The sequence below is a fragment of the Clostridium sp. C2-6-12 genome (genome assembly GCF_009928485.1).
GTDB lineage: Bacteria > Bacillota > Clostridia > Clostridiales > Clostridiaceae > Clostridium.
Window position 1 is genome coordinate 1 of sequence record NZ_JAABNP010000023.1, and the last position, 96,346, is coordinate 96,346.

The 96,346-nt window shown below is 30.0% G+C and carries 93 protein-coding genes; 27 read left to right on the plus strand and 66 right to left on the minus strand.

Features of this window, described 5'->3' with window-relative positions; all coding sequences use genetic code 11:
- Window positions 1–656 precede the first annotated feature (656 nt).
- The 3 genes from pdxT to GXK56_RS17705 form a co-directional block, all read right to left on the minus strand.
- Window positions 657–1,220 (minus strand): pyridoxal 5'-phosphate synthase glutaminase subunit PdxT, encoded by a 564-nt coding sequence (gene pdxT, locus GXK56_RS17695; RefSeq protein ID WP_160689833.1) that lies wholly within the window; start codon window positions 1,218–1,220, stop codon window positions 657–659.
- A 1-nt stretch (window position 1,221) separates the two neighbouring features.
- Window positions 1,222–2,091: a pyridoxal 5'-phosphate synthase lyase subunit PdxS gene (gene pdxS, locus GXK56_RS17700; protein ID WP_160689835.1), complete on the minus strand. Its 870-nt coding sequence runs from the start codon at window positions 2,089–2,091 to the stop codon at window positions 1,222–1,224.
- A 132-nt stretch (window positions 2,092–2,223) separates the two neighbouring features.
- Entirely contained in the window at window positions 2,224–3,186 is a 963-nt protein-coding gene (locus tag GXK56_RS17705) for an RsmD family RNA methyltransferase (protein WP_243156167.1), read from the minus strand.
- A 413-nt stretch (window positions 3,187–3,599) separates the two neighbouring features.
- On the opposite strand from GXK56_RS17705, the gene GXK56_RS17710 reads away from it, so the two are divergent.
- The 5 genes from GXK56_RS17710 to GXK56_RS17730 are packed head-to-tail and all read left to right on the plus strand — an operon-like array spanning window position 3,600 to window position 8,104.
- Window positions 3,600–4,760, plus strand: coding sequence for an ABC transporter substrate-binding protein (locus GXK56_RS17710; RefSeq protein WP_160689837.1), 1,161 nt, complete (start codon window positions 3,600–3,602; stop codon window positions 4,758–4,760).
- Window positions 4,761–4,783: 23 nt separating this feature from the next.
- Entirely contained in the window at window positions 4,784–5,659 is an 876-nt protein-coding gene (locus GXK56_RS17715) for a branched-chain amino acid ABC transporter permease (protein ID WP_160689839.1), read from the plus strand.
- Between the two features lie 9 nt (window positions 5,660–5,668).
- Entirely contained in the window at window positions 5,669–6,634 is a 966-nt protein-coding gene (locus tag GXK56_RS17720) for a branched-chain amino acid ABC transporter permease (RefSeq protein WP_160689841.1), read from the plus strand.
- A gap of 4 nt (window positions 6,635–6,638) precedes the next feature.
- The gene (locus GXK56_RS17725; RefSeq protein ID WP_160689843.1) at window positions 6,639–7,397 is read left to right on the plus strand and encodes an ABC transporter ATP-binding protein; all 759 of its coding nucleotides are present in this window, start codon (window positions 6,639–6,641) and stop codon (window positions 7,395–7,397) included.
- Window positions 7,398–7,399: 2 nt separating this feature from the next.
- Complete coding sequence (locus GXK56_RS17730) at window positions 7,400–8,104, plus strand: ABC transporter ATP-binding protein (RefSeq protein ID WP_160689845.1); 705 nt, start codon at window positions 7,400–7,402, stop codon at window positions 8,102–8,104.
- Window positions 8,105–8,224: 120 nt separating this feature from the next.
- Here the strand turns inward: GXK56_RS17730 and GXK56_RS17735 are convergent, their stop codons facing one another.
- From GXK56_RS17735 to GXK56_RS17750, 4 genes are all read right to left on the minus strand, one after another.
- Window positions 8,225–8,941, minus strand: a complete 717-nt coding sequence (locus GXK56_RS17735; protein WP_160689847.1) for an ABC transporter permease — start codon at window positions 8,939–8,941, stop codon at window positions 8,225–8,227.
- Entirely contained in the window at window positions 8,941–9,786 is an 846-nt protein-coding gene (locus tag GXK56_RS17740; RefSeq protein ID WP_160689849.1) for an ABC transporter ATP-binding protein, read from the minus strand. Before GXK56_RS17740 ends, GXK56_RS17735 begins: the two co-directional genes overlap by 1 nt.
- A gap of 226 nt (window positions 9,787–10,012) precedes the next feature.
- Window positions 10,013–11,026, minus strand: coding sequence for a LytTR family transcriptional regulator DNA-binding domain-containing protein (locus tag GXK56_RS17745; RefSeq protein WP_160689851.1), 1,014 nt, complete (start codon window positions 11,024–11,026; stop codon window positions 10,013–10,015).
- A 258-nt stretch (window positions 11,027–11,284) separates the two neighbouring features.
- The gene (locus GXK56_RS17750) at window positions 11,285–13,036 is read right to left on the minus strand and encodes a bifunctional diguanylate cyclase/phosphodiesterase (protein ID WP_160689853.1); all 1,752 of its coding nucleotides are present in this window, start codon (window positions 13,034–13,036) and stop codon (window positions 11,285–11,287) included.
- 352 nt (window positions 13,037–13,388) lie between these two features.
- On the opposite strand from GXK56_RS17750, the gene GXK56_RS27830 reads away from it, so the two are divergent.
- Both GXK56_RS27830 and GXK56_RS17755 read left to right on the plus strand, forming a co-directional pair.
- Window positions 13,389–13,538, plus strand: a complete 150-nt coding sequence (locus tag GXK56_RS27830; RefSeq protein ID WP_202127904.1) for a hypothetical protein — start codon at window positions 13,389–13,391, stop codon at window positions 13,536–13,538.
- Between the two features lie 179 nt (window positions 13,539–13,717).
- The gene (locus tag GXK56_RS17755) at window positions 13,718–15,853 is read left to right on the plus strand and encodes a sodium-translocating pyrophosphatase (RefSeq protein ID WP_160689855.1); all 2,136 of its coding nucleotides are present in this window, start codon (window positions 13,718–13,720) and stop codon (window positions 15,851–15,853) included.
- A gap of 178 nt (window positions 15,854–16,031) precedes the next feature.
- Here the strand turns inward: GXK56_RS17755 and GXK56_RS17760 are convergent, their stop codons facing one another.
- Together GXK56_RS17760 and GXK56_RS17765 are read right to left on the minus strand one after the other, a co-directional pair.
- Window positions 16,032–18,005 carry a methyl-accepting chemotaxis protein gene (locus tag GXK56_RS17760; protein WP_160689857.1) on the minus strand — a complete coding sequence of 658 codons (1,974 nt, stop codon included), beginning with the start codon at window positions 18,003–18,005 and terminating at the stop codon, window positions 16,032–16,034.
- Window positions 18,006–18,205: 200 nt separating this feature from the next.
- On the minus strand, window positions 18,206–19,090 hold the full coding sequence (locus GXK56_RS17765; RefSeq protein ID WP_160689859.1) for a DUF4474 domain-containing protein: 885 nt from the start codon (window positions 19,088–19,090) through the stop codon (window positions 18,206–18,208).
- 223 nt (window positions 19,091–19,313) lie between these two features.
- Between GXK56_RS17765 and GXK56_RS17770 the strand changes: the two genes are divergently transcribed.
- Window positions 19,314–19,520 (plus strand): hypothetical protein, encoded by a 207-nt coding sequence (locus GXK56_RS17770; protein WP_160689861.1) that lies wholly within the window; start codon window positions 19,314–19,316, stop codon window positions 19,518–19,520.
- 91 nt (window positions 19,521–19,611) lie between these two features.
- Here the strand turns inward: GXK56_RS17770 and fliD are convergent, their stop codons facing one another.
- The gene (gene fliD / locus GXK56_RS17775) at window positions 19,612–20,916 is read right to left on the minus strand and encodes a flagellar filament capping protein FliD (RefSeq protein WP_243156168.1); all 1,305 of its coding nucleotides are present in this window, start codon (window positions 20,914–20,916) and stop codon (window positions 19,612–19,614) included.
- A gap of 202 nt (window positions 20,917–21,118) precedes the next feature.
- Here fliD and GXK56_RS17780 point away from each other — a divergent pair, with 202 nt between their 5' ends.
- A complete protein-coding gene (locus GXK56_RS17780; protein ID WP_160689863.1) occupies window positions 21,119–21,532 on the plus strand; it encodes an Rrf2 family transcriptional regulator in 414 nt (137 codons plus the stop codon).
- A 105-nt stretch (window positions 21,533–21,637) separates the two neighbouring features.
- Here GXK56_RS17780 and GXK56_RS17785 read toward each other — a convergent pair whose 3' ends face one another.
- The 16 genes from GXK56_RS17785 to GXK56_RS17860 form a co-directional block, all read right to left on the minus strand.
- The gene (locus GXK56_RS17785) at window positions 21,638–22,312 is read right to left on the minus strand and encodes a response regulator (protein ID WP_160689865.1); all 675 of its coding nucleotides are present in this window, start codon (window positions 22,310–22,312) and stop codon (window positions 21,638–21,640) included.
- On the minus strand, window positions 22,290–23,909 hold the full coding sequence (locus GXK56_RS17790) for a sensor histidine kinase (RefSeq protein WP_160689867.1): 1,620 nt from the start codon (window positions 23,907–23,909) through the stop codon (window positions 22,290–22,292). Before GXK56_RS17790 ends, GXK56_RS17785 begins: the two co-directional genes overlap by 23 nt.
- A 199-nt stretch (window positions 23,910–24,108) precedes the next feature.
- Window positions 24,109–25,080 carry a 2-keto-3-deoxygluconate permease gene (locus GXK56_RS17795; RefSeq protein WP_160689869.1) on the minus strand — a complete coding sequence of 324 codons (972 nt, stop codon included), beginning with the start codon at window positions 25,078–25,080 and terminating at the stop codon, window positions 24,109–24,111.
- Between the two features lie 238 nt (window positions 25,081–25,318).
- Window positions 25,319–26,491: a malic enzyme-like NAD(P)-binding protein gene (locus tag GXK56_RS17800; protein ID WP_160689871.1), complete on the minus strand. Its 1,173-nt coding sequence runs from the start codon at window positions 26,489–26,491 to the stop codon at window positions 25,319–25,321.
- A 278-nt stretch (window positions 26,492–26,769) separates the two neighbouring features.
- A complete protein-coding gene (locus GXK56_RS17805) occupies window positions 26,770–27,735 on the minus strand; it encodes an AraC family transcriptional regulator (RefSeq protein ID WP_160689873.1) in 966 nt (321 codons plus the stop codon).
- A 180-nt stretch (window positions 27,736–27,915) separates the two neighbouring features.
- Window positions 27,916–29,190 (minus strand): radical SAM protein, encoded by a 1,275-nt coding sequence (locus GXK56_RS17810; protein ID WP_160689875.1) that lies wholly within the window; start codon window positions 29,188–29,190, stop codon window positions 27,916–27,918.
- 2 nt (window positions 29,191–29,192) lie between these two features.
- A complete protein-coding gene (locus tag GXK56_RS17815) occupies window positions 29,193–30,056 on the minus strand; it encodes a class I SAM-dependent methyltransferase (protein ID WP_160689877.1) in 864 nt (287 codons plus the stop codon).
- On the minus strand, window positions 30,046–30,627 hold the full coding sequence (locus tag GXK56_RS17820) for a class I SAM-dependent methyltransferase (protein ID WP_160689879.1): 582 nt from the start codon (window positions 30,625–30,627) through the stop codon (window positions 30,046–30,048). The genes GXK56_RS17815 and GXK56_RS17820 overlap by 11 nt, the downstream gene beginning before the upstream one ends.
- Window positions 30,628–31,028: 401 nt before the next feature.
- Window positions 31,029–31,373: a hydrogenase maturation nickel metallochaperone HypA gene (locus tag GXK56_RS17825; protein ID WP_160689881.1), complete on the minus strand. Its 345-nt coding sequence runs from the start codon at window positions 31,371–31,373 to the stop codon at window positions 31,029–31,031.
- An 84-nt stretch (window positions 31,374–31,457) separates the two neighbouring features.
- Window positions 31,458–34,157, minus strand: a complete 2,700-nt coding sequence (locus GXK56_RS17830) for an FAD-dependent oxidoreductase (protein ID WP_160689883.1) — start codon at window positions 34,155–34,157, stop codon at window positions 31,458–31,460.
- Window positions 34,158–34,216: 59 nt separating this feature from the next.
- Window positions 34,217–34,885, minus strand: a complete 669-nt coding sequence (gene hypB / locus GXK56_RS17835; RefSeq protein ID WP_160689885.1) for a hydrogenase nickel incorporation protein HypB — start codon at window positions 34,883–34,885, stop codon at window positions 34,217–34,219.
- 293 nt (window positions 34,886–35,178) lie between these two features.
- Window positions 35,179–37,161 (minus strand): FtsX-like permease family protein, encoded by a 1,983-nt coding sequence (locus GXK56_RS17840; RefSeq protein WP_243156169.1) that lies wholly within the window; start codon window positions 37,159–37,161, stop codon window positions 35,179–35,181.
- A complete protein-coding gene (locus GXK56_RS17845; RefSeq protein ID WP_160689889.1) occupies window positions 37,145–37,912 on the minus strand; it encodes an ABC transporter ATP-binding protein in 768 nt (255 codons plus the stop codon). The genes GXK56_RS17840 and GXK56_RS17845 overlap by 17 nt, the downstream gene beginning before the upstream one ends.
- Before the next feature lie 163 nt (window positions 37,913–38,075).
- Window positions 38,076–39,092 (minus strand): sensor histidine kinase, encoded by a 1,017-nt coding sequence (locus tag GXK56_RS17850; RefSeq protein ID WP_160689891.1) that lies wholly within the window; start codon window positions 39,090–39,092, stop codon window positions 38,076–38,078.
- A gap of 1 nt (window position 39,093) precedes the next feature.
- The gene (locus GXK56_RS17855) at window positions 39,094–39,768 is read right to left on the minus strand and encodes a response regulator transcription factor (RefSeq protein WP_160689893.1); all 675 of its coding nucleotides are present in this window, start codon (window positions 39,766–39,768) and stop codon (window positions 39,094–39,096) included.
- A gap of 362 nt (window positions 39,769–40,130) precedes the next feature.
- Window positions 40,131–40,916, minus strand: a complete 786-nt coding sequence (locus tag GXK56_RS17860) for an HAD family hydrolase (RefSeq protein ID WP_160689895.1) — start codon at window positions 40,914–40,916, stop codon at window positions 40,131–40,133.
- Window positions 40,917–41,075: 159 nt separating this feature from the next.
- Between GXK56_RS17860 and GXK56_RS17865 the strand changes: the two genes are divergently transcribed.
- The 3 genes from GXK56_RS17865 to GXK56_RS17875 all read left to right on the plus strand — a co-directional run bounded on the left by GXK56_RS17865 (window position 41,076) and on the right by GXK56_RS17875 (window position 43,331).
- Window positions 41,076–41,840 (plus strand): DeoR/GlpR family DNA-binding transcription regulator, encoded by a 765-nt coding sequence (locus GXK56_RS17865; protein ID WP_160689897.1) that lies wholly within the window; start codon window positions 41,076–41,078, stop codon window positions 41,838–41,840.
- A gap of 280 nt (window positions 41,841–42,120) precedes the next feature.
- On the plus strand, window positions 42,121–42,399 hold the full coding sequence (locus GXK56_RS17870) for a CD3324 family protein (RefSeq protein WP_160689899.1): 279 nt from the start codon (window positions 42,121–42,123) through the stop codon (window positions 42,397–42,399).
- 278 nt (window positions 42,400–42,677) lie between these two features.
- Window positions 42,678–43,331, plus strand: coding sequence for a FusB/FusC family EF-G-binding protein (locus GXK56_RS17875; protein WP_160689901.1), 654 nt, complete (start codon window positions 42,678–42,680; stop codon window positions 43,329–43,331).
- A 27-nt stretch (window positions 43,332–43,358) separates the two neighbouring features.
- Here the strand turns inward: GXK56_RS17875 and GXK56_RS17880 are convergent, their stop codons facing one another.
- The 3 genes from GXK56_RS17880 to GXK56_RS17890 all read right to left on the minus strand — a co-directional run bounded on the left by GXK56_RS17880 (window position 43,359) and on the right by GXK56_RS17890 (window position 47,686).
- Entirely contained in the window at window positions 43,359–43,790 is a 432-nt protein-coding gene (locus tag GXK56_RS17880; protein ID WP_160689903.1) for a GNAT family N-acetyltransferase, read from the minus strand.
- Between the two features lie 229 nt (window positions 43,791–44,019).
- A complete protein-coding gene (locus tag GXK56_RS17885) occupies window positions 44,020–44,796 on the minus strand; it encodes an SDR family oxidoreductase (RefSeq protein ID WP_160689905.1) in 777 nt (258 codons plus the stop codon).
- A gap of 76 nt (window positions 44,797–44,872) precedes the next feature.
- Window positions 44,873–47,686: an acetoacetate decarboxylase family protein gene (locus GXK56_RS17890; protein WP_160689907.1), complete on the minus strand. Its 2,814-nt coding sequence runs from the start codon at window positions 47,684–47,686 to the stop codon at window positions 44,873–44,875.
- Window positions 47,687–47,882: 196 nt separating this feature from the next.
- Between GXK56_RS17890 and GXK56_RS17895 the strand changes: the two genes are divergently transcribed.
- On the plus strand, window positions 47,883–49,421 hold the full coding sequence (locus GXK56_RS17895; protein ID WP_160689909.1) for a helix-turn-helix domain-containing protein: 1,539 nt from the start codon (window positions 47,883–47,885) through the stop codon (window positions 49,419–49,421).
- Between the two features lie 69 nt (window positions 49,422–49,490).
- On the opposite strand, the gene GXK56_RS17900 is transcribed toward GXK56_RS17895, so the two are convergent.
- Window positions 49,491–50,204: a ferric reductase-like transmembrane domain-containing protein gene (locus GXK56_RS17900; protein ID WP_160689911.1), complete on the minus strand. Its 714-nt coding sequence runs from the start codon at window positions 50,202–50,204 to the stop codon at window positions 49,491–49,493.
- A gap of 253 nt (window positions 50,205–50,457) precedes the next feature.
- On the opposite strand from GXK56_RS17900, the gene GXK56_RS17905 reads away from it, so the two are divergent.
- From GXK56_RS17905 to GXK56_RS17915, 3 genes are all read left to right on the plus strand, one after another.
- The gene (locus GXK56_RS17905; protein WP_160689913.1) at window positions 50,458–50,916 is read left to right on the plus strand and encodes a LytTR family DNA-binding domain-containing protein; all 459 of its coding nucleotides are present in this window, start codon (window positions 50,458–50,460) and stop codon (window positions 50,914–50,916) included.
- Window positions 50,913–51,320: a hypothetical protein gene (locus tag GXK56_RS17910; protein WP_160689915.1), complete on the plus strand. Its 408-nt coding sequence runs from the start codon at window positions 50,913–50,915 to the stop codon at window positions 51,318–51,320. Before GXK56_RS17905 ends, GXK56_RS17910 begins: the two co-directional genes overlap by 4 nt.
- A 159-nt stretch (window positions 51,321–51,479) precedes the next feature.
- A complete protein-coding gene (locus GXK56_RS17915) occupies window positions 51,480–51,995 on the plus strand; it encodes a DUF6622 family protein (RefSeq protein WP_160689917.1) in 516 nt (171 codons plus the stop codon).
- 104 nt (window positions 51,996–52,099) lie between these two features.
- Here GXK56_RS17915 and GXK56_RS17920 read toward each other — a convergent pair whose 3' ends face one another.
- The gene (locus GXK56_RS17920; protein WP_160689919.1) at window positions 52,100–52,933 is read right to left on the minus strand and encodes an AraC family transcriptional regulator; all 834 of its coding nucleotides are present in this window, start codon (window positions 52,931–52,933) and stop codon (window positions 52,100–52,102) included.
- Between the two features lie 282 nt (window positions 52,934–53,215).
- Here GXK56_RS17920 and GXK56_RS17925 point away from each other — a divergent pair, with 282 nt between their 5' ends.
- Window positions 53,216–54,901, plus strand: a complete 1,686-nt coding sequence (locus tag GXK56_RS17925) for an alpha-galactosidase (protein WP_243156170.1) — start codon at window positions 53,216–53,218, stop codon at window positions 54,899–54,901.
- A gap of 248 nt (window positions 54,902–55,149) precedes the next feature.
- Entirely contained in the window at window positions 55,150–55,875 is a 726-nt protein-coding gene (locus GXK56_RS17930) for a rhodanese-like domain-containing protein (RefSeq protein ID WP_243156171.1), read from the plus strand.
- Window positions 55,876–55,890: 15 nt separating this feature from the next.
- Here GXK56_RS17930 and GXK56_RS17935 read toward each other — a convergent pair whose 3' ends face one another.
- From GXK56_RS17935 to GXK56_RS17960, 6 genes are all read right to left on the minus strand, one after another.
- Window positions 55,891–56,037, minus strand: a complete 147-nt coding sequence (locus GXK56_RS17935) for a hypothetical protein (protein WP_207710277.1) — start codon at window positions 56,035–56,037, stop codon at window positions 55,891–55,893.
- Window positions 56,038–56,111: 74 nt separating this feature from the next.
- Entirely contained in the window at window positions 56,112–57,299 is a 1,188-nt protein-coding gene (locus GXK56_RS17940; protein ID WP_160689927.1) for a helix-turn-helix domain-containing protein, read from the minus strand.
- A 226-nt stretch (window positions 57,300–57,525) separates the two neighbouring features.
- Window positions 57,526–58,395, minus strand: coding sequence for an AraC family transcriptional regulator (locus tag GXK56_RS17945; RefSeq protein ID WP_160689929.1), 870 nt, complete (start codon window positions 58,393–58,395; stop codon window positions 57,526–57,528).
- Between the two features lie 341 nt (window positions 58,396–58,736).
- Entirely contained in the window at window positions 58,737–59,009 is a 273-nt protein-coding gene (locus tag GXK56_RS17950; RefSeq protein ID WP_160689931.1) for a CD3324 family protein, read from the minus strand.
- A gap of 230 nt (window positions 59,010–59,239) precedes the next feature.
- Window positions 59,240–61,264 carry a ribosomal protection-like ABC-F family protein gene (gene abc-f / locus GXK56_RS17955; protein WP_160689933.1) on the minus strand — a complete coding sequence of 675 codons (2,025 nt, stop codon included), beginning with the start codon at window positions 61,262–61,264 and terminating at the stop codon, window positions 59,240–59,242.
- A gap of 874 nt (window positions 61,265–62,138) precedes the next feature.
- Window positions 62,139–62,486 carry a helix-turn-helix domain-containing protein gene (locus GXK56_RS17960; protein ID WP_160689935.1) on the minus strand — a complete coding sequence of 116 codons (348 nt, stop codon included), beginning with the start codon at window positions 62,484–62,486 and terminating at the stop codon, window positions 62,139–62,141.
- Between the two features lie 168 nt (window positions 62,487–62,654).
- Between GXK56_RS17960 and GXK56_RS17965 the strand changes: the two genes are divergently transcribed.
- Complete coding sequence (locus GXK56_RS17965; RefSeq protein ID WP_160689937.1) at window positions 62,655–63,470, plus strand: nitroreductase family protein; 816 nt, start codon at window positions 62,655–62,657, stop codon at window positions 63,468–63,470.
- 104 nt (window positions 63,471–63,574) lie between these two features.
- Here GXK56_RS17965 and GXK56_RS17970 read toward each other — a convergent pair whose 3' ends face one another.
- The 5 genes from GXK56_RS17970 to GXK56_RS17980 all read right to left on the minus strand — a co-directional run bounded on the left by GXK56_RS17970 (window position 63,575) and on the right by GXK56_RS17980 (window position 66,963).
- Window positions 63,575–65,104, minus strand: a complete 1,530-nt coding sequence (locus GXK56_RS17970) for an alpha-L-arabinofuranosidase C-terminal domain-containing protein (protein ID WP_160689939.1) — start codon at window positions 65,102–65,104, stop codon at window positions 63,575–63,577.
- A 350-nt stretch (window positions 65,105–65,454) separates the two neighbouring features.
- Window positions 65,455–65,829: a hypothetical protein gene (locus GXK56_RS17975; RefSeq protein WP_243156172.1), complete on the minus strand. Its 375-nt coding sequence runs from the start codon at window positions 65,827–65,829 to the stop codon at window positions 65,455–65,457.
- Window positions 65,765–65,956: a hypothetical protein gene (locus tag GXK56_RS28260; RefSeq protein WP_243156173.1), complete on the minus strand. Its 192-nt coding sequence runs from the start codon at window positions 65,954–65,956 to the stop codon at window positions 65,765–65,767. The genes GXK56_RS17975 and GXK56_RS28260 overlap by 65 nt, the downstream gene beginning before the upstream one ends.
- Before the next feature lie 70 nt (window positions 65,957–66,026).
- Entirely contained in the window at window positions 66,027–66,161 is a 135-nt protein-coding gene (locus GXK56_RS28585) for a hypothetical protein (protein WP_279283132.1), read from the minus strand.
- 220 nt (window positions 66,162–66,381) lie between these two features.
- A complete protein-coding gene (locus tag GXK56_RS17980; protein ID WP_243156174.1) occupies window positions 66,382–66,963 on the minus strand; it encodes an XRE family transcriptional regulator in 582 nt (193 codons plus the stop codon).
- 87 nt (window positions 66,964–67,050) lie between these two features.
- Here GXK56_RS17980 and GXK56_RS17985 point away from each other — a divergent pair, with 87 nt between their 5' ends.
- The gene (locus tag GXK56_RS17985; protein WP_160689941.1) at window positions 67,051–67,632 is read left to right on the plus strand and encodes a LysE family transporter; all 582 of its coding nucleotides are present in this window, start codon (window positions 67,051–67,053) and stop codon (window positions 67,630–67,632) included.
- 103 nt (window positions 67,633–67,735) lie between these two features.
- Here the strand turns inward: GXK56_RS17985 and GXK56_RS17990 are convergent, their stop codons facing one another.
- The 24 genes from GXK56_RS17990 to GXK56_RS18105 form a co-directional block, all read right to left on the minus strand.
- The gene (locus GXK56_RS17990; RefSeq protein ID WP_160689943.1) at window positions 67,736–69,406 is read right to left on the minus strand and encodes a recombinase family protein; all 1,671 of its coding nucleotides are present in this window, start codon (window positions 69,404–69,406) and stop codon (window positions 67,736–67,738) included.
- Between the two features lie 233 nt (window positions 69,407–69,639).
- Window positions 69,640–70,065: a hypothetical protein gene (locus tag GXK56_RS17995; RefSeq protein WP_160689945.1), complete on the minus strand. Its 426-nt coding sequence runs from the start codon at window positions 70,063–70,065 to the stop codon at window positions 69,640–69,642.
- Window positions 70,066–70,141: 76 nt separating this feature from the next.
- Entirely contained in the window at window positions 70,142–70,786 is a 645-nt protein-coding gene (locus GXK56_RS18000) for an amidophosphoribosyltransferase (RefSeq protein ID WP_243156175.1), read from the minus strand.
- A 201-nt stretch (window positions 70,787–70,987) separates the two neighbouring features.
- Window positions 70,988–72,700 carry a DUF927 domain-containing protein gene (locus GXK56_RS18005; RefSeq protein ID WP_160689949.1) on the minus strand — a complete coding sequence of 571 codons (1,713 nt, stop codon included), beginning with the start codon at window positions 72,698–72,700 and terminating at the stop codon, window positions 70,988–70,990.
- An 87-nt stretch (window positions 72,701–72,787) separates the two neighbouring features.
- Window positions 72,788–73,294, minus strand: coding sequence for a hypothetical protein (locus GXK56_RS18010; protein ID WP_160689951.1), 507 nt, complete (start codon window positions 73,292–73,294; stop codon window positions 72,788–72,790).
- Window positions 73,295–73,609: 315 nt separating this feature from the next.
- Window positions 73,610–73,750, minus strand: a complete 141-nt coding sequence (locus GXK56_RS18015; protein ID WP_160689953.1) for a hypothetical protein — start codon at window positions 73,748–73,750, stop codon at window positions 73,610–73,612.
- A gap of 112 nt (window positions 73,751–73,862) precedes the next feature.
- Entirely contained in the window at window positions 73,863–74,066 is a 204-nt protein-coding gene (locus GXK56_RS18020) for a hypothetical protein (protein WP_160689955.1), read from the minus strand.
- A gap of 11 nt (window positions 74,067–74,077) precedes the next feature.
- Window positions 74,078–74,218, minus strand: coding sequence for a hypothetical protein (locus GXK56_RS18025; RefSeq protein WP_160689956.1), 141 nt, complete (start codon window positions 74,216–74,218; stop codon window positions 74,078–74,080).
- A 46-nt stretch (window positions 74,219–74,264) separates the two neighbouring features.
- Window positions 74,265–75,074 carry a hypothetical protein gene (locus GXK56_RS28590; protein ID WP_160689957.1) on the minus strand — a complete coding sequence of 270 codons (810 nt, stop codon included), beginning with the start codon at window positions 75,072–75,074 and terminating at the stop codon, window positions 74,265–74,267.
- Window positions 75,075–75,189: 115 nt separating this feature from the next.
- Window positions 75,190–75,516: a Mor transcription activator family protein gene (locus tag GXK56_RS18035; protein WP_243156176.1), complete on the minus strand. Its 327-nt coding sequence runs from the start codon at window positions 75,514–75,516 to the stop codon at window positions 75,190–75,192.
- A 63-nt stretch (window positions 75,517–75,579) separates the two neighbouring features.
- Complete coding sequence (locus GXK56_RS18040) at window positions 75,580–75,882, minus strand: DUF960 family protein (protein ID WP_160689959.1); 303 nt, start codon at window positions 75,880–75,882, stop codon at window positions 75,580–75,582.
- Between the two features lie 71 nt (window positions 75,883–75,953).
- Complete coding sequence (locus GXK56_RS18045) at window positions 75,954–76,703, minus strand: hypothetical protein (RefSeq protein WP_243156177.1); 750 nt, start codon at window positions 76,701–76,703, stop codon at window positions 75,954–75,956.
- Window positions 76,704–77,012: 309 nt separating this feature from the next.
- Window positions 77,013–77,327 carry a hypothetical protein gene (locus tag GXK56_RS18050; RefSeq protein WP_160689961.1) on the minus strand — a complete coding sequence of 105 codons (315 nt, stop codon included), beginning with the start codon at window positions 77,325–77,327 and terminating at the stop codon, window positions 77,013–77,015.
- A 6-nt stretch (window positions 77,328–77,333) separates the two neighbouring features.
- The gene (locus tag GXK56_RS18055) at window positions 77,334–77,681 is read right to left on the minus strand and encodes a hypothetical protein (protein ID WP_160689963.1); all 348 of its coding nucleotides are present in this window, start codon (window positions 77,679–77,681) and stop codon (window positions 77,334–77,336) included.
- A gap of 100 nt (window positions 77,682–77,781) precedes the next feature.
- On the minus strand, window positions 77,782–78,045 hold the full coding sequence (locus GXK56_RS18060) for a YkgJ family cysteine cluster protein (RefSeq protein ID WP_160689965.1): 264 nt from the start codon (window positions 78,043–78,045) through the stop codon (window positions 77,782–77,784).
- 1 nt (window position 78,046) lies between these two features.
- Complete coding sequence (locus GXK56_RS18065) at window positions 78,047–79,066, minus strand: hypothetical protein (protein ID WP_160689967.1); 1,020 nt, start codon at window positions 79,064–79,066, stop codon at window positions 78,047–78,049.
- Between the two features lie 29 nt (window positions 79,067–79,095).
- The gene (locus GXK56_RS18070) at window positions 79,096–80,661 is read right to left on the minus strand and encodes a hypothetical protein (RefSeq protein WP_160689969.1); all 1,566 of its coding nucleotides are present in this window, start codon (window positions 80,659–80,661) and stop codon (window positions 79,096–79,098) included.
- A gap of 31 nt (window positions 80,662–80,692) precedes the next feature.
- Window positions 80,693–81,670: a WYL domain-containing protein gene (locus tag GXK56_RS18075; protein ID WP_160689971.1), complete on the minus strand. Its 978-nt coding sequence runs from the start codon at window positions 81,668–81,670 to the stop codon at window positions 80,693–80,695.
- Window positions 81,671–81,817: 147 nt separating this feature from the next.
- Window positions 81,818–82,297 carry a 23S rRNA (pseudouridine(1915)-N(3))-methyltransferase RlmH gene (gene rlmH, locus GXK56_RS18080; RefSeq protein WP_160689973.1) on the minus strand — a complete coding sequence of 160 codons (480 nt, stop codon included), beginning with the start codon at window positions 82,295–82,297 and terminating at the stop codon, window positions 81,818–81,820.
- A 141-nt stretch (window positions 82,298–82,438) separates the two neighbouring features.
- A complete protein-coding gene (locus tag GXK56_RS18085; RefSeq protein ID WP_160689975.1) occupies window positions 82,439–83,878 on the minus strand; it encodes an MFS transporter in 1,440 nt (479 codons plus the stop codon).
- A 356-nt stretch (window positions 83,879–84,234) separates the two neighbouring features.
- Window positions 84,235–86,409: a HAMP domain-containing methyl-accepting chemotaxis protein gene (locus tag GXK56_RS18090; protein WP_160689977.1), complete on the minus strand. Its 2,175-nt coding sequence runs from the start codon at window positions 86,407–86,409 to the stop codon at window positions 84,235–84,237.
- Between the two features lie 371 nt (window positions 86,410–86,780).
- A complete protein-coding gene (locus GXK56_RS18095) occupies window positions 86,781–87,284 on the minus strand; it encodes an SEC-C metal-binding domain-containing protein (protein ID WP_160689979.1) in 504 nt (167 codons plus the stop codon).
- A 67-nt stretch (window positions 87,285–87,351) separates the two neighbouring features.
- Window positions 87,352–88,143, minus strand: coding sequence for an MBL fold metallo-hydrolase (locus GXK56_RS18100; protein ID WP_160689981.1), 792 nt, complete (start codon window positions 88,141–88,143; stop codon window positions 87,352–87,354).
- A 26-nt stretch (window positions 88,144–88,169) separates the two neighbouring features.
- Window positions 88,170–89,438, minus strand: coding sequence for a UDP-N-acetylglucosamine 1-carboxyvinyltransferase (locus GXK56_RS18105; RefSeq protein WP_160689983.1), 1,269 nt, complete (start codon window positions 89,436–89,438; stop codon window positions 88,170–88,172).
- Between the two features lie 377 nt (window positions 89,439–89,815).
- Between GXK56_RS18105 and GXK56_RS18110 the strand changes: the two genes are divergently transcribed.
- From GXK56_RS18110 to GXK56_RS18140, 7 genes are all read left to right on the plus strand, one after another.
- Window positions 89,816–90,355, plus strand: coding sequence for a hypothetical protein (locus GXK56_RS18110; protein ID WP_160689985.1), 540 nt, complete (start codon window positions 89,816–89,818; stop codon window positions 90,353–90,355).
- A gap of 199 nt (window positions 90,356–90,554) precedes the next feature.
- On the plus strand, window positions 90,555–91,031 hold the full coding sequence (locus GXK56_RS18115; protein ID WP_160689987.1) for a dUTP diphosphatase: 477 nt from the start codon (window positions 90,555–90,557) through the stop codon (window positions 91,029–91,031).
- 123 nt (window positions 91,032–91,154) lie between these two features.
- Window positions 91,155–91,586: a DMT family transporter gene (locus GXK56_RS18120; RefSeq protein ID WP_160689989.1), complete on the plus strand. Its 432-nt coding sequence runs from the start codon at window positions 91,155–91,157 to the stop codon at window positions 91,584–91,586.
- Window positions 91,587–91,652: 66 nt separating this feature from the next.
- Window positions 91,653–92,468 (plus strand): MBL fold metallo-hydrolase, encoded by an 816-nt coding sequence (locus GXK56_RS18125; protein WP_160689991.1) that lies wholly within the window; start codon window positions 91,653–91,655, stop codon window positions 92,466–92,468.
- A gap of 202 nt (window positions 92,469–92,670) precedes the next feature.
- Entirely contained in the window at window positions 92,671–93,870 is a 1,200-nt protein-coding gene (locus GXK56_RS18130) for a S8 family serine peptidase (RefSeq protein ID WP_160689993.1), read from the plus strand.
- Between the two features lie 285 nt (window positions 93,871–94,155).
- Window positions 94,156–95,151 (plus strand): DnaD domain protein, encoded by a 996-nt coding sequence (locus tag GXK56_RS18135; RefSeq protein ID WP_202127906.1) that lies wholly within the window; start codon window positions 94,156–94,158, stop codon window positions 95,149–95,151.
- A complete protein-coding gene (locus GXK56_RS18140; RefSeq protein ID WP_160690003.1) occupies window positions 95,144–96,124 on the plus strand; it encodes an ATP-binding protein in 981 nt (326 codons plus the stop codon). The genes GXK56_RS18135 and GXK56_RS18140 overlap by 8 nt, the downstream gene beginning before the upstream one ends.
- The last annotated feature ends 222 nt before the right edge of the window (window positions 96,125–96,346 follow it).

Genomic DNA, 96,346 nt, shown 5'->3' on the forward strand with positions numbered 1-96,346 from the left:
AGTTTATCACTTGGTTTGAATCTTGTCAACAACTTTTTTCAAATCTTTCAAAACTCTTTCAAAAAAGGTTTTTATTTGATTTCTTTCAGTTGTTTACGCCTTTCAGCGACGTGTTTTATCTTAACATATAAATTTGCCATGATTATCTCCAGTTTATTCTTATATCTAATTTAAATTAATAATTCTTTATTATCCTCTGTATTTCTTAATTATTCTATTATTGATACGCCAGGAATAGTTACTTTATTAAAATCCACATAAATAGCGCTTTTATAGTATTTTCATAATTATATCTTAGTATATTCGCATCATTATTTTATGCAATATGATAATATACTTTGGTTTGTTAATGCTAAATTTACTATTTCTTTTTATTTAATCTCAGATAATTAAACTTATCATATCTAAAAAAGTTCTGGGTGTATAATAATAAAATGAATTAATATGCATAACCTAAAAAAAGCTGCTTATTAATTAAAAAATAACAAACAATTATACTTGTTACTTAAATCATAATTCGCAACTCTTTTATAATACATACCTTATTGATTATTTCAAAACTGAAACCCATTCTTACATAATCTTCTCATAACATAAAATTGTTAATACTTATCAACCTATATAAAGTGTCCTGCTTGTAGTTATCCAACTTTTTCTTAAATATTAGTTAAAAAATACCTTAAAAATCTTAAATCCTCAGTTAATTCTGGATGAAAAGCTGTTACAACAATGTTATTTTGTTTAGCAGCCACAATTTTATTACCTACCTTACATAAAATCTCTACATTATTTTTTGCTTCTCTAATATATGGTGCTCTTATAAACACAAGCTCCATTTCCCCATCAGACACTTCTTTTATTACCTTATAAGTTTTAAAACTGTCTATTTGAGTTCCAAATGCATTTCTTTCTACCTTTATATTCATAGCCTCAAGATATTTTTCTTTTTGCCCTTCTATTTCATTTGCAAGTAATATCATTCCTGCACATGTTCCCCATGTGGATAAACCATTTTCTATTTTTTCTTTTAATGGTTTCATTAATCCAGTTACTTTAAGAAGTTTACCAATAGTAGTACTCTCTCCCCCAGGCAAAATTATTGCATCAATCACATTTAAGTCTTTTTCATTCTTTACTTCTATACCAATATGACCTAATTCCTTTATATGATTTAAATGTTCTATAACTCCACCTTGGAGGGATAAAACTCCAATATTCATTTTACCATCCTCTTTGAGCATATTTTGTTGCTACTTCACTTGAATTTATGCCACTCATAGCACAGCCTAAGTCTTCTGAAACTTCTGCTAACTTTTCAGGATCATTATAATATGTAGTTGCAAGAACTATTGCTCTTGCTCTTTTTTCTGGATTATCAGATTTAAAAATACTAGAACCTACAAACACACCTTCACTTCCTAATTGCATCATTAGTGCCGCATCTGCTGGAGTTGCAATACCCCCGGCTGCAAAATTAACCACAGGAAGCTTTCCATTTTCCCATACATATTTGACTAAGTCATATGGTGCACCATAATTCTTTGCTATTGTCATTAGTTCTTCTTTTGATGCTTTTTGTATTTCTTTAATTTGGTCATTCATTGTTCTCATATGAGTAACTGCATTTACTACATCACCAGTTCCTGCTTCCCCTTTAGTCCTTATCATTGAAGCACCTTCACCTATTCTTCTAAGTGCTTCACCAATATTAGTTGCTCCACAAACAAAGGGAACTTTAAAATCTTCTTTATTTATATGATATTTATCATCTGCTGGTGTGAGTACTTCACTTTCGTCTATAAAATCTATGTTTAATGCTTCTAAAATTTGCGCTTCCACAAAATGTCCTATTCTAACCTTTGCCATGACAGGAATTGAAACAGCTTCTTGTATTTCCTTTATCATTTTAGGATCTGACATTCTAGCTACTCCGCCTTCCTTTCTTATATCGGAAGGTACTCTTTCAAGAGCCATTACTGCACACGCCCCAGCTTTCTCTGCAATAATTGCTTCCTCCTTATTTGTTACATCCATAATTACTCCGCCCTTTAACATTTGAGCTAAATTTTTGTTTACTGATTTTCTTTCCATTGTAAAACCCCCTTTTCAAATTATTTACATAATAAATTATGTACGCATACAATGCAAATGTATGCATACAATAAAATAATGCATTTAAAAGGAGTGAAAATCATTAAGATTTCCCTCCTTAACTTTTAATACCTATTCGCATATATTTATATACCTTTTAAATTTACCTTTGCATACATATGATTTTTGAATAATATTAAAGCCCGAATCAATAATATGCCCATCCATATTTTCAAATGTAACCAATACTAATTTTTTAGTAATTCTACGAGCTGTTTTTATAAGTGCAACTTGCTCCTTAAGGGTTATTGGTGTAAACAATCCATATGGCAAATCTATTATAGCTACATCATATTTTTCTTCTATAGTATGCATATCTCCATAAGTTATAACATTTTCATATCCAAAAAACTCTAAATTCTTTTTTGCATTTTCTGCTATATGTTTATTAATTTCATATCCCTTTACCTTTATCCCCATAGAAAGAGCTTCAATAACAACAGTTCCAACTCCGCAGCATGGATCTATAAGCGTACAATCCAAGTTATTTTTAACAGCTATATTAACTAAAGCTTTGGCAACTCTTAACCCTAATGAATTTGAATATGAGTATGGTTTTTTATCATGAATATGCCACTCAAAATTATTTCTTTCATACTCTCCCATTATCCATCGTCCATTTACTTTAGATATTCCAATCATAATCTTTGGATTATGTATACTAGGCAGCCCATTAATGACAAAACCTATTTTGCTAACGCTTGCAAGTCTTTCCTCATAACTTACATCTGTGTTTTCTACTTTTATGTAACAAACCTTAAAATCATCATAAGACAATTTGTCCTTTATAATTTTCTGAACTATTTCCTCTAATGAATCTTCTTCATATATTATTGAAATTCTATCTTTTATAAATGGACTTCTTGATGGATTTATACAAAAGTCAGAAACAATATATTTTCCATTATTAACTTCATTAAAAAGACATTCCATTTCTAACTTACATAATTCTTCCTCAAATTTAGGATAATTAATAGAATAAAAATATTTTCTATTAATTATATCAGAACTTTTATAATCTATTTTTTTATTCAAGATATTTTACCTCTTTGCTCTCCACGTAATTATTTTAAAATCTTTATTAAGAAATCATATATCATTAAAAATTACTTTACAATTTTTAAAACAAAAATACAAATAAAAATCTAATTTCTCCTTGAAATATGTAAACTTAATTTTATCATTTCTAATTATTTACTACATATTTTTCAATTAAAACTTAAATATGTAAGCAATTTAACACACTGATAACATTTTCAATCAAGTTTTTATTATATTTAATATAAAATATTAAATAACATTATTGTAGTTCTTCATGCAATATGATATTATATCAATAATATATTTATTGATAATGTGATAATTTATTAATATATCGCGACATTCTTAATCATTTTATCATATCGACACTTATAATTTTGTTTTAATAAAGAGGAGGATAAATAATTATGAAAAAGACTTTACTTTCAGGAGTTTTAGCTTCTGTTATGGCTGTTACATTACTTGCTGGCTGCAGCGGAAATGGTGGATCAAGTTCAAGTAGTTCTTCAGGGGATACAATTAAAATAGGAGCTATAGGACCATTATCTGGTGCTGCATCAACTTATGGTATTTCTGTAAAAGAAGGTGCTCAATTATTAGAAAAGGAAGTTAACGCTGCTGGCGGAGTTAACGGCAAAAAAATTCAATTCATCTTTGAAGATGACCAAGCTGATCCAAATTCAGCAATGCAAGCTTTCAATAAATTAGTTGATTCTGAAAAAGTTACTGCAATCTTAGGACCTGTTACATCTGGTGCAACACTTGCAGTTGCTCCAAATGCTAAAGCAAAACAAATTCCAATGATTACTCCAACTGCTACAGAACCAACTATAACAAAACAAGGTGGAGACTTTATGTTCAGAGGCTGTTTTGTTGATTCTTTCCAAGGAGAAGTTCTTGCAAAATATGCTACCGAAAAATTAGGAAAGAAAACAGCTGCTGTGTTATATAATTCAGGTTCAGATTACTCAAAAGGAATAGCAGACAGCTTTAAATCAAAATTTGAAGCTGCAGGTGGTAAAATCGGTGAATTCCTTACTTATAACGACAAAGATACAGATTTTAAAGCTCAATTAACTAAAATTAAAAGTTTAAATCCGGACATAATAATTTTACCTGATTACTACAATGTTGTTGGTCTTATTGCTAAACAAGCTAGAGATATGGGAATAACATCTCAATTCCTTGGTGGCGATGGATGGGAATCAGAAGAATTAACAAAGATAGGAAAAGATGCTGTTAATGGTGCATTATACATTAATCACTACTATTCTGGTGATACAGATTCTGCTGTAAAGACATTTGTTGATTCATATAAAAAAGAATATAACAAAGAACCAGATGCTTTTGCTGCTCTTTCATATGATACTTCTAAAATTTTAGTGAAAGCTATTGAAAAGGCAGGTAAAACAGATGGTGCTGCTATTAAAGATGCTTTAGCTACAATGGAAATGAAAAGTGTTACTGGTGACATCAAATTTGGTAGTGATAGAAGTGCTATAAAGAGTGCTGCTATTATAAAAGTTGATGGAGATAAGAAAATTTTAGCCGATAAAGTTAATCCATAAAATATAAAAGGGAGGAATATACTATGGAATTTTTACAACAAGTTATTAATGGACTAGCATTAGGAAGTGTATATGCCCTCCTAGCATTAGGATATACAATGGTATATGGAATAATACAGTTAATAAACTTTGCTCATGGTGAAATATATATGATAGGAGCCTTCGCAGGCTTCTATTCTGCTTCAACGCTAAAATTACCATTAATACCAACATTATTGGTTGCAATGGCTGCTTCAGCTTTAGCAGGTATAATTATAGAAAAAATTGCTTATAAACCTTTAAGAAATTCTCCAAGAATAGCTTTACTTATTACAGCAATTGGTATTTCTTTGTTTTTGCAAAATGCTATGAGATTATTAGTTGGATCTAATCCAAAGCCATTTCCTGATTTAATTAATGCTGGGAGCATCAATATAGGACCTGTGCAAATTGAAGTTAAAACAATATTAATGTTTGTAGTTTCTGCACTTTTAGTTATTTTACTTCAATTTATTGTTTACAAAACAAAAATCGGAAAAGCTATGAGAGCATCTTCTCAAGATATGGAAGCAGCTTCTCTTATGGGAATAAATGTTGACAATACTATCTCTCTTACATTTGCTATAGGATCTGCCTTGGCTGGTATTGCTGGAGTTTTAGTTGCAATATCTTACCCTAGTATCACACCTTATATGGGTGCTATGCCTGGACTTAAAGCCTTTGTTGCTGCAGTACTTGGTGGCATTGGAAGTATTCCTGGGGCTCTTGTTGGTGGTATAGCTATAGGATTACTTGAAACTTTTTCTAAAGCATACATATCAACAAACTTCTCAGATGCAATTGTATTTGCAATTTTAATAGTAATACTTTTAATTAAGCCTTCTGGTCTATTAGGTAAAAAGACCAACGTGAAAGTGTAGGTGCTAATTATGAAGAATTTTTTAAACAAAAAAACTATTTGCATTTTATTAGGAGTTCTAATAACATATGCAGTACTATTTGGATTAATTAGTGCAAATGTTATTAACTCATATTATAAAGGAATTATTACCTTTGCTTTAATAAACATTATATTGGCAGTTTCATTAAACTTAATAGTTGGATTTACTGGTCAATTGTGTTTAGGACATGCTGGATTTATGTCTATAGGCGCTTATATATCAGCCCTAATATCTCAAAAGGCAGGTATGCCATTTATAGTATCAATATTTATTGGTGCAATAATTGCATCTATATTTGCAGCTTTAATTGGATATCCTACTTTGAAGCTTACAGGTGATTATTTTGCAATAACCACTTTGGCTTTTGGCGAAATTATTAGAATAATCATAATGAATATTGATGCAGTTGGTGGTGCTCGTGGATTTACAGGTATACCTATAAAAACAACTTTTTCAGTTGCTTTTATATTTATGGTAATAAGTATTATTGTAATCAAAAATATAATCAATTCTTCTCAAGGTAGAGCAATGCTTTCTGTTCGTGAAAATGAAATAGCTGCTGAATCTATGGGAATCAATGCATTTAAATATAAAATGATGGCTTTTATTATAGCTGCATTTTTTGCTGGACTTGCCGGTGGACTTTATTCTCACTATGCTGGGTATATAAAACCTGATTCTTTTGATTTTAATAAATCAATAGATTATTTAACTTTTGTTGTATTTGGTGGTATGGGATCTTTATCTGGTTCAGTTATTGCTGCTACAGTATTAACTTTCCTACCAGAACTCTTAAGAGGTCTTGGAGATTTCAGAATGATTATTTACCCATTAGCATTAATACTGCTTATGATATTCAGACCTGAAGGATTACTTGGAGATAAAGAAGTTTCTCTTAATATAATCAAAAAAATATTACCTGATAAAAAATCAAAAGAGAGAAAGGAGGCTTAATTCAATGTTAGAGATTCAAAACTTATCAATTGTCTTTGGAGGATTAAAAGCTGTTACAGATTTTAATCTTACAATAAATGAAAAAGAAATTGTTGGTTTAATAGGACCAAATGGCGCTGGTAAGACTACAGTATTTAACATGTTAACTGGTGTTTACACTCCAACTGAAGGAACAATATCTTATCTTGGAGAAAGAATTCAAGGACTTAAACCTTATAATATTACAAAAAAGAAAATAGCTAGAACTTTTCAAAATATACGTCTATTTTCTAATCTTACGGTTCTTGATAATGTTAAGGTTAGCTTTAATTACAGAATAAATTATTCTTTATTTGATTCCATATTTAGAACGCCTAAGTTCAGAAAAACTGAAGAAGAGATTATAGAAAAAAGCATTGAATTATTAAAAGTTTTCTCTCTTGATGTAAAAAAAGATGAATTAGCAAGCAACCTTCCTTATGGAGAGCAAAGAAAACTTGAAATAGTAAGAGCTCTTGCAGCAGAACCATCATTATTATTATTAGATGAGCCTGCTGCTGGCATGAATCCTCAAGAAACAATAGAGCTTACAGAGCTTATAGATTGGATTAAAGAAAAATTCAACATTTCAATACTATTAATAGAACATGATATGAAGTTAGTTATGGGAATTTGCGATAAAATTGCAGTTCTTGATTATGGGAAAAAAATTGCTGAAGGTACTCCTGATGAAATTAAGAATAACCCTAAGGTAATTGAAGCTTATCTTGGAGAGGGGGCTTAAAGATGTTAAAAGTAGATAACATTAATTTATATTATGGTGTAATTCATGCATTAAAAGATATTTCCCTTGAAGTAAAACAAGGTGAAATAGTAACTTTAATAGGCGCTAATGGAGCTGGTAAAACCTCTACTTTAAGAGCTATATCAGGCTTAGAGCCAATAAAATCAGGTTCTGTTACTTTTAAAAATACTGAACTAAATAAAATTCCTGCTAATAAAATAGTTACCCTAGGTCTTTCCCATGTTCCTGAAGGAAGAAGAGTTTTTCCTCAACTAACAGTTTTGGAAAATCTCGAACTAGGAGCTTATTTAAGAAAAGATAAAGCTGGAATTAAAGATGATATGGAAATGGTATTTTCTAAATTTCCAAGATTAAAGGAAAGAATAAAACAACATGCTGGTACACTTTCTGGGGGAGAGCAACAAATGCTTGCAATAGGAAGAGCGTTGATGAATAGACCTGAAATGCTTATATTAGATGAACCTTCAATGGGACTTGCACCTCTTGTTGTTAAAGATATCTTTGATACTATCGTAGAGATTAATAAATCCGGAACTACTATACTTCTAGTTGAACAAAATGCTAATATGGCACTTGCTATTGCGCATAGAGCTTATGTTCTTGAAACTGGTAATATTGTTAAATCTGGAGATGCGGATGAGCTTCTTAATGATGATAGCATTAGAAGTGCTTATCTTGGTGAATAAATAATCTATACTTTGTGCTTAAAGACTGATAAATTAAGTAGCCAATTTATCAGTCTTTTGTTTTGACTATTTTTTATACTTTCTTATATCCTCTAGGTCCTGATAAATTTCCGCTCTTGACTAATCTAATTTCTTTTTTTTATAAGCATAAGCAAAAATTCCAGCCCCCATCATAATCCAGATCAGAATTACTGATATATTATAAGCGAAATTTATACTTATAGCTTCATTCGCATAAACTCTATTTAATAATACCTCCATATTATAATTTGGCAAAAAATTAGCTACAAATCCGGCTATATTGCTCATTTTTGACAAAGTACCTACAAAGAACATAATCATAAAAAAAGGCATTCCTATAGTTCCTGTACTCATTTGACTTTCTGCTAAGATTCCTACTATTGCTCCAAATTCTATGAAGCATATAGCTACTAATGTAGTTATTATAATAAACTGTCCTATATAAGAGAGCTTCATTCCCATAATGAAATATGTCAATACATTTACTCCAATTGAAATCACTAGGGTTACAAATATTTTCCCAGCTAAAAATTCTATTGGTGATACTGCAGAGAGCATTAAAGTTCTCAGAGTATTCTTTTCTTTTTCTTCCGCAATTAATGCTGCAGTTGTAAACCCTGAGACCAACATTAGGTTACTATTCAAACTTACATTCATGATATATTCCTTTAACTGCTCCGAACCATTAAATATTCTTGAAAATATTAAAGACATTATTATTGGTACTATGCACATAAATAAAATATTTATATTTTTTGAAAAATCCTTCATTTCTTTTTTTATCAAAGCTCGAACTCTTCTTATAGATAAAGTCATTACAATTCCCTCCCTGTTAAATGCAAAAATATTTCTTCTAAATTTGGTTCCATAGAATGAATTGATAACACCTGTCCATTTTTCATCCATTCACTTATATTTTCTGCACTTTCTTCATTATTCTTTACAGTAACTAATTTATCCTCACCTTTTAATTTAACTTGTATCTCATCACCTGAATATTTCAACTTTAAATCTTCTGGTTTGCCTATCTCTACTATTTCTCCTTCATGTAAAAACGCTACCCTATCACAAAGCTTATCAGCCTCTTCCATATTATGTGTAGTCAAAAATATAGTGGTACCTTCATTATTTATTTTTCTGAGAAACATATGAATTTCTAAGGTTGTTCCTGGATCTAACGATGAGGTAGGTTCATCTAAGAATAATAGTTTTGGTTTATGAAGCACTGCTTGTGCAAGCATTACTCTCTGCTTCATTCCTTTTGATAATTTTTTTACAGGCTTATTTTCAAATTCAATCATATTCATACTTTCTAATACATATTGTACATCTTTTTCTTGTAGTTTATTAATCTCTGCAAAAAGCATTAAATTATCTTTAACAGTAAGTCTTTCATATAAACCACTATTATCAGAAAGTATACCTATATCTCTAAATTGATTAAACGCTTCAACATATGGATTCTTTCCAAAAACTGATACTTGTCCATTCGTAGGTGTTAATTGTGATGTAAGAATCTTAATAGCAGTAGTCTTTCCTGCACCACTTGGACCCAAAAATCCGAATACCTCTCCTTCTTTAACATTAAAATTAAGATTTTTTAATGCTATGTTATTATCAAACACTTTTCTTACATTTCGCATAGTAATTACATTTTCCAAAATAACTTTCCTCCTAATTCTATATTGATTAATACGTTAATCAATTGTCTAGATGTTTTGAATAATGTAATTATCATATATTTAAAGTTTACAAACTATAAAACTACCATGAAAGGAGTAAAATTAGAATTTAACAATGTAATTTATACTATGAAAGGAACAGTACAAATCATAAAATCGTAATATATTCAGCTGAATGGAGTGTATATTGTATTAAATGGAACACTTATATTTTCAAGATTTCCTTTAATTCTGAAAGTTTTCCTTTTGAAAGTGGAATTGAACTTTTAGTTTTGTCACTTAACGTTAAACTGTAACTATTTCTTGTCCATGTTACTACTTCTCTTACTTTTTGAAGATTTACAATATAAGATCTGTGACATCTAAAAAATCCAAAATGCTCTAATCTACCTTCAAGCTCCGTTAAAGACAACATACATGGAAACTTTTCTCCTCTTACATTTAAACTACTTACTCCTGATTCACTTTCTATATAATCTATTTCTACAGGATCAAATAATAAAATTCTTTCTTCAATTTTAGCTGGAATCTTTTCAATCCTATGCAAGAATTCTGATTCTTCTTTATCACTTGATACAATAACTTCTTCTTTTTTATCTTCTGTTTCTTTTAATCCATCTTCATCAAGAATATATGTTTTTCCGCCAATTAACATTGCATCCTTAAAAGATGTAGATATACTTAACACTGCTGTGCCTTTAGTGCATAAGTCTTCTATATTTTGAAGTATTATTCTTGCTGACTCCTTATCCATATTAAATATTGGATCTTGAAGTACTAAAATTTTTGGTTCTTTTAATATTTCTCGAGCAAAGCTAAGCATTTTTCTTCTAGCATAATTTAAGTTTTTTATTTTTTTATCTGCAATCTCTAATAATGAAAGCTTTAACATTAATTCTTTATTGTTAATGGTTGAACCAATTATTTCACTGTAGTACTTAATATATTCTTCTACTGTAAGCCTGCCATAAAAACCTTCATCTCTAAATACTACGCCAATATTTATTTTATTTTTCTTTATATAATCACTATGAATTATTCCATCTATGTATATTTCTCCGCCACCAATTATTTCCTTATCCAATATGAGATCTATTAAAGAATCACTAAACTCGCTACCTGTTTCAATGCTTATTAAACTTCCTTTTTTTACTGTAAGACTTATATTATTTATTAAAATGTTTCCTAGTTTTTTATATAAACCTTTTATTTCTAACATTATAATTTCTTCCCCCAATTCAATACTTATCTAACTATCTCATATTAATATACACATTAGATAAATTATTACACTATATGGTAATAATGGTCAATCTTAATTTATATACTAACTTTCTTTCTAAGAAAAAATACTAATATGCATATTTTTGTGTTAAATATTTTAAGGACTATATATAGTTTTATTTATAGATAAAACTATATACAGTCCTTAAAAAACACCTTGAATTTCTTTATTAAACTAACTAAATTAAAGTATTTATATAATCATATAACAACTTCCACCATTTTGTTTACATTTCTTTTTAAGTTTACTCGATTCTTTTGCCAAAACATAAATACTTGCAAATTCCCTTTTCCTATTAGTTAAAGCAGCTATTGAGACCGATACTAGAGGAAACCTTTCTTCTACTCCATGTCTGTTTTGAGCTATTATATATCCATTATTTAAATCTCTTTCCTCATAACATTCTAATGCAAGTGAATCGAAATCGCTTATTATTCTTTCGCATATTTCTTCTACTTCCCAAGAACAAACTACTGTAATAAAATCATCACCACCAATATGACCTATAAAATCACTCGATGAAATATTAGCATTTATTGATTTTGCTAAATTTTTTATTATTTTATCTCCGCTTTCAAAACCATAAACATCATTATAAGGTTTAAAATTATCAATATCAAAATACAATACACAATATTCCTTCCTTGAAGAAATACATTTTTCAAGAGTTTGTTCAATTATTACGTTGCCTGGAAGTCCAGTTAATGGATTTGAATGCCTAGCATTATCTACCTCTATTTCAATTGTTTTTTCAAGCAAATCTTTTATTGTCACAGTTCCATAATATTTTGAATCTTTAGTTACTGTAACGAAATCATATAATGTATCATTTGTTCTTGCCATTGCAAGTTTTATAACCTTATCAATTGGAACTTTATAATCAACACTTAAAAAGTTTGTATTCATTATATTTGATATAGCCTTGGATGAATATATACTATAGCCATACTGCCAACCTAATTTGCTATAAAATGAATTTCTTGTGACAACCCCTTTTACCACACCATCATCTACTATGCAAATTCCTAATAATTCTTGATTTTTCTTAAACATAGAATCAACATCAGATACTAATACTGTTGACTCTAGTGATTCAGACTTTTTTGATATACTACTAATATAAACATTAGCTATATTATATCCATATTGATCATTTTCTTTTATGTTCATAGCTTTTATAGTATTGATTATCTCATCTTTAATTGGAATTAAACCTTCTTGTGGTCGTTGAATAAAATACCCTTGCCCATATTGAACACCAATATCTATTAGTGTCTTAAGTTCTGCCGCTGTCTCTATTCCCTCTGCAATTAAGCTCGCTTCTGTTAGTTTTGAAAATTCACACATGCTCTTAATTATAGCTTGCTTAGTTTGATCTTTATCTACACCACGAACAAGTTCCATATCCAACTTTATATAGTTGGGCTTAACATGGCATATTCTATTTAGGCCTGAATGACCTGAACCCAAATCATCAATAGCTATCTGATAATTTTGATTTTTACAATATTCAATAGTTTCTATAAAACTATTTATACTTTTAATTTCATCTCTTTCTGTTATTTCAAAAATTATATTATTGCAATCTAAATTATATTTTTTTAAATATTCACTTGTAAAAGAATTTCTAAATTTTAAACTATTAATTATTTGAGGATTAATATTTAGAAATAATTTAACATCTAATTTCATCTTACTTATATTCTCTAATGCTTTTGATCTAAATGCTTCCTCCAATTCCCATAACTTATTACATTTTTTAGCAATCTTTAAAAGTACCTCTGGATTTTGCATATAGGAATTTTGTGGTCCTCTGCTTAAAGCTTCATATCCCATTACAATACCATTAGTAAGTGAAATAATTGGTTGGAAAAGTGATTTTATATTGGTGGTCTTAATTATGTTATAAAATTCTTCATATTCATAATCTTTATAATTTTCCATATATAAATTTCCTTTCAAAAGCTCCACTTTATATAATACACATCCTTTCTAAAATATTTATCTAATACACATTCAAAATTATTATTCCGTTCATTCTAGATATACTTAAAAATAAAGGCTTAAAACAATCTGCATTTTAATATTCATTATTTTCACTTCATTTTGTCAAAGAAATAAAATTGCTACATATATTATCTTTCTCACTATTTATAATAGTAGACTTACGAAGTTAAGCTAATGTTCTATTCATGTAAAATTGATGTAAAATTATAAATATATTAACTAATTGTATATATATTTTTTATATGGACAAAATAAATATCTCTAAAAACATTAAGGAGGTATGAACTCTATGGATAATATAGACGATAAATCACTACATGATATGGCCAAAAAAATGATAATTGACGGTGAGTCTTTTGATGTAATTATGGAGAAAACCCATTTAAGATTAAAGGATTTAAAAAGAATTCAAAAAGATGAAATAAATCCAAAATTTTAAATAAACTTTTTAATATTCGAAAATTAAGCTTAGATTGCCAGTTGGCGCAGTCTAAGCTTTAATTTTCAAGATAATATATTCTACTTTATAGTAAATAATATAATATATTGTAATTTTATCTATATTTTGATGTATAATATAAATATACTTATATTTTTAAACTAAAGGAGATGGTCTAAATGATATCCTATTTTATTCTTATTTATGGTGTTCTAATTATTTCCCTCTTTGTAATCGTTTATCTAATTAAGTACATTTTTTCCCAAGATACTGGTACTGCTAAAATGCAGGAAATATCAAATTACATCAAAGAAGGTGCTATGGCTTTTATAAAAAGACAATATAAGACAATATTTATGTTATCTATTTTAACATTATTCTTAATTCTGTTATGTAATTACCTAGGTAATTCTTCGAAAGATTCTAATGCTGCTATGTTAATTTCTTTTAAGACAGGCATAGCATTCATAGCGGGAGCATTTTGTTCTGCTTTATCAGGTTATATAGGAATGTATATGGCCGTTAATTCAAATATACGAGCTGCTGCTGGTGCAAAAAAAGGATTAAATAATTCTCTTCAAATAGCACTTAAAGGTGGCGCTGTTACTGGACTAGCTGTTACTTCTCTTTCTCTTTTAGGAGTTGCTTCTCTTTTTCTTATATATGGTGGTTTTTCAGGTAATGACACTCTTATAAAAGAAGCTCCTTCTCTAATAGTAGGCTTTGGCTTTGGCGCTTCCTTTGTTGCACTTTTTGCTCAACTTGGAGGAGGTATATATACAAAAGCTGCTGACGTTGGTGCCGATCTCGTTGGTAAAGTTGAAGCAGGCATTCCTGAAGATGATCCTAGAAACCCAGCTGTTATTGCAGATCTAGTTGGTGACAATGTTGGAGATTGTGCTGGTAGAGGTGCTGATCTTTTTGAATCTACAGCTGCTGAAAATGTAGGTGCTATGATTTTAGGTGTAGCACTTTATCCAGTCTTTGGCTGGAAAGGAATCCTATTTCCACTTGTATCAAGAGCATTAGGAATCTTAGCTTCAATCGTTGGAATATTTCTTGTTAAAGTGAAAAACGACAATGATGACCCTATGAAAGCATTAAAGGGTGGTTTTATTATAACTTCCCTAATTAATATGGTACTTCTATTTTTTGTAGTGAAAAATATGTTAAGTGGAACTTTAGAAAATGGAACTAATGTAAATTATATTTATTTATATGGATGTGCTTTAGCCGGAATAATCCTAAGCTATATATTTGTAATTGTTACTGACTATTATACTTCCATAACTCACAAACCAGTAAAAGATATTGCTAATTCTTCTGAAACTGGTGCAGGAACTAATATAATAACTGGTTTATCCGTAGGAATGGAATCTACTGCCCTACCAGTATTATTTATATCTTTATGTATATTTATTTCATATAAATTAGCTGCTCTAGCTTTACCTGGAGTTGCAAATGCTGGTTTATATGGTACTGCAATAGCTACTATGGGAATGCTATCAACTTGCACATACATACTAGCTATGGATACCTTTGGTCCAATAACAGATAATGCTGGTGGTATTACAGAAATGTCTGGTGCCCCTGAAGAAATTAGAGTGATAACTGATAGATTAGATGCTTGTGGTAATACTACAAAAGCTTTAACAAAAGGCTACGCTGTTGGTTCAGCTGCTCTTGCAACCTTCTTGCTATTTTCTGCTTACTTGGACGAAGTAAAAAGAATTCTAGGCGTACCTTTAGATTCTTGGTTTGCAGTTGATATTGGTAAGCCTGAGGTATTTATAGGTGGCTTTATAGGTGCTATGATTGTATTCTTATTTAGTTCTACTGCAATAAAAGCTGTTGGAAAGGCTGCTCAATATGTAATATTAGAAGTAAGAAGACAGTTTAAGGAAATTCCTGGAATAATGGAAGAGACAGCCAAACCTGACTATGCTAGCTGTGTTGATATAGTTACTAAAGGAGCATTAAAAGAAATGATTCTTCCTGGAATATTAGTAATTTCAGCACCTATAATAGTTGGAGTAATTCTAGGTAAAGAAGCTGCCGCTGGTTTCTTAATGATAACTACAATAACTGGTGTTATTATGGCTCTATTCTTAAATAATGGTGGCGGTGCATGGGATAATGCAAAAAAACTAATAGAACTTGGATCACATGGTGGCAAAAAATCTGAAGCCCACAAAGCTAGTGTTGTTGGTGATACAGTTGGTGATCCATTTAAAGATACTGCTGGTCCATCACTTCATGTACTTATAAAACTTGTAAGTACTTTAACTTTAGTATTTGTTGCACTATTCAGTTAGATATTATCCTTTGAATATTAGAATGCCCTATAGAACAACTTTTGCTCTATAGGGCATTTATGTATATATCGCCTGCTTAACCAGCAACAACTTAAGATTAAAATTTTATTTGTTAATATAAATTTATCAAAATTTAATTTTCATTTGAATTTCACCTTATTAAAAGGTTATCTAAGGCTTATAATCTAAATTTCTTTGTATAAGTTTTTAATTGTTCCGCTAATGTATTTAAAGTTTCAACTTCTCTAACGATATTTTCGCTATAAGTTGTTTGTTCTTCCGTACTTGCCGTTACTTCTTCTGTACTTGCAGCAGTTTCTTCAGATACTGCTAAAATTCTTTCCATATCTTGTTGTATGTGTTCCCCTGCATCTTTAACACCATCAGTAAAGCTTGAAATCTCTTGTATTTCCCTGGTAATAACATCAACTACCTCTAAAATATTATTAAATATCTTCGAAGTATTATGTACTGCTTCATTTTGCTCATTTATAGCCTCTGTAGCATTAGTTGCCGTATCTACAGCTTTATTAGTAGTATTTTGGATATCTTTTATAATTGTTTGAATCTTTCCAATGGAATCTTGTGATTCTTCAGCAAGCTTTCTGACTTCATCTGCAACAACTGCAAAGCCTTTCCCTTGTTCCCCTGCTCTTGCCGCTTCTATAGCCGCATTTAATGCTAATAAATTTGTTTGTTCCGCTATACCTTCTATTACTTGGATAATTTGTCCCACTTGAGCTGTCTTATTATCTAAAGTGAAAATAACCTCAGATACTTCTCCAACTGCACTTGTACTTTCTGCCATCTTTATATCTTGTGTCTTTACAATTTGAACACCATTTCTGACTAACTCTTCAGCTTTTGATGAAGATTCGAAGGACCTTGATGTATTAGCTGCAATTTCATCTATAGATCGAACGATTTTGTTAACTAATCCAAAGGTATTTTCAACACTCTTAGCTTGTTCATCACTTCCAAGTGCTAATTGACTTGTTGCATCTGCAATTTGACTGGCTACAATTTCAGCCTGCTTAGAGGCATCTAATACATCCTTTGTAGATACCGTTACATTATCTGATGCTGAAGTAATTTCTCTAACCAAAGTTTTTAAACTTTCTCTCATGTCCGTGAAAGAATCTGATAATTCTCCTATTTCATCTTTTGCATTAACTTTGAACTCATGCGATAAATTTCCTTGTGCTAATTCCTTAGCTGCTTCCTTTAAAACTAATAGCGGCTTTATCATACTCTTTGATAAAATTACACCTATTATAATAGAAGCAATTAATATTACTGCTGCTATAGAAAGCATCTTTACTTGAGTTTTTTTAACTACTGAAAGAGCATCATCATGAGTTTGCCTAACTACAACAGCCCATTTTGTACTAGGTACGTTAGTATGGCTCCCGAATGCCTCTACTCCGTCATATTGATATACTTGTGCGCCTGATTCACCGGCTATAGCCTTTTTTACAACTTCTACATCTGAAATATTTTTTCTTTCCTCAACCAATTTTGCATCTGGATGTGCTAAAATTTGTCCTTTTGTATCAGTTATAAAAGCATATCCTGTTTCTCCAATACTAATTTTACTCCTCATTTCTTCTATTACAGATAAATCTAAAGTTCCACCTAACATTCCTTTAAATTCACCTTGAGGTGAAAAAATTGGCATTGCAATAACTACTGCTGGTTTACCAGTTGTCTTTGAAATTAATACATCACTAATAATTGATTTTTTATTTGCAGATATAGCCTTAAAATAATCCCTATCAGACATATCGTCAAACTGAGTTTTATCATCAGACCTAGCAACTTGCTTTCCTTTTATATCTGTTACAAATAAAAGTGCAAAATCAGCATGCTTTTTATTGATTTCCTTTAAAATATTTTTTTGATCATCAATATTGTATAACCTCAAATCATTAGTCAAAGCAATACTTTCTAGTAAAGATACATGTTCAGTTAAAAAACCATTAATTTCTTGACTTAAGCTTATTGATAATTCTTTTGTAGTGTAAGTTAAGTTATCACTTATTACTGCTACTTGTGAATTTGTTGATATTATTCCTACTATTGATACTGATAAAATAACCAATACTATAAGTAAAGATATTATCTTAGTTCCTAGTTTTAACCTCTTAAACATTAAGTACATCCTCCTTTATATTTTTCTGAAAGTTCGAATCCTAGATCATAACCAAATGCCTTCTATTAATTTACAAATAGTGCAGATTTATGTATGAAACCTATACTTTTTTATCGAATATTGTTAAACTTTCTTAACACTTATTTCCAAGTTATTTAATTAATAAAGACAGGAACTTCTTCCTGTCAAATAAAAACATATCAATTACTTTCTGGATTTTTCATATTTCTTAAATAGCTTCTAAGCTTTGCTTTTTCAATTATTTCTTCATATACTTGAGGTGCATACTTTTGAACTGCATTTATTTTGTCTGCAAAATTATCGTATGCTTTAACAATATCGTTATATTTCTCACATAATAATTTATTTTTTACCTGTATAATTCTATCAGTTTCTGGTGTCCTTGTAATTGGTTGTTGAGTATGTGGTTCAGTAAAAATTAACTTCACACTATTTTCAATTATTTCAAATTCTTTTTCTTCATATCCTGCTTCTTTTAATCCTTCTACAAATGCATCACACATTAACTTATCTTTTAAGGTTATATTTAACTCCATTCTTAACTCCCAAGGTTCTGAATATTCCCCAAGTTTAAATCCAGCTAGCCACCAATGTTTATCATCTCTTGAAAAAAGTAATTCATCATTTTTATATAAATGAAATGACATTGTTAACCTGTCCTCGTTAGTTGCACAGTTATAAAACATATACTTATACATTTCAGGAATATTTAACATAGGTTCTTCCCTTGTATATACTCCAACTTCACATCCAGTATTTAAATCATATTGACCTTTCCACAATTCGATTAGCCAAATTTTTCCTTCATGCCTAAAATAAATTGGTTCACAATCTAAAATCATTCCAAATGGTGCACATCCCTCATCATATAATCTGCTATACCCCATATTTCTCTGCCATGAATTCATATTACAATAAAATATATCTTGAACAGGATCATAACCATATCCTGCAATTTCTATTCCTTTTTCTATAGGATTACCTTTTAGCTTATCTATCACATCCATACCCATTTTTTTTATCATTCGGATTCCAGCAAACATAGTTAATAAAGCTCCAACCATAAATACTCACTCCAAATAAGTTATTTGTTTATATAATATTCTTCATATGATAATTATGTTAATAATATTAATTTAAATGAATTTATTAATTTTCACTATTGTAGCCTTCTAAAAATAAAATATCTTATGGATAATTATTTTCCATAGCATGTTTACATAATTATGTTTATAATTTAAATAAATAGATATTGTATATAAGAGAATTTTTAGAGGAGGGGTGTATATGTCAAAATGCAAGGTTTGTAAGCATACATGTAATTATGATGAATTAGTTAAAGCATTAAAAGAAAACAAAATTGAATTTAAAACAAAGGATTGTTTAAAGAAATGTTCTAAATGCCATTCTAAGATATTGGTAAAAATAGATGATGAATATATCTCAGCTAAAACTGTTGAAAAATTAATATCTAAAATATTAGATACAGATTAAACATGTTCTTAACAGATTTCACTTTGAATATTTTAGATTAAATAAAAAATGAGGAAATCATCTACCTCTGATTTCCTCATTTTTATTATTTTTATCTTAATGAATTTAAGAACAATCCACTTGAATAAATTGAATTATATTGACTGTATATAATATTAGAATTATTTGATGAATATATTGAAGTATCTCCTGAACTAAGTTTGAAGCTAGGATATAGATTTTTAGAACTATTCATAGCCTCTTGCACTTTGTTATAAGTTTCAGATGCTATTCCAGAAGACCCGCCAAAAATATTTTTAACCTTCTTATAATCACTACCTACTACATTTTTTAACTTATCTTGATTTACAGATAATTTACCATCATCTCCGACTGTAATTCGAATCTCTGATAATGAATTCTTGTTGTATTTAATTGCTTCAAACGAATCAGCCAAGCCTTCAATTTTAGTTGATTTATTTGCATTTTTATCTAAAAAACTCACTACTTTATTATAATCACTAGCAAATTTATTAACTGCATCTACAACCTTTTTACTATCAACATTATCAGAAGATACTTGTGCTTTTCCAATCCCATTTAAATTAGCTTTTACTGTATTACTTAAATTTACAGTATTATTTTCCGAAGTATAATCAACATCATTAACTTTATACTTAACATTCTTTCCTGCTTCTGTAGCTTTTACATTTAGAGAAGCATTCAAATCTCCTCCAAAAGTAACTTCTAACTTAGAATTTTCACCCGTTGTAGCAGATTGAAGTTTTAGAGAACTTTTTCCATTACTCTCTACTACAGTGGCTTTTACTCCTATATCAGCTTTATTAACTGTCTCTGCTATTTTATTTATAGCCTCTTTATTATTTAAAGCATTTTCGGTATTAACATCAAAAGTATATGAATTCTTACCATTATCTATTGATATACTTCCATCCTTAACTAGCTCTTTTCCTGTTGAAGATAATTCATTATAAGTTATTGCTTTTCCTGTAGCTAATTGACTTACTTCTACTTTGTAATCAGTGCTATTAAAGTTATTGGTACTTGTTACAGAAACTACACTTGTATCATTGCTTCCATATGTACCTTCTTTAAAAACCGAACTGTTTCCATAAGATTTTAATGCACTTGATGATCTCTTTAAATCTGAAAATTTATCTACGAAATCAGAATAAAATTCTTTTGAATCTTTTGTATATGATTGAAGTTCACTTAGCTTTTTAGCATATGTGTTATTGTTATAAATTGAAGAAACGTTAAAATTACTCAAACTATTAGTACTATTTGTTTTATTGTACACATTATTTGCATTATAATTAGAATTATTATATATATTAGATGTAATTCCACTAATGCTATTATAATAATTAAACCTTGTTAATGGACTTAAATTCATGTTTATCTCCTCCCCTTCCCATTTATATTTTTAATAAATTCCGTCACTATTATACTCTTATATTATTTTCGGAATTAGTTCTACATACTTAATATGTTACTATTTAATAATTCTATCTATAAAAGCATATATATTGACAACCATAAAAAATTATACTAATATAAAGTATACCATGCAGGTGTACTTTAAGGAGTAAGATATTATGAATATAAATCAAGAATCTGATTATGCACTTAGAATAGTACTTATGCTATCTAAGGAAGGTGTAGATAATAAATTAGATGCTAAATTTTTATCAGAAAAAGGAAGCATACCTCTTAGATTTCTATTAAAGTTGACTAGAAAATTAACTCAATCAGGAATAGTAAAGTCATATAGGGGAATTAATGGCGGTTATGCTATAACAAAGGAACCTAAAGATATTACTTTAAAAGATGTAGTTGAAGCTATACAAGGTCCAATACTAGTAACCAGATGTGTTTATGATAAAAAAATGTGTAGCGCTAATAAAGGCGGTCATTGTACCATACATAAAGCTCTATGTAATATACAAAATACACTGGTAGATGAATTAGAAAAAGTAACCTTTGAAGATTTAAAAAATAATCCTTGGTAACCGTAAATTTCATAAATAAAATTAGAAATTATACAAATTCTAACAAAGAAAACCATGCACAATTAAAGAATTTCTTTATTGACATGGTTTTTTAAATTAAATAATTTAGATTTTATGATATTTGTGTTGTGGCCTGCCTACTTTACCGTATTCAACCAACTTATCTACTTTATTTTCCTTTTCCATATATTCAAGATATCTTCTAACTGTGACTCTGGCTATTCCTAATTTTTCTGCAAGCTCTTCAGCTGTAAAATCCTCATCTGTCCTCTTTTCAATTTCTTCCCATATGGTTTTATAAGTATATTTATTAAGACCCTTAGTAAATTCATCATCATTTTGAGAACTACTTGGACTTGAAATTAACTTATCTAAATCCTTCTGCTCAATCTCATCAGATTTTTTAAATTGATAATATCTACTCTTAAATTGATTGAGTGCTTCTTTAAACCTCTCAAAACTAAATGGCTTTATAAGATAGTCTACAACTCCATATCTAAAGGCTTCTTGTATTCTTTCAATAGATTTATCAGCTGTAATTAAAATAATATCTATATCAATTTCTTGTGCTCGTATCCATTTTAAAAAATCAATTCCATTTTCTTTAGGAAGATATACGTCAAGTAATATTAAATCTGGCTTTTTTGCTAATGTAAATTTTTTTGCATCATCAAGATTGGAAACTGCTTTATATAAAATAAACCCTTCTACTCTTTTTAAAAACTTAGAATTTATTTCCCTAACCATAGGATCATCTTCAACAATCATTACTTGAATCAAGCTTTTCACTCCTTTTCATTGGTATACTTATATTCCAAAGAGCACCTTCATCTCCATCAAAATTTATTGTACCACCACATTCATTAATTATTTCCTTTACTATATACATTCCATGACCACGCTGTCCATCCTTCGTTGAAAACCCTTGCTCATATATCTTTTCTCTATATTCTATTGGAATTCCTCCACCATTATCTTTAACTACTATATTTAGTGCTTCTTCATTTTGAACTATCTTTATATATATTAATCCCGTTCCATCATTTTTTACTTCGTCTAAAGAATTTTCTATTAAGTTTCCTACAATTGATACCATTTCATCTGATGTCATATACTCTGGCAATTTTGCAAATTTTGAAACTTCATCTATTTTAAGTTTAACTCTACTTTCCTCAGCTTTATTATATTTTGACAATAATAAAGCTGACAGTGAAGCATCTTTTATATTATCAGTTAAAATATTACTTATATTGCTCCTTACCTTTGCTACATCTGATATAAATTGAAGTGCTTCGTCATATTCCTCTAATTGTATAAGCCCTGAAATTGTATGAAGTTTATTCATAAATTCATGATTTTGAGCTCTTAAAGACCAAGCTAATTTTTTTACTCCTGTAAGTTCTTCAGCCATCTTTGTCACTTCTGTTTTATCCCTAAAGCTGGCAATAGCTCCTACAACTTTTCCCCTATTTTTTATAGGAACTCTATTAGTCATTATTATGGTATTATTTATTCTCTGCTCTTCTTCAAATTCTGACTCACCTGTTTCTAGTATATTAAATAAGCGTGAATTTGGTATAACTACTTCTACATTTTGCCCAATAATCTGCTCTTTAGTAATACTATTTTCAAAATGAAGTATATTTAATGCAGAATCATTTATAAGAGTAACTCTAGCTTCATCATCAACTGCCACTAACCCTTCATGAATTGCATCAAGCATCCCCATCTTTTCATTATAAAGTTTTGTTATTTCTTCTGGCTCTAATCCGAGTAGAGTATTCTTTATATTATTAGCAAGTAAAAATGCTCCTACTGCACCTACTCCAAGCCCTCCTAACCCTATTAGCAATATATATATAATAGCTGTCTGCTTAGCTGTTTCAATACTTTGAGTAAGTGTTCCTACCGAAACAAAACCTATTTCCTTATTATCTTCATCATATATGGGTGCAAAAGCTCTTAATGCCATTCCTAAAGTTCCAGTAGCCTCTGAAATATAGGTTTCTCCTTTTTTAACTACTTTCTCCTCATCACCACCTGCAAATTTCTTACCTATCTTTTCAGGGTCAGGATGAGAATACCTTATACCTTCATTATCTGCCACAATAATATATTCAACTTGCTCTAAATTCTTAAGCTGCATATTGACATAAGGACCAATCTTTTTATCTGGATCCTTAATTTCTAATTGCCCTACTATTTCTTTAGAATGAGCCATCATCTCAGCTACATTCATAATATTAGTCCTTGCTTTATTTTCAATATTTCCCGTCATCCATGATACAGTAAAAGACATTATTATTGATATAGAAATAAAGACTACTATTATTACTAACAGAGTAATCTTTGTTTGCAGCTTCATTGCCTTTCTCATATTCATCACCTACCCTTAATATAAATTTAATCTTATATATTGAAAAGCTTTAAACACGGAAGCATGAAAGACCTTATCTCATGAAAGAAGTTTTAATACAGGAATAATACTTTAATCCTATTATATAGCACTTCTTTCATTATTGTCTCCCACTTTTCCGTGTTTAATTTATTACTTGTCTTATTTTATTATTGATTATTTACGCAGCAGCTTCGTTATTTAGCTTTTCTGCCTTTTTCTTATTAAGCAATTTAAATGCGTAAGTAACAATGAATGGACAAACTATAGCTGATACTACACATGCTGCTGCAACTTGAGCAGTTGCTACTGTTGCTATAACCGCTAAAGATGGATCTGCAGCTGCAACAGCCGCTGGTGTTGCTACAGCATTTCCTGCTGTTGACCCTGTCGCAAGGCCTATAATTGGTTCTTCCTTAAATACTTTAAGAAGTACATAAGCTCCTATTCCAGTAAATGCAGCTATTATCCCTAATAATATACCAGGACCTCCAGCTGTTACAATAGTTGAAAGATTCATTCCAGCACCTAATGGGAAAGAGAAGAATGGTATTAATAACATTTTACTGCTTCCAAGGAATTTTCTCATATCTGGATCAAGATTACCTAAGATCATTCCTATTACTATTGGAACCATAACTGCTACAAGAGCCATAAAAGGAACTTGAGCAAGTCCTGATGCACCTAATGCAACTAATGTGAAGAATGGACCATCTTTTAAAGATAATAAAGCATAGGCACCTACATCTGTTTCATCACCATATTGTGAAGCTAAAGATGCATATAATCCACCATTACAATTTGTTAATGCTGCAAGGATTGCAAGTGGTGATAAACCTAATACACCAGCAGGTCCAAAAACTTTACCTACAAATATACCAATACTAGCACCTACTATGAATTTACCTGTTATTAATATTGCACCTTTTTTTATTGCCTTTGGTGCTAATTTGAAATTAATTTGTGAACCAATTAAAAACATAAAACAAGCCAAAATAGTTGATGATGCCGTTGAACTAAATAATGCTGTTGTAAAACCACCAATCTTTAAAAATTGCGGGAAAAATGTATTAACTAATACACCTAAAAATAGTGGAACTACCATCATACCGCCCGGAATTTTATCTAGGGTTTTCTTAATTGGAATTTGCATATATATACCTCCTAAAATTATATCTTCTTATTTTTTACATTTGTATAATTAATATCTTAAAAGTTCTAATTTTTATCGCTAACTTATAGTTTTGTGGAATATCCATTTATGTTTTAATTCTTTTTATAAAAACACATAATCTTTTATTGGGGTTTATGCATGTCATAACACCTTTTATATAAATTAATAATGGTCGCATGCATAAACTCTAAATTTAATTTAATTTAATTAATTATTTTTACTTTCTTGCAACTCCACTATCTCTAGCTGCTTTTGCAATTGCTTCCGCTACTTTAGCAGCAACATTTTTATCTAAAGCACTTGGAATTACATTGTTTTCATTTAAATCTTCATTTTTGATATAATCAGCTATTGCATATGCTGCAGCAAGCTTCATTTCCTCATTAATCTCTTTAGCTCTAACATCCAAAGCTCCTCTAAATATTCCTGGAAAGGCTAAAACGTTGTTTACTTGGTTTGGATAATCTGAACGTCCTGTTCCTACTACTCTTGCTCCAGCAGCTTTAGCCTCATCAGGCATTATTTCTGGAGTTGGATTTGCCATTGCAAATATTATTGCATCTTTGTTCATGCTTCTTACCATGTCTTGACTTACTATCCCTGGTGCTGAAACTCCTATAAACACATCTGCACCTACTAATGCATCTGCAAGGCTACCTTTAATATTATCTGGATTTGTTATTTCCGCTAAAGCTTCTTTAGCATCATCAATTTTCTCCATACCTCTATAAAGAATTCCTACTTTATCAACAGCAATTAAGTTTTTTACTCCTGCTGTTAATAACAATTTAGATATTGCAGTTCCAGCTGCTCCTGCTCCATTTATTACTACTTTTACATCTTTAATTTGCTTGTCTACTACTTTTAATGCATTAATAACCCCTGCAAGAACTACTATTGCTGTTCCATGTTGGTCATCGTGAAATACAGGAATATCAACTACCTTTTTAAGCTTCTCTTCAACTTCAAAGCATCTAGGTGCTCCAATATCTTCTAAGTTTATTCCACCAAAAGTAGGTGCTATTAATTTAACTGCATTAACTATTTCATCTACATCTTTTGTATCAACCAATATTGGGAATGCATCTACATCTGCAAATTCCTTAAATAAAATTGCTTTACCTTCCATTACAGGCATACCTGCCATTGGTCCTATATCTCCAAGTCCTAGTACTGCTGTACCGTCTGTAACTACTGCTACTAAATTTCCCTTAGATGTATATTTGTAGACGTTTTCTTGATCTTCATGAATTTTTCTGCAAGGTTCTGCAACTCCTGGTGTATAAGCAAGACTTAAATCATCTCTTGTTTCAACTTTAACCTTAGATGTTACTGAAATCTTTCCTTTTCTTTCTTCATGTAATTTTAAGCTTTCTTCAAAATAATTCATTATTAATACCGCCCTTCAAAATTTTATATCAACTTTTTTGTAATCGTTTGCCATGAGTAAATAATAACACCGTCTTTTTAGTATTAAAATATTATAAACTTTAAAAATAAATTATGGTCATAAAGAACACTTTGTTATATTTTTAACTAAGTTTTGATAAAAAAGCAGGAGTACTTTGCCCCTTTTGACATAGCCTCCTGCTTATATAAAGAATATTTATTACTTTTTTAAAGCTAAATACTTTAAGTTTCATTAAGACCTAAATTACTTTAGTATATTTAAATATATTTTAGAGCTAAGTTATCTAATTCAGATTTTAATTTTGAATTATTGAATTTTGCTGCAATTGGTGAAAATATCTCCAATGTTTCCTTAGACTTCTCTTTCCATCTTTCTGGTGACATGAATTCTATTGTTCTCATATTATGAAGTCGATCTGCCAGTTTTATCATTATAACACTTTCTTCAAATTCTTCTCCATTTGTTATTTCTAAATAGTTCTTATTAAAATTAGTTACCTTATCTATGCTTGTTGAGATTTTTTCTGAAAATCTTTCTTCTAACTCCTTTAATGTTACAGGTGTCTTCTCTTCAATCACATCATGTAGTAGGCCTGATATAATTGTGTCTTCATCTGCTTCCATTTCTGCTAATATAATTGCAACATTAATAGAATGGGTAACATAATCTTCTCCTGATTTTCTCTTTTGACCTTTATGAGCAGAAAGAGCTACGTTATAAGCCTTTTCTAATCTTGTAAAATCTTCAAACAGCTTATTCCTTTGAATACTTTCTATCAAACATTTATATAATTCCTCTGGATTTTTATTATTTTCAGTTGCTTTTAAAAACATATTAGTTTTTTCATATATTTTATCTTGACTCATATTATAATTCCCTCCATTTTCATTAATTAATTTTTCAATGGAAAGAGCATGAATAAATGCAGGAGAAAAACCATATTTCTTTCGAAAAGCCTTTGTAAATCCGCTATGAGTTTCATATCCATACTCAACAGCTATATCAAGTATTCTTTTCCCAGACATAATCTCTTCTGCTGCTCTAAGAAGCTTTCTTTCTTTTACGTATTCCATTAGAGATATCCCCATTTCCTCTTTAAATATTCTTGAAAAATGATATACAGAATATCCAATTTCTCTGGATATTATTTCTGTACTTAATTCATTTTTTAAATTTTTTTCTATATACTCAACACATAAAAATACAGCTTCTTTATATTTCATTATTCTCACTCTCCATTCCCACGTGGTAATTATAGTATAAGTCTATATCTAATATATTGCTGTTCCATTATTGCTATAATTATAAAAAATAAAAGAATGATTTATTAATGCATATTCATTAGTCTTATTAATACTTATTGAATTGCTATATTTAATAACTATCATCCTTTTATTTTCTGTTTATTGTAAATCCCTATAATATTTTGGATATTTATCACTTTTATTATCATTACAAATATCTATTGCCACTGATTTATTAATTGGAAGTATTCCTTCTGATTTCTTAAAAACTTCTTTATTTACCTTTTGAGCAAAACATCCGATTTTAGGCTTACCAATATGATTATTCATTTCAATCCAAAGTTTTTTTATAGATTCCTCTTTTACGTTGCCGAAACTCATAGGTACAAAATCACAAGGATATAATTCTCCTGATGCACTTATATATGAATGTTGATTTCCAGCACCACAACCAAATTTAGCTTCGCTTTCTGTATAGGCAAATGTACTTATCTTAGGCAAATCACTTCGCTTATTTGCCTTGTGCTGTATTTTTATAAGCTTTTCTCTATCACTATCATTATAAAACACATTATTTAATTCTTTTTCCGTCAAAAGATTTCCACTTAGTATTGGTTCAAGTATTTTTACTTCATGTGCACCATTGTCTTTAGCTAATTTAAATAACTTAAACAATTTTTCCTCATCTAAATTCTCCTTCAATATAACAGTTTGCGCCATTGTATATAATCCTGCTTTGTTTGAATTTGTAAGGGCTTCAAGTGCATAATCGAACGCATCTTCATTATTTCTATTTTTATTATGTATATTTTTATCATAAGAATCTAAACTTATGCCTATGCCAAATAAACCACTCTCTTTTAACTCTTTTGCTTTCGCATAGCTTAAATTAAAACCGCTGGTAAATAGAATTGCAGTACTTCTACTGTCTATTGATCTTATAATATCGAATATATCTTCACGTAATAGGGGTTCGCCACCTGTTATTCCTATAATAGGGGTTCTCATCTCTTGGAGTTCATTTATAACATTTATCCATTCTTCCTTTGATAATTCTCTTTCTGCTTGTCTATTTTTTGCACTACAATAAAGACAGTTATTAGGGCACTTATTTGTTATACATAAGTAAATAGAAATAGGTGCAATCCTCTTTGCAAATATTTGCTTCGTAAATATATTAATGGGTTCATCTACTGATAATATATTTTGTATAAAAGACTTAGATGGGAAAGGTGGGAAAAAAGTGCTTATTATGTACTTATCCTGATGTTTCACTATCTTTTCTCCATTTAAAATGCTTCTCATCATTTTTATGTATTTCAATAAATTAAACTTCTTATCCTCCTTTAAAATATTAAAAACCTCTACTAAACATTTTAAAACATTTTTATCAACAGCCATTTGAGATATGATTTTAAAATTATTAAAACTCATTTTTATTCCTTTCTAAAAACACCATATGCAAATTTATGATTTATTTCATAAACTCCATTTTTATATTTCTCTTTTTTTATTTTTTCAACTATAAAAGGTTTAACTTCATTGTAATCTTTAAAGATTTTTCTAGTTCCAGCTGCTGCACCAGTTATATTTAACCATTCCAGAAGTTCTTCTGGTTTTTTAAAAGAGAAAAAAACTTCCCCTTCACCTGTTTCCAAAGCTTTAAATCCATATTGATTACACCACTTAACTAAGCCTTCTTTGCCTTTAGGCAAATTTAATTTTATATCCATAGGCTTAATTACTTCATTCTGCTTTTCACTCATAACATCTAAAAAAATCTTTTCTATTTTATCTAAAGTTCCATCCACATTTGTTATTATTGCTAATATACCCTGTTTCTTTAAAACACCATTAAAAAGCTTTAATAACTCATTATGATTAAAATAAGAAAGTGCCCATCCAAAAAATATAATATCAAATTCTTCATTAGAATTTTTTAAAAATTCTATACCATCACTTTTAATAATTGTTACTCTATTATCATCAATAGCTTTAAACTTCTCAAGCATTTTACTTGATTGGTCTACAGCAGTAATTTTATATTTTTCAAATTTATTTAATAACGCTTTTGTTATGTACCCTGTTCCACATGCAAAATCTAATATTTTCAATTCTTTATCCGTATCTATGTACTTTGAATTAATAATATTATCTGAATATCTTCCCATTTCGTTAAGCCAATAGCCATAGGTATCTGAAATTTTGTCATATTCAACTCTATAATCGTCTTGGTTTACTACTTCCTTTTTTAACAGCTTGTATCCAATCTTAGAGTAAAACAATATTTTATTTATCATATTTTTCTCCTACAAATATAAAATAATAACCATTATCAGAAACCTTACTTATATAAAAGTACTTTTCTAATAAAATTCTAACTTCATCTTTAGTCCTAAAAAACAATCTTCCAAAAAGAATAAATTCAAATGCTCTTAGTAGTCTAGTTCTTATATGTTTTCTATTGAAATCCAATAGAACTAACCGCCCCCCCTCCTTTAATATCCTTCTTATTTCAATAATAAGCTCTTTTTGTTCCTTAATATGATGAAAAACATCACTTAATATTACTATATCAATAGAATTACTCTCAAAGGGAGTTTTGAGGGCATCACCATTTACACATATTAAATTTTTTGCCTGATTTACCTTTGAAAGCATTTTATCACTTTCATCAAGCACATATACCGTCTTACAGCTATCACAAATATATTTTGCCAGCTTTCCTGTGCCTCCTCCTATATCTGCAATTACTTCATTTTTATTTATATTTGCAGCATCTTTCACTTCCTGAAGCTTGTACAAATTAAACTTGTTCATAAATCTATCATAATAGTTATAAACCTTGTCAAAATCTTTTATATCCTTCATTAAATATTGTTCCCTCAACCTTCTTTATTACTTATTATATTTATTACATAAGTCCTAACAATATCATTTATCTTTGCTTATTTGCTTAATTGTTCTCATCCTTATTGAATATATGTTACAAATTTAATTATTGAGTGAAATTAATCTACTGCTTAGCATTTTGTTACAGATTTTTTTATAACATATAAAAGTAAATTGTGCTTATAGTCTATTTCATGCTATAAAGACTATTTTAAAACATACTTACATATAATTCTATAGTTTCAAAATTTTATTTACAAATATCACTCTAACTAATAATCAAATTGAGGATTTCTTAAATGTTATTTACTAAAAAATCGCAAAAAAATAGCAGCTTCAACTAAAATGATAGCTACTATATTATAATAGTAAAAATTTTTTCATTCGCAAGCAATAATTTCCTTAATCATAAATTCTTTGCCGCATAATATTTCTCGGTCTTTACTTCCGCAAGCTGGACATTGGCTCTTATTTTCAATAAGATTAAATACCTTATTACAGTCTTTGCAAATAGCATTGCCTGGTAATATCTCAATCTCTAATTTTGTTTCTTCTAATAACGTGCCATCCACTGCAGCTGGATAGCACGCCTCAATGTATCTTGGGATCATAGATGAAAGTTCACCAATTTGGAGAACTAAGGTATCAATCTTTGTTAATTTATTTTTTCTCGCAAAGTTTTCAACTGTTTTTACTACTTCAATCACAACACCTAACTCATGCAAAAAACTCACCTCTCTTGTGAATACTTTAAGATGAGGAAAATATTCATTTCCTCATCTTATATTTTCTATAACTCCGAATTCTTCTTAATTACTTTTATCGTTAGATAGAACTGATTGTAAAAATCTAACTGGTTTTTTTACAGCAATTTTCACCTTACGCTTTAATGCATGTTTCATTATTTCAGGCTTTAAGTCTCGAAGCTCTACACCTACACTGTCATATCTTCTTACAAGTTTAATTGCATCATATTTGCATTTTGTAGTACAAACACCACAGCCTACACATAAATATTGATCCACAACCGTAGCTCCGCATCCAAGGCAACGTTCTGTTTCCTTCTTCATTTGCTCTTCTGTAAATACTCCACGTAAATCTTTAAATGCTTCCTTAGTTTTATTTGCCTCCATGTGATTTGCTTTTTGTCTTGGAAGACGGTCATAACCTTCTAATTCAAGATTTTCTTTATCAAAGGCACGATATTCTCTTTTAATACGTCCAATAGTTAAGCTTTGTCCTGGATGTACATAACGATGTATAGAAATTGCACCTTCTTTACCTAACGCAATGGCATCAATAGCAAATCTTGGACCTGTTAATGAATCTCCTCCTGCAAATATGTCTGGTTCACCTGTTTGTAGTGTTAGCTTATCAGCTTTTATTGTATTATTAGGATTTAACTCCATTTGGGAATCCTTTAATAAGTCTCCCCATTCCATTCCTTGTCCAGCTGAAATTATAACATTATCAGCCTTTACTATTTTAGTTTCATTTTCATCGAACTTAGGATTAAATCTTCTATTTTCATCGAATACTGAAATACATTTTTCAAATTCCACTCCAACAACATGTCCATTATCTACAACAATTCTCTTAGGTCCCCAAGAATTATTAATACTAATATCTTCTTCTAAAGCCTCTTCAATTTCTTCTTCAAGAGCTGGCATTTGTTCTCTGCTTTCTAAACAATACATATTAACTTTTTCAGCACCTACACGAGTAGCAGTTCTAGCAACATCAATAGCAACATTTCCACCACCAATTACAATAGTTTTTCCCTCTAGTTTTAAATCTTCACCTAGATTTACCCTGCGTAAAAATTCTACCCCAGCTATTACTCCTTCAGCATCTTCACCTTCAATGCCAAGCTTTCTTCCTCCCTGAGCACCTATTGCAACATAAAAGGCTTCAAACCCTTGATTTCTTAAATCCTTAAGACTTACATCTTTACCTACTTCAACACCAGTTTTAAACTCTACCCCTAATTCCTTTAAAATATCTATTTCTGCATTAACTACTTCTTTTTCAAGTCTAAAGGCTGGTATTCCAAGTGTAAGCATACCTCCAAGAACCTTTTGTTTTTCAAATACGGTTACCTTATATCCATCAATAGCTAAGTAAAAAGCACATGCTAATCCAGAAGGTCCAGCACCAACAATGGCAATTTTATTCCCATATTCATGCTTTAGTTCAGGTATATATCTAGTATCTTTACTTAAATCCTGCTCTGCAATGAACTTTTTAATATCATCTATTGCTATTGGATCATCAACATCTCCTCTGGTACAAGCAGATTCACACTTTCTTGGACAAATACGTCCGCATACTGCTGGAAATGGATTCTCATGCTTAATAAGTTCAAGTGCTTCTGTATATCTTCCTTGAGATGCTAATTTTATATATCCTTGAATACCAATATGAGCTGGGCATTCTGCTTTACAAGGGCTTGTTCCTGTATCTACAACAACTTCTCTATTAGTACGATAGTCTGGATTCCATTTATCTGGTCCCCATTCTGTATCTCTTGGAAGTTCACGTTTTTTCTCTTTTATTGGTGTTTTTGTGCAGATCTTTTGTCCTAATTTTAACGCATTAACATGGCAGTTTTCAACACATTCACCACACGCAACACATTTATCTTTATCTACAACAGAAACATAGTTTGAACGTACCATATCAGTATTTAAGAACATCTCAGCAGTTCTAAGCGATAAACATGAACATCCACAACAATTACAAATAGCATGAGTTTTTCCTGGTCCATCTGTATTTGGTATTTGGTGAACTAATCCATTTGCTTCAGCTTTTTTTATAATTTCAAAAGCTTCTTCACGATTAATCTCTCTACCTCTGCCTGTACGAATATAATATTCAGCAGCATGTCCCATTTGAATGCATATATCTTCCTTCAAATGACCACAACCTTCTCCCATGGCTTCTCTTGCTGTACGACAAGAACAATCTGATACAGAGAACTTTTCATTTTCATTAAGATATTTTGAAACTTCTTCATAAGATGCTCTTCTTGTTTCCCCTTCAATTGCATGTTCAATAGGTATAACACGCATTAGTCCTTTACCAACTGGGAAGTTACCAACTGTCTTAGGTCCTCTTACTCTTCCATATGCTTCAAAAGCTTCAGCAATCTGCGGATACTTCTTTACATTTTCCTTATTATTAACCATCATTTCCATAACACCTGGAATCCATGTTTCAAGCCAGTATTTATCAACACCATCAATTTTATTTACAAAACAAACACCAGCAACAGCTAAATCCCAAAGTAATTTAGATGTCTCTTCAACAGATTTTCCACATAAAGGTGCAACATCTTCTGCACTCTTAGGATTACGTAGTTCTAAGCAAAGTCCTACCTCTGCCATCCCCTCTGAAACTACAGGTTCTAAAATTTTATATTCTGGATCTTCTGCTTTAATCCCTGATTTCGAACCACGTTTTGATCTATTAATATGATTGGCAAGATCTAATACCCTTTCCTTTACCATCTTATATTCCTCCATTTTTATAGCATATTTTCTTTATATTAAAACTTGAGTAATTTACATTATTCATTCCAATTTTTCACTTCAGAACGTACCCAGTCTGCCCATTCTTGAATTCCCTCACCTGTCTTAGCACAGATTGGAATAACCTTAATATTAGGATTTAATTTCCTAACACGCTCTTTAACAGCTTCAATATCAAAATCAAAAATAGACATAGCATCTATTTTATTAATTAATAAAACATCAACAATTGAGAACATTAAAGGATACTTTAGAGGTTTATCATCCCCTTCTGGCACACTTAAAATTGCTGCATTTTTTGATGCTCCAGTATCAAATTCTGCTGGACATACTAAATTTCCAACATTCTCTAAAATCGCAAAATCAATTCCTTCTGTTCCAAGTCCTAATAGACCTTGTTTAGTCATATCTGCATCTAAATGACACATTCCACCTGTATGTAATTGGATTACCTTTACTCCTGTCTTTGAAACAGTATTAGCATCTACATCTGAATCAATATCCGCTTCTAGAATCCCTATATTCATTTCATTTTTCAAAGCTTCAATTGTTCTTAAAACCGTAGTTGTCTTACCTGATCCTGGTGATGACATTAAATTTAATAAAAAAGTCTTCTCCTTTTTTAATTCTTCCCTAAGCAAATCTGCCTGTCTGTCATTGTCTTCAAAAACACTTTGCTTAATTTCAATAACTTTGTATTCATCCATATTATTTCTCCTCCATAACAATTTAAATTCCCTTTAAGTATACGACTTGTACAATTAACTCCATCTTGATAACGATATCAAAAGGCATCAAACGCACAATTACATTTTATACTCTGTTTAAAGGGTATACTAATGCACATTTTAATATTATTCATATGAAAATTATAGAAATTAGTGTTAAAAATAACAATATACAAAAATGCAATTGTGTCTAATAAGTCTTCTTCTAAATCAAAAAAATAGCAACCAATGCTTACTTTTTGATTGCTATTTTCATATACCCTTTAATTTTCTTATTGCACAATTTTATAATATGTCTTTGCAGTCATCCTATAAACAATTCCATATAATACCGCAAATATAAGAACTGTCACTGCAATGGCAACTAAAAATACATTAGTATTAAACAAACCAAATAAAGATAATAATTTACTTACACCGTTAAATGCAAATGCAATATGAATTACTGATACTACAAGTGGTAAGAAAAATACCATAAGTATTTGTTTATTTATAGTTGCTTTAACTTCCTCCTTCCCCATTCCTACTTTTTGCATTATCTTAAATCTCTCACTATCATCATAGCCTTCTGATATTTGTTTATAGTATATTATTAAGACTGTCCCAAGTGTAAATAATAATCCTAAAAAACATCCAATAAATATGAATCCACCATTTGTTATATAGAAATCTTCTCTATCTAAATAAATATTTCTAAATTCACTTTTTTCTATTTTTAAAACCCTATTTTTTATTGAATCAGAAAAATTAATTATATTTATGCTATCACCATCAATATTAAAGTCAATATTATAATTAAGGCTTTCCAAAGGCTTTCCTTCTTCAGATCTATATATTTGTTTTAGTGCATCTAAATCTTTCACTATAACATCATATTCTTCCATCATATTATTTTCATTCTTATTTTCTATTTTAAATTTATTAAGTTTTTCTTTTATCTTTAATTCTTTTTCATTAATGATTATAGAATCATACTTGTATTCTTTTCCTACAGAATAAATTAGTGCTTCATCATCTTTAACTGATATATTTTTACCCTCTATTTTGTTGTATTCCTCTACTGTATAAAATTTAATTGCACCTAAATTATTAATATTAGATAAATTGCGCTGAGTACTATTAAACGAATTTTTATTCAGTAAAGTCATTAATTCTTTATCACTATATTCTACTTCATCTTTTAAAGTAACATTATTCTTATAAGCTTCATCCTTAATTACACTTAACATATTATTTTTTTGTTCTGTAGTCATATTTTGTATGCATATTTCTGTATCAAATGGATGAGAAATCTTTAAACTACTTTCTTGTCCTGCATACAAAGAAACGGTTGTAGATACTGTTAATAATACTGCTGTACTAAGTATACATATATTAGCTAAACCAACAGCATTTTGCTTCATGCGATAAATCATTCCAGATACTGAAATAAAATTTCTTGTACTATAAAAAAATTTCTTATTTCTCTTCAATGCTTTTAAAAATGCAATACTTCCAGCTGTAAAAGTACTATATGTTCCAGCTATAACTAAAATTATAGCTATAAAAACTAACGAAAGTGCTTTTAGAGGTGATTCTATTGTTACTGCAATACAATAGCCTGCTATTAATTCAACAATTCCTGAAACGGCTAATATCCACGAAGTCTTTGGTTCCTTTTCTCCCTTTTGTGTCCCATTTAATAATTCAATAGGATTGGCGATTTTAACTTGAAATAAGTTTGCTATTAAAATAGCTGCAAAAATTCCAATGAACAATACTAATGTTTCTCTCATTCCAGCTAGTGAAATAGAAAATGACGATGAAATTGTAACATCTATTTTTAATAAATTTAATAATATTAAAAATAGTAATTTTCCTATTATAATTCCTCCTAAAATACCTAAAGCCATGCTAATAATCGCAATAATAATTGTTTCAATAGAAAGAACTTTTGCTATGTGCTTTTTTTCCATTCCAAGCACATTATAAATTCCTATTTCTTTCTTTCTTCTCTTTATTAAAAAACTGTTAGTATAAAATAAGAATATAACTGAAAAGATACCAATTACCTTAGAACCAAAGCCCAATAACATCTTTAATGAACTTGCACTTCTTATATGGTTTAATCCTTCATTTAAAACCATACAATCCATAGTGTAAAACATTATTATTGAACATATACAAGCTAGCATATAAGGAAAATAAGTTCTTCTATTTTCAAATAAATTTATTTTTGCTAACTTAAAATAAAATGAATTATTCAACTTCAACACCTCCTGTAGATAAAAGAGTCAACGTGTCTGAAATCTTTTGATACATTTCATCATTATTCATATTTCCACGATAAATTTGATTAAATATTCTTCCATCCTTTATAAAAAGAACACGACTTGCGTGGCTTGCAGCTATAGTACTATGAGTAACCATAACTATAGTTTGTCCTGCCTTATTTATATCAGAAAATAAGTTCAAAAGTTCACCTGAAGATTTTGAATCCAAAGCACCTGTTGGCTCATCTGCAAGAACTAACTCTGGATTTGTAATAATTGCTCTTGCTACTGCTGCTCTCTGTTTTTGACCTCCTGAAACTTCATAAGGATACTTTTCTAATATTTCTCTAATTCCTAGTTTGCTTGCAATAGGTTTTAATCTATTCTCCATTTCCTTATAATCTTTACCCGATAATACTAATGGCAAAAATATATTATCCCTTATACAAAAGGTCTCAAGTAAATTAAAATCTTGAAATACATATCCTAAGTGATTTCTACGAAAAGCTGCTATTTCTTTTTCCTTTATTTTAACTATGTTTTTACCTTCTAATAAAACCTCTCCACTTGTTGGCTTATCAAGAGATGCTAATATATTTAATAAAGTAGTCTTACCTGAACCTGACTCTCCCATGATTGCAATATATTCACCCGATTCTACTGAAAATGAAATATCATCCAAAGCTTGAACCTTATTACCTCCAAATCTAGTTGTGTATATCTTTTTTAAATTTTTAATTTCTAATAATGCCATATTAAATTCCTCTCTTCTTATTTATAAATTAATTATTATAGGATTATGATTTTTCCTACAATCTGTTTTGTTTCTTACTTACAAATTAATTATAATAAAAAAAGAAATGTAGTGCCTTAGAATGACCTTACATTTCTTTTTTTAACCTTACATGTGTGTAAGGTTACTCTATTTTTATTTGTTCAACTGAAAAATCTATATATACTTTTGTTCCTTTACCAACTTCAGAGGTAATAGATATTTTGTGAGAAAGCTTTGTTATTATCTCTTTACATAAGTATAATCCAATTCCAGTTGATTTTTTATCTTTTCTCCCATTATATCCAGTAAACCCTCTATCAAAAACTCTAGGAATATCTTCAGCTGCTATACCTATTCCTGTATCTTCAATTACTAAAGTTTTTTGTGAATTCTCATCCATATAGATGGAGATATTTCCCGTTTTAGTATACTTCAAGGCATTAGATAAAATTTGTTCTAAGACAAAGGTAATCCATTTTTCATCAGTTATTACCTTACAATTAATATCCTTTAAATTTAATGAAATCTTGTTATATATGAAAGTAGCTGCATATTTCTTGACTGTTTGACGTACTATATTATCAAGTGGATATTCCTGTAGTTTTAAGTCAGAAGATAAATTCTCCAGTCTTACATAATGAAGCACCATCTCCACATATTGTTCTATTTTAAATAATTCTTGCTCCATAAGTCTTTTTTCCAAACCTTGCTCCATAGATTGTACAATCATAGAAAAAGCAGCAATAGGCGTTTTTATTTGATGAACCCACATTGTATAGTAATCTATCATTTCACTGTATTTATTATCTGCATTAGATAATAACTTTATTTTTTCTTCATATATTATTGTAATTATATCTTGGTAATCTTTTTCTATTAAGGTTTTATGCTCTGGCAATTTGTCCAACTTAACTTGAACAGCACAAAGAACTTCTTTAAGAGACATATGTTTATCATAATACATCTTAAAATCATATAAACTAAATAAAAATCCTAAAATTGTAACTAGCATTCCCGCATATAAAACTGGTTCAAGAGGAAGATGATATAAAAAATATACAAGAAAAAATATCATAATAAAAATAAAGAACTTGATAAGTATACTTATTTTCTCCTTGAAATAGCAATTGATTATATTTAAGATATTTTCTTCTTTCATCCTAATCACCTATTATATATCCAATTCCTTTTTTAGTTTTTATAAAATCTTTTAAGCCTATATCTTCAAGACGTTTTCTAAGCCTAGTCACATTCACTGTTAAAGTGTTATCATCGATAAAACTCTCACTTTCCCATAATTGTCTCATTATTTCATCACGTGAAACAGCCTTATTCTTATTCTCTATAAGGATCTGCAATATTTTAAATTCGTTTTTACTTAATTCCAATTTATCATTATTATATGTAAGTGTTATATCTCCTAAATTAAGAACAACTCCATTGCATTCTAAGATATTTACATGGCCTTGAAAGGAATACGTTCTTCTAACCAATGCTTGTATTTTAGCAACTATAACATTTAAATCAAAAGGCTTAGAAATAAAATCATCTGCTCCCATATTGATAGCCATAATTAAATTCATATTATCACTTGCTGAGGAAGCAAAGATTATTGGAACCTTTGATATTTTTCTAATTTCAGTACACCAGTGGAATCCATTATAAAAAGGCAGCGTAATATCTAAAATTACCAGTTGAGGATCATACTTTATAAACTCCTCCATGACATTACTAAAATCAGAAATATTCTCAGCTTCATATCCCCATTTGCATAAATGATTTTTTAATATATCAGCTATGGTTGGATCGTCCTCTACAATTAAGATTTTATACATACAAAAACTCCCTATTATTCTTATTCATGTATTAATTGTCATAAGTATATTATACATAATAATCAAACTGTTCCAAGTTATTAAAGTTCTTAAACTGGTATTATTCTGAATTTATCAAAATAATCTTAAAAATAATAGCATCCAATTGAAATTGAATGCTTATCATAAAAATGTGTTTCCAAATAATTAGAGAACGAAAGATTTAACAATATAATCACTGCATTTCACAATGAAATTTTTTAAAGGAAACTCGACTTGGATTCATTCGCTGAGTAAGAGATTCACACAAAAGCATAAATTTCACTGTGTGAAATTTATGCTGACAAAATATAAAATTTTGAGCATCACTTTTGGTTCTCTACTTATAAGATATATTTTTCTATTTCTATGGCTACCCCATCATTTTGAACTGTATCAGTAACCTTTTGGGCATAACCTTTTACATAGTCATCAGCATTTCCCATTGCTATTCCGCAGCCTACTGTAGATAACATTTCTATATCATTTTTTCCATCGCCAAAAGCATAGCTGTTTTCTATTGGAATATTTAAAAAATCTAATGCCTTTAAAATTCCTGATGCCTTTGTGTTTCTCTTTGAATATAATTCAAAAGTACTTTCGTTTATATTATGAATATAATCAAAATCACCCTTTCCTAATGATAAACAATAGTCCACTCCCTTTTTATCATTGCATAGCATTTCAATCTTATATATATCTACATCTTCAAGCCTATAGTTGGCCTCTAAATATTTTTTAGATATGCTATAGGTATCATAAATCGAATGAAGGCTTTCATATTCATCTTTAATATATGAATATTTTTCTCCTTGTAATATATACTCAATATTATGTTCTTCAAATTTTCCTGTTATATCCTTTATAATTTCCTTTTTAATTGGTTCCTTATAAATACAATTACCATTTATATTTACATAAGCTCCATTTGTGAGAACAAAACCATCAAATCCAAAATTGTGTAAAGCTTCATTTAAAAAAGCATAAGGTCTTCCTGTAGCAATAAAAACATAATTTCCTTTTTCCTGCAATCCACGTATAGCTTTCTCTACTCTTGGTGTAATATCTGTTATTCCATTTAAACAATCAATTAAAGTTCCATCAATATCAAAAAAAACTGCCTTTTTCATAAATTATTCTTTCCTCCTAATCATTCGTTCTCATTTTATGCGTTTCATTATCATTTAATGTCATTTTATTTTATTATTTCTCATTTGTCAATGATTTAATTGCTTTTTGATAATTTCATTGTTAAAATAGAAGCAAATGAGAATAAGTTGGAGGGATTTATGTTTATTGAAGAAAGGCATAAGCACATTTTAGATCTATTAGAAAGAGATGGTAAGGTATTAGTAAAAGATTTAAGTACTCAATTTGGAGTAAGTGAAAGCATGATTAGAAAAGATCTTCAAGTTTTAGAGAAAAATAATTTACTTCAACGTACTTATGGTGGTGCTATTAATATAAAACGCACTATAGTTAATGGTGAAAGCTTCTTTAAGAGAGTTGAAAAAAATATAGATTTAAAAGAAATAATTGCAAAAAAAGCATATAATCTTATAAATGAAAATGACACTGTTTTCTTAGATGCATCAAGTATTTCCTATTTTCTTGCAAGGCTAATTACCCAAAACAATAGAAATATCACGTTAATTACAAACATGGTTGAAATCTCATCAATGATTAATTTAGACTCAAAAACCCATGTTATTTTTATTGGAGGAGATTATAATTCTCTTGTTGGCGGAAATATAGGTTCACATTCTAATGAGCAGATAAAGCTTTATCGCTGTAATAAAGCTTTTATTGGCTGCAGTGGAATAGATCTTCGAGATGGAAGCATCAGTACTGGTGAATCTGAAGATGCTGGAACTAAAAAAGCCATTATGAATATATCTAGGGAACTATTTCTAATGGCACCAAATGAGAGATTTAACTTAGATGGAATTTTTAATTATTCAAATATAACAGATTTTAATGGTATTATTACAGAAGCTGATCCTAACAATACAATAATGACTTTACTAGAACAATATGATGTTAACTTAGTATAAAATAACAAAACACCTCTAATGAATATTTTATTTTCATTTTATTATGTTATAATGAACCTAACGTATTGGAGGTGATTTTTTTATGAAAGTACATGATACATTCAGCTTTAAATCAGCTTGCTCCTTGCAAGGACTACAACAAACTCAGCTATGCTTTGTTTGGAGCCTAAGTTGTTAAGTTAGCTGAAAATGCGTGCATATTTTATTTAGGCTCTGTGACACATAGCTTTTTTTGTATTCTTTGCTTTAATACTAGAATAAGTGTTGAGGGGTAAGGAAAATGAAATATGTTAAAGCACTAGATGTGTTACCAGAGGAAATTATTAAAATAATACAGGAATATGTAGATGGAGAATATCTTTATGTACCCAGAAAAAATGAAAATCATAAAGCCTGGGGCGAAAAAAGCGGTATAAGAAAAAGTCTTAAGGTAAGAAATAAGGAAATTTATAAAAAATATCTTGATGGAGTTACTATTAATCAATTAACTCAAGAATATTACCTTACAGAAAAAAGTATAAGAAGAATTATAAGTGAGCACAAAGCTCTATTCTCATAATCATTACAGAATTATTTATTAGATTGAAGACTTGTTTTAAGATATGTTATGATTTCATTGTGGCAATCCAATGAAAGTTATACTTCTAAATTTAAGGCAGTTCAAGGATAAAATGATTATGAGCATGTATTATGTTTTAAATATAGATGATTATTTTTACTTTCATTTGGAGTAATAATAGTCATCTTTTTGCTTTTAAAGTTATCAAATCAAGTTTTCGTTTACTTCATGTTTGTTTATTAAATAAAGTAAAATTTAGAAAAGAGGTGCTTAGTTTTATGAAAACTTTTATAAAAAAACATCAATATAATTATATAAAAAAGTGTTTAAATGATATAAATAATGCTTTTAGAAGTTCAGCTGATAAAAATATTATTGAAGCTACTAAAGCATATACATATGAAAAAATATTAAATGTCTTCTCAAATTTATCAGAGGAAGAAAAAGAAATACTTGATATCACCAAAATTACTGATCCATTGCTCATTGATGGTTATTTTCATAACTTAAATCAATATGTATATGGAATGCCAAACATAACAAATAGCCAAATCACTAAATTGTTTAAAAAAGAAAAAAAATTCAAGCTTCCAAGTTTAGAGGCACAAGAATCAAAAAATGTATATTTAGGTTGGATTGATGAATCTCTTAGGAAATTATTTATTGCATATAATATGGAAAATAATCTAATAGGTATGTCCTGTAGGATCACAAATCATAACTCTAATAATGCTAATATCTGTACACTTTGTAATCATGTAGGCAGAGATAATGAAGTGGCGTTTGTTTCCCCTATATGTAAAACCACTGGAGAATATTCTTATAAATCAATTGGTTTTAATATTTGTTTAGATAGTTCAGAATGCAATAGTCGAATAGTATCTACTGAAAAACTTGAAAAAATCTTAAAGGATGTTAATAATATAGGATGAGTGACAAACCACTCATCCTTTTCCCTCTTATAACTTTATGATCTTTTTCATATAATATCTTTTATGATTTTCTGGACAATTATCTAATATTCCAAAAATCTCATATCCTTGTTTTATATAAAAATCCTTTGCTTGAAAATCAAATGTATCTAAATGAATTAGCTTGCACCCTTTCCTTATGGCTATTTTCTCAATTTCATCTAAAAGTTTTGCCCCAAGTCCCTCTCTTCTAAACTCAGAATCAACCCATAAAGAATCTATATATAAGCAATTCCAACAATACATTTTACTGTTTATACCTGCAATAATTTTATCTTCTTTGTTTTTAATAACTCTATTTATCCATATGAAAGGATTTTCTTGAGTTTGTGGGACCATAGACAAATTATACTCTACTAACTTATCTATAAGTAATTTTGCTTCCTTGTCATTACTTTCTTTTATAATATAATTATTCATAATTCTATCTCCTTAAACCATATTATGTGTTTAATTATATGTGTTATCTACTCTTTAAAGTAGAGCCATTATATTTGATTTTTTCTCATTCTGTGGTTTAAAATCCATCTATAATTATTAATTTTTATTTATTCTATATCTTAAGTTTTAATTGTAATCAAAAAGCTACAGACCAATATTCTGATCTGTAGCTTTATCTAATCTAAAAACTATATCTATTATATATATCTTATATAATAGATACTCCACCATCTACAATTATAAACTGACCTTGTACATAGCTTGAAGCATCACTTGAAAAATATAATATTGTACCATTTAATTCACCTTTTGCTCCTGGGCGTCCAGCAGGAGCCATAGCATTATATGAGTTCAGGAATTGTTCTGATTTAAATAGTGTTCCTGCTGTCATTTCAGATTCGAAAAGTGCAGGTCCTATTGCATTAACAGTAATACCATATCTTGCATAGGAAGCAGCCATTCCTTTAGTTAATCCGACAACAGCAGCTTTAGAAGAATTGTAAGAATGTCTTATAAACATATCATTCTTATCAGCAATTACTGCATTTGCAGATGCCATATTTACTACTTTACCATATCCTCTTTCTTTCATATGTGGAATTACATATTTAGAAGCTAAGAAAATACCCTTTACGTTAGTATCAAAAGATTTATCCCAATCTTCCTCTGACATGCTATCTACACCGCCACGTACAGCAACACCTGCATTATTTAATAAAATGTCAATATGTCCAAAAGCATCAAGAACTGCCTGCATTGCTGCTTTTACACTTTCTTCATTAGTAACATCACATGCTACAGCAATAACTTTACGTCCTGTTTTTTCAATTTCAGCTTTTACTTCATTTAACTTTTCTACACGCCTTGCTAGTAATGCAACATCTGCACCAGCTTCTGCATATGCTAGAGCTGCATCAGCTCCAAGTCCTGAACTTGCTCCTGTTACTACAGCTACTTTTCCAGTTAAATTTAATAAATTCTTCATTTTTTATACACCCTTTCTTTTTCCTATTAATCTCTTCTTATCATAAGGTGGGAGTGATACTCCCACTGCCATTAACTTAAAAACGTCCTGTTTCCATAAAACTTGTACGATCATAACGTCCTGTTAACAAGTATGAAATTACATCATCAGCTTCTACTTTTTCTAAAAGATTTAACTTGTGTACTAACAAGCTATTCTTAGAATATGCCCCTCCAACAATTGTGTTGATTGGAAGCTCTGCCCATGGATCATCAACACTTGATTTTAAATCCATTGATACAAATCCTGGTTCCCATGCTTTATAATTGTATTCACACAAGTTACCAAGTAATGCTCCATTTCTAAAATAAGATACACCATTTTCATCTGGCTCACGGTCAAAGTGGAAATAGAAACCTCCACCAAATACCTGCTTACCTGGTGCAGGAGCTTGGTATAATGCTGATGTAATAGGACTGTTGTATTCTCCTAACTTCACTGATGCTTCAACAAGCTGTGTACCTCTTCTAGTCACTGATGCTGTTACAGTATCACCATTTCTTCTAAGGACAATTTCTGCTCCTAATTTCTTTGGAATACTTCCATTATCACGACCACATTGTACTGCCATCTCAGCTCCTGGTCCTCCAAGTACAAGACCTACAGGATATAAACCAAGATTCTTACCATGCATTGCATATACACCTAAAATAGCTTCATAGTAGTCATCTGCAAATGAAGGATTATTAACATGACAGATAGACAAAGTAACCACTGGCATAGAAAATGGTTTTAATGGTGGTGGCAATATTCTTGCAATTGCTGCTGGATCAGTTAAATAACTTATATAAACACCTTCTTGATTATCCATTAAAGATATCTTACCGAAGTTTTGAATCTCTTCTTTTGAAATTCTAAAGCTTGGTTCCTTTTGTTTTTCTATAAAAAGTTCACTAGCAGCTTCATAGCCTGTTCTTACTGCTGGTGCAATTGTTCCATCTTTTATTGCATTTCCAACTAGTTTTACACATACTCCTTTTGCTTCTAATTCTGAAGCCAAAGTTTGATCAGGTCTATTTCCAAGTGAAAGTAACACTGCATCAACAGCTACATTTGACTCTTCATTACTTTCCAATTTTTCAAGTATTACACCATCTGCTTTAATTTCCTTTAATGCATGTCCTAATAAATAACTTGCTCCATGCTTTTGAAGACGTCCACAAACATCAGCTACATTAGTATGATTTGTATTTGGAGCTACCTTATCTAGCATATCAATAATTGTAACTTCATTTCCTTCTGCACATAAATACTCTGCAGTTTCAAGTCCTGTAAGTCCTGCTCCAACAACAGCAATTTTCTTACCTTTAAGAGCAGCTTTTCCTGATAATACTGTTTCTACAGTAAATACATTATCACCATGAACTCCTGGAATTCTTCCAGGAATTATTGCTACAGAACCTGTAGCTACAATCACTGCATCAGGGTTATAAGCCATAACTATATCTGCAGTTGCCTCTGTATTTAGCTTAACCTCTACTCCAAGTCTTTTAAATTCTTCATTATAATAATCAGCAATCCACTGCATACGCTCCTTTAATGGCGGTTTCTTACCTACATTAATAATTCCACCAAGTTCACTTTGGCGATCAATAAGTGTTACCTTTACTCCACGCTTTGCTAACGTCTCTGCTGCACACATTCCAGCTGGTCCACCACCTACAACAACTACAGTATGTCCTTTAGTATCGTGAACAAGATATTCATACTTACGTTCTCTTGCACATCTTGGATTCACTGCACATTCTAATGGTAAGCCTGCTGCATTATATTCATTTAAGCTTTCAAAACAACGTAAACAGTTAATACATTTACGTAATTCTTTTTCTCTTCCTTCTAAAACTTTTTTACCCCACGCTTCATCAGCAAGCCATGTACGTCCCATAGATATAAAATCTTCTACACCATCTTCTAGGAACTTTTCAGCTACTGCTGGTTCTCTTATTACTGATACGCCAATTACAGGAATGTTAACATGATTTTTTACGGCTAAGATCATGTCACGTCTCCATCCTTGTGGGAAAGAAATTGGTTCTACACTAGTTATTCCTGTTTCATATAATCCACAGCTTACATCAATAAAATCAATGCCTGCCTTTTCTAATGCCATAGCAATTTGTATGCCATCTTGAATATGAATATAGTCCTCTGTAACACCTGTCTTATCTAAGAACTCTTCCACACTTAATCTTACACCTATTGGAAAATCCTTACCACATTCTCTGCGAATTCCTTCTATAATTTCAGTAACAATTCTTAAACGATTTTCAAAGCTTCCGCCATATTCATCTTCTCTCTTATTTGTATAAGGAGATAAAAACTGTTGAAGAAGATATCCATGTGCTGCATGAAGTTCTACTCCATCACAACCTGCCTTTTGTACTCTAACTGCACCATTAATAAACTGCTGAATTAATTGTTTAACCTCTTCTGTTTCTAATGCACGTGTATTTTGATTTAGATATTTACATGGTATTGGAGATGGTGCAACTACAGGCTGCCCTCCAAGAAGTACTGATACTGTTTCACGACCAGGATGGTGAAGTTGAATAAATATCTTGCTCCCATGTTTGTGTACTGCTTGTGCAAGTTTAGCCAATCCTTCAATATGTCTATCTTTTGTAACAGATAGCTGTCTCATAAGTCCAGGTCCATGTACATCATTTACACGAGTGATTTCAGGTATTATTAATCCAGCCCCTCCAATAGCTCTAGCTTCATAAAAAGCAATCATATCTTCAGATGGTGTTCCATCAAGATTAGCAAGTCCACATCCCATTGGAGACATAACTAGACGGTTATTAATTGTTACCTTTCCTATATTTCCTTGTTCAAATAATTTTGTATACATCCTTTACCTCCTGATCTTATTTAGGTATCTATTCAACAAATGAATACCTTTTCAATTTAACCTTGATTCAATGATATCTAAAAATTAAATTTTTCACAATGTATATAATGAATGATAAAAATTTGACTCTTTGTGCATGGTGCACTATAGTTATGTTATCGAATACATCTTAGATATAAGAAGAAAGGGAAATGCTATGCTATTTTCAAAATTAGTAGAAATAATATCAAAAGAATATTATATAAATGTTTTATCTAACCATAAAGATATAGAAATACATGATGTTGCTTTAATTGATAATAAGCATGAAAACACTCTTAAAAACACTCTTTATTTTGGTTATGATAAACAATTAGAAAACAAAGACTATCTCCCAACTCAATGCATTCTTGCCTCCACTAATAATTCATTTGAACTAATTTATAATATAGATAACATTGCTTTAGTAGAAGAAACTTCTTTATTTTCTATTTTTAACGAAGTAAAAGCTTTGATTTTAAATACTCAAAGTAAAGGAATTTTTGAGGAACTTACTGCCCTAGCAGATAAAACCCATAGCATCGATGCTGTTTTAGATGCTGCATCTGTAAGGCTTGGAAATTCTCTGTTATTCTCTGATATGAACTTTAAAATAATATCTAGCTCTGTGTCCATCCCTGTACTTGACCCTCTTTGGAAAGATAATATAAAACAAGGCTACTGCAGCTACGAATTTATTAATTCTGTAAGGGAATTGGATTCTATTAAAAATGCATCCAAAACTAAAACTACAACTGCAATTGAAGTTTCTTGTAACAAGTCCCCTTATCAAAAGTTAAGCAGTAAGGTTTTTCGAAATGGTGTACAGATTGGATTTTTGTTAATGATAGGCAATGCTAATAACTTTCTTCCGTCTCATTATGAAATGCTGAGCACAATAAGTCACATTATCAGCTACACTATTGATTACTATGAATCAGATTTATTTGAGGCAAGTAGTCTCTATCAGCAATTATTATATGATCTTTTAATAGGCGCTCCTTCTAAAGATATTTTACCAAAGCTATCAGAGCTCCGTTTTCCATCTAATATGTCAGTATTATTTATACGTCCTACAAAGTATCTAGGTCGTCAACACCTAAAAAAATATACATCAAAAAACTTAAAGATGTATATTCCAAGTGCCCACATCACTTATCATAAAAACGCAATTGTTGCAATTATTCCATTAAAGACTGATACTCAAATCACTACTGAGCAATTACAAATTTTAAAAGACTTTTCTGATTCTGAACAAGTTAGAATTGGTATCAGTAATTCTTTTTCTAGTATTGAGAATTTTGTAAGCCATTATGAACAAGCTTATGCTGCCTTAGAATTAGGACAAACTCTAACCCCTTGTAAAACTGTATTTCGCTATATTGATTATCAAGTTTTTGATCTGTTTTCAGAAATAAAAAATCCAGATATATTAGGGCGTTTCTGTCATCCTGCTCTTGCTATTCTTAGACAATACGACCATAAAAATAATTCAAATTTATATGAAACACTATGCATCTTCTTAGATAATGGCTGTAATATTAAATTTACTTCTGAAAGCCTTTATATTCACAGAAATTCTCTAGCCTATCGTTTAAATCGCATTAAAGAAGTGTGCCTTATTGATCTTGATGATATTAATACTGTTTTTTTATTGAGGCTTTCTTTCCTTATAGATAGTTATAATAACCTCAACGCAGTTAATACTTGGAGATAAAATAAATATTGCATATTGAATTATCAATATGCAATATTTATAGGGATTATTCATTACTTGTATTGATAATTAAACATTAGGACTAAGGCTCAATTTACGGTTAACTCTGATTTCTTTATCTTTCAAATATTTATATATACGAGCTGCAAAGTATAATCCAAATATAGAAGTGTAAACAACTATATCAAATAACTTCCCCCCTTGCACTTTAGGAATAAATAAAACCATAATATGTACATATATTAATCCATAAAAAACATATGCTAATCTTTGAATTGCTTTCCATTTTTTAAATGGAATTCTTTTTCTAACACTAGGAAATGAAGTTATCATTAACGGTAGCATCATAGCAATTAAAACTATTGATATTAAAGTGGCTATTAATTTAGTCCATGTAAGTGATGTGTGATCTACAAACAGTGTAACAAAATATGTTTTCCCATATAAAACATTATGTCCTAAGGTTAAAATACATGCAATTATTGATAGTTCCCCTCGTATACTTAGTAATTTTTTTGTTATATTCAACTTTTTATCAAGAACACCTGTATACATTACAATAGTAAACAAAGCTGTTGAAACAGCACTTCTTGAGAAAATTGTTACAACATACTTATTTATATCCTTAGGTACTTGTTTACTTAAATCTAATTGAAAGTATAAAATAAATCCTATTGCAATTAAACCTGAAATTATGTAAAAAATATTGGCATGCTTTTTTATTTTCTTATAAAATAAAATAATAAAAGTAGCTACGATTAAAATAGAAATTAATATTAACACTAATGTTATCCTCCTTAAATTGTTATGTTCCGCAATGAAATTTATTCTAGCACAATTGATAATGATTTTCAACGTCATTTTGTTTTTTCTTAAAAATATTTTATAAAATATAACTTATCTCATATACAAATAACTTAGTTTCGTAAGTTTATAATCTTTAACAGTAAAATTATATTAAAATATAGACATACAAAAATTTAAACTTTACAATGTATAAATAAAGAGAATAATTTTTAATTATAGGAGTCTAAAAATGAAAGTTAACATAAATATTATCTCTTCTGAATTAGAAGAGGAAGTTAATTTTAATATTCATAATGTTAATCAAAAAATTAATGAGACAATAGAATTACTTACCTCTTCAAATAAAACTATAAAACACTTGCTTGTAAAAAAAGAAGATAAGCATTATAAAGTAAATATAGATGAAGTTTTCTATATAGAATCCATAGAACGAAAAATATTTATATATACAAAAGCAGAAACCTACGAAATTTCGGAAAAATTATATATACTTGAAGAGCAGCTGTCTAATAGTAATTTTATAAGAATTTCTAAGTCCATGTTACTGAATATTAATAAAATTTACTCTTTTTATCCCAGATTAAGTGGGAATTTAGAGGCACTTTTAACTAACAAAGAGAAAGTTATTATTTCAAGAAGATATGTTTCAAGCTTAAAAAATAAATTAGGAATGAGGGATAATGAATGACCTTTGAATATTTAAAAAGAATATTGAAATTAACCTCAATAGTTTTCACTGTAGTCGTATTTTTTCAACTTATAAGTGGACAAAACTTAAATAATCAAATATTGTATGATCTATTAGGTTTATCTTTAATTTTGACATTAATAAAAATACTCATTAATAAATATATTATTCCTAGAGATTCAATATTTAACTCCTTATTATTTATACTCATAGCTTGGGTAATGATTATAGGCTCAAATTATATTTTGGGTTGGAATATGTCTATAAAGACGATATTTTTAACCTCGCTACAAACTATAGTAATTTATATTTTGGTAAAAATTATTAACTATCAACATGATAAAATAGAAGTTAAGAAAATGAATGAAATATTAGATAGAAATAGAAAAAATCAACAACAGTAATAAAGCTGTTGTTGATTTTTTCTATGCTTAATTATATTTAATATTGATTTTTATACCTCTTATGTATATAAATATACCTCTTATGTCAATCTGTATTGTCCTTATTTATAACTTGTTGTAATCTTACATCAAGTTATAAATTGAAAGAAGGTATTTGTTATGAATGTTATCAATATTATTGTAAATATTATTAGCGGGACTCCTTTGTATGTTTGGATTTTATTTATTTTTCTAATAAAACGAGGACTTAATTCAGCAAAAGATGGTGAAGTATCTTTCCCTAAAATGTTTATTGTGCCATTGATTTTTATGATTTGGGGCTTAGAAAAATTATTCACAAGTTTTAGTTATTTAAATATTGCTATGATTTTTTATCTCATCTTTATGTGCTTTGGTTTATTAATATCCTATTTTCTATATTCACAATACAGAAAACTATATATAAAAGATAATTCACTATATAAAACAGGGACTTATTTACCATTAATTTTTGTCGTAGTTAATTTCCTTGTAAAATATGTATTAAATGTTGCTGTAATCATTAATCCATCATTATACAGTACACTTTATTTTAGTGTCGTATATTCATTATTATGTGGTTTTTCTGTTGGATTATTTATTGGAGGTATACTTCAAGCATATACTGCTTCTTCACAATTAAAAACAGCTATGTAATTTTATTTGAATGATTATGAATAATTTAAATGAGATATCTATTTATTGAGGATATCTCATTTATTATTTTATGATTCAAGAGCAAACTCCAAAACATATGGGCATTAACTATTTTTTGTATAATAATTTACAGACTGCTGATAGACATCTTTTTCCCTCCATTGTGTTGGAGTCACATTAAAATGTTTTTTAAACAACTTTGAAAATTCCATCTGGTTGTCATATCCAACACTATTGGCAATTTCTTTAATTGCCATACTGCTTTTTTTGAGGGATTGTGAAGCCATCTCCATTTTTAGAGAAATGATAAACTGCTGAGTGCTTATGCCACAAATGCTTTTAAAGATACGCGTTAAATGACTGCGATCTATGTTTAAAAAACATGCAATTTCAGAAACTGTAATCTTTTTATGAATATTGCTTCTTATATAATTTTTTGCATTGGAGACGTAGGTTTCTGCTGTATTATCATCTTTCTTTAATAGTTTACCTTTCGTAAGTGTCGCGATAAATGACCAAAAATAACTCATTATTATTTCAAAGTCACACCAGCCTAAATCTATTATGTTCTTAAGTGCGTTTCCAACACCATTATAATCATTTATAACGTGGTTTTCGTGTGAAAATCCCGTTGTAGCCATAAGCTTTTCCGAAAAACTGCCGTCAAACTCAATCCATCGATATAGCCATGGATCATTGTCATCCGCTTTATAATATGCTATTTGTTTTGGATAAATTAAAAAAAATTGTCCTGCATGAATTTTATAAGCTTTATCTTTAATATGCAATTCACCTTGACCACTGTAAACGTAATGGATTAAATAAAAATTACGCACAGCAGGACCAAAGGCATATCCGTTATCGCACTGTTGCTCACCATATTGCATTGGATAAATGTCAGATGACATTAAAGGATTTTTTGCATAATATAGTTTCATAGAAATCAACTCCTCGAATAAATATATCACATTTTCCCATAACCGCTCAATAAAAACACATTTATTTACACATTAATTTAATGTATCGTAAAAATATAAATGTAAATTTAAGGAGGATTTCTTATGAATAAATTTCATACTTTAAATACAGTATGTACGTCTACATCGGCAAGAACTACATCAAGAACTGCACCTGACGAGATTACTGATCCTGACTATATGTTTCCAGCTTTCTCAAACGGCGAGGTACTTTTGAATAAAAAGCAAGGACGCCTTCCTGCAATGGGTTGGAACAGCTGGAATGCCTTTGGCAGCAAAAATAGTGAGGAGCTTACAAAGGCTATGGCTGATGCAATTGTTAATTTGGGACTTGCAGATTTGGGATACGAGTATGTAGTTCTCGATGATGGCTGCTATAAATCAGAACGCGTAAACGGGTTACTTTCAAATGAAACTATCAAATTTCCAAACGGCTTTAAGGCATTATCTGATTATGTACACAGCAAAGGACTAAAATTCGGAATGTACAATGATATAGGTACAAATCTTTGTGCAGGCTCTGCAGTAGGTACCTGCGGCTATGAAGATGTGGATGCTAAAGCTTACATTGACTGGGGAGTTGACTTTTTAAAGGTTGATAACTGCTATTACCTTTGGGATAATGCAACATTCTCAGATGCTACAAATGCAAAATATACCTATGCTCCGAATATTAGAAGCATAACCGTTTCAGGTGAAAAATTTGAAAAAACTTTAAATGCTGTTAAATACGGTGTGCTTTTAGGTCAAGGTGGATCAAAAAACAGAGACAACTATGTTACAAACATCGGTACATTTGACGGAACAAATATTGGAACAACACCTGTAGGTGACCGATGGTGTGAACTTGAGTTTACTGTGAACGCTCCAGCAACTGGCGAATATGCTATAATCATAAATTACGCAAGCGGTGAAGAAATCGGCACAGGAAGCTGGCTTCAGCTTGCAGTTGGAAATGCAGATAATGAAACTCGATATTTTGATGATTTGCTCTCTCCTACAGAAAGTCCAACTAGTTTTAAAGATTCAGACGAAATAATTGTATCTTTAAATGAAGGAGAAAATATCATACGTCTTATGAATCATAGAAGACAAGAAAATACCCTTAATTCATATGCTGTATTGTTTGATGGTTTGAACAAGGCTCACCCTGATCATGACATAGTATTTTCACTATGCGAATGGGGCAAAACACAACCTCAAAATTGGGCCTACAAGGTTGGAGACTCATGGCGTATTCTTAATGATATAACCTTCAATGTTGGCTCTATTGAAAATCCAGGCTCGGCAGAATGGAGTTCAAACAATACTGCAAGTATAACTTCACAGTACGATAAGGCTGTTATTATGGACGAATTTGCTGGCCTTGACAAAGGGTGGAATGATCCAGACATGCTTGTAATAGGAATGAATGGTATAACAACTACTATGAGTAAAACTCATATGTCTATGTGGTGTATGATGAATTCTCCTATTATGCTCGGACTGGATTTAAGACGTGTTACAAAGGGTGATGAGCTTTGGCAGATTATCGCAAACAAAGACCTAATAGCATTAAATCAAGATAAGTTAGGAGTTCAAGCAAAAAGAATTTATTGTTCCTTGGATAATACAAATCCTGATACAGCTTATATTACTAATAGCAACCGTATTGATATCCTTGCAAAACCTCTTGAAAATGGAGATATTGCACTATCCTTTATAAATCTTAGCAGTTCAAGAGATAATAAAGAGCATTCAGTTGATGTGCGTCGCATTATTGATTATGTTGGGCACAAAATGGTTGATGTTGATAAATTTGAAAATGCTCAAAGCTACTACATAACAGATTTATGGACAGGTGAGCATACAAAAAATACTTCAAGGATCTTCTCTGTTACAGGCATTGATGCCTATGACAATTTAACTGTAAGAATTACTCCTGTTTAAGATCCTGATAATATTAAAAAGGAATTACTAATATGAAAAATCTATCAAAAACAGATGTAGCTTTTGATATGGCGGAGCTTATTTTAAACTCCACCAATGTTGATGTACAAGATCTGAATTTTTCTAACATTGATAATCATTGGGCTAAAGCCTATATTTTAAATCTTGCAGAACGCGGTATTATTTCAGTGATGAATGGCAGCTTATTTCATCCCGATGATCCCGTTACCACTGAGCAGTTCATAGCAATGATAATAAGAAGTAGTAAAGGCAATATAGAACCCATTAATGACAGTTGGTCCTCTGGATATATTGATTATGCTTTGAATAAAGGTATTGTAGAGGACTATGATATTACAAATATAAACAATCCAATTGAGCGTCGTTCGGCTGCAAGAATAGTTCACGATGCGCTTTTAACAGAATTTGGTGAAAAAGATGAGGATGAATGGTCGGCAGCAGAAAATCTTAGAGATTTATACGTCTGCCATACCTGCGTTATGCATATAGCACAAGTGTATGTTAAAGGCATAATCCTAGAGCATGATAATAACATGTTCCATGCACACGGTAGTATAACTTATGCAGAAGCTGCTCAAATTATTGTAAGAATGCTTGATAAGGAGCAGCGTATTCCTCAGACTCAGGGTAGAGTCTTTAAAAGTAAAACATTGTGCCCCGATGAAGCATTGGATTTGATGTTAGATAATAGTAGGGTAATGCTTATTGATGTGCGAGATAATGAAGATTATAAGATGGGGCATATAAGTGGAAGCATTTGCATACCACTAAAGGATATATGGAATAACCCTTTTTCAGTATGTGAAAGCAAGGATACTCCAATAATCCTGTACTGTCAAAAGGGCTACAAGAGTTCCTTAGCTGCAAATGCACTTATAGATGCGGGTTACAGCAGAATTTACACAATTCCAGGTATAGATCAGTATGAATATAATTTAATTAAAGCTGATTAACTTTTTAAATCAGTGTCACACTTCTATGAAACATATTATCATTGTTCCAACATAACAAAAAAAATAATAATGAGAGCCAATCCCAGTATCATCTGGACTTGGTTCTCTTCGTCTATTTAAGTACATTATATTTTTTGATCTATTATCACTGATTATTCTCATATCTTTTAGCACACCGATGTCTGAAGTAATCATACAATGCTTTAAAATGAAGAACAATCTAATTTTTTAAATTGCTATAGTTTTCTTGCTTTGATTACAAATATTAGAGGAAGCATTTTGGCTTTTTTAACAAAGTCACCTTCCTTATGTAATTTAAGCATGTCCTCGTCAGATTCTTCAATCATTTCGTCAATAATAAATCCTGCTTTTGTTAATGCGTTTATATAAGTTGATAATTTTCGATCCGATAAAGATATAGCACCTCCTTCAAGAGCAACAGAATACCATGATTCATCAAAATAGCTTTTTTTAAAAGTAAGTAAATCATTTTCCACAGCAACGCATTTATGTATTGGATGAGACCAACTGAAAATAAATACACCATCTTTTTTTAGGTAAGAAGCAATTCTGGAAAAAGTGCCCTCAAGGTCAGTAGTCCAACCAATACCGTAAACAGAATAAACATAGTCAAAATAACCTACAGGTATTCCACAATCTTCTTCCATTGGTGAACAAATTAATTTTGCAGAAAAACCATTTAAGGATAAATATTCCCTAGTTTTTTCTATTTGCTTTTCAGAAATGTCTACACCCCATAGTTCAGAAGCCTTGTGGTCTCCATGATATTTTAGAGACTGTCCCCTTCCGCAGCCTATTTCTAACAATTTTTTACCTGATACATCTCCAAAAAGATGCAATTTTTCCTCCGAAACAAATGATCCATAATTAGGAAGAGCCGTTGTACCTATAACCTCACTTCCTTTAGTGTCCCAAAAAGAACTGTTAGTTTTATGAATGTTGTTCTTGTCCATATCAATTGAAATAGCATAACCAACTTCACCAGCACCTATAATATTAGTTCTGTGATTAGAATTCTGTTTCATAACGTTTTCCTCCATTAATATTAGTTTGAAGGATAGGCGTGGAAATGTTTTTAGAGCTACCACCTCTTCTCTAGCCAAAGATGGCGCTATTCCATGAAATCGACTAAATGCTCTTGAAAAAGCTGCTTGAGATTCATATCCATAACGTATAGCAACATCAATTATTTTTTCGCCCTTCTTAATATCTATTGCAGCCATAGCTAATCGTCTGCGACGAATGTATTCAGATAATGGAATTTGAGCTAAGAAGGAAAAAATTGGCCGAAATTCCCACTCCGAGCAGTTCATTATCTTTGCCGCTACATAATAATCAATATCACAAGATAGATTATCTTCAATATAATCAAGTGCTTGGTTCATGCACTTCTGCCAATCCATAACCTCACCTCCTCGTTACAAATATATCAAGAATTCATGAAAGAATCATTGCATTAGGTGTATTTTAATGCAATGTTTTTAAGTGCTTTTTTATTTAATTTTCTATATTCCACCATGATAACATATTATTCTAGTTAATTGGTCTAATATATTAAAATAACTATTCTGTTACCTTCCTTATAATACCATCAATTAAATAAATAACTCATATTATCTATCCTTTTCTCTATTTTTTAATAACTGCAATCCAAACCTCTTGACGATTCTCCTGCATATAACACTCAATAACTGGAAGGTCATCCAATTCATATCCTGAATTAGGAAGCCATTCACTGTAAAATTGTTTATAAATTTTTTGTGTTGCATCTGGTAACTCCCCATTAGCTTCAAAAATTACCCATGTTGCAGCAGGATAAGAAAATTCTTTCATCCCATCAATTACTGGAACATGTCTACAGTTTGATACATCAACATGATTTGTTACTGCAATAATATACTCCATCTCCTCTGATTCTCCCCATTGTCCTCCTTGAGCAATTCCTAAAAATCCTGCTGGTCTGTAGTCTGGAAAATTCTCAAGAAATATTTTCATTGTTCCATTCTTCCACGAATTTTCCCAAATTTGCGGAATTACTTTAAATGCTTCTGATGTTCCTATTTTATGTGATACTCCCATTACTTTAAATGCTGGCCATTCTTCAATTTGATAATTCATATGATTTTCTCCCTTTATTATAATTTGAAAGGAAAGTTTAGGACAGGATTTCAACTGAACTGTTTCATTCCTTACATTTGAAGGCAATACTCCATGAAAATTTTTAAATGCCCTTGTAAATGAGTCTTGAGACTCATATCCATACTTTAGGGAAATATCAATTATTCTTTCTTCACTATTTAATAAATCAAAAGCTGCCATGGTCAATCTTCTATTTCTTATATATTCCGATAATGGCTTATCTGCTATATATGAAAACATTCTTTGAAAATTATAAATAGAGCATCTTGCAATTTTTGAAATAGTTTCATTAGATATCTCACCTTCAAGATTTTCCTCTATATAGTTTATTGCCTCATTTAATTGCTTAACCCAATCCATACTTATCACTTCCAATTCAATAATATCTTTTTAACAATAACTTCACTCGACATTTTCTGCCGCATTTTGTAGGCTTATAATTCTTAATTTCCTAATAAGAATTATATTCTCTTGTCATAGAAGTTACTATATTACATTTTATATAATTTTATAAATGCATAACTTGAATCACACCATCAATTTTTTTAGTACCCATTAAGCTAAAGCCACATTTGTCTATCACCTTATTTGAAGATGTATTATATATCAATGCAATAGCATTGATATCAAAGCAACCTCATACTTAATTCATAAATAAAAATGTGCCGCCCAATACAAATTAGGTAGCACACTTGCTATTATCATCTCTTCTTTTCTTGTAAAACAATTCTTTGTATACTTTTGGGTGACAAATAATATCTTTCAGAAAGGCTTTGTGTAGACATTCCGGATAAATAGTCCTCATATATTCTAGCATTTCTATTCAAAACTTCATTTTTGCCCTGGGTTAGTTCACCCCATGCAATTTTATTTTTCTCTTTCTTGGGTATATAAATGCATTCACCATCCACGTATTGTTGAATTATTTTTAATATATCTTCAGGGAAAATATCCCTAGCACTTGCATAGCTCATTATATGCTCCTCCTAAATTTAATTCTATTTTAGGATTGAGCAAAGGCTATTTTAATCATTAATTTTTATGCAATAGCCTTTGCTATGCATAAATAGCAGGTTTTTTCATAAAAGCCGTACCCCTTTCTTATATAACCATAAATCCAGTCCAAATTTACACTGAATTCTATTTTATTATATACCATTAATAGGATTAACTTCAATATATTCCATTCAGTAGAAAACTCACATTAACTGTTAAGGTTTAACCATAATTCCATAACCTCATCCAACTCTTTGCTTAACTCCTCTTTTCTAGAATATAATTTATTAAGTTCCTCATAATGTATATTTGAGTCAGTCATAGCCAATTCAGTATCTTGTATTTCTCTTTCAAGGTTTTGAACCCTTATTTCAACTTTAACTTTTTCCGCTTCATTCTTTTTAGTTTCATCAACATTTATTGGTTTATTAGCTTTTTTACTTTTTTTGATTTCATCATTATTTTTTAATTCATTACCTTTTTTAAACTCTGATGTTTCATCATTTATAGTGTTAAGCTTTAATTTCTCTGTAATTTCCTTATAGTAATCATAATTACCAAGATAACTTCTAAAAGCATTATCTTCAATTGCAATTACCCTTTCACTTATTTTATTAATAAAATATCTATCATGAGATATGAAAAATATAGTTCCTTTAAAGTCTTCTAGAGCTTCCTCAAAAGTTTCTATTGAGTCAATATCAAGATGATTAGTTGGTTCATCCAATATCAATAAATTTACATCTTCATATAATAACTTACTAAGCTTTAATCTTATTCTTTCTCCCCCAGATAAATGCTTTACTTTTTTAAATACACTTTTATCATAAAACATGAATTTAGACAAGTATTCTCGTGCTTTTCCTTCTAGCATTGAAATATCTTCTCTGAAGCACTCTAGTACAGTAAGTTCCTCATTTTTAAAGATAATTTGCTGTGGCAAATATGCTACTCTTACATTAGCACCTAATTCCACTACACCGCTATCTGGCTCTTCTTCACCTAAAAGTATTTTTAGTAAGGTAGTTTTACCGCTACCATTTGGACCAATTAATGCTACTCTTTCACCAAAATTAATTAATAAATCTACGTCTTTTAAAATAACTTTATCTTCAAATGATTTAAAAAGTCCTTCAGCCTTAATTGTTTCATTGCCAGATCTTTCAGTTTCTTTAAAAATAAGATTCATATTATTTTTTTCAAGCTTTGGTTTTTTAGTTCTTACATATTGACCTCTAGTTCTATAGTGTTTGTCACTTTCAGTGTTACTATTTTTCATTTTATCAAGTCTTTTCTGTAGACTAGAAGCTCTTTTAAACAATTTATTATTATCTACTCTATTTGCCCAATCCCTCAGCTCCTTTATAGTGTTTTGTATAGTTTTAATCTCTTTCTGCTGTTCTTTATATTGATGAAATTGTTCAAACATATTCTTTTCTTTTTGCTCCACAAAATCAGAGTAATTTCCTTTATAAGTCTTACTCTCCATATCTTCTATTTCTACAATCTTTGTTACTACATTATCTAAAAAGTATCTGTCATGAGATACAATAATTACAATACCCTTGTAGTTCTTCATATAAGCTTCAAGCCATTCAATTGACTCCATATCTAGATGATTTGTAGGCTCGTCTAGTAGTAATATATCTGGATTATCAATTAATAGTTTACCAAGGACAACCGTAGTTTTTTCACCACCACTTAATAAATTAAATTCCTTATTTAAAAAGCTTTCATCTAATTTTAATCCCGTACAAATCTTATTTAATTTTTCTTCTGTATTATATCCATCTTTAACTTCATATAATTCAACCAATTTACTATACTGTTTTAAAGCTTTTTCTAAATTATCAGTTTCTAAACATTTCATTTTTTCTTCTAGCTCACGCATTTTCTTCTCTATTGTGTAAACTTCATCAAATGCTACTTTTAGAACATCAATAACTCTCATACCATCTTCATATTGAGGTATTTGTTCAAGATAAGCACACCTAGCTTCTCTAGGTACACAAACAAAGCCTTCATCATATCCATAACTTGAGGTTTGGGGATAACCTGAATAGTAATTCATTTGCTCTATTCCAGCTATTAGCTTAAGAATAGTACTCTTTCCACTTCCATTAACCCCTACTATACCAACTTTCTCTCCTTCATACACTTGAAAATTTATATCTTTAAGCACAAGAGTTGCATCCATATACTTTTTTACATTAATTAACGATAATTCGAACATAAAAAATTCCTTCTTTCATCCTTATTTTATTCATACTCTTAATGGATAGGCAGAGAAGGTTCTTAAGTCTATGAACTATAGTTAATTAAAAAAACTGTAAGAAGCTCAATCTCTCCTTACAGTCTAAAAATCCTCTATTACTCTATATGCTTCAACAATAAAACTACACTTGCATTAACCATAATACATAAACATATATCACACTATTAATGTAAAAATCTTATTAAACCATATATATTATAATTTATTGAAATATGATATAAGCAGAAATCTAGGAATGTTAATAAACTCTTCTTATTATGCTTATATAATCTACACTAAAGCTTCTCTAAAAATTTTAGCTTAATATTTCAAAATACATTGATTTAAAGTTAAAAAATATAATTTTGAAATATCCTATAAATTATAATGTTGAATTTCAGTAAAGTAAGTTACCTTCTAAATGCCTTATTTCATAAAGAGCATAACAATAAAACCTAAAATAATTAGGCAAATTAAACTCATCATAAAATACATATTAAATTAAAATAATTTTAAAATTATATTTTAATCAATATTAGCAATTAGCTGGTGTCATAACTTACTCTCTCCTTTCAACATGTTTTTTTCTTTATTATATAAATCTTCTTTCTAAGTATATCTTATCAGTTCTATATACTACATAAAACCTCATTCTTATTTCATAAAAAAGAATGAGGTTTTATGTGTTATTACATATAATTTGATATTATATTTTATTTATGATATGTTTCACCGTATCAGTAGCAAGTGATAACCATTTTATTACATCTGTTTTTAGTATTACGATATATACAATATTAGTAGTCTTCTGTTTAACAACCACCATATTATAATAATTTATAACTAATTTAATTTATTTTATTTCGGTTTTACAAGTAATTAAATTAGAATAATTAATTGCCCATTTACATAAGTCATTTAAAATTGGCAAAAGACTCTTTCCATAATCTGTGAGTGAATATTCCACTTTTGGAGGCACTTGGCTATAGATAACTCTATTTATAAGCTGTCTTTCTTCTAGAGCTCTAAGCTGTTGAGTTAACATTTTTTGTGTTATATTAGGTAAACTTCTTTTTAGCTCATTAAAACGCATAGTTTTTTTTCCTAAATGCCAAATAATAAGATTTTTCCATTTACCACCTATTACATCTAATGTTAGCTCCATAGAACAATTATATTGAATACCTTTAAATTCCATCATTTATAACTCACCTCATATATCTTCAAACACTACCTATGGTATACAAATAGTAACCATGTTCCTAAAAAGTGCGTACTTGTTAATATTAACGTAATAATATAAATTATATTATATCACAGAAACTTGAATGTGATGTAAAAATTGTTAAATAGCTAGGAGTGAAATTCAATGAATTTAATTAATGTAAACCAATCAAAATGTATTAAATGCGGAATTTGTGCAAGTGTATGTCCTTCAAATGTTTTATCTATAGACAAAACTGGTCCTAAAGTCATTAATGCTAATAACTGTCTTGCTTGTGGACAATGTGTCGCTGTATGCCCCAATGAAGCACTAGATAATATAAAATCACCTATAGCTAATCAAACTGATATAGATAACTTTCCAGTTATAAATTCAAAAACTGCAGAACATTTTCTTAGATCAAGACGTTCAATCCGTTGTTATAAAGATACTTCCGTACCTAGAGAAAAACTACTGGAATTAATTAACATTGCTCATTATGCACCTACTGCAAGTAACAGTCAAGCAATCTCCTATATTATTGTTGAAAGTAAGAGTATATTAGAAAAGGCCATTAAAATTATAGTTGAATGGATGGAACAACAATTAGAAACATCTTCTCATCATTGGAGTTTTTCAAGACATATAGAAAACTATAAAACTTACGGAATAGATTCAATCTTACGTAACGCTCCTCATCTTATAATCGCAACAGCTCCAAAGAATTTTAAAAATGGAAGAGAAAACACTATTTCAGAGCTTACTTACGCTGAACTATATGCAACTACTATTGGACTTGGTTCTTGCTGGGCTGGATTATTTGAATTTTGTGCATTTTCTAATTATTCTCCACTGATTTCTCTATTTAATATACCTGAAGATATAGTTATCACAGGAGCTATTATGGTTGGTTACCCAAGATATAAATATAAAAAACTAGTAGACAGAAACCCCTTAAAGGTAAAATTTATAAGTAAATAACTTTTAAACAAGATAACCCCAATCTGCTAACAAATTGGGGTTATCTTGTATCTTTAATACTATATTGCTCAATCTTTAAAGAACCAAATATAAATCTTAATTACTTATTTCACTTCATAACGTAGCACGTTCCAGCTCAGTGGTGGAAACACAACTTTATTTGCGTCAACCTTGATTTCTTTAGGTATTATTCGCTCTGGATTCTCAAAAGTGTTTGTAGCAAGAGGCTGACTATCATGCATTTGGATATGCTGAACAAGCTTTACGCTGTCAAATTGGAGCTTACAGTCAAATTCTACACTCTCACGCAGGCTCAAGTTTACAGCAAACACTGTAACCATTCCAGTTTCCTCATCATAAACGCTCGCTGTCTGAATAAAAGGTTGTTCTCCAAATCTGCTGGTCTTCTTCATTGGACTTTCTAGTGCAGGGCGAAGAGCAACACCTCTAGCATACGTTGCAGCTTGCTGGAAGGGATAAAATGTGGTCTGCTTGTAAGTACCACCGTTAGAATCCACTGCAATCATGCTTCCGATTACAATAGACTGACAGGCAATTTTTACACGGTCGCACTTATTGATGAAAGTTATGAGCAAGCTACCTAGCAACACAGCATCTATTAGGTTCATAGTAAAAACAGGCTTACCACTCTTTGTGATTGTACGCTCACTCCAATCTAATCCCTCTGCCGTTGCAGTCTGACTAGATATCACACCCCATTCATCAAAGCATATATTGATTGTTTTATCTGAGTATTTCCTACCCTTCACAAAATCTGCAGCTGCACAAATGGTATCTATAAAGTTACCCATATCTTTTGAGATGCAGGGCAAATCTTCTGGAGTGAACTGCGAAGGAAACATAGTTCCTTTAACGCTCTCTGGATCATAATTGTAGTAACGATGTATTGAAAGATAATCAATTTTTTCATAACAATGTTCCAGCACGATACGATCCCAGTCTGGATATGATGGATGACTTTTGTCATTGGCACAGCTGCCACACGCTACCAATTCAATATCCGGATCTACAAGTCTCATTTGTTTAGCAGTCTCATAGGCTACACGACCATATTCTTCTGCTGTCTTTTCTCCAAGTTGCCAAGTGCCATCCATCTCGTTTCCCAAGCACCACATCTTTATATTATGAGGTTTCTCATGACCATATTTTTTTCTAAGATCACTGAAATAAGTGCCACCTTCCATGTTGGTATACTCAATCTCATAAGAGGCCTCTTCTGGTGTCCCTGTGCCAAGATTAACAGCCAGCATTGGCTCTGAACCTATCTTCTTCACCCAGTCAGTGTATTCATCAATACCCATTTGGTTAGTTTCTATTTTCCTCCACGCCTTTTCAAAACGTACTGGACGCTCCTCCTTGGGCCCAATTCCGTCCATCCAGTGATAATTGGATACTAAATTGCCACCAGGATAGCGAATAACAGTTGTATTCAGTTCATTCATCAGCTGCAACACATCTTTCCTTAAGCCTTGCTCGTCAGCTGTTGGATGATCGGGATTATAAATATCGCCATAAACAATATCCCCTATTGATTCAATAAATGTACCAAATATTCGCTTGTCCACCTGATCGATCGGAAAATCCTTATCCAATTTTAACTTTGCTTTTTTCATTTAATTCTCCTCCATTCATAAATAGTATTGACTAGCTTTCTTCAACTTTCCAGTCTAATTTAATGCATCCATATGTCTATCTGCAAGAAATCGTTTTCATTGAAAACAGTAAATACTATAACATCTACTCAATAATAGTTACTAACCTTAGGCTTTACACTAAGATTCAAATTACCTATTTATCCAAAATTATACATCGTTAACTTTAATTATACAATGATGTTTAATAATATAAAATTGATATATACTAATATTAAGCATATGAAAGAAAATCACCCCAAAAAAAATCCCAGATTCAAACGAATCATTATCATCTGTTTTTACATTATAGCATTAAAAGCAGAAACTTTTTATAACTTAATTGCTTTTGTGGTAAAGAAAGTAGGAATATATTTATCTAGAGGTGAACCACCTATATCCTCATAAAAACGTGTAATCAAAAACCCAACATCAATTTGACCTTGAATCAAGTCATTCAAGGAATGTCCAAAACAAACTCCTTCATTTACAGTTACTCTTTCAAACTCTTCTTTGGTAAGACTTGCAAATGTTTCATCATTAAATACAGATAAATCTTTCATATCACCTTGTATGGTTTTAATTTTTAATCCATCACGTTGTGCAACAAATTCGTCCTTTTCTAGCCGCTTTTTGCAGTTATCAAATACTGTAACCTCTGCACCCAATGCAGCAAGTATAGGCCTTTGTTGGTGTAATAACAACATCCCATGTCCCCTTTTGGGCTAATTCAATAGTTTCACTACTTACTGGAATAGTCCATTGATAATTTGCATCTGAAAAATTATCCCAAGCTTTTTCATTGAATTTTATATAATTGTCTATATTATCCACCTTATCCCTCCATATGCCTCATTTATTATAGTTTAATCAAATCCAGCCTATGATAAAAGATACTAACTTGCTATAGTTGTTTTATGCACAAAACTTCTACAAATTCAAAACTTGCAGAAGTTTTATTTATTACATTTTCTTTTTCAATTCTGATTTTTATATTTTTATTAATAATTTCTTGCTTTATGCCAGTTTTACTCCCCACGGTGGTTTTTCCGAAAGAGGTTTTACCCACGGAGGTAACAACTGTTGCTAGCCTTCTGAAATTAGTAAAAGTCTACATCACTTATGGTACGGTTCACCATATCAGTAGCAAGTGATAACATTTTTTATTTCTCAATTATATAACAAGTTCTTTTATTTAAAATAAAAAGCACCTGTCTAGATGCTTCTTATTATTATATTCTTATATATTACAACTCTGATTATTTTGCGTAGTAGATAAGCATAGAAAGAATGACTTCTTCACTTCCTATATTTCTATATGCATGAGTTATATCCGCCTTAAATCTAATGGAATCACCTTCCTTTAAAGCATATACAATATCACCAACTGCAACTTCCACATTACCACTAAATACAGTTATATATTCTTCTGTTCCAGTAAGATGTGCTTCCGCTTGCAAACCACCCTCTGGAGCAATCACGATACGATAAGTTTCAAATAACCGTTGTTCATCAAATTTGAATAAAGGATAATTTATATATCTACCTTCATCCTCCACTATTGGAGTAATACCTTTGAGTGGCAAAATAGTTGTTTGCTCCTGAGATTGTTCAATTAGAGACGTAAACGAAACCTTATACCCATTAGCAATTTTCCACAATACTGACAAGGTTGGATTTACATCCCCTTTTTCTATTTGTGCTAACATACTACGAGATACTCCAGTAGTTTTGGAAGCCACATCAAGAGTCAATTTCTTTTGTTCTCGAATACGCTTTATATTTTGAGAGACTGCAATATTAATATCCAAAAAATCTTCTCCCTTCATCATTGACAACATATAATACTAATAGTACAATATATTGTAATCTTTATATGTTGTACTATTAGTACATTATATCACTACAAATTAGAGGAGGCAAAGAAAATGTTTAGTTGGGTCAACTTTCTTACCTATGCAATCATCACTGCAATAACACCTGGACCAAATAATATTATGTCCATGTCTACTGCAGGTCGTTTGGGTTTCAAAAAATCACTACCTTTTAATCTAGGAATATGGGCAGGCTTTTCCATTGTAATGCTAATTTGCACGCTATTTAGTAGTATGCTTTCTTCTGTGTTACCAACGATTAAAATGCCAATGCTTATTATTGGTGCCGGATATATGCTCTATTTATCTTTAAAAACATACAAAAGTTCTCCTGAAATTGAGGATAATCATCAAGGAAGTGGCTTTGTATCAGGTTTGGCTTTGCAATTTATTAATCCCAAAATCTATATCTACTGCATAATTTCAATGGAGGCATATATATTGCCATATTATTCTAACCAAAAACTTTATTTATTTGGTTTTGCCCTACTGCTAGCTTTTATTGGTTTTTCATTTACGTTAGCCTGGTCTGCATTTGGATTAATATTCAAGCAGCTATTTTCAAAATATGCAAAGATAACCAATACAATCATGGCACTTTTACTAGTCTATTGTGCAATATCTCTATTTTTGTAAAAGCTGTAGATAGCACAAAATATAATTAATGGTTAGTTCGTAGTTTAACTTTACCATTGCGAATTAATTCTAGCATATTTTTAAGCAGTATTTTTATATTTTTTTATATGCAAATTTTTATATTCACAGGATTTATCATCAGCTTTCTTCTTGACACAAAATAAGAAGGAGAACCTCCTCCAGTTCCATCTGGGTTTGGTTCTCCTCCATTACTTAGGTAACTTATTAAGTTATCATTTATATTAAGCTCTATTGATTCTATATCCCTAGTCTTGTTTATGGTTATTTTTGAAATCAGCATGTGCAATAGTCTCTTTTGCTGCTCCCTTGATGTAAGCTCAGATAACATCTTACTGAAACTTGATAGTATCTCTCTTACAAACTCATACGAAACCTCTTGTACACCATCATCTAGTATGTTGCTCTTTAGGTTGTTTACCTCCTGTTGGAGCATTTCTTCTCTTGATGTTATTTCTGCCATTCTATCTGAGAAATCTTTTTTAGTTATTATGTCATCCTCATAGGCTTCAAACACCTTTTTCTTCTTAGCTTCTAGCTTGTCTAGTTCTTTCAAAATCTTTTCTAGTTCATCTTTTGAAGGGTCTACCATCGCTTTTCTAGTTGAATTTATGTTTACTACTATATCTTTGATTAACTTATCATTATTTAGTAGTTCTGATAGCTTACCAAACACATACTCATTAGCTTTATTAACATTGATTGAATTACTATGACATACTGCAGTTCCTTTGTTCTTCCAAGCACCACAACAGTAGTATTCTATCCTATGTCTTGTACCATCTTTTCTTGCCTTTGAACTTCTCATGATGACCACCCCAGAATAGCATACAGGACATTTTAGGATTCCCGTCAATGGAAATTCACCATCATATATCCTAGAAGGTTTTCCCTTACTATCTTCCATCATTTTTTGTACCTTATCCCAAAGCTCTTGGTCTATTATTGCTTCATGGATACCATCTACTATTAGAGGCTTAGGGTTTTTATGCCTTCTTCTTTTCTCGCTCCAATTTTGTAGGACATTGTACCTTATTTTCCCTATATATACTGGATTCTTTAGTATGTCTTTTATTGCATTGACCGAGAACGGATTACCTCTTTTAGTTGTGTATCCAAACTGATTCAATTTATTAGCTATTGCTTTATAACCATTCCCTTCTGAGTACATAGAAAAAATAGTTCTAACGATTTCTGCTTCAGCTTCATTTATAACAAGCTCTGTATCTTTTCTTTTTTTATTAGTCGAACCATCTTTTCCCTTCAAATTGTATCCCAGTAAAATATTACCATTCCAACGACCTTCTCTAGCCCTGGCTAGCATTCCCATCTTCACATTCTGAGCTATTGTTCCACGTTCTAGCTCTCCAACTGCTCCCATCATTTGCAATGAGAATTTCCCCATAGGTGTTTCCGTTTCAAAGTTCTCTGAATATGATTTGAAAGATATGTTATTTTTCTCTAGCAAGTCCACTATTTGAAGCAAATTTAACATATTTCTTGCTATTCTATTTATCTTCCATGTAATTACCATATCAAACTTTTTTTCGTCTGCCTCTTTGAGCATTTCTTTCATTGCTGGTCTTGCATCTATTGATTTACCACTTATACCTCTATCAGAGTATACCTTGAATATAGTATAATCATGATCTTCACAAAACTTCTTCAATAGACGTTCTTGCTCTTCAAGACTATAGCCTTCCTCACTTTGTTCATTTGTGGAAACTCTTGTATATATTGCCACTCTCTTTGACATTTTCATCCCCATCCTTATTATTATATTTATTAATACTAACTTTAAGGATGAGTTTAGATATCACCTCAATTATTTCATTTACTGTTGCTTGTTCCTTTTTAGTTTCCATCTTTTAATCATCCTTTCTAGTATCAAATTTATAATATATATTTAATAAACATTTATGATTCATTTAGTAACTATTTGTTTAGTATTGGGTCTTGGAATTTTCTGTGTTCCAAAACCCTTATTAGTTACATTAATATATCTTCTATTTCTAATGGCACATTTCCAAAATAAAATAGACTTATTACTTCATACTCATGTATTTCAAAAACATTTAGTATCTTTGTTGCTGTATTTATGTTAGTTTCAACACATGAATTTAGCTCTGATATTGTATTTGCATGAACATGATTTGCATAGGTTATTTTGAATTTTACTAAGGTTTCCTTCATGTTTATAGATACATCTTCTATGCTTTTATCTTTCATTAAATTGCTAATGTACCTTATCGTTTTTACATCTGTAAGATGCTCCTTGGAAACTTTTATTGTGAATCCATAGTTCATAGCTCCATCTTCACTATTAGAATTGCCATTTCCTTGTGAAAATTCTATGCTAGATTTTATCTTATTTCCTTCAAAGTTATCATTTACACCTATTTCAAAGTTATACATTACACAAAACTCCTTCTCTACTGCATTTATTTTAGGAGCCTTGGAGCTTTTATTGCTCCAAGACTTGTTTTTGTCATTACTTGATTTTTACTATTATTACTGGTGAATCTTCACTAGTCGTATATTGTATGTTACCAAATGTCATTGAGGTTCTATTGGAAAAGTCTAGCTCAAATGCTTCTGCAATTTCTGTTACCAGTGGTGTTGAGTACACTATCGCTTTTCCATTGCTGTCTTTCACATTGAAGTCATTACTGTTGTTAGGTAGATTCGCTCCAATTATTACACTTGTATCTGTGAATGCAAATTGCAAAGTGCTTGGCTTTCCAAGATGTTCATATCCTTGTTTTGCAATTGTAGCTCTATTGCCTGTTTGAGCTTTTACTACTGAGAAACCACCCTTATTGGAAATTACTCTTGTGCTATTCTTAGCCGAACATGGAGTTGCATTCCTTACAATTTCAGCCACATTAGCTTCTTCTATTGTTACAATTTCTTCTGTATTTTCTGCTATAGTTGCTTCTAGATCTTGTCCTTCTGTTACTGTTGCTTCTGCTTGTACATTTGCTTCTTGTGTGTTTTTATCCATATTTGCCACTTCCTCATTCATATTATTTTCTGCTTGTATTCTTCTTTTTACTGACATATTACATTCTTCCTTTCTCCACTTAGCTTGCATATTTTTTAGACTTTTCCCCGTGTTCCCTTTTTGTTTTTTCAAATTCCCCTCTGCTGAGTCCTTATATTATCTAGCTTTACCCCACTTTCCCCTATTTCCCTTAGAAAATTGACTGTATTCTATTATTTTAAATTCCCAAAACTCTTATTTATTTATATTTATTTTGATAGGGTTTTAGGGGAAACTAGGGCAATTCCTTATTTTATCTTGGTTGGCAAGAGGGGCTTCTTTCCCCTCTCCCCCCTAGCCAACTTGATTTACATGGCTACTTTCAACATATTCTCGTAGTTCTAGTATAGGTATTTTTAAGATATACACTGTATCACGCTTGCCTTGTGAGCTTACAGTTGCACGATTTGTATTTTTACCAACCTCGGTTATCAAATAACCTTTTTCTTTCCATTCCTTAATAACGACTCTAACATCTTCATAGTTTAAGTATCTTAATTGCTTTTCTAAAACATTTTTTAATACTGCAACCTTATAGAATGTTACTTCTGAATTAATCTTTCCCCAACAATTTCGAGGTGTATAAGCACTATCTTTGAACTTAAACTTAGTTATATTTTGATTTATTAGCTGTATAACGTCTGTGAACGCTTTTTCACCAATATCTCTATCTTCAATGCTTTCACTTTCATTATCAGCTAGAAATTTCAATACTGCTTCTAAGTCAATTTTTAAGTCCAAAGCTTCATTTGCTATATCTCCACCAGTCATAATAGTTGCAAATTTATCCGCAACTCTATTCTTAAATGGATTATCAGGTATTACTTCTAAGCATTTACCTTTCCAATATTCCCATTTATCATCTATTATGCTAAAGCCTTTATTAAATATATATTTCATATACTCAACTCCTGCATAACCATAATTTTCGCTTATTACAGCCTTTATGTTGTCTGCATTCTTAGCCGATTTAGTCCATTCAACACCTTCAAAAGTAAAAGCTCTAACTCTTAAGCCTCCATTATTGTTAGCTCTTTCAAAAATTGATTGCTCACCAGTTGAAATTATTGTAGTTGCCCATTTAGGTCTCCTTCTTTGAGTTATCGTATCTGTTAGACGAGCTTTTTCTTCTCCAGCTGTCATTGTATATACTTCTCTAGACATATCCTTATTTCTTACCATCGAAAATTCATCAAAAACTAGAGGTATTCCAAAGTTTCGTCCAAGAGAATTTATTATGGCATTGGTTGTTCCGTTCCAAGTTCTGAATAGACCTTTTCCTTTAGTATCTGGTACTCCAAATGGTGATATTGCAGCTTTACTAGCAGTTGTCTTACCAGTTGTGCTTTTTCCTGCCATATGAAATATCAATGTATCTGTGTGTTTATCTTTCCTATACAGATAGCCTACAATTGGAGCTGAGAATCCTATACTCATCATTGCTTCAAGTGCCGTATTTCCTTTTATTTCGTTGTGAAACATATCAGTCCATGCTTTGAGCGTTCCACTGCAAGACAAATTGAATGTTGGATCTTCTAAGTTATTAGTAGCTTTAACATTTGGATTATTTGTAATTAATTCATTTAGCCTGAATTCTAAATTTCCGTTACTGTCCGAATGCCATCCTACATTATTGTAAACATATTTACACCCAACTAACTTTAATTGCTCCATTAAGTGTCTAGCTATAAATTTTTCATCTTCTGGTGGAATATCTACACCATACTTTAATAAGTCTGCTATTTTACTTGATTTAAGCATTTCCATAGTAACGTCTATAGTCTGATATGAACCTTGATATTTATAGATAAGCCTTATATATGCTTCTTTTGTATCTATATTGTAAATATTCTTACCAATAGCAATAGGCTCACATTTTTTTACATCTTGAACTTTACCATATACAGTCATTGGCAAATACAGTCCATTGTCATTTAGCTTGACTTTTCCAAATTTATGTTCTATGCCACTTATTAATTCTTCTGGATTTATTACTAATGCTCCCATATTCTTTTGTCTCCTTACATTGCCAATCTATCTAAGGAACTGATATAACCTAGGAAGGCTATACCACCATTCCTAAGTTATATTATTTTAATCTTCATATTCTTGAACATTATCATCTACATTTTGTTTTTGAAGCTTAAAAGTTTCATTGTTTTCCTCTTCCAATTCATCAACACTAAAAACACTTGAAATATTAGAAAATATTCCGTTTTCTGTTTTGTTATTTCTAATTTCAATTCCAACTTCTTTACCAATTATATCGTCTGGAGTAACATCTTCGATTCTTCCAGCTGTCGCCATTAACAATTGATACATTGGTTGGCTTGGATAATGTATTAGCAAGAAATTTTGAAACATTGTCTTTATATCTCCATCATCCATATATATTCCAAATTCCACCTTAGCTCTTTGAGTTATACCTGTAGGTGTTTTTACTGGAGAAGTTGCAGTGATTCCCTTTATTTTAGCTTTCCTTATTTCACCATCATTAAAAGTACTATAAGCTTGTCTCAATTTTAATATTGTATCATTATCAATTAATTCTATTAGGCTCTTAGGTTTGACCTTTCCTGATACTATCTTCTTAACTGCCATTATTAAATCACTCCTCAATTTAAAGACGTCTTTCAAATTATAAATATACCGGTTATTTGATTATTACATACAACTCTTTCATTGTAACCTCGCCTCAGATACCATCAGAGCCGACTACAGTAAATAATTTGAGATAAAAAAGACTCCGTAAATGTTTTCATTAAAATTTGCATACTTTTTTTCCATTGCTAACCCATTAAAAAAAGCTTAAAACCTTAAACCCACCACTCTCCCATAAGCTCCTTTATTCTTTAATTTGCTACCATTTTCATTTTTTTTAGAAAAAAAGATAGAAATCCTATCTTTTCTTATGTTCTAAAGGAGCTTCTTCACAATCTCTTTTGATACATCAAACTTATTCATTATAATTCCTGTAATCTCACCTTTTGAAAGTCCTTCTTTAATCAACTCAAAAATTAAAATTGTTATTTGTATTATAATAACTATATTCTTCATTTTTTCAGCTCCTCTTGAAATATTCTCTTAATGCAAAAGAACTCCCTAAGATTAATTCATCCTAAAGAGTTCTTTTGTTTATATAATATATATTTACTTTTACCTTAGACTTTTACTCATCGTCCCTTATCCATCGACCGACTTCTCCACATCTAGGACATTTCAATCTCGTAACATTCGATAATGTGTTTGTCCCTGTTGCATTTTGTTTTGGAATTCTTTCTACTATGTCTCCTAACAATTTACCTAAGCCTGAGAATATGGCTTCTCCACTTGACATCTTATAACCGCAATTACCACATTTTTGACCACTCATTGTTGTTCCTCCTAGAATTTCACTAATTTATAACACTTTTCACATATCCATATTTTTTTATTTGCCAAAGTTACTATTCTTTTAGTTGCCATATTCTTATGACATAACTCACATTTCTTTAACAAATTAATCTTTTCAAATATATTACTCATCGTAATCCTCAAAAATAGCTTTATATTTTATTATTAAACTAATAGTTTATCCTCTCATTGCAGCGATATTGGCTTCTTCTTCCTCTCGTTTTTTCTTTTCTGCATCTGTTTCCTCATGCACAACCTTCATAAAATAATCTTTTTCATATTGATAATTACCAAAGAATTGTCCTGGTTGTAGTTCTTCAAAAATTCCATTAGCATATACCTTTAAAGTTCCAAGATAACTGCTTCTATCATTAGCATTTATCATTCCAAACAGCCAATACTTACCTTTAGCATCCTCTCGTATAGTATCCTCTGCAAGTGTATCAACCTTGAAATTTTTAGCTCCTCCAGTTAATCCTATACTTATCCCTGCACTATTATATTGGTGATGTTGACGACATAAGTCTACAGCTTCATCTCTTGTAAATTCATCATTACTTGATATAGTTTGTGTTGCTGTACTTGCCTGTGTGTTATTATTCACATTTGTAGAATTACTACTATTAGTATTTGTATTAGTATTTCCACTATTAACATATCCTTGCCAAACTCCATTATTAGTAAAGCTTGATATTTGTCCATCTGTTAAAACTGTTCCAGTAGCCATTGTTCCATCTGCTTTTAAATAATACCAATTACCATTATCTTTAACCCATCCTGCTTTCATATAGCCATTACCATCAAAGTAATACCATGAATTACCGATTTTATCCCAACCAATAGAATATCCGCCATTTGCTTTTGAATACCACCATCCAGTATTATTTTGTCTCCATTCCGCATTAGCTCCCACTGGTGCTACTGCTAGAATACTTGTTGTTATTAGCAGCCCCATTGTTATTATCTTTTTTAAGTTTAGTTTTCTCATTACTATTATCCCTCCATAATTTCTTTTTGTATTTCAAATACTTTCTCTTTTGAAAGTTACTTGATGAATATATTGTAGTTTAACTGCTTGGACATATTTTGTCCTTTCCGATATTTTATTTACATTCAGTATCTATTAAGTGCCTAAGCCATCTTTCGGAATATCCAAGCTCTCTAGATAGTGCTTTTAGATTTTTACCATCATATTCTTCTAATCTCTTTAGAATATACTTCTTAGAATATAGCCTTATAGGGAAAGTTATCTGTTGTCCTTTGTAATACTTGTTTATCTTTCTTACGGTTTCAATTCCTAATATCTGAACCATTTCTTCATAGATTCCATTGAAATCGCTAGTGTCTATAGCTCGTTTTCTTATTTTTATTCCCCCTCTCGCTGTTTCTAATCTAATAATAACGAGTCTATTTTGATTAATCATGTGCATTCTTCCTTGTAAAATTCCAAATTGTATTTATACTGCATTCTTACACCAAATTATCCATAGAATTTAGTATTCTGAAGCCAAAATTAGAGTTGAATATTCTACTGAATCTATTACATAAATCTTTATAATCCCTGTTATTTCAATACCTTCAAGTTCTACTACAATTTTATTTTCATATCTTGGTATCTCCTGTTTATGTTCTATGGATATACTTTTATCATCCTGCTTTGATATTTTGAAAATCTGTAGATAGTCTACCTTCATTTTCTCCTTTAGTTCATCTATCATGCTCCACATTAGAATTTGAAGCTCTATTGGTACTATTTCATTTGCTTCTCTGCTTACATATTTCTTTCCATTAAACATTTTTATCTCTCTACTTTCTATTTATTTTTGTATATGAAAAAAGACTACCTCTCCTATGAAAAGTAGCCTTATTAACAATCTATTTCTGCATACATATATTCTTCACCATGTTCATTCTTTGCTATTAATTTTGAATCAAAACTTAGAAGTTCTTCTACTTCAATACCATTTACAAGTTCTCTTATAACTTGGTCTTTGCTAGTCCCATTCATCCAGTATTCTATTAGTGAATCTTTATCCAATAGCTTATCTACAAATCTTTCTTGGCCTAGCATATTTTCAAGTTTTTTTCTTGCTAGAAATGTCAAATCACTGTCTTTCTTATAGATTATTATCCCTTCATCTATTGCAACATATCCTTCTTCCTCTACTGCTTCAATATACATTATTACTTCACTTATTCTTAGTTCCAAGTTAGAATTGTTTTTTATCCACAGAAATACATTTATTTTCAAGTTATCAACATCATTCTCCCCAATTTCTGTTGCTAGTTTCAATGCCTTATCAAAATCTTGTAGTAATTCCTCTTTGAATTCTCCATCTATTTTTGATATTAGAGCTTCTACATACTCAAACTTCTTTGGCTCTATATTGCTATACTTATTTATTACCGAATTTATTTCATTCATCATGAAGCTTTGTATTATTGATGAAAAGTTATTGTTATTCATAGTCATTTTTACACATCTCCATTTCTTATTTGACTTATTATGTTTTCTTAGATTATGCCTTTTTCTTCTTCCTTTACATTTTATTGATTTCCCTGTTCTCCCCTTTTCCATTTTTACATTTCCCTCTCGAAAATTCTTACTGTCACTCATTTTCCCCGAATTCCCCTGTTTCCCTCTCAATTTTTATGCTATTCTTATTTTTTATCTTAGATTTACAAAAAACTTTTATAGAAATTATTATTTTTACTAGGGGATTAGGGGCTTCTAGGGTAACTGTTGATATTACTAGATTTACAGTTAGGGGATTCTGCCCCATTATTTTTTTCTTATGGGGCTTTTGCAAAATATTATTTATTAATATCAATTTTTTATTACATTGGAATACGTTTTTATAGTAAAATACGCTTATAGATTTCACCCGAATCTATAAAAAAATCCTAATTACTATTTACTTAGCAATTAGGATTTTTTATCATTATTCAATTCTTGTTTTAGCATATCAATGAATTCATCTGAAAACACCTTGTTTACAAACGCTTTCTTTAATAGCTCTAGTAGTTGAAGTTCAGTTATATCAAGGCTTCTTGGAATGTATCTATTATCTCCCCTTATAGTGTCTTTATATAATGCAAATCGTATCTCCTCACGCTTCTTCTCCTTTACTTCGATTCTCTCTATACAGCTATAATAATCATCATCTTCTATACTTACTTTATTATAGATTTTGCAATAGCTCGTTTCTTTGATTATTTTAGTTTCAGTTTGCTTTGCCATTTCTTATTACAACTCCTTTTCTATTAGAATTTCGTGAAGCTCCTTAGTTGAAAACACTACAATTGAATAATCATCGGATAATAGAAAAAGTGATGAATAGTACTCAATACCATCATCACTCTTTACAATATCTGTATACTCTGGAAGTAGTCCTTTTATACTATTAGCTTTTATTTCTGCAACATCTTCCTTTAATTCCAATATTGTAATATACCCTCCCATTTCTTCCAGTTCCCTGTTTTCAGAATAGTTTTCATCTAGTAGTCTTATTATTTCTTCTGCTTCCTTTAGCATTTCCTTTGAGTATTTTTCTTTTAGCTCTTCTAGCTGTTCAAGCTTGTATAATTTTTTCATAGTCAATTCCTCCTCAAAATAGAAAAAGGAATACTCAAAGATCTTATAGCTCTAAGTATTCCTCTTATTAATCACATCATTATAATATATATTTGAGAATTTATTTGTTACTGAAATATTCTTTTAATTTTATGCAAGCTTTATAATTCAAATCATAGTATTCTTCTTTGGACATAGTATTTTTGAAATATTTATCATAGCTTTTATCGATAGAACAAAGGATAGGTCTTTTTTCATAAATTGAACATTTATTAATATCATCTTCAAAATACTTACATACCCCATCACCTCTATCCAAATGCTTATAAATATCATTTGTAGCTACAGATCTACAACAATATCCACACATATCACATTTGAACATTTTAGCCTAACCTTTTTACAAAACTTTCTCCACTTTCTAAAGCTTTTTGACTTTCTGGCATCAACTCACCGTTTTCATTTAATAACGATGTATCAATAACTACTTTTATTGTCTGAGCTATCTGTACACAAGCATAAATATTTTTCTTCATACTATCTGGATATGTGTTCCAATCTGTACCACACGTATCAATTCCATATTTCAAAATTGCTACTGAATTAACAAAATATTTATTAAGTTTATCTAGTAACTCACATAGATTATCAGCTCTCGTAGAAATAGCTGATAACATTGTTACTATAGTTTTACTTTGAGCTTCAAACTCATTTGCTTTAGCATTGTTTGCTCTTGCATCATAGTAAGCTTTTTCTGCTTGCTTTGCAAAAATTACTCCTCCTATTGCTAATGCTGGACCAGCTACGATTCCTCCAAGTACAGCCATTCCACCAGCCATTCCAAATCCACCTGCGGACAAAGCTCCTCCACCAAGCCAAGCTAATGTTGCATTAGTTGCCGCTACTCCAGTTAAGGATGTAAGTGCTGTTCCTGTTGTAGCTGTAACTAAAAGTCCACCAAGACCTCCCATAACAACATTGTAAGTTCCAAATGCTAATAATGCTCCTCCACCAATAGCACTTAGTCCATTAATAGCTATTTCTTTTGCTTCAAATGATGCTTCTTTTAGCTTTTTAAACTCTGGACTTTGAGGATTAAAATTTCTTAATTCATCCAATCCCTCGCTATCTTTTAGATTTATATTTTTTATTTTTTCAAAATTAACTATAAACTCATTTATACTTGTAGTTAACAGTTCAATTTTTTTTCTTCCTAAATTCTCTATCGATACTTTGGTTTTATTTCTTGCTGTATTTATCGCATCTTCTGCTCTTTTGGCTGTTTCATTTGCCTCCTGATTAATACTTTTTGCTAAATCCATATCATTTTTAGCATCAATTCCTTTTTTTACTCCTAATGCACCTGCTGCAATTGCTGCTGCCCCTATTATAAATGGTATTGGCATATTGATTCCTCCTAATTAATTATAATATTTTAAAATTCAAGACTTAATGTATCATCTTTCATAAAGCTATCAAATTGATTGAAATTTTTAAATTGTAAGGTTGCTCCCAATTCAATAGCAATATTATTTAAACCTTGAGTAAATAATGTAATATCATTATTATTAATAGCTATATCCATTGTATTAAAGCTATTATTGAACACCTCTTGTCTATTTTGAAAAAATTTATTAATAAATAATTCTAATTCTTTTCTTTCTGCATCCATTGATTCAATAGATGCCTTACATAGAGAATTTATAATTTCAAACCTTTGCTTTGAAATTTCAGCTTCTTTTAATATCTGCATTGAAGCATTATAGATACTAGAACTTGCCATATATCCAATCATTCCTCCAACGACTGTTCCTACTCCTGGTAAAATTGCAGTTCCAATTGCTGCCCCAAAGCTTGCTGATAGCATTCCTGTTCCTTTTTCTCCTAACTCTTGAACTAATTCAAGCTCATCAATTTCACCTTTGGCATATTTTTTTATAGATTGACCAACTTGTAAAGTCGTAGTTGCAATCATTGCTGGTAGAGATGTTTTTGATAAATTAACAAACACACTATTATTACTAGATGCCATAAAACCTCTAATTGCAGTATCGCTAGCACCAGTAATGTATCCTAGAGCTGAACCCTTTGCAACATCAACTGCTGAATCATATAATGCATCTGAAAATTCTTTTTCGCCTTTCATTACATAAATTATATTTTTAGATATAGATAAAGTTCCTGACATTATTGCGGCTGCTTTAGCCTGTTCAATTCCAGATTTGTGTGCTATTTTTGCAACATTTCTAGCAGTTGCTAATTTAGGATGTTCTCTTAAAAACATAGCTTCCTTCGATGTAATGCCACTATCTTTTATATTTTCGCTTATTTTCTGATATTTTTTTGCTTGTGCTTCTAATTCTGTTGCCTTTTGGGAATTTCCAAGCTGCTTCTGTTTTGATGATTCTGAAAACAGTTCATTTGCCTTTTTTTCTGCAAATTCCTTAGCTATGCCATACTGCTCTTTAGGCACTAAAATATCATTATCTCTATATCTATCCCACTTAGAATCCATTAGTTTTTTAACCAAGTTTTCAGAACTCTTTTGTATTTGTTCTTGAGTTTCATATGCTCCACAAAATTTCATCTGGGCTCCCCACATAGGATCTTGCCCATTCATCACAACATTTCCATTAATATCAACTGAAACCACATCAAATCTTGTATCATTACCTCTTCCAACATCATTAGACCTACTAACTCGGTTATCACTTCTATTTATTATATTTTCAGCATTAGTTTTACTTACATAATCAACCTCTGCTGAAAAACCCGCTTGTTGTTTTAAGTTTTGATATCTAAAGTTTTCATTAACTTCTGATTCAGAAATTTGCTTTAATCCTTTTTTTATCAAATCTCCATTACTATCAAATGTTCCTGTATATCCCTTAATATGCTCACTTGCGGCACGTCCATATCTCTCGATTTGTTCTGTTGCCATAGCTGCATTTACAGTTGCAAACATATCTCTATCTTTAGTTTTATCTTTGTTTTCTTCCATATCATCACTTCTTTACAAAAAAATTAAGTTATTAGTTATATAATTCATACATTTTTTTAATAGTTTCTTTAATCTCTTGCCTGTATGATTCAGGTCTTAGCACCTCTAAAAATTCCTTCTGAGAAAGTATCCATCTCTTCACACCTTCCCCATACACTTCTGCTTCAATTATCGGTTTATTGTCTTTTTCATCATATCTTATTATTTTAGAAGTTGGTAATCTATCAAGAATTGCTTCCAAAGAATCTCCCCAGAACTTGAATTGTATTTTCATTAGTTCTCCTGTATACATGAATTGTATCTTTTTATGGAATTCACCTTCTTCAAATCTATCTTTGTATGGCATTGAGAATGTTTCTTCTGTTATGTCATATTTTTCGAATCTATCAACTCTAAATACAACTGGATGATTTTTATCTTTGCCTACAATCTCTCCAACAAGATAGAAATAATACTCGCTAAATACTAATCCTAATGGTTTCAGTTTATATTCTCTAACTTGTTTATCTTGCCTTTGATACTTTACTTCAACTAATTTTTGTTCTTGAATACTAACACTGATTTCCCACATAAAATCAATTATATTCTTTCCATGCTTTGGTGGTATATAATTAAATCTTTCATTTCTAATTGCTTTACTTATTGAATGATTATCTTCACAATGTGAATTCAATATGTCTAATATCCTATCCATTTCTTGTTTTGAAAAAGCTCTTGATTCAAGGATAATCTTTGATAATGCAAAAATATCTTTATCTGCAAACTTAAATCCTGCTTTATTTATCATCTGATATCCTTTTAGTTTTCTATTATAAATTATAGCTCTAGATGCTTTAGGATCACTCTGCAAATAGTAATTATTCAAGTCATTTATATCTCTTTGTATAGTTTTTTCATCTACCTCATTGTATATTGCTAACCTTTCTTTATCTATGATTTCACCTTTATTTAATTTTTCATATAAATGTAAGATTCTATCTATTTTTGGTTTTCCCTCTTTTTTCTGCATATTTTCCTCCTATTTCCCTTTTTTATTATTATATAACAATTCAAGGACATATTTTGTCCTTGAGCAAAAAAAATAACCTATATCATAATTTCATATGATATAGGTTATTTCTTTAAACCAATTATCCATTTTCAGTAAATTTATCATTCACTTATGATATGGTTCACCCTTCATTATCCTAAACCCTCTATAAATCTGTTCCAGCAACATAACTCTAAACAACTGATGTGGAAATGTCATCTTTGAAAAGCACAATTTATAATTTGCTCTTGCTAAAACACTTTTTGAAATTCCAAGGCTTCCTCCAATTATAAACGCTATATTTGAATTACCCGTGACTCCCAAATTATCAATATAACTTGCAAATTCTTCTGAAGTTAATTGTTTTCCTCCTAGATCCATTGCTATTACAAACATATTATCTTTGATTTTGTTTAATATTGCTTGGCCTTCTTTTTCCTTGATTGCCAGTTCTTCTTTTTCTGAAGCATTATCTGGTGTCTTTTCATCTGGCAATTCTATTATGTCTAGTTTACAATATCTGCTTAATCTCTTTGAGTATTCATCTATTGCATCTTTTAAATATTTCTCTTTGAGTTTTCCAACTGTAATTATAGTAATAGTCATTATAATTTTGCTACTAAAAGTATTTCTATATTTTTATAAGCTACCTTTTTTAACTTAACTTTTTTATTAACTAAATTAAATCCAAGTAAAAATACCTTTAACAGCCTCTCCTTTCATAAACTTTTATAAATTAATTTTATACTAAACGCTTCTTACTTTTTTCTTTACTCTCATTCCATGCAATCTATATGCTGTAAGTATTGCACCAATGGCACATATAAAACCTGCTGCTATATAAACATAGTGCATTCCATACACAAATACATCATCTCTGCCTTCTATATATCCTGTAACATGATAACCTATTTTTTTACTCATGAAGCTATATAAAAGTGTTGTTGATAATGATATTCCAAAAACCATCCCTAAATTTCTTACAAGAGCATTTATACTTCCTGCAATACCTAATTTATCTCTATCTACAGTTGACATTACCAGTGAATTATTTGGTGATTGAAACATTGCATTTCCTAAAGTCATTACTGCTATAAATATAATTAATATACCTATATAGGAATATTGTGTTAAGGTTGATATTAAAAATAACCCCAAGCTAGTTCCTAAAAGTCCTATAAAGGTTAGTACTTCTGAACCTACTCTATCTGACATGTATCCGCTTATTGGAGCCGCAACTGCTAATATTATTGGTGATACCATCATTATTAATCCCGCATACGATGGGCTTAATTTCATTACATATTGTAGATAAAATGGTAGTATTATATTTGAACAGCTTATTGCAACAAATGAAATAAATGCGCAAAATACACTAAGGGAAAATAATGAATTATTAAATATTTGAAGATTTAATAATGGATGTTTTATTCTTTTTTCTACATTTATAAATACTACAAATAATATTATTGAAGTTATTAAACACAATATAATAATTATATTGTTAAATCCAATTTCTTTACCAAAGGTTAATGATCCAAATAATAATACCATGGTTATACCAAATAAAACTGCACCCATTAAGTCCAATTTTTCATTATTGTTATTATTGCTTTTAGGTAAAGTTTTCATTGCAAGTACAAGGGCTAATATACCTATAGGTACGTTTATTAAAAATATGTATTGCCAGCTTAAAGCAGAAACAATTATTCCACCTATTGGCGGTCCTACCATTGAGCCTAAGGCTACAAAAGTACCATTTAAACCTAAAGCCCTGCCTCTTTCTTTGCTTGGAAATACATGTGTTATTATTCCATGACTTGTTGACATAGTTCCAGCTGCTCCTATAGCTTGAAGTCCTCTTGAAATAACCAACATTATTAATGAATTAGATATTCCGCAAGTCAAAGAACCTATTGTAAAAATAATAATACCAATTTTAAAAACTGTTGTCTTTCCTATAATATCTGCTAATCTTCCAAATACAAGAATTGTTCCTACAATTACTATTAAATAGCTTGTAACCACCCATTCTATAGATGCCATACTTACTGAAAGTTTTTCTGCCATAACAGGTAATGCAACATTTACAATACTACCATCAAGAGTTGCCATAAAGGTTAACAATACTGTAGTAAGTAATATTACCCATCTTCTTTTATGCATTTCATCGTTTATGTTTTTCATATAATTTATCCTTTCTGCTTATTACTTCAAATAAACTAAATTAGATTATAATATACTTTTATTATTTGCACAAATAATAGGATAATTCATTTTATAAAAGAATATAATCCACAACTATAATTTTTAAGTTAAAACTTATCCACAAATTCTCCTCATTTTATGGATAAGTGTGTACTATTTATTGAATTTTTTTATCTTATTCACACATTTCAAACTTTTATTTAAATCCATATTAAACAAAAAGAGTGGCTAATCCACTCTTTTTTATTGATGAAATTTCTTACTTGCACTCATCAAATTTCATATTGTGATTTGTAGCTTTTATAAAAGTGCAAGCTTACTAATAAGCATTTAATTTAGTTTAGCTTAAATGATCCAACCATTTCATTTAAATTATCTGATGAATATTCTAAAACTTCAGTAGCTTGTTTTAATTGCCTTATTTCTGATAATATCTTTTTAACCATTGTTAAGGATTCTTCACTCTTATTTGAACTATGCTCTGTTGACTGCTCTATTTTATCAGCCATAGTGCTTACATTATTCATTACTTCTCCAACATTTTCACTTTGAGAAGAAGTTATTTTTGCAATTGACTGCATAGCTTCAGCAATTATGTTTACATCATCATTAATTTGGTCAAATGAATCAATAGAATTTTTTACACTTCCTGTTGAAGTGCTCACCTTAGTGTTTATTTCTCCTGCATAATCAACAGTAGCTTGTGTTTGCTCTTGTACCTGCTTAATAACATTGCTTATTGATTTAGTTGCCGTTTCTGTTTCTAAAGCAAGCTTAGATATTTCTTCAGCAACAACAGTAAATCCTCTACCACTTTCACCTGCTCTTGCTGCTTCTATTGATGCATTAAGTGCTAAAAGCTGAGTTTGTTTACTAATATTACTTATTACATTAATAACCTCACTTATCTCTTTTGAATATCCTTGTAATGTACTGATTGACTTAACAGTTTCAGAGATTGTACTCTCTAAATCTTGCATATTGTGTAAAACTTCCTTTGATGCATTTTGTGCTTTGGATGAATTTTGATTAGTGCCTTCAATTATACCTGAAACTTCTAAAATAAGGCTATCCATTTCTTGAATTGATGCAGTAATTTCTGAAAACTTATTTTTAGTATTTTGAAATACTACATTTTGCTCTTTTGAATTTTCTAATAAACTTATTACTGTATTTTCTATTATTCCCATACCTTTTTTTACTTCATTTGTTATATTAGAAACTATGTTAACTGATTTCTTTGTAGTCCTTGCTGATTTTTTAACTCTGTATAACATACTCATTTGATTATTTATAAATTTATTAAACCATCTTGATAATTCACCAATTTCATCTGATGATATCTTTTTAACTCTTTTTGTTAAATTTCCTTCTCCTTCTGCTATATCTTGTAATATATTTATCGTTCTGCTTAAAGGTGATGAAACCATCTTCTTAGAAATCACTAACGCAGATAGGGATAAGATGACCCACATTCCTAAAGATGTAAATATACTCATATCTGGTGCTATCTTTGTAGTAATTAAATTTATTGCTATTAACACTGCTGACATAACGGATATAGCCATTGGCATTTTTAAATTTATACTTTGGAAGTTATATATTTCATCTATATCTCCTTCACACATCATTCCCCAAACTTCCTCACAATTAGGAGGATTTATTAAAGTTCCCTTTCCGCCAACCATAATATGTCTATAATCTGGATACCCAGGCCAACAATCTAAGTTTTGTCCATTTTTAATAGTATTTGCTACGCCTTGGTGTAATTCATTAGTTGCAGGATCAGTAAATATAATTTCAAATTCAGTATGTTCTTGGATTTGTACAATTCCCCACCTTTTAGTTTTAACACCTTCCTTTAGATTATCTCCTAAAGTAAAAGTATTGTCTTCAAACCTACTTCTTGAAATTGCCGTTCCAGGCTTAATTCCTCTATTGGACTTTACCATAAACAAATAGTTATCTCCAGAATCCTTATATATATGAGTATCTTCATCTTGAATTACATTACTCATATCATCATTTAATGTTCTACAGCATAATATTCTAATTTGACCATTGTGATTCTTACATCTGCTAGAAAACATTAAAGTAACATCATCAACAAATTTTTTACCACTTAAATCTGTATCTAACGTTCTTTTATCTATATATGGTCCATACATTAAAGGTTTATCATCTAATCCAGCTTTAAAATTAGGAAGATCACTCATATTTAATCCTTTGTGTTCTTTACATGAAGAAACTGACACAACCCCATTTTCATCTAAAACAAATATTTCACAAAAATCTTCATGCTTTTTTACATTTTCAACTAAGTAATTATATATTATGTCATCATCATCTTCTAATGCTACAAGGGAATTTTTAATGTTATCTAATTGAGCCCATTTATCATTAAACCAATTCTCTAATGCCTTTTTCCTTCCATTAGATATTCCTTCAAAAACTTTTTCTGAATGTTCCCTCAAATTTCTGTTAAGTAAATATTTAAGTTTTAAATTCATACTTATTCCTCCCCAATAATCTTATTGCCTATTTTATTTTTATAAAAAATAAAGCACTAATAAAGATTGTTTAAATCTTTTATTAGTGCTGCCATAGCTCTTTTATTCTATTTTTTACTTATTCTGTATTATACTTTAGTATAATTATACCAACTATATTCATATTTGTGAATTGTTATTTTTCATAAAAAAAGAGAAAAGAAAAAAGTCCTATCATAGAATATAGAACTTTTTAACTTATTCTTTATATTTAAGTATGTAAAAACAATAACTTATTTCTCATAGACCTGAATATATGTCCATCTTAAATTTTTAACAAACAATTATACTAAGTCTTAATAAGAAATCTCTCTCTAAGTAATTAGAAAATACTATTTGTTTTGTCCACAACACTTTTTGTATTTCTTTCCGCTTCCACATGGGCATGCATCATTTCTTCCAACTTTGTCTGTATTTCTTACAATTTTAGATTCTTTATATTGTTTTTGAATATCATTTCTCTTTTCTTCTGAGAATATTCCATCCCATTGTGGTAATGTATATAGATATTCAGCTTTAGCATCTAACATGTTAAAGTATAAAGTTTCTAAGTCTAATTCTAATTCTAATTCAGTATCAGCATCGATAGTTTCAAGATCATATTGTTTCTTTAAACTATCATTGATTCCATCCATGAACCCCATAGCAAATTCTACTGTAGAATTATAATCCTTAGCTAATTGATTAATAGTAACCTTCTTAACTTCTTTATGATTAGCTAATAAATCCTTGTATATTGATTTTTCTAATTTGCTATATTCTGCCCAGAAAGCATTTTCTCCTTTAGTTTTTACATAGTCAACAACCATTTCTGTCCAATCTGTATATAAACTCATTTTTAAGTCCTCCCTTAAATCTTCATTATTTATATATAATTTTTTATAAAATATAAACTTAAATTAATTAAATTTTTATATAGCTACTAGGATTATGCCTATTTGCCATAGTTAATATTATGTCCTCTTTTTGCCTAATTCCATTTTCATTTAGCACATTTAAAACTGTTTGATATGCTAAATCAGGTTGATTATTTGTATTACTTAAATGGCCTAAAATAATCTTTTTTTGTGCTGAACATTTAGATAATTCAACAATAGCATTTCCACAATCATCATTAGATAAATGTCCTATTTCACTAAGTATTCTTCTCTTTAATGAGTATGGATATGGCCCAAATTTAAGCATATTAACATCATGATTACTTTCAAGAAGTATCACTTCTGAGTCTTTAATATTATTAAATATTTCCCGGGTAAAGGTTCCAAAATCAGTTGCTACACTTATGCTCTTTCCAGCAGAGCTTACTGTATATCCCATAGGTGCTGCAGCATCATGAGGTATATTGAAAGCTTTAATGCTCATATCATTTATTTCAGTAACTGACCTTTTATCTATTACTTTTATATTATGCTCTTTTACTTTTCCAATTGAACTTTCCATAGCAGACCAAGTATCTGCATTTGCATATATAGGAATATCGTATTTTCTAGATAATACTCCTATACCTTTAATATGGTCACTATGCTCATGAGTTATAAAAATCCCATTTATCTCATTTGGAGATTGACTAATTTCCTGCAATGCCATGTCAATTTTTTTCCCAGGGAGTCCTGCATCAATCAATATCTTAGCTTTATCTGAAGCAATAAACATACTATTACCACTACTACCACTATATAAAGAACAAAATATCATTCCTACTCACTCCCCCTTTGAGATTTTTATTGCTCTTGAACTTTTATTCTACTAATGTCTGCTCCTAGAGCCTTAAATTTATTTTCTATATGAGGATAACCTCTATCTATATGCTCTATACTAGTTATTTCTGTAGTTCCTTCTGCAACTAGCCCTGCTATAACCATAGCTGCACCAGCTCTTAAATCAGTTGCCTTTACTACAGCTCCAGTTAACTTTTGCGAACCATCAATAATTGCAACTCGGCCTTCAACCTTTATATTTGCACCCATTTTCTTTAGTTCATCTATATGTTTATGCCTATTTTCCCAAATAGATTCTGTTATTAAGCTTCTTCCTGGAACAATGCTTAATAATGATGACATTGGCTGTTGAATGTCTGTAGGAAAACCTGGATATGGAGTTGTCTTGATATTAACACCCTTAAGAGGTGCATTCACAGTCACTCTTACACAGTCATCTCCCTCTTCAATTACAGCTCCCATTTCTGTAAGTTTAGCGGTGATTGATTCCAAATGCTTTGGTATTACATTTTTAATGTAAACATCTCCACCTGTTGCTGCTGCTGCTATCATAAATGTACCAGCTTCAATTTGATCTGGTATTACACTATATGAACAGCCCTTCAGACTCTTTACACCTTTAATTCTTATTACGTCAGTACCAGCGCCTCTTATATCAGCACCCATTGAATTTAAGAAATTTGCTACATCAACAACATGAGGCTCTTTAGCAACATTTTCTAAAGATGTAACCCCTTCCGCAAGTGTAGCTGCTATCATTACATTGATTGTTGCTCCTACTGAAACTACATCAAAAAATATATTAGCACCAACTAATTTTTCAGCCTTAACATTAACTGCACCATGTTCTATAACAACTTCAGCACCTAGTGCTTCAAATCCCTTTATATGCTGATCAATAGGTCTTACCCCTATTGGACAACCACCTGGAAGAACTACTCTCGCTTTTTTAAATCGTGATAATAAAGCTCCGATAAAATAATATGAAGCTCTCATTCTTCTAACATCATCTATTGATGCATCACAATTATCTACATTTGTACTATCTATTTCTAAAGTATTATTATCTATTTTATTTATATTACAACCTAAGCTTTTAAGTATTCTCTCTAAGCAGTGTACATCTTCAATATCTGGTATGTTATCAATTATGCATTTTCCCTCACTTGCCATTATTGCTGCTGGTAATATTGCTACAGCTGCATTTTTAGCTCCGTTTATTTCAACGCTGCCCTTTAGCAAGTTTCCTCCGTTTATAACTAATCTCTCCATTGAATTCACCCTATCTATTAAAATCTATATTAATCAATTTATCGTAATTTGCATTATTAACCTATTTTATTTAAAATCTACTTTAATTATTATAACATAAACAAAATTTATTTAAATATATTTTTTCAGTGTATTACTACTTTTTTAAGAGTATATAATATTTAGCAAGTTTTTTTACTGTCATGTCAGTAATATAGTCCCATATTATACATATAATTCAAAATAAATATGAGCAATTATGTTAAAATATGTGTTATATTACATAATTATTATTTACATTGATTATTTAATTATTCTTCTATTCTTTTATTTTGTTTATTGTGTTATAATTTATTATAATTTTGAGTATAATGCTAATTGAGATTGTGAGGTTTATCATGAAGTACTATATAGTTGCATTATTTGATGAGGAAACCTATCAAGTAATATCACCAATACAAAGAAATATGTCAAAAAAATTCAGAGCAAATAGAAATTCTCCAATGCCTTTTGTTTTATTAACAACTATTGAAAAACCAAACTTAGATAAGTTATATCCAGTTGTAGATAAAATTATAAATCCTTATAAGAGTTTTAGAATTAATGCAGTTGATTCTGTATATTTATTTGAACCTACTAAAAGCATTAATTTAAAACTAGAAGATAAGGGCTACATAAAAAGAATTTCCCGTTGTCTTTTAGATGAACTAGAGCTTAACGGATTTACTGTTAGTGCTTATGAAGATAATTTCGTTTCTTTAGCTAATGTAAATTATGTTCCTAAGGATTCTAAAAAACAAGAAGTTAAGTTAAATTTTCCAGAGATATATTCAAAAGATAACTTTGTTAAATTAAGAATTAAAAGCATTGAAATCTGGAAATCACCATTAGCAAAGAAAAATGTTCCATTAAAATCGTATATATTAAGAGATTTTTAGATATTTCTAAGATTGTACTAAATAAAAATTGTTTAGCACAATCTTATTTTTTATGTTATTTTTAGTATAAAAATTTTCTATAAAGTTAAAATTTTCAGAAATATTAAAATTTATTTTTTTGTATTCGTTTTCCGAACTTTCTTTTATTTTAAAGATTTTGTAAAATAATATTATTAGTAGAAATGCAGGAGGATTCGTTATGAATATTCAACCACTATTTAAAGTACAAAAAAAATACAATGATAGTCTACCAATAAACAGTGAACTTACTTCTCACAAATTACAGGTTCGTAAGAATTTAGAATTTGAAATAGCACTTGGAACTTTAGCTAATGAAACTAATTGCTTTAATTACTTAAAGAAAAAAGCTATTCCTATCAACTTGACTTCAGTATTTAACAAATATATAAATTGCCTTTCTTTAGCTTTAACATTAGGTATAGATCATAAATACACAGATTTAATTGCAGTTTCTATAAACCCCAACGACTATTGCTTAAGCGATCAATTCTTAAATTTATATATAGATATAAATGATTTAATTGCTTCTCCATCAATGGATCACTACTTAACTTTGTTTGAAGACTTGTTAAGTTTAGGTTTAACTCTAGGCTTTACAGAAGAACAAATTCATAATGCATTTATTAAAGAACTTGATAGTTTAAGTGTTCTTTAATAATTTTTATAATTAAATATACATAATACTATTTTTAGTTAACAGGCTTCCTGTCACCACCATGGTTATTTCATATAATATTTAATAAACTTAAGGGAATAATACTCTTGAGGTGATATTATTATGTTTGGAATAATATGTGCAATAATTTCTGGAATTGCAATGAGTGTGCAGGGAGTTTTTAATACTCGTTTAGGTGAAAAAATAGGAATTTGGGAAACTACCCTATTAGTTCAAATAATTGCTCTTGTCATAAGCTTAATTGTATTTTTAATTTGGGGCAATGGTAGTTACTCCAATTTAAAGGATGCCAATAAACTATATTTATTAGGTGGAATTCTGGGTGTTGTAATAACTTTTACTGTTATGAAAAGCGTAAGTTCAATGGGCCCTTCCTTAGGAATTGGAATTATATTGGTGTCTCAATTGCTTACAGCTGCACTTATAGATGCCCTTGGACTATTTGGAACTGAAAAAATTAGTTTATCCTTAAATCACTTTTTAGGTATTGCCATTATGATTACTGGTATTATAATATTTAAATACAATCATTAAGGGATATGATAAAGAGTAAAGTTATATGTTATTAATTTTATATCCCTAAGAAGGGATGTATATAATTTGAATTTTTTTTCTAATATTAAATTTTTATCACAGTTAACATTGAATAATGTTAAAGAATATTTTAAAGAGAGTCAGGAAGTAAAATCTGATGAGATTATAGAAAACTCTATAAATTGGTTTGGTCATGCCACTACTGTGATTAATTTGTCTAATAAGATAATTATTACTGATCCAGTGCTTTCAAGCCTTTTAGGGTACTTTAAGCGAACTGTAAAAAAGCCATCTTATATAAACAATTTAATAGTTGATTATATATTATTATCTCATGGTCATATGGATCATTTAAACTTCTCTTCACTTAAGCAATTAAATAAAGATGCTGTAATAATTGTTCCAAAAGGATATTTTCGTATCGCAAAATTATTAGGCTTTAAAAAAGTAGTTCTATTGCATCCTGGTGATGTTTATGAAGATGATTTTGTGAAGATTACTGCTTATGAAGCAGACCATGATGGAAGACGCTTTTATTTAGGTCACGATGATGAAAGTATTTCTTTTTTAATCCAAAGGAATAATAAAAGTGTTTTTTTTGCTGGTGATACGGCTCTTACAAATAACTTTAAAGATATTACCTGTGATGTGGCTCTAATGCCCGTTGGATGTTACAAACCTGATAGATTTTCCTATATGCATTGTACTCCGGAACAAAGCTATGAAATGTTTAAAATGATGAATTGTCCAGCGATGATCCCAATACATTATAAAACTTTCAGAATTTCATTAGAAGACTTTGAAGAAACGGAACAAACCTTATTGAGTTTAAATGATGATGCAATAAAAATTATTGATATTGGTGAAACTTATATTATTTAATATTATTTTGGAGATTGTTCATTGATGGTTAAATTTAGGCTTTTCAATGCATAATCTCCATTTATTTACTGCGTAATTCTTAAAACTATACATATATTGGCCTAAAAATAATTTAGATACGTAGATCATTTGAATATATTATATTAACAATAAAATTATTTTTCATATAATATATTGAAGTAATATTATTTAGGAGTAATATATGTTTTCAATTAAAAAAAAGTTAGATAGTAATCTAAAGTACTATATATCTAATAGTTCCTACAAAAATTATAGAGTACTTATACAATACAAGGATTTTCAATCCTCAGTTGTAAAAAAAATAAATTCATATAAAGGGCATACTCATAATATTATAGAATCTGCCAAGCTTATAAGTGCTGACCTTAATGCAAGAGGCATAGATAGAATTTCAGAATATCCTGAAGTATGTAAAATATATCTAGATGAATATTTATTTTTATCCGGCCTCAATGTTACTGCTGCCAATAAAGTTCATTTTTCAGAAAATCATATTTTATCTGGAACAGGTGTTGGTATAGGACTTGTAGATAGTGGTATATTCCCTCATCCAGATTTAACTTCTCCTAGCAATAAAATAGAATTATTTGAGGATTTAGTCAATGAACTTCACTATCCCTATGATGATAATGGACATGGTACTTCTATAGCTGGAATCTTATGTGGAAACGGCATCTCTTCAAATAATGTATATAAGGGGATCTGTTGTAAAAGTAAGATATACTGTTATAAAGCATTTGACAAATTAGGTAAAGGCTTTGCTTCTGATATACTTTATGCTATTGAAAGCTTATCTAATATTGCTAAAGATAATAATATAAAAGTATTATGTCTTCCTTTTGAACTTTTAACCCACAATACTTTTATTACTTCTTGTTTTAGCTCTGTATTTGATTATGCTATTTCTAAAGGGGTAATCCCTATAATTCCTAGTGGAAGCACTTCAAATACTAAGACCTCCATCATGGGAATAGCAACCCTTCCAAATTGTATTACTGTTTCTGGTTTAGATACAACACTTCCACTTATTAGAGCTTATCCTTATTCTTCTAGCGGACCTTATGGAAAAACATCTAAACCTGATTTATCTGCAGCATGCGTTAATATTATTTCATTAAATTGCAATACTAATTATATATCTGAAAAAAATGGACTTAAACTCTATCCAAACAAATTAGATGTTCCTTATAAAACTTTTTCTGGTACTTCAATTGCTGCTGCATATATCTGTGGTTTGTGTTCCTTATTATGTGAAAAGAACCCTTCAATAACCTTTAAGGACATGATTTCCTTGCTAAAAGTTGCCTGCGAGCCTGCTCCAGATATTCCAAAACAAATTCAAGGCGAAGGTATTGTAAATATAAATAAACTGCTCTCTTAAAACAGTATGTATTTAATAAAAACTTTATAGAAAAGTTAATGTACCTTTTACTAAGAAGTACAGAATTATCCTTCTTTATAAATATAATTCTGAATTTCTTAGTAATTTTAAAATTCTTGTTAATTAATATTTGACTTTATTGCACTTATAATATGCTATAATTACTTTATAGCATATGTTTAAATATAAACTATTTAAATGAATCATTTTGAGAAAGTAATTGATTCTTAATTATAAACTCAATATACAGCTAACAAAATAATTGAAAGGTAGGTAGTAATCAGAATGAGCACATTTATGCTAAAAGGTAAGTCTTTAGGGTTCACTCCCGTTAATAATGTATTCATAGAAAAATACATGCCAGCAGCCAGAGGTGAATTTATTAAGGTTTACTTATTGATGCTAAAGCATAACATTTCTGGAGAATTAGGAGTTAGCTCATCCATACTAGCTTCCTCACTTAATTTATTAGAATCAGATATTATGAATGCACTTAATTACTGGAATGATCAAGGAGTCATAAAACTAAACCAAATAGATAAGATGGGAAACTTCAATGTGGAATTTTTAGATTTAACTGATGAATCAATTAAACCTAAAAAGACAGTTGACTTATTAGAAGCTTTAGACAGTACAAATACTAAGGATATGTTAAAGGATATTGAAATGCTTTTAGCAAGACCACTATCTCCAAATGAAATGTCTACATATTTAAATTGGCAAAGGGAGTTTGGTTTTTCTTCTGAATTAATTCTAATCTTAATGGAATATTGTATATCAAAAGGAAAAAGTGACTCTAGATATATTGAAAAAGTTGCTTTATCTTGGCATGATTTAAAAATAACTACTATTGAACAGGCACAAAACTTAATTAAAAAGACTGAGGATAAATGGATTAACATAAGAAAGATATTAACTTATCTAGGGATAAACAATACAGATATAATGAAGCCTCAACAAGATTTAATAGAGAAATGGCTCTTTATGTATAAATTCCCAACAGAGGTTATCTTAAAAGCCTGCGATGTGTGCTTTGAAAGGTTAAATCGAGCTGACTTTAAATACATTGATGGTATACTAACCAATTGGAACAAGAATAATATTAAGACATTAGAAGATGTAGCTCTCAAAGATGTAAAAAACACAAAAAGTACAAAATATACAAAAAACTATAATGCTAATAATGAAAAAGCACCTCTTAAGTTTAATAACTTTGAAGGAAGAGAATATGATTATGATTCATTAGAAAAAAAACTTTTAGGATGGGATAATGATGATTAAGGGCTATCAAACTGAAATTTTAAAAATATATGATAATCTTAGAGAAGAAGAAGTTAGAAATTTAAAGCTTAGAAAAAATGAGATTTCTACAAAATATCCTGAAATTATTGATTTAGATAATAAGATACAAAAGCTATCTTTAGAAATGGCTGTATCCGTTCTAAAATCAAGTGATGGTGAAAAGACTTTAAGTCAATACAAAGAACAAATTACTGATTTAAGAGTAAAAAAATGTGAGATGTTAGTTGAAAGAGGTTATGACCCTGAATATCTTACACTTCGTTATCATTGTAATAAATGTAAAGATACAGGATTTATAGGCAATACTAAATGTATTTGTTATAAACAAAAGTTGGTTAAATTATATTATAAAAATTCTGAATTAGAAACTGCAATAAAGACTAATAATTTCAATAATTTTGATAAGAGTTTGTTTTCAAGTCATAAACTTGGAGAAGAAAAATATTCTCCAAGAAAAAACATGGAGAATATTTTAGAATATATATTAAAGGAGTATATTCCAAACTTCCAAGAAATATCTACGAATTTATTATTCTACGGTAATCCTGGAAGTGGAAAAACCTATTTATCTTACTGTATAGCTAAGGCCATCTTAGATAAAGGGTTCTTAGTAGTATACAAAACATCTGATGAATTAATTAAGAATTTAAAGGATATAAGATTTAACAATGACTCTAATTTAGAATCCTTATTGTTAGAATGTGATTTACTAATCATAGATGATTTAGGTGCTGAATATCTTAATGAGTTCACTGTAACCGAGTTATTTAATTTAATTAACAAGAGAATTCTAGGCGGTAAAAAAATGCTTATATCAACAAACTTAACTTTACCTGGTATAACTAAACAATATAGTGAAAGAATTGCCTCAAGATTGCTTGGAGAATTTAAACTTTGCAAATTTTATTCAGAAGATATACGAATCCAAAAAAATCTTGAAAAAAACAGGTAGGAAATTTTATTTCCTACCTGTTAATTAATATAAATAGTTTTTATAAGAATATGTGAGCATGGTATTAAACCAAAGATACGCTTGCATATTTTTATTTTTGGGTTAATTTTAAATTCTTTTTTAATAAAAAAAACAAGTCCTAGTTTTAAACTAGAACTTGTTCTATTTGGCGACTCAGAAGGGGCTCGAACCCTCGACCTCCGGCGTGACAGGCCGGCACTC

What these genes read in the sequence shown, in the direction of transcription:
- GXK56_RS17925 (WP_243156170.1), top strand. Translation starts at nt 53,216, where the DNA reads ATGGGTTGGAACAGCTGGAATGCCTTTGGCAGCAAAAATAGTGAGGAG.
- GXK56_RS17990 (WP_160689943.1), bottom strand. Translation starts at nt 69,406, where the DNA reads ATGTCAAAGAGAGTGGCAATATATACAAGAGTTTCCACAAATGAACAA.
- GXK56_RS18135 (WP_202127906.1), top strand. Translation starts at nt 94,156, where the DNA reads ATGAGCACATTTATGCTAAAAGGTAAGTCTTTAGGGTTCACTCCCGTT.
- GXK56_RS17725 (WP_160689843.1), top strand. Translation starts at nt 6,639, where the DNA reads ATGTTAGAGATTCAAAACTTATCAATTGTCTTTGGAGGATTAAAAGCT.
- GXK56_RS17980 (WP_243156174.1), bottom strand. Translation starts at nt 66,963, where the DNA reads ATGTTGTCAATGATGAAGGGAGAAGATTTTTTGGATATTAATATTGCA.
- GXK56_RS18035 (WP_243156176.1), bottom strand. Translation starts at nt 75,516, where the DNA reads ATGCACATGATTAATCAAAATAGACTCGTTATTATTAGATTAGAAACA.
- GXK56_RS18020 (WP_160689955.1), bottom strand. Translation starts at nt 74,066, where the DNA reads ATGAGTGGTCAAAAATGTGGTAATTGCGGTTATAAGATGTCAAGTGGA.
- GXK56_RS27830 (WP_202127904.1), top strand. Translation starts at nt 13,389, where the DNA reads ATGGATAATATAGACGATAAATCACTACATGATATGGCCAAAAAAATG.
- GXK56_RS18045 (WP_243156177.1), bottom strand. Translation starts at nt 76,703, where the DNA reads ATGAGTGACAGTAAGAATTTTCGAGAGGGAAATGTAAAAATGGAAAAG.
- GXK56_RS18070 (WP_160689969.1), bottom strand. Translation starts at nt 80,661, where the DNA reads ATGGAAGAAAACAAAGATAAAACTAAAGATAGAGATATGTTTGCAACT.
- GXK56_RS18140 (WP_160690003.1), top strand. Translation starts at nt 95,144, where the DNA reads ATGATTAAGGGCTATCAAACTGAAATTTTAAAAATATATGATAATCTT.
- GXK56_RS17865 (WP_160689897.1), top strand. Translation starts at nt 41,076, where the DNA reads ATGTTTATTGAAGAAAGGCATAAGCACATTTTAGATCTATTAGAAAGA.
- GXK56_RS18065 (WP_160689967.1), bottom strand. Translation starts at nt 79,066, where the DNA reads ATGCCAATACCATTTATAATAGGGGCAGCAGCAATTGCAGCAGGTGCA.
- GXK56_RS17875 (WP_160689901.1), top strand. Translation starts at nt 42,678, where the DNA reads ATGAAAACTTTTATAAAAAAACATCAATATAATTATATAAAAAAGTGT.
- GXK56_RS17945 (WP_160689929.1), bottom strand. Translation starts at nt 58,395, where the DNA reads ATGGATTGGGTTAAGCAATTAAATGAGGCAATAAACTATATAGAGGAA.
- GXK56_RS17730 (WP_160689845.1), top strand. Translation starts at nt 7,400, where the DNA reads ATGTTAAAAGTAGATAACATTAATTTATATTATGGTGTAATTCATGCA.
- GXK56_RS17720 (WP_160689841.1), top strand. Translation starts at nt 5,669, where the DNA reads ATGAAGAATTTTTTAAACAAAAAAACTATTTGCATTTTATTAGGAGTT.
- GXK56_RS17745 (WP_160689851.1), bottom strand. Translation starts at nt 11,026, where the DNA reads ATGTTAGAAATAAAAGGTTTATATAAAAAACTAGGAAACATTTTAATA.
- GXK56_RS17965 (WP_160689937.1), top strand. Translation starts at nt 62,655, where the DNA reads ATGAATTTAATTAATGTAAACCAATCAAAATGTATTAAATGCGGAATT.
- GXK56_RS17995 (WP_160689945.1), bottom strand. Translation starts at nt 70,065, where the DNA reads ATGTATAACTTTGAAATAGGTGTAAATGATAACTTTGAAGGAAATAAG.
- GXK56_RS17750 (WP_160689853.1), bottom strand. Translation starts at nt 13,036, where the DNA reads ATGGAAAATTATAAAGATTATGAATATGAAGAATTTTATAACATAATT.
- rlmH (WP_160689973.1), bottom strand. Translation starts at nt 82,297, where the DNA reads ATGACTATTACTATAATTACAGTTGGAAAACTCAAAGAGAAATATTTA.
- GXK56_RS18110 (WP_160689985.1), top strand. Translation starts at nt 89,816, where the DNA reads ATGAAGTACTATATAGTTGCATTATTTGATGAGGAAACCTATCAAGTA.
- GXK56_RS17885 (WP_160689905.1), bottom strand. Translation starts at nt 44,796, where the DNA reads ATGAAGAATTTATTAAATTTAACTGGAAAAGTAGCTGTAGTAACAGGA.
- GXK56_RS18100 (WP_160689981.1), bottom strand. Translation starts at nt 88,143, where the DNA reads ATGATATTTTGTTCTTTATATAGTGGTAGTAGTGGTAATAGTATGTTT.
- GXK56_RS17810 (WP_160689875.1), bottom strand. Translation starts at nt 29,190, where the DNA reads ATGAGTTTTAATAATTTTAAAATCATATCTCAAATGGCTGTTGATAAA.
- pdxS (WP_160689835.1), bottom strand. Translation starts at nt 2,091, where the DNA reads ATGGAAAGAAAATCAGTAAACAAAAATTTAGCTCAAATGTTAAAGGGC.
- GXK56_RS17805 (WP_160689873.1), bottom strand. Translation starts at nt 27,735, where the DNA reads ATGAAATATAAAGAAGCTGTATTTTTATGTGTTGAGTATATAGAAAAA.
- GXK56_RS17930 (WP_243156171.1), top strand. Translation starts at nt 55,150, where the DNA reads ATGATAATAAGAAGTAGTAAAGGCAATATAGAACCCATTAATGACAGT.
- GXK56_RS17905 (WP_160689913.1), top strand. Translation starts at nt 50,458, where the DNA reads ATGAAAGTTAACATAAATATTATCTCTTCTGAATTAGAAGAGGAAGTT.
- GXK56_RS17715 (WP_160689839.1), top strand. Translation starts at nt 4,784, where the DNA reads ATGGAATTTTTACAACAAGTTATTAATGGACTAGCATTAGGAAGTGTA.
- GXK56_RS17850 (WP_160689891.1), bottom strand. Translation starts at nt 39,092, where the DNA reads ATGAAAGAAGAAAATATCTTAAATATAATCAATTGCTATTTCAAGGAG.
- GXK56_RS18085 (WP_160689975.1), bottom strand. Translation starts at nt 83,878, where the DNA reads ATGAAAAACATAAACGATGAAATGCATAAAAGAAGATGGGTAATATTA.
- GXK56_RS17985 (WP_160689941.1), top strand. Translation starts at nt 67,051, where the DNA reads ATGTTTAGTTGGGTCAACTTTCTTACCTATGCAATCATCACTGCAATA.
- GXK56_RS18025 (WP_160689956.1), bottom strand. Translation starts at nt 74,218, where the DNA reads ATGAGTAATATATTTGAAAAGATTAATTTGTTAAAGAAATGTGAGTTA.
- fliD (WP_243156168.1), bottom strand. Translation starts at nt 20,916, where the DNA reads ATGAATTTAAGTCCATTAACAAGGTTTAATTATTATAATAGCATTAGT.
- GXK56_RS17795 (WP_160689869.1), bottom strand. Translation starts at nt 25,080, where the DNA reads ATGCAAATTCCAATTAAGAAAACCCTAGATAAAATTCCGGGCGGTATG.
- GXK56_RS17815 (WP_160689877.1), bottom strand. Translation starts at nt 30,056, where the DNA reads ATGATAAATAAAATATTGTTTTACTCTAAGATTGGATACAAGCTGTTA.
- GXK56_RS18060 (WP_160689965.1), bottom strand. Translation starts at nt 78,045, where the DNA reads ATGTTCAAATGTGATATGTGTGGATATTGTTGTAGATCTGTAGCTACA.
- GXK56_RS28590 (WP_160689957.1), bottom strand. Translation starts at nt 75,074, where the DNA reads ATGAGAAAACTAAACTTAAAAAAGATAATAACAATGGGGCTGCTAATA.
- GXK56_RS18095 (WP_160689979.1), bottom strand. Translation starts at nt 87,284, where the DNA reads ATGAGTTTATATACAGATTGGACAGAAATGGTTGTTGACTATGTAAAA.
- GXK56_RS17855 (WP_160689893.1), bottom strand. Translation starts at nt 39,768, where the DNA reads ATGTATAAAATCTTAATTGTAGAGGACGATCCAACCATAGCTGATATA.
- GXK56_RS18005 (WP_160689949.1), bottom strand. Translation starts at nt 72,700, where the DNA reads ATGGGAGCATTAGTAATAAATCCAGAAGAATTAATAAGTGGCATAGAA.
- GXK56_RS17845 (WP_160689889.1), bottom strand. Translation starts at nt 37,912, where the DNA reads ATGGCATTATTAGAAATTAAAAATTTAAAAAAGATATACACAACTAGA.
- GXK56_RS17790 (WP_160689867.1), bottom strand. Translation starts at nt 23,909, where the DNA reads ATGAGAAAGGCAATGAAGCTGCAAACAAAGATTACTCTGTTAGTAATA.
- GXK56_RS17770 (WP_160689861.1), top strand. Translation starts at nt 19,314, where the DNA reads ATGTCAAAATGCAAGGTTTGTAAGCATACATGTAATTATGATGAATTA.
- abc-f (WP_160689933.1), bottom strand. Translation starts at nt 61,264, where the DNA reads ATGTTCGAATTATCGTTAATTAATGTAAAAAAGTATATGGATGCAACT.
- GXK56_RS18010 (WP_160689951.1), bottom strand. Translation starts at nt 73,294, where the DNA reads ATGGCAGTTAAGAAGATAGTATCAGGAAAGGTCAAACCTAAGAGCCTA.
- GXK56_RS17935 (WP_207710277.1), bottom strand. Translation starts at nt 56,037, where the DNA reads ATGAGAATAATCAGTGATAATAGATCAAAAAATATAATGTACTTAAAT.
- GXK56_RS18050 (WP_160689961.1), bottom strand. Translation starts at nt 77,327, where the DNA reads ATGGCAAAGCAAACTGAAACTAAAATAATCAAAGAAACGAGCTATTGC.
- GXK56_RS18115 (WP_160689987.1), top strand. Translation starts at nt 90,555, where the DNA reads ATGAATATTCAACCACTATTTAAAGTACAAAAAAAATACAATGATAGT.
- GXK56_RS17710 (WP_160689837.1), top strand. Translation starts at nt 3,600, where the DNA reads ATGAAAAAGACTTTACTTTCAGGAGTTTTAGCTTCTGTTATGGCTGTT.
- GXK56_RS17940 (WP_160689927.1), bottom strand. Translation starts at nt 57,299, where the DNA reads ATGGATTGGCAGAAGTGCATGAACCAAGCACTTGATTATATTGAAGAT.
- GXK56_RS18075 (WP_160689971.1), bottom strand. Translation starts at nt 81,670, where the DNA reads ATGCAGAAAAAAGAGGGAAAACCAAAAATAGATAGAATCTTACATTTA.
- GXK56_RS17890 (WP_160689907.1), bottom strand. Translation starts at nt 47,686, where the DNA reads ATGTATACAAAATTATTTGAACAAGGAAATATAGGAAAGGTAACAATT.
- GXK56_RS17830 (WP_160689883.1), bottom strand. Translation starts at nt 34,157, where the DNA reads ATGGTAAAGGAAAGGGTATTAGATCTTGCCAATCATATTAATAGATCA.
- GXK56_RS17915 (WP_160689917.1), top strand. Translation starts at nt 51,480, where the DNA reads ATGAATGTTATCAATATTATTGTAAATATTATTAGCGGGACTCCTTTG.
- GXK56_RS17895 (WP_160689909.1), top strand. Translation starts at nt 47,883, where the DNA reads ATGCTATTTTCAAAATTAGTAGAAATAATATCAAAAGAATATTATATA.
- GXK56_RS17780 (WP_160689863.1), top strand. Translation starts at nt 21,119, where the DNA reads ATGAATATAAATCAAGAATCTGATTATGCACTTAGAATAGTACTTATG.
- GXK56_RS17765 (WP_160689859.1), bottom strand. Translation starts at nt 19,090, where the DNA reads ATGGTTGGAGCTTTATTAACTATGTTTGCTGGAATCCGAATGATAAAA.
- GXK56_RS17755 (WP_160689855.1), top strand. Translation starts at nt 13,718, where the DNA reads ATGATATCCTATTTTATTCTTATTTATGGTGTTCTAATTATTTCCCTC.
- GXK56_RS17880 (WP_160689903.1), bottom strand. Translation starts at nt 43,790, where the DNA reads ATGAATAATTATATTATAAAAGAAAGTAATGACAAGGAAGCAAAATTA.
- GXK56_RS18040 (WP_160689959.1), bottom strand. Translation starts at nt 75,882, where the DNA reads ATGTTTAATGGAAAGAAATATGTAAGCAGAGAAGCAAATGAAATAGTA.
- GXK56_RS17970 (WP_160689939.1), bottom strand. Translation starts at nt 65,104, where the DNA reads ATGAAAAAAGCAAAGTTAAAATTGGATAAGGATTTTCCGATCGATCAG.
- GXK56_RS17820 (WP_160689879.1), bottom strand. Translation starts at nt 30,627, where the DNA reads ATGAAGGATATAAAAGATTTTGACAAGGTTTATAACTATTATGATAGA.
- GXK56_RS17760 (WP_160689857.1), bottom strand. Translation starts at nt 18,005, where the DNA reads ATGTTTAAGAGGTTAAAACTAGGAACTAAGATAATATCTTTACTTATA.
- GXK56_RS18015 (WP_160689953.1), bottom strand. Translation starts at nt 73,750, where the DNA reads ATGAAGAATATAGTTATTATAATACAAATAACAATTTTAATTTTTGAG.
- GXK56_RS17920 (WP_160689919.1), bottom strand. Translation starts at nt 52,933, where the DNA reads ATGAAACTATATTATGCAAAAAATCCTTTAATGTCATCTGACATTTAT.
- GXK56_RS18090 (WP_160689977.1), bottom strand. Translation starts at nt 86,409, where the DNA reads ATGAATTTAAAACTTAAATATTTACTTAACAGAAATTTGAGGGAACAT.
- hypB (WP_160689885.1), bottom strand. Translation starts at nt 34,885, where the DNA reads ATGGATGAATACAAAGTTATTGAAATTAAGCAAAGTGTTTTTGAAGAC.
- GXK56_RS17960 (WP_160689935.1), bottom strand. Translation starts at nt 62,486, where the DNA reads ATGATGGAATTTAAAGGTATTCAATATAATTGTTCTATGGAGCTAACA.
- GXK56_RS17800 (WP_160689871.1), bottom strand. Translation starts at nt 26,491, where the DNA reads ATGAATTATTTTGAAGAAAGCTTAAAATTACATGAAGAAAGAAAAGGA.
- GXK56_RS17870 (WP_160689899.1), top strand. Translation starts at nt 42,121, where the DNA reads ATGAAATATGTTAAAGCACTAGATGTGTTACCAGAGGAAATTATTAAA.
- GXK56_RS17975 (WP_243156172.1), bottom strand. Translation starts at nt 65,829, where the DNA reads ATGTTGTTATTACACCAACAAAGGCCTATACTTGCTGCATTGGGTGCA.
- GXK56_RS17860 (WP_160689895.1), bottom strand. Translation starts at nt 40,916, where the DNA reads ATGAAAAAGGCAGTTTTTTTTGATATTGATGGAACTTTAATTGATTGT.
- pdxT (WP_160689833.1), bottom strand. Translation starts at nt 1,220, where the DNA reads ATGAATATTGGAGTTTTATCCCTCCAAGGTGGAGTTATAGAACATTTA.
- GXK56_RS18055 (WP_160689963.1), bottom strand. Translation starts at nt 77,681, where the DNA reads ATGAAAAAATTATACAAGCTTGAACAGCTAGAAGAGCTAAAAGAAAAA.
- GXK56_RS17950 (WP_160689931.1), bottom strand. Translation starts at nt 59,009, where the DNA reads ATGAGCTATGCAAGTGCTAGGGATATTTTCCCTGAAGATATATTAAAA.
- GXK56_RS18120 (WP_160689989.1), top strand. Translation starts at nt 91,155, where the DNA reads ATGTTTGGAATAATATGTGCAATAATTTCTGGAATTGCAATGAGTGTG.
- GXK56_RS18105 (WP_160689983.1), bottom strand. Translation starts at nt 89,438, where the DNA reads ATGGAGAGATTAGTTATAAACGGAGGAAACTTGCTAAAGGGCAGCGTT.
- GXK56_RS17910 (WP_160689915.1), top strand. Translation starts at nt 50,913, where the DNA reads ATGACCTTTGAATATTTAAAAAGAATATTGAAATTAACCTCAATAGTT.
- GXK56_RS17735 (WP_160689847.1), bottom strand. Translation starts at nt 8,941, where the DNA reads ATGACTTTATCTATAAGAAGAGTTCGAGCTTTGATAAAAAAAGAAATG.
- GXK56_RS18130 (WP_160689993.1), top strand. Translation starts at nt 92,671, where the DNA reads ATGTTTTCAATTAAAAAAAAGTTAGATAGTAATCTAAAGTACTATATA.